The organism is Mesorhizobium sp. M1D.F.Ca.ET.043.01.1.1 (assembly GCF_003952385.1).
Taxonomy (GTDB): Bacteria; Pseudomonadota; Alphaproteobacteria; order Rhizobiales; family Rhizobiaceae; genus Mesorhizobium.
The window spans coordinates 6,471,024-6,580,249 of record NZ_CP034444.1; the positions used below are offsets into that span (position 1 = coordinate 6,471,024).

Consider the following 109,226-nt stretch of genomic DNA (forward strand, 5'->3'; position numbering starts at 1 on the left):
GTGACGGGCGAACGCCTGACCGACCATGCGCTCCGCGCCCAATCCGAAGACGTAGCCGACGGTGCTGAACAAAGCAGCCCAGATCGCCGACGAGATGGCGTTGAGGATGACGAAGCGCGGCACCGATACGGTCGACAGCCCGGCGGCGATGCCGCCGACAAGGCGCATTCCGTAGACGTAGCGGTTGGTCAGCACGAAGATGTTGGGATGGGTGTTGAGCAGCCGGTAGGCGCGGCGGAAGCCCGGCCGCTTGCGCAGCCTTACGACATAGGCATGATCGGCAAAGCTGCGGCCGAGGGTGAAGAAGAACGTGTCGCCGGCGAAAGCGCCGAGGAACGCGGCCAGGAACGCCTGCCAGAGCACGAATATCTGCTGGTGGGCGAAGAAGCCGCCGAGGATGGCGGCGCTTTCGCCTTCGGCGACGCAGCCGAGGAAGACCGCGACCAGCCCGTATTGCTCGATGAGACGGTGGATGGCCTCGCTCATCAGCTTGCCGATCGCGCCGACAGCTTCTCGTCGATCCGCCTGATCTGCTCGGCCATGCGCAGGATCTCGTCGCGCATGCCGATGATCTCGCTGTGGCGCAACTCGTCGAGCTTCTCATGCAGGGCCATGATCTCGATCTCCGCCTTCAGGTTGACCTGGTAATCATGAGCGGCGTCGATGCGGTCGCGTTCGGTCTGGCGGTTCTGCGACATCATGATCACGGGCGCCTGCAGCGCGGCGATCATGGAGAGCACCAGGTTCAAGAAGATAAAGGGATACGGATCGAACGCGTCGCGCGTCAGAAGCCAGACATTGCCGAAGGTCCATAGGATCAGAAAGGCGATGAAGCCGAGGATGAAGGACCATGAACCGCCGATTCTGGCGATGGTGTCGGCGACACGATCGCCAAAGGTCTGGTGAAAGGCGACCGCCTTGTTGGTGTCGCTGGTGACGGTCGTGCGATCGATAGCGCTTTGCAGCACCCGGCTCTCGAGGGCGCTAAGACCGTCTGGCTTTTGCTTCAGCCAGCGGTTCGCCAGATCCTCGACCGTCTTGTTCATCGTCCTCTCCGTCGCCACGCTTGCATATTTGCTTCTACGCATCCCAGACGGAAAACCGCGGCGCGCCTTTCCCGGAATTGCTCATAGAGGAGAGGTAGAGGGTACCGGCCTGGACGGGAAGTGATAGATTGGTCTGAACAGGCGAGGGCGGAGATGGCCGATTTCCAGAAAATTCGTGCCCGGGCGGCAAAGCGCAAGGGCGGTGAAGAGGCGTTGGCGTCGCTGCTTGGACCGATGCCCGACAATGCCGCGGTGGCGAAAGTTCCCGATGACCGCATCCTCTCCACCATGGCCGAGCGGATCTTTGCCGCCGGCTTCGTCTGGCGCGTCATCGAGCAGAAGTGGCCGGGCTTCGAGGAGGCGTTCCTCGGTTTCGAGCCAAAGCGGCTCCTGTTCCAGCCGGACGATTTCTGGCACGAGCTGGCATCCGACAAGCGCATCGTGCGCAATCCGCAGAAGATCAAATCCGTTCGGGACAATGCCGCCTTCGTCGACCGCGTCTCGAAGGAACATGGCAGCTTCGGCAAGTTCCTTGCCCAATGGCCGGCCGACGACCAGGTCGGACTGACCGCCTATCTCGGCAAGCATGGCAGCCGGCTTGGCGGCAATACCGGCCAGTATTTCCTGCGCTGGCTGGAGTGGGACACGTTCGTCATCTCGGCCGACATGGCGGCAGCGCTGCGCGACGCCGGCCTAGACATCGCCGAAAGCCCGACGTCCAAGCGGGATCTCGACAAGATCCAGGCCCAGATCAACCAATGGTCGTCCGAGAGCGGGCTGCCGCGACGGCACATCTCGCGCATCCTGGCGATGTCGATCGGTGAGAACCGCTCCGTGGAAGCGCTAAGCGAGTACATGAACGACTAGGCCTGATCGGCGAGATACCGCTATCGAAACGATCGATCGGGATACAATCGAAACGATCGATCGGGATACGATCGAAACGATCGATCCTAGTTGGCACAAGCAATCGCCATTGCCCGGCAATTTCCGCCACGCTAAACCCGGTACATGATCCAGACCGCTCCAGACATCCTGCGCATCGCTGTCGCCCAATTGAACCCGACTGTCGGCGAAGTCGCCGGCAATCTCGCCAAGGCGCGCGAGGCGAGGGCGGACGCGGCACGCCAGGGCGCCGACCTGGTGCTCTATACGGAGCTGTTCCTCGCCGGCTATCCGCCGGAAGACCTGGTGCTGAAGCCGGCCTTCCTGAAAGCCTGCGAAAAGGCGGCACAGGATTTCGCCAAGGATACCGCCGACGGCGGTCCCGGCGTCATCATCGGCACGCCGCTGAAGCGCAAGTCGGGCACGCACAATTCGATCGTCTTCGCCGACGGCGGCAAGATCATTGCCGAGCGCTACAAGCTCGACCTGCCGAACTATGGCGAGTTCGACGAAAAGCGCGTCTTCCAGGCCGGACCGGAGCTGCAAGGGCCGGTGAATTTCCGCGGCGTGCGCATCGGTATCCCGATCTGCGAGGACATCTGGGGCGACATCGCGGTCTGCGAGACGCTGGCCGAAAGCGGCGCCGAGATCCTGCTTGTGCCGAACGGCTCGCCCTACTACCGCGCCAAGATCGACGTCCGCCACCAGGTCGTCATCCGGCAGGTCATCGAAACCGGCCTGCCGATGATCTACGCCAACCAGCTCGGCGGCCAGGACGAGCTCATCTTCGACGGCGCGTCGTTTGCCATCGGCGCCGACAAGACGCTTGCCTTCCAGATGAGCCAGTTCGAGGAGGCGGTCGACGTCACCACCTGGAAGAGAAAAGGCGAGACCTGGGCCTGCTCGGAAGGGCCGATGTCGAAAATCCCCGACCGCGAGGAGGCCGACTACCGCGCCTGCATGCTCGGCCTGCGCGACTACGTCAACAAGAACGGCTTCAAGAACGTGGTGCTCGGCCTCTCCGGCGGCATCGACTCGGCGATCTGCGCGGCCTTGGCCGTCGATGCGCTCGGCGAGGAGCGGCTGCGCACCATCATGATGCCCTATCGCTACACCTCGAAGGACTCGCTGAAGGACGCCGAGGACTGCGCCCGCGCGCTCGGCTGCCGCTACGACATCGTGCCGATCTCCGAGCCGGTCGAAGGTTTCAAGCATGCGCTGACGCAGCTTTTCGAGGGCACCCAGGAAGGCATCACCGAAGAAAACCTGCAGAGCCGTGCGCGCGGCACGATCCTGATGGCAATCTCCAACAAATTCGGCTCGATGGTCGTCACCACCGGCAACAAGAGTGAAATGTCGGTCGGCTATGCCACGCTCTATGGCGACATGAACGGCGGCTTCAACCCGATCAAGGACCTCTACAAGATGCAGGTCTATGCGCTGTCGCGCTGGCGCAACACGCATGTGCCGCCGGGCGCCCTCGGCCCGTCGGGCGAGGTGATCCCGAAGAACATCATCGACAAGGCTCCGTCGGCGGAACTGCGCGAGAACCAGACCGATCAGGATTCGCTGCCGCCCTATCCGGTGCTGGACGACATCCTCGAATGCCTGGTCGAGAACGAGATGGGCGTCGACGACATCGTCGCGCGCGGCCATGACCGGGCGACGGTGACGCGCGTCGAGCATCTGCTCTACATAGCGGAGTACAAGCGCCGGCAGGCGGCGCCGGGCGTGAAGATCACAAGGAAGAATTTCGGCCGCGACCGCCGCTACCCGATCACCAACCGGTTCCGCGATCGCGGCTAGGCACACGCGCAGATAGCATTGTTGCAAAATCGTCTCAGTGGTTGAGCCAGATTTGTTTTTGACAACGGTTCGCCTTGGCGGCCGATCGAAGCATCCCTATAAGAGCCTCTCCGCGATTCCCTTCCGGGAGGACCGTATGCCAGGATTTGACATCGTTATGCGAGGCCGCGAAGCCTAGGTCTGCACCGGCCGCCCGAAGCCCCTTCGGACAGCCAGATGCAGAGCGGGCCTTTGCCGCTGCCGGTCGCCGCCTTCAGGCGGGCGCCCCACCCATACCGAACCTCCGCATTCCCAGTCGCCAAAAGGCGCCGCCGCGGGTTTCCAATTTTGACTTTACCGGGACCGGGCCTGTCTGCGCCCGGATGACATCATGGCTCGTTTCAAGATCGATCTGCGCGCCAGCGCCTTCCGCAGCGTGCTCGGATTCACGTTCAGTCACTGGCGCCGCCAGCCGTGGCGGCTGTCGCTCATCGTGGGCGCATTCCTGCTCTCGACGCTCGCCGACGTGCTGACGCCGCTCTACTCCGGCCGCCTGGTCGACGCGGTCGCCAGCAGCGCAGGCGCCGACGAGGTGGCATGGCACGCCGCAACGACGGCGTTCTCCATCCTGATGGCGCTGGCGCTCAGCGGCGTCGTGCTGCGCAATGTCGCCTTCATGTGGATCGTCGAACTGACGCTGAAGATGATGTCGGACATCGCCGCCGACGCCTTCCACCGCGTCCAGCGTTTTTCGACGGATTGGCACGCCAACAGCTTCGCCGGCTCGACCGTGCGCAAGATCACGCGCGGCATGTGGGCACTCGACCTGCTCAACGACACGATCCTGATCGCGCTGCTGCCGTCGCTCGTCATGCTCGTCGGGTCGACGCTGCTGCTCGGCTGGTTCTGGCCGATGATGGGATTGTTGGTCGCCGTCGGCTCGGTGCTGTTCATCGCCGTCACCGCCATGCTGTCGCTCGGCTATGTCGCGCCGGCGGCACGCCTTGCCAACAGCTGGGACACGCGGCTCGGCGGGGCGCTGGCCGACGCGGTGAGCTGCAACGCGGTCGTCAAGGGTTTTGGCGCCGAGCTTCGCGAGGAAGCGCGGTTTGCCCGCGTGGTCGCCAAATGGCGCCTGCGCACGGGCCGCACCTGGGTGCGCGGCACGCTCAACGGCACCACGCAAGGCACGATGCTGCTCCTGATGAGGGCAGCCGTGATCGGCCTCGCGCTCATGCTCTGGACATGGGGCCAGGCGAGCGCCGGCGATATCGCCTTCGTGCTGACCTCGTTCTTCGTCCTGCAAGGCTATCTGCGCGATATCGGCACGCATATCCGCAACCTGCAGCGCTCGATCAACGACATGGAGGAACTGGTCGACTTCCAGTCGGAGCCGCTCGGCATCGAGGACCGGCCCGGCGCGGCGCCGATCCGGATCACCAAAGGCCGCATCGCGTTCGACAAGGTGACGTTCCACTACGGCAACCACCGGCTGCCGCTCTATCGCGACTTCTCGGTCGAGATCGCGGCGGGCGAACGCATCGGACTCGTCGGGCATTCGGGATCGGGCAAGACGACTTTCGTCAAGCTGATCCAGCGCCTCTACGACGTGAATGCGGGCCGGATCCTGATCGACTGCCAGGATATCGCACAAGTTACGCAGGCATCGCTGCGCAGCCAGATCGCCATCGTCCAGCAGGAGCCGATCCTGTTCCACCGGTCGCTGGCCGAGAACATCGCCTATGCCAGGCCGGGCGCCACCCAGGCAGAGATCGAGCACGCGGCGAAACTCGCCAGCGCGCACGACTTCATCGCCAACCTGCCCAAGGGTTACGGAACCCTGGTCGGCGAACGCGGCGTGAAGCTGTCGGGCGGCGAGCGCCAGCGCGTGGCGATCGCGCGCGCCTTCCTGGCCGATGCGCGCATCCTGATCCTGGACGAGGCGACATCCAGCCTCGATTCCGAGTCGGAAGTGCTCATCCAAAAGGCGATGGAGCGGCTGATGGTCGGGCGCACGACCTTGGTCATCGCACACCGGCTCTCGACGGTCAGGGCGCTCGACCGGCTGCTGGTCTTCGATCGCGGCCGCATCGTCGAGGAAGGATCGCATGACGAGCTGATCCGGCTGAACGGCGGCATCTACCGGCGGTTGTTCGAGCGCCAGGCGCTGGAGCTGACCAAAGGGCTCGTCATGTGAGACGAATGGCATCCGGCTTCGGCCGGGTGCCTTCCTGCCTCGCCGGCAGACCGTCAGCCGTAATGGAGCCTGGGCTTGGGCTCCGTGCCGGTGAACTTGACGCCGACGCGGTCATTGCGGCGCCAGCGGACTTCCGCCCGATAGGCCACGCCATCGAGCGGAACATAGAGCAGGAAATGATCGGGGACGCGCGATTCCGGCGCGACTTTCAGTTCGGCGCCTCCGGGGTTCTGATTGCGCACCGTGCAACTGACCTCGGAATTCTGGATGCTGGTGATGATCGTCCCACCCTTGAGCACGCGCTGGCGATGCTCGCGCCGGTGTTCGCCGGAGTTCTCTTCGAGTGGCTGCGTGGAGTTCGTCATCAATCGATGCCGTTAGCCGAATCGCCATTTCATCGGCAAGCAAATCATCGGTGCGCCTGCTCGGCAACGCGCGGTTTGCCCACCAAGCGCACAAATAATTGATGACTCAGGCGAATTTGTGAGGGTCAGCGCAGAAATAGGCGATGATCTGGCAAAGATCGGGCTCGTTGACCATGCGGACGGCCTCGGCGCAGCCGACCCATTTGCGGGTGCGCGCGCGCTTTTCCTTCCAGCGGTCGGCAACGCGGTCGACCTTGAGCGGGAATACCAGGACCTCGCAAGGCACTTCCTCGCCGGATGCCAGGACCTTGCCGTAGAAATAGCGGCCGGCTTCGAGATGCGAAACGGTGCCGCGCAATCCCGCTTCTTCGCCCGCTTCGCGGGCGGCGGCTTCGCATAAAGGCTCCCTGGCTTCCGGCCAGCCTTTCGGCAGCACCCAACGCCCGGTATCGCGGCTGGTGATCAGCATGATCTCGACGCCGTTCTCATTCTCTCGCCAAGGCAAGGCAGCAACCTGCAGGCGGCAAGGCGCCGTGCCGAAGAGTCTGCGGACTCTTTCGGCCATTTGGTTGTGCGTCGTCGGCCTCGTCAACATCGAAGAAGCTGCTCCAGCCTCCAGAATCGTTTGCCACCTTACGAATCTTACGGCGAATTATGAGGTTTAAAAGTAAAAAACTTCACTCGTTCTGGAAAATCCCCCAGAAAAAGTCGATCTCACCAAGTAGTTGCGCCCATGAACCGCAATTCTACGGCAGGGGCGCGCCTTCGCGGCCTGTTTCTGTGGAAGATATGGCGGTCACTCAACCGGCGTGATCGTCGGCGATCGGCTTCTGGTAGGTGAAGCCCATGTCCCACGGGAAGTAGATCCAGGTGTCCTGGCTGACCTCGGTGACGAATGTATCGACCAGAGGCCTGCCTTTCGGCTTGGCGTAGACGGTGGCGAAATGCGCCTTCGGCATCATGGCGCGCACGATGCCGGCCGTCTTGCCGGTGTCAGTGAGGTCGTCGATGATGAGCACGCCGGCGCCGTCATCGGCAAGAAGCGAAGGGGAGATTTCCTTCAGCACCTGCAGCTGACCCTGGCTCGTGTAGTCGTGATAGGAGGCGACGCAAACCGTCTCGATGACGCGGATGCCAAGCTCGCGCGAAATGATGGCGGCCGGCACCAGGCCGCCCCGGGTGATGCAGACGATCGCCTTCCACTGGCCTTTGTTGGTGCCGGAAAGCCGCCAGGCGAGCGCGCGGGCATCGCGGTGGAACTGGTCCCAGGAGACCGGAAAGGCTTTTTCGGGAAGAGACATGGTTCACGCACTCCGCAAGCGCGCGCCTCGGCGCGCAGGAACATTGGAATGCAGGCGGAATTAGCCGGAAAGCGCCAGCCTTGGCAAGGTGGGATTCAGCGATGGCTGTGGACTCAAAGCAGGCCGCTTAAATCAGGGGTGCGTTTTACGTTTTTTGATCCAAGCATGTCTCTTGACCCCGAAAACCGGCGCCCACTTTCGGGAGACATGCTTATCTCGACAGGAAGACCGCTACGTTTGCCGTGCGCAGCACGGTGCGGGTGACGCCGCCGAACAGAAGCTGGCGCAGCCAGGAATGGCTGTAAGCGCCGAGCACCAGCAGATCGGCGCCGGATTCGGCAATCCTCTCGTGGATGAGGTCGTCGACCGAGGTTCCCCCCGATTTCTGCACGCAAACGCTGACATTGGCGCCATGGCGCGACAAGGCAGCCGCGATCTCGGCACCCGCCGCCTCGGGAGCCTCGTCGAGCGTCTCCGGCGGATCGATGACGAGAATGTCGGTCTTGTCCGCCTCGCTGATGAAGGGGAGGGCGTCGAACGCGGCGCGGGCCGCCTCCTTGCTGCCGTTCCAGGCGAGCAGCACGCGCCTGAAGGTGGTGACGAGCGGCCCGGCATGCGGAACGACAAGAACCGGCCGGCCTGCGTCGTAGACCAGCGTGTCGACATCAGCGCCCGGATCGCCTCCGGTATCGCGCTGCGCGGCGATGATCAGGTCAGCCGCCCGCACGCTCGAAATGCCGGTCAGCGCGCTGTCGCCGGAGAAGCTTTCGAGGCTGCGCCACTCGAAGGACAGGCCGGAATCCTCAATGCGCCTGAGAAACACCGCCTGCAGCTTGTCGGCGCGCTCTTTGTTCATCTCGGCCGAGACCTGCAGGAATTCCGTGTCGGGGAAACCGGTTGCCGACGTATAGGGGACCGGAAGCGCTTCCCCATGGATGCCGACGAGGTGGCTCTCGAACCGCTCTGCAAGCGGGATGGCGCAGTCGAGCACGCGCTCTGCGTCCTGCTCGTTCTGGAGAATGGCGACGATGGTCTTGAAGCGCATGACCGGTCCCTCAGTTTGTCGGCGCAAGCGCGCCTCCGGCTCTCAAATTCGGCACTAACGCGCCTCCGGCTCTCAAATTGGTCGGCCCAAGCGCGCCTCCGGCCATCAAATGGCCGGCACGAAGTGCCGTGCCAGAAACGTCGGCGCGCGCCTTCTGGTTCCGGGAGCTCAGCTCGCGGCCGACAGGCCCGCCACCATGGCCTCGACGTCCTTGCGCGCGGCCTCGAGAGCTGCTTCGCTGCGGGCGCGCACCACGAGCTCGGTCCAGAACTTGCCGTCGCCATATTTCGGATAGGAGCCGATGATGGTGTCTGGATGCGCCTTCTGGATGTCGGCCAGCGGTCCGCCGACCAGGCCTTCGCCGAACGGGCAGTGCACCGTGGCCGACAGCATCCTGGTGCCGGTCTTCAGCATCGGCACCACATTGTCGAGCATCGCCTGGAAGATCGACGGCACGCCCGCCATCACGTGAACGTTGCCGACGCGGAAGCCCGGCGCGATCGATACCGGATTGTCGATATGGTCGGCGCCGCGCGGCATCCGCGCCATGCGTTTGCGCGCCTCAGTGAACTCGAAGCCGCGTTGCGCATAGCTTGCTTCGAGCATGGCATAGGCCTTGGCATCGTATTCGCAAGGCACGCCGAAGGCCTTGGCTATCGAATCGGCGGTGATGTCGTCATGCGTGGGGCCGATGCCGCCGGTGGTGAAGACATAGCTGTAGCGGGCGCGCAGCGCGTTGACGGCGGCGACGATCTCGTCCTCCTCGTCGGGAACGATGCGCACTTCCTTCAGATCGACGCCGATCGCCGTCATGATATCGGCGAGATGGCCGATGTTCTTGTCCTTGGTACGGCCGGAGAGGATCTCGTCGCCGATCACGAGCATGGCGGCGGTAACGATTTCAGACATGGCTCACTCCGGCTGCAGGTCGCCTGAGATAACGCGGCGGCCGGCCGGCTGCAATGCGCAGGCAGGGTGGGCTCTTGTGGCAGATACGGTAGCGGGTAAGGTGCGCCGGTCCGGCCGGGGTGCAAAGATGCTGATATCGGTTTTGTCGTGGCTGGTCGGCGGCCTGCTCGTTGCGGCGATTGTTGCCGTGCTCGGCTTCATGCTGGCGACATGGCGGATCGCGGCCAGGGCCGAAAGGCTGGTGCCGGCTTGCGGCAAGTTCATCGAGATCGACGGCAACCGTATCCACTATGTCGAGGAAGGCGAGGGCAGGCCGATCGTCTTCCTGCACGGCCTCGGCGCGCAGCTCCACCATTTCCGGCAGACGCTGTTCGGACGCTTCGGCGCCGGCTATCGGCTGATCGCGCTCGACCGGCCGGGCTCGGGATATTCGGTGCGGGCAGGCGGTGCGAGCGGCCGTCTGCCAGAGCAGGCGGAAGTGGTGCGGCGTTTCATCGAGCAACTCGGGCTGGAAAGGCCGCTGGTCGTCGGCCATTCGCTGGGCGGCGCCGTCGCGCTCGCGCTCGCGATCGAGCATCCGACGGCGATTTCCGGCATCGCGCTGCTCGCGCCGCTGACGCATCTGGAAGCAAGGGCGCGCCAGAAATTCGACCTGCTTTATGTTCCCTCGCGCCTGTGGCGCCGGGTCTTGGCCCGTACGGTAGCGATACCGGTCAGCCTGAAATATGCGGAACCGACGATGAAATTCATCTTCTCGCCGCAAGCCGTGCCCGGGGACTACATGATCGTCGGAGGCGGGTGGCTCGGTCTGCGGCCCGCCCATTTCCATGCGACCTCAACCGATTTCGTGGCGGTGGAAGAGGATCTGGGCCGCCTGGAACAGCGCTATGGCGAGATCGTGATGCCGGCCGGCATTCTGTTCGGCGCGGATGACCGGGTCATCGGCATCGCGGCGCATGGCGATCCGATGCCGGGCAGGATCAAGCAGCTCGACTTCGAACGGGTTCAGGGGCTCGGGCACATGCCGCAATTCGTGGAGCCGGAACGGGTGGTTGCTTTCATTCAGCGCGTAGCCGAACGTGCATTCGCTGGTATCACCTGAATTTCAGCCAAGTCTAATCTTGCGGAAACTCACGGCCTCGTCACACAAACGTGTCGAACATCTTGTCTCGTCACGATTTTTCCTTGGAACTTTCGCCCCCAACCCAGGGTTTCATTCGCGTCGCCCTTGGCGACCAAACGAATGGAGTATCCGATGCTTGTGAAAGCTCTTGCAACATCCGCGCTCGTGCTGGGCATGGCAACCTCGGCAATGGCGCAATCCTCGGACATGTGGTCGTGGTGGCACCATGATCGCCCGGTCTCGAACGAACGGGTGCCAGTCGATCCTTCCACCACCGGCAGCATCCGCTCCGACAGCGAGGCCACGGGCCTCAACAGCCTTGGCAATCCCGGTCCTGTCGGCCCATGTGCTTCCAACACTCCCGGGCCCGATGCCAATGCCGGGATGAACGTCAACGATCAGTATTGCGGCAAATACTCGACGCCTCCGCCGGCGGCCGACATGGAGGCAGGGGCATGGTCGGTCGCGGCGCGGATATCAAAACACTAGTCGGAGACCTCGGTCTGCGGCCGGTCGCGGCCATCGGCCAGTTCGTCATGCCAGACACCCTCGGAATCCTCATACTGGATACCGTCCGTGGCGCCAGCGATCTGCTGCTCTGCCGAGGCAATCTCGGCGGCGCGCAGCGCGTCCTGGTGCGTGGGAAATGTTTCCGAGAAAGTTGAGCCGACCTTGTAGGCCCAACCGCCGTCATGCTCGACAATTTTGTACATCAGTTTCGCCATAGAATCCTCCGGTCGAGAAACCCTAGCCTGCCAGACCAGTTCAGCGTCTGTCGTAATCGCCGACCTGCTCTAATTGTTTTCACGCAATTCCGGACGGAGAACCGCTTCACACTTCTCCTGCAATTGCTCAGTGCAGCTTTCCGTCGGGCAACCTGTCTTCAGGAACCAGCACCTCCGATTCCCTGGCAGCCTCTATCAGGGCGCGGCGTGCGTCCGCTGTCGAACGATAACCTTCCAGCGCCTTGAGGCAAGTGTCGAGAGCATCACGATGCCGCTGTCCGCGATTGAGCGGCCAAACGGTCATCAGGCACTCGGCGGCTTCGCGGGTGCTGCTTATTTGGCGATATTTGCCGACATGGCCGAGCTCGACCACCACCGGCTTTTCAAACGGCTTGCTGTCTGTCATGGCCGCCAACGCAAAACGGCCAATTTGGTTGCAATCGTGGCGGTACCCCTGCGCCCAAAGGTCTCAGCCCGTGCGTCACCTGTGGAAACAGCCGCTCAGCCGGCCGCCTTCATCCAGTGCTGCATCGTCGTCACCGAGCGCGCCAGCTGCGGCGCCGGACGGATTTCCTCGCCGAACGTCGCCGCCGCGCGCCAGCCCCAGCGCGGATCGGCGAGGAAGGCGCGCGCCAGCGCCACCATGTCGGCGCGGCCATCGGCCAGAATCGCCTCGGCCTGCCTGGGGTCGTCGATCAGGCCCACGGCGCGCGTCGGGATGTTGGCGCCCCTGCGCACCGCTTCCGCCAGATGCACCTGGTAGCCGGGACCGCCGGGCAGCTTCTGCAATGGCGAATTGCCGCCGCTTGAACAGCAGAGATAGGCGACGCCTTCCGCCTTCAGCGCCTTGGCCACTTCGATCGCCTCTTCGACGTCGAAGCCGCCATCGACCCATTCCTTCACTGAAAGGCGCCCGCCGAGCATCAGGTCCGGTGCGGCCTTCTTCACCGCCCTGGCGATTTCGACGGCGAAACGCATGCGGTTTTCCAGCGAGCCGCCCCAGCGGTCGGTGCGCTGGTTGGAGAGCGGCGACAAGAACTGGAAGATCAGGTAGCCGTGAGCGGCATGCAACTCGATGAAGTCGAAGCCGGCGCGCGCGGCCCGCGCCGCCGCCTCGGCGAAACGTACGATGACTTGCTGGATCTCTCCCTCGTCCAGCGCATGCGGTACATTCCACCCGGTGTCATAGGCAATGGCCGAGGCCGAAACAGTCTGCCAGGGATCCTCGCCGGGCTGCAGGGGGGCCGCCGGCCTTCCCAAGGCTTCCTGTTGGAGGCCTTGGCGGCCCGGGCATGGGGCGAGGGACGCGAATCGGGCCCGGAGCGGCGACTGACGTGCGCATGAAACGGGCTCCTGGGAGAGATACCGGCTATCTAGGGCCAGCCGTGGCACTTCGCGCCAGACACCGAGCCGGTGAAGTCTTGGCTGGATCAGTCGGTTTCCAGGATTGCGGCGGGGCACCTGTTCGCCGATAACGCTTGCCGGCAGCACGGAGTTCACATGGAAGATCGCGTCCGGATCCGCTCTGAAGAAGTCCTGTCCGACGACTGGGCGGTCAAGAAGACGGTGCTCGACTATCGGCGCCGCGACGGGCGTTGGGAAACGCAGACCCGCCAGACCTACGACCGCGGCGACGGCGCGGTGATCCTGCCTTTCGATCCGCAGCGCTCGACGGTGCTCCTGGTGCGGCAGTTCCGCTATCCGGCCTATGTCACCGGCCATCGCGAGCCGCTCATCGAGGCCTGCGCCGGCCTGCTCGACGAAAACGATCCGGAAACCTGCATCCGCAAGGAAGCGGAAGAGGAGCTCGGCTACCGGCTGAAGAACGTCGAGCGGCTATTCGCGCCCTATATGAGCCCCGGCTCCGTGACGGAGCGGCTTTGGTTCTTCACCGCGCGCTATTCGCCGGCCGACCGCATCTCCGACGGCGGCGGAGCGCCGGAGGAGGGCGAGGACATCGAGGTTCTGGAAATGCCGCTCGACGAGGCGCTGGCCGGCATTGCCGACGGCCGCATCGTCGATGCCAAGACCATCATCCTGGTCCAGCATCTGAAGCTCAATCCGATCAAGGCTTGAGTGGCCGTCCTCCGTCACCAAGGCTGCGCAGGGCATGCCTTCGCATAACGAAGGATGGCCGCCACCCGAAGCTCGAGTGCGGGAACCCATAGGAAGGGATCGAGACGCTGACGCAATCGTCCGTGACGCGCCGGCGCACAGTCGCTGCGATGGCGACCTCATCTCCGATGCGAAAGCCCTTTTGCCATGCCGATACAATGCTGGCGCCGCGTAATAGGTTCGCAAGCATCGGCTAATATGTTCGAGCGGGCTGGGAGACGTTTGCGCGCGGTCCCTGGTGCTCTGAGGGTATTCTCGATACCGACCTTTTGCAGCTTCCAGTACAACTTTCAGCCTGAAGATTAGCTATTGCTAATGTGCTATGCAGGCTGCGAGGGGATTTCCATGACGCAGTCAAAGCGGTATTTCGCATTGACGTGGCTCGCACTGCTCGGCAATGCCGATGCCCACGATTGGTATACGGGTAAGTCAGACCCAGTTCTCCAGCATGATTGCTGCGGGGGCAAAGACTGTCACCCGATCGATTCAAGCTACGTCAGGATGACAAAGGACGGCTATTTCGTGCGGCCGCCACGCCCATTCTACTTGAACGAGCCCCAGGAGCCGGAGTGGTTTATTCCCAGAGAGCGTGTCCAGACTTCGCCAGATGATCGCTATCACATTTGCGAGCGCCTGTTGACGTTCTATCGGCCGTTGACCCCACACATGAATTTCGAGGCCTATCACAGTTTTAGTTGGACCTGTTTTTTCGCCCCGCCAGGCACAAGTTCAGTCGGCCAAAAATAGGACAACAAAACAGATGCCCGTCACCCCAGGCAACGGGATGGCGGGCACCTATTCACTCTCTCATGCCGCCGAACGAAGGGACAGATGCTCGCCGGCTCTGTCAAATGATGCATCGGGCAAGTTGTTTCACTGTAGGGACCAATACGCCTGCCTATACGACTTCAGTCGTGCGACAGAACCAACCAGAGTGATTGCCAGGTAGGGCAAGGCGCCTATATCCGAAGCGTTAGGAAGCTGGGAAGCGGCTTCATGCCTGGGGCGCGAAGAGAGATCATCGATTGGTGGCGCAACAAGCTGGCCGACGACAAGCAGCTTCTGGTCGACATCGAGGCTGGACGCACGCCGGCGGATGAGATCCACACCGCCTATCTCAGATGGATGATCCCGCAAATGGAGGCCATCATTCGGAGCGTGGAGCGCGATTGGCATCCCGACCAGGCCTGACAGGGCGGCCGTCCATCGCTGGCTCTTCCGCCTCGTCAAGAGGACCGGCAGAATCCGATAACCCGCCGCTGGGTGTGCCCCCACACCCGCGCGGCGGGCTAAGGTGACCGGCGCCTTTTCTCGTGGGGGAGAATTGCCTGAGCCCTGGCGCCGGCCTGGCGAACCATGGTCCGCCGCATATGCAAGATAGCTAATCTCTACCTCAAAAGGACATGGCGTGATCACGTACCTCTTGGCAATCGGCCAGAGATCAGGAATATAATCCTCACCGGTGCGGCGACCTCATTTTCGGAGATCGCCATGACGATGAAATTTCACTTCACGGAAGATACGCTCAGCAGGAAGCTCGAAGCCGGCGCCGGCCTTTCGGTCGACTGTCTCACCATCAATAGTGCGCTTCCCTTTCGGCGAGTCTTCGTTGACCAAGAATGCTGCCCCTTTTTGCTCGTTAGGAGAGCAACATGCGGCGCAATGCTGTTTCCCCGCAAGGGGAGTGCTTGACGATTTCAGCGGCGCCGCTGGATTTTCGCTACCTGTAGCAGTACCCATTCCCTCGCAAGGCGAAAAAGGGAGCGTATCAGCCTCACGGCTTCCTGAGCCTTACCCCGGCGACACCGGACCGGACCCGCTCGCCGATACGATCGCGGAGTATTACGCCGGGGTGGCCGCATTCGAGGCAATCCCAGGCGGGATGATCACATTCGCCAATGAAGAAGATTTCGTTCAGGCAACCTACGGACCGGCGTCACACAGGCTTTGGAAGGACTGCCCGCCAGCAACGAGCCTTCGTGGCGTGGCAGAGGCGATCCGCTACACCCTTGCAGATAAGTGCATAACCTCTCGGAGTGCGGAGAACACCTTAATCGCAGCGCTGGCTTTCCTTGAGCGGGAGGCGGGCCTATGAACGCGAAAGAGATGGAAATCCTCCGGCTGTTCCGCCAGCTCTCGCCAGAGCAACGGCGCGTGTTCGTTCAGATCGTTCACCTGCTTGTGCCGGTGCAGCCATGAGCGACCTTATCGAACCAGCCGTCGTGCTTGATACCTTCGTGCAGGGCGTGGGACGCGTTGAGGAGATCGCGGCCAATCTGTTCCGGATTTCCTACTATACGAACCAGCGCGGCTATGACGGCAGCCAGGAAGGCGCATGTGTGGCCAAGTTTATCGTAACGGCCGAGACGATGAAGGCCATGGCAGCCGATACGTTCGGCCGACAAGAGGCGCGGCGGCTGACCGGCGAGACGCATTCTGCGATGAACTAAAGCTCCCCTTCGGACACTTGAAGGCCCGGCTGCTTCGGTGGCCGGGCTATTCCTTGTGCGGAACAATATACCTGACAGTGTCGCCGCCATGCGTAACCGTAACTGTCGTATAGCCGGCTGGCAGGGAGCCCGTGACAGTCGGATCGATCACCTTGCATCGGCCGATCATTCTTCCGCTGGCGTCGCCAGCGAGTTCAGCTGCCAACGAGGAACGGCATTCGCCGAGCGATGCGAACACCCGTGGCGCCGTATTGACCGGTTTACAGATAGATGCATCGCCTGGGCCGCACAAAAGCAAAACCATGACCGCTGCTGTAGCCGGATCCATGCTGGAAGGCTCCTTCGTGGAGCTTAAAACGCTGGCGAAATCGCTTTGTTTCACATTTTGCTAAAATACGAGGAAGCGCCCGGTGGCCTCGCTTCATGGCCCCTCTCAGTTTTCTGGAACAAACAGCGCGTCTGCCCGGTTTTCAGCGGGAAAGGAGCGCGCGCGAATGCAGAACCAACGGGACAAGCGTCCCTTGCCGAAGCAAAAGCCGACAAAGGACGATCCCGCCGACCCCGATCATTGCTCGCCAGAGCCCGACCATGTCGATCCGGCACCGCGAGACGTGCGAGAGGCTCCGGCACCAAATCCAAATGGCGACAAGAAATCCTAGGCCGCTACTCAGGTGGCTGCGCTTATTTTTTGAGAGGCGTGCCAAGCCCGAGCCGCACGCGTTCGCTGTTGGCAAAGGTTTTGGCCTCTGACTGAGAACCGAAGCCCTTGATGCTGACCGTGCCGTCCTCGATGACGCGCACATAATGCCTATTTTCAAGTTCCTCGATCTCGACCGAAGTTCTCCACGTATTCATCGGCGTCGTCCGGCGGTGGGGTTTCGCGTCCCTCTAACCTACCCAACATCGCGGCCGGGGAATGTGTTCCAATTAACGGTTACCTAGTTTTCGCTGCATCTCTGAGGCCCGACGGCTTTGGCTTCCGGGGCCTTCCGGTGTCTAGTGGCAGAAAAGTCACGCGGCTCTAATATGCGGCGCTTCAACTAGGGCGCGCTTATTATCCATCTTAGCGAGGCGTACCGTCCTGCCGGCGAGGGGCCACTGGAGCGCTCGCTGCGGCAACGTAGCGGGCGCTTCCTATCGCCCGATGGCGATCCAGGCGTCAGCACATCGGCTTCGGCTACCGGGCTTCATTCGGGCTCGTAATCTTCGAGCCGCATCAGTTTCGGCGTTAAAAACCAGAGATCCTTGAACGCGAGCAGAGGTGCCGTCCAAGGCTCCCATTTGTCCATCGCGCGCAGGATCGCCAACCCGGCCTCGAAAGCCACCAAGTTACGTGTGGAGTCGGCTTTATTGTGCTTCAGCCAATCGCGCGTGCCGTTTAGCTGCGTGATCCATTCCTTTTCGGGGAAGGGACGTTTTGGGTTGTCTCGGATGATTTCCCATAAGCCGCCAGTCTTGGTCGGAGCCATCGATTCCGCAGCGCCGGCCAATGTCACTGTGGCAGCGAACTGGCCGACATGGAAAGCAGTGATGGCCGTCTCGCTTTGCTGGACTGCAGCCTCGCATTTGGTCATGTGGAACACTCGATGAAATGGCCTGCTTTCCATCCAGTATCGTCTCCCCTGGCTACCCTAGCGGCTACCCAAATGACTTCTTGTCAGGGTAGCCGGCCCCAAAGATAGAATAGAATAAGCAAGCAATTTCAATGTGGTGCGGACGACGGGAATCGAACCCGTACGATCAGAGATCGAGGGATTTTAAGTCCCTTGCGTCTACCAATTCCGCCACGTCCGCGCGCTGCAATTTCAAGCACTTAAGCCGACACAGGTCTAGCCTTCCGGGCTAGATTTTGCACCGGATTGGCACCAAAGGCTGATCTGTTGTTCCGCGCCCGCTCTCATCGCAGCTTCGATCGCCGCCGCGCCTTCGTCCGACTTCTCGAACAATCGGCGTAGACCGACAGCGTGACCGCGAGTGACGCATGCCCTAGCCGGCAGTTAATTGCAACCACGTCGAGGCGGCCAGCGATCAGGGCGGAGGTGTCGGTGTATCGGAGGTCGTGAAACGGGACCCCAGGGATGTCGACCGCCGCGCCTTCTTGCAGCCACGCCAGTCGCCTCTGCCGGCTCGCCGCAGCTTCGCCGACGGCGCACGCTGGATCGTCCGGCGATATGGCCGAAGTGCGGGCGCTGATCAGGGCGCACCGCCTGTGCGGGGGTGAACCCGTCTTTTGCGCCCTACGGCAAATGGATGAGCCCACGTCTCCGATCGATAGGATGAAGCCCATCATGGCCCGATGCTACTTAAGGGAGCGCAACCCGGTTTTGCAGCCCTGGGAGCCAGTTGGCTTTAGGGGTTAAGTATGAGCAAAACGACTCTCATTGTTATCGCTATCCTCGCGATCAGCGTCGGCTATGCCGAAGCCAAGGACCGTAAGGTCGCGCCGATTTGCACCGCGTCAAGCCGGCTCTTCGAGGTCCTCAACGGCAGGTGTTTTCTCGTCAAAGGTTCGATGATCTATGGCGACATCGCCGATCTTTCTCGGATAGTCCGCCTGGGGTGGTAGCCAAGGGCAATCGGGTGCCCAGACGCTCGTCTTCACGCCGGCTGACTCAAAAGCGCAGTGACGGCGGCGCCGGGGTTGAGTGCTTGGCCGCCATGCCAGCCGACAAGGCCGTTTCGGCTGACCCTGGATAGTGGCGTGATCGCGGAATTACGCCTTTAGAGGCGTTCGCTACGGTCGTCCTCGCTGTGGACTTGATCCGCCGCGGCCGGCGTCCATCAGGCCCTACCCATTCCCCCCGCCCCCTGCGGGCGCCGGCCACCTTCGTTCCGCTCATCAATTCAGAACTTGTAGCTGAAGTTCACGCCCAGCGTGTGCAGCTTCACGTCCTGGTCGCGATCCGAGAAGTCGTCCGGGGCGTCGAAATGCTCCTTGCCGAAATCGTAGTAGCGGTACTGCGCGCCGACGACGATATTGTTGCTCAGCGCATAGTCGACGCCGGCGCCGATCGTCCAGCCGGCGCTTACGCGTGTCTTGGCGAAGGTGGGCCCGGCATCTTGCGAGGTCTCGATGCCGGCGAAGGCGACGCCGCCGACGCCGTAGATCAGCCAGCGATCGACCGCCAGGCCGGCCTCCGCATTGACCGATCCGAACCAATTGATGTCGGTGCCGACCGAATTTCCGGGATCGAGCAGGGCCGAACCATCCATCGAGGAATAGTCGAGCTCGGCCCGCGCGCCGATCACTGCCTGGTTGAACTGCCAGAGGCCGGCGACATGGCCGCCGACAAAGCCGCCATCAAGATCGGGCGAAGCGCCGAACGGCTCGCCTTCGGTGCCGGAGATGTCGGATGAACCCCAGCCATAGCCGGCCTGGAGGCCGGCATAGTAGCCCGTCCAGTCGAAGCCGGGCGCGGTCATGGGCAAGTCGGCGCCTGCGTCCGCGGCCAAGGCCGGCCCGGACAGCAGAGCGAAAAAGCCGGCACTGGCAAGCGTCAGGCGACCCATCGAGCGCTCCGAAATGGCGGTTTCGAAAGACTCCTCGGCGCAACCTAGCGTTATTCGCCGCAAAGCGAAATTGCATTCCTGCAACAGTGGTTTACGTCGGTGGGTTGCGGACGCGATCTTCGAGGTCGCGCCGCTTCTCCTCGGGCGATGCCAGCCGGTTGAAGGTGTATTCGGCGAGCAGGGTGCCGGCGACGAAGATCAGAAGCGGCGCAACCCATGTCCAGTATGAGCGCAAAGTGAAGAAGGCCACGCCGGCCAAGGCTGCCGATACCACGAAGATCGCGAACCTGATCGTCTGCGCCATCTTCCGCCGATCCGGATGGTCAGGAGCGAGCACAGGTCTTGCTCGTTCGCACGCCGGCTATTTGGCGTCGATGAAGTCGAGCGCCGCCTGGCTGTATTCGTCCGGCGCCTGCAGCATGGCGAAATGGCTGGCGTTGGGCAGGATGATCAGCTTCGCGCCCGGTATGACGGAGGCCATATATTCGGTGTGCTCGCGCTCGATCGCTTCGTCATGGTCGCCGGCGACGATCGCGATCGGCGTGGTAATCTTGCCGAGCTGATCCTTGGTCCAGGACGGCTGCGACTCCCACATATGGCTGACCTGCGCGACGAAGGCGTCATACTGGTCAGGCGTCTTCGACATCTTCTTGTAGTCTCGGCCTGACCGTTCGATGTAAGCGGCGAAGGTCTTGTTGGTCAGGACGCCGGGGTCGACGCCGTCCGTGGTGACGTTGGCCGCCTGTGCGAAGAGCCTTGTCAGCCGTTCGGGATGATGAAGCGCGATGTCGATGCCGATGATGCCGCCGTCGCTCCAGCCGACAAGCGCCGCCTTGTCGATCTTGAGATAGTCCAGCAGCGCCAGATAGTCCGAGGCCATCAGATCGTAGCCGTAGGGCTCGTCCGTGCGGGTCGAGCGGCCGTGGCCGCGGCTGTCGGCGACGATAACCTTGTGGGTCTTGGACATGGTCGCTACCTGGCTTGCCCAGATATCGGCATGGCCGAGGCCGCCATGGATGAGCAGCACCGGGTCGCCCTTACCGAAAACGGCATAGTACATCTGGATGCCGTTGACCGGCGCGTAGCCGCTTTCGTCGGGTTTGGGCATTGCAGCAGGCTCCGGCAAGGTCTGCCAGCGCTCTTCGGCGGTGGCGAGAGCGGTCGATGCGACGAAGAGGATGATGGTGGCGAACGCTTTCCAGAAACCGGTCATTTTTGCCTCGCAAGGGTCGGTTCGACGGCGAGCATCGCCATTTGCCTGGAATAGTCAACATATGCGGCGTTTTCCCCGAGAGCTGTTTGAACCGCTCTGGCTCCGTGCGCCGACATTTGCGAAAGTGGCCGCAAGCAGAGGATCCGCCGATGACGAATGCCAAGCCGAAGAGCGCCGCAAGGCCGAAACCCTGGACCGAGGTGGCGACGCATCTGGTCGACGTCGCGATGGGGCGCAAGCCTGCCGATCTGGTGATCCGCAACGGGCGCTGGGTCAATGTGCATTCGGGCGAGATCATCCCCGGCACCGACATTGCCGTCGCCGCCGGGCGCTTTGTCTATTGCGGGCCGAATGCCAGCCACGCCATCGGGCAGGGGACCAAGGTGGTCGATGCCGGCGGCCGCTATCTGGTGCCTGGGCTCTGCGACGCGCACATGCATGTCGAGAGCGGCATGGTGATGGTGACGGAATTCTGCCGCGCCGTGATTCCGCACGGCACCACCTCGATGTTCATCGACCCGCATGAGATCGCCAATGTGCTGGGCCTGCCGGGCGTCCGCCTGATGCATGACGAGGCCGTCGCGATGCCGATCAACGTCCATGTGCAAATGCCGTCCTGCGTGCCTTCGGCACCTGGCCTGGAGCATGCCGGGGCCGAGCTTACGGTCGCCGACGTCGCCGAGGCGATGACCTGGGAGAATATCATCGGGCTCGGCGAGGTGATGAATTTTCCGGGCGTCGTAGCCAACGATCCGGTGATGTCGGGCGAGATCGCCGAAACGGTCAGGGCCGGCAAGACGGTCGGCGGCCACTATGCCTCGCGCGACCTCGGCCTGCCGTTCCACGGCTACGTCGCCGGCGGCGCCGAGGACGACCATGAGGGCACGCGCGCGGAAGATGCGATCGCACGCGTGCGCCAGGGCATGAAGGCGATGCTGAGGCTTGGTTCCGCCTGGTACGATGTCGCGGCGCAGATCAAGGCGGTAACCGAAGGCGGCATCGATCCGCGCAACTTCATCCTGTGCACCGACGACAGCCATTCCGGCACGCTGGTGCATGAGGGGCATATGGACCGCGTGGTGCGGCACGCCATCAGCCAGGGCCTGAAGCCGGTGACGGCGATCCAGATGGCGACGCTCAACACCGCGCAGCATTTCAGGCTGGAGCGCGAGATCGGCTCGATCGCGCCGGGGCGGCTGGCCGATCTCTTGATCGTCTCCGACCTGACCCAGATGGCAATCGACGAGGTCTATAGCCGCGGCGTCAGGCTGGCGAAGGCCGGCAAGCTCGAGATCGACATTCCGGCGTATGATTATCCGCAGACGGCGAAGAACACGGTCAAGCTCGGCAAGAAGCTCAGGGCGGCGGATTTCGACATCGCCGCGCCCCAGGGCGCCAACGAGGTGCGGGCGCGCGTGATCGGCGTGATCGAGAACCAGGCGCCGACGCGGGCGCTGGAGGCCGATCTGCCGGTCGAGGACGGGCTGGTCGCCATGGACCGCCGCAACGACGTCTGCCAGATCGCCCTGGTGGAGCGCCACAGGGGCACGGGCGGCGTCACCAACGCCTTCGTGTCCGGCTTCGGCTATGTGGAAGACTGCGCCATGGCCTCGAGCGTGGCGCATGACGCGCACCACATCATCGTTGTCGGCACCAACAAGAAGGACATGGCCTTGGCGGTCAACCGGCTGAGCGAGGTTGGCGGCGGCGTGGTGCTTTATTCCAAGGGCAAGGAACTGGCGCTGGTCGAAATGCCGATCGCCGGGCTGATGTCGGACGAGCGCGCCGAGATCGTCGCGGCCAAGGCAGAGCAGTTGACGGAAGCAATGCGCAAGGTCGGCTGCTCGCTGAACAACGCCTACATGCAGCACTCGCTGCTGGCGTTGGTGGTGATCCCGGAGCTGAGAATCTCCGACGTCGGACTGGTCGACGTGACGACGTTCCAGAAGGTCGATCTTTTCGTGTGAGAGGGTCGCCGTTGGCCGATCACTCGCCGCCGGTGGCGATGGTCAGCACCTTGAACGGCGTGGTGATCACCACTTCGGCCACTGATCCCACGGCTTTGCCGAGACCTTGGCCGATATTGTCCAACCCGGCCCCTTGAGGTTCGTCCGCCCGCAGGGCCGCCGGGGTGCGCAGCCGGTCGCCGAGCAATTGCACCAGGACCGGATTGTCGGCGAACTTGGCGTGGTTCAAACGGTCGCCGCCCTTGGTGTTGGTCAGATCCGCAACGACTACGCCGTAGCTCGCAAGATCGGCCGCGTTGCCGTAGTCGCCGACGCGCGGCTTGTCGCCGGAAATGAGGCTGGACAGCTTGAGCGCCCGATCGTCGCCAGAAAGCAGGATCGCGAACGGCTTGTCGGGCTTGCCGTAGCGGATCATTTGCTTCTTGAAGACATCGACGTCGATGTCGGGCGAGGCGAGGATGACATAGCCGAGCTTGCCGCCGAGATCGCGGTCGCCGGTGATGGCGAGCTGGCGCAAGGCTTCCATCGTCAGCCAGGTCCCCATCGAATGGGCGATGATGTCGATGCTTTTGGCGCGCGTCTTGGCAAGCATCCTCAGCGTCGCCTCGAGGTCGTCGCGCGCGGCGGTGGAGCTGTCCTTGTCGTAGATGTAGCCGGTCGTCTTGCCGCTCGACGCCCATGAGAAAAGCACCGGCGTGCCCTGATATTTCGTGTCGTGCGCAATCTGGGTCAGCCGGTAGACGCCGTCGTCGAAGCCGTTGTTGAACCCGTGCACGAAGACCAAGGCGCGGTCGCCGCGTATGGCAATATCGGCGCCGACCGCCTTGGCGAATTGCGAAGCGTCGCCATAGTGGACGACGTCGGTGGCGGTGAACTGCTTGGCCGGGTTGCTGTCGGCCGAACCCTTGGCGCGCTCGATCGCGCCAACCTGATGGATTTTTGGAACCGTGACGTCGACACGGGCGTAGCTGGCGGTCAGCGAACGGTCGCCGTCGAACACTTGGCGCGGGTCCTTGGTCGCCTGCTGACGGGTCGTGGCGACGAAGATTTCATGGGTGGCCGCAATATCGGAGGCCGGCACGGCTACCGTCTTCCTGTTCAGAAGATCATGCGTGTTTCCACCGGCGCAGCCCGTCAGGGCGAGCGCAAAGGCAAGGCCAAGGCCGATCTTCGAACGCACGATCACCCGGGGTCCCCCAAGGGCGGCAAACCTCTCCTGCTACTTCGATAAAGCCAGAGGGCGGTCCGGTCCAGCTCAAAGTCCATGCAGGACAGCAACCGCGTCACCACGGTTACTGGGTGGCGAGCTGGCTGATGCGGTCGGTGACGTCGCGGTCGCTGGCAAAACCATCGTCCTCGCGCAGCCGCTGGCCGATCATCTTCACCAGCGCCGGGTTGTCGGCGAATTTGGTGTGGTTGAAGCTGTCGCTTCCCTTCTCTTTGGAGAGATCGACGACGGTGACGCCATAGGAAGCGAGATCGGCGGCGTCCCTGTAGTCGCCGACGCGCGGCCGCGAACCGGCAATCAGACCGGAGAGCCTCAGCGCCCGGTCGTCGTCGGACAGAAGCAGGATGAAGGGCTTGTCGGGCTTGCCGTAGCGGCGCATCTGGCTCTTGAAGACATCGACGTCGATGTCGGGCGAGGCCAGAACCACGTCGCCGAGCTTGCCGCTAAGGTCGCGATCGCCGGTGATGGCGAGCTGGCGCAGCGTCTCCATCGTCACCCAGGTTCCCATCGAATGCGCGACGATGTCGATGCGCCGCGCACCGGTCTGCGCGAGCATTCTCAGCGTCACTTCCAGCTGGTCGCGGGCGGCGGACGCACTTTCCTTGTCATAGACATAGTCGGTCGTCTTGGCGCCCGAAGCCCACGAAAACAGCACCGGCGTGCCGGGATATCCGGAATCGTGGACGATCTGGGTCAGCCGGTAGACGGCGTCGTCGAAGCCGGTGTTGTAGCCGTGGACGAAGACCATGACGCGGCCGCCACGCGCATCGATATCGGCGTTGAGCGCGCCGGCGAATTTCGGCTGCGTGTCGTAGCCGACAACCTCGGAGGCCATGAAATATTTGGTCGGATCGTTCGACGTGCCGCGCGAACGCCGCTCGATCTGGCCGGCCTGGTGGACCGGCGGCACGGTGACGCTGACGCGGGCATAGTTCAGCGTCGCCGAGCGCTCGCCGTCAAAGACCTTGTTCGGATCGTCGGAGCGCTTGCGGGTGGTGGCGATGAAGATCGAGTGGTTGCCGGCGATCTCGGTCGCCGTCGTCGGCACGACGACGCTGCCCAGAATTTCCTCTGTCTGACGCCCCGCGCAGCCTGCCATCGACAGAGCCAGGGCAATGATCAAAAGCGTCTTCACATGCACGTCGAACAAATCCACTCCGGCCGCAATTGGCCATCCACCCTCCGCGAAATCCTCCCGGACAGGCGAAGTGCGGCTAAAGTAAGTCGTGTCCAGCGGAAATTTGCTCGGCGGCCGGCGAGGGCCATCGCACTGTTGCGCGAAAGCCAAAACGGCGGCAGGAAGGTCCTTGGTCGAAAAAACCGCGCCGGCAGGGGATCGAGGCGCGTTGCCTCGAATGAAATGAGGGACTTGCAAGTGAACAGCTTCTCCGCCCGGGTTGCCGCCGCCGCCGAGGCGATCCGCGGGATTTTTCCGGAAACGCCGCTGCAGGAGAACGACTATCTGTCGAAGAAGACCGGCGCCCGCATCCTTCTGAAGCGCGAGGATCTGACTCCGGTCCGCTCCTACAAGATCAGAGGCGCCTTCAATTTCTTCCGTAAGGCGCTCGCCGCCGGCAACAACGCCGAGCTCTTCGTCTGCGCCTCGGCCGGCAACCATGCGCAGGGCTTTGCCTTCGTCTGCCGTCATTTCGGCAAGAAGGGCGTCGTGTTCATGCCGGTGACGACGCCGCAGCAGAAGATCGACAAGACTCGGCTGTTCGGCGGCGATTTCGTCGAGATCCGGCTGGTCGGCGACTTCTTCGACGATTGCTATCGCGCCGCCTTCGAATTCACGGAGACTGCCGGCGCGCATATGGTGCCGCCCTTCGACCATAAGGACATCATCGAGGGCCAGGCGACGGTTGCCTATGAGATCACGGCCCAGATGCCCGGCGGGCGCATGCCCGACATCGTCATGCTGCCGGTGGGCGGCGGCGGCCTCGCCGCCGGGGTGACGCATTATTTCGCCGACCGGCATCGCGACACGCGCTTCGTGTTCTGCGAGCCGGCGGGCGCGCCGAGCCTCAGCGAGAGCCTTGCCAGCGGCAAGCGGGTCAAGCTCGCCAAGGTCGACAATTTCGTCGACGGCGCGGCGGTGGCCGAGATCGGCCGCGAGCCGCTGCGCCACCTCAGGGAGTTCACCGCCGATGCCGTGCGCCTCGTTCCGGAAAATCGGCTCTGCGCGACGATGATCGAGATGCTCAATGTCGAGGGTGTTGTGCTGGAACCGGCCGGGGCGCTGGCGATCGACGCGCTCAAGGACTTCGCGCGCAAGGAGATCAGGGGCAAGACCATTGTGGCGGTCGTCTCCGGCGGCAATTTCGATTTCGAGCGCCTGCCGGACGTCAAGGAGCGGGCGCTGCGTTTCGAGGGGCTGAAGAAGTATTTCATCATCCGCTTCCCGCAGCGGCCGGGCGCGCTGCGCGATTTCCTCGAGATGCTGGGACCGGACGACGACATCGCGCGCTTCGAGTATCTCAAGAAGTCGGCGCGCAATTTCGGCTCGGTGCTGATCGGCATCGAGACCAAGGACCGGCGCAATTTCGATCTGCTGAAGGCCAATTTCGACGCCGAAGGCGTGCAATATCAAGACATCACCGACAACGAGACGCTGGCGGGGTTCATCATATGAGCGGGCCAAAAACGAGCGGAACTGGAACCGTCTTCGTCGCGCTGTTCTCCGGCATCAATGTCGGCGGCAACCGCATCGTCAAGATGGCGGAGCTGAGGTCGTTCTTCGAGGATTTGGGTTTCAGCGATGTCGCGACCTACGTGCAGAGCGGCAACATCGTGTTCCGCGCGAAGAAGGGCGATGCGGCGTCACTGACACGTGAGATCGAAGCGGCCTTCGAGAAGAAATGGGGGTTCCATTCCCGCATCATGGTGCGCGATGCCGGCTGGTTCGAACGCCTGGTGAAGGACAATCCCTATCCGGAAGTGGGCGGCGAGCCGACCAAGCTGCATGCCTACGCGCTGGAGCGTGAGCCGACCGCTGACGAGACGAAGCGGCTTGCGGAAAAATGCACCGGTCCGGAGCGCTTCGAGATCAAGGGCGACGTGCTCTACCTGCATGCGCCGGAAGGGCTCGGCAAATCAGTGTTCGCCAATCTCATCCCGCGTACGCTCAAGGTGCCGGGCACGGCGCGCAATTGGCGGAGCGTCCTTGCCCTGCTCGACATGGCTGGCAAAGCCGGCGGCTGACTATTCATTTCCACGCAATTCCGGACGGAAAACCGCGAGGCACTTATCCTGGAATTGCGCTGGCTCAGGCTGCCTGCTGCCAGTCGAAGGTCAGCTCCTCGCGGAAGGCGAAGCGCTTGATGTGGTCGGCGACCACGGTTTCCAGGCGCTCGAGCGAGGCAGCGTCGTCAGCGGCAACGGCGATATGAAGAGCCTTGTCGTCGGCTTCCATCACGGTGCGGCCGAGCGAAAGCTGGATGGCGCCGTGGTGCGGATCGAACTCGACCGGGAACTTGTGCGCCCAGTGCTTGCAGAGCTGCTGCAGGTAGCGGCTGGCGTGTTCGGTGGCGACATCGGCGCGGCTGGTCGGCATGAAATTCTCCCAGAGAGTCAACAAAAGCGCCAGCCTCCTAAGGCCGGCGCCTCCGATCGATAGATAGGCGCTGCCGGGCGAAGCGCCACGGGCCAGCGGTCAAAAAATCCTCGTGGGATGGCCTGACGCCTACCAGCTTCCCGTGTTCTGCATCGAGGCCCAGGGTTCGGCCTTGGCCTTGGCCGGGCCCTTCTGCAAGAGCTCGATCGAGATGCCGTCCGGCGAGCGGATGAAGGCCATGTTACCGTCACGCGGCGGCCGGTTGATGGTCACGCCATTGTCCATCAGCTTCTGGCAGGTGGCGTAGATGTCGTCGACCTCATAGGCGAGATGGCCGAAATTGCGGCCGCCCTTGTACTCTTCCGGATCCCAATTGTAGGTCAGCTCGACCAGCGGCGCCTTCTCGGCAATGCCGCTTTGCTCGTCCTCGGAGGCGGCGAGGAAGATCAGCGTATAGCGTCCCTGGTCGTTCTCGTAGCGACGCACTTCCTTGAGGCCGAGCTTTTTGCAGTAGAAATCGAGCGATTGATCGATGTCGGCGATGCGGACCATGGTGTGAAGATAGCGCATATCGGGCTCCTCGCGGCGTTGCGTTTGCGGCGCACCATAGGAGCCGCTCCGCCAAAGGGCAATCGTCCGACAAAACGGTGGAATGGTCGATTTCAGGCCGCGCCGTCGCACTTCAAGCAGCGCCGGCAAACAACAATTAAGGCTTTCCGGTGCTCAACGGTGAAAAAAGGCACGTCAGGTCTTGCACACCCCGGAAGCCGCAGTGTTAATCTCATGGCAAGAATCAGTAGCGGTTGCAGTTAGAAAAGGGGGCATTCTTATGGGGGAAAAGGCCTCTTTTACGAGGCGGGACGGAAGCCTTGACGACGCCTTGACGCGAGACAGTGGCGGCGATGCCGCCGAGTTTGTCGAAATCGCCGGCGCTATCAAATGGTTCGACGTGGCCAAGGGCTACGGCTTCATTCTTCCGGACGACGGCGTCTCGGGTGATGTTCTCCTCCATGTGACATGTCTTCGAAGGGACGGCTTCCAGACAGCATTGGAAGGCGCCCGCGTCGTGTGCCTCGTCAAGCAGGGCGAGCGCGGCCTGCAGGCTTTCCGTGTCCTGTCGATGGATACCTCGACAGCGGTGCATCCGGCGGAACAGGAGCAGCGCACGCATGTCACCGTGACGGCGGAAAGCGGGCTCGAGCGGGCGCTGGTGAAGTGGTTCAACCGCACCAAGGGCTTCGGCTTCCTGACCCGGGGTGAGGGCACCGAGGACATCTTCGTCCATATGGAGACGCTGCGGCGCTACGGTATCACCGAGCTGAGACCCGGCCAGGTCGTTCTGGTGCGCTTCGGCCGCGGCGACAAAGGCCTTATGGCCGCCGAAATTCACCCCGATGTGGGCACCTTGCCGGTCTCGCACTAAATGCGCGTTGATTTTCAGGTGATGCCGGCCTGCAAAGGCCGGCGTAGGCCGGTGCTCACGTACCTTAAGTGCGCTCCGGTCCGGTTCTCGGAACCCGTCATTTTCGGCACGGCCTGATCTGAATCTCAACACGCATTGAAGCATCTCAACACGCATTGAAGCGCGTTGCGTCGAAAACGATTATCTGTATGGCCAGTCGTGTATGAGGTCGATCCTGTTCGAAACCGGTTCCACTCGCTTGGATCATGGTCTAGGACGAGCTTAGGACGAGGTATCACATGACCGACCGCAACTGGCTGATTGCAGGCGCGCTGTATGCCGCCATCGTGCTGGCCGCCGCTTTCGGCGTCCTGAAACCGAGTTGGGCGGACGGCCAGGCCATGATGCTGCCGGTCGATCCGACGCCGCTTGTCGCGGTGACCAGCTCGGGCAAGCATTCCTTTTCCATCGAGATCGCCGACACATCGGACGAGCGCGAGGCCGGGCTGATGTTCCGCAAGGACATGGCCGACGATCACGGCATGCTGTTCGTATTCGAGACGCCCGGCGAGGTGAATTTCTGGATGAAGAACACGCCGATGCCGCTCGACCTTGTCTTCGTCGGCCAGGACGGCAGGATCAAGGCCATCAAGCGCGGCGAACCGGAATCCGAAGCGATCATCTCGCCTGGACAGCCCGTAAGCTTCGTGCTCGAGTTGAGGGCGGGAACGGCCGCCAGGGAGGCTCTCGCTGACGGAGACGTCTTGCGCCACCCGGCGATCGACAAGGCGGCGGGCGCCGGCTCCAACTGACCTCGGCAGCGCCAGATGCAATATTTTTCCCATGACGGCTTCGAACTCGCTTACCTCGACCGCCAGCCGGCGTCCGGGCAGGGCGACCCAGTGCTGATGATCCACGGTTTCGCGTCAAGCCATTACGTCAACTGGGTCTCGCCCGGCTGGTTCAAGACGCTGAACGATGCCGGCTACCGCGCCATCGCCTTCGACAACCGAGGCCACGGCTCTTCGACGAAGAGCTACAGCGAGGCCGACTACACCCCGGGCAAGATGGCCTCGGACGCGGCCGCGCTGCTCGACCACCTCGGCATCGAACGCGCCCATGTCATGGGCTATTCGATGGGCGCGCGGGTATCGGCATTCATGGCGTTGTCCGATCCGGACAAGGTGGCGACGCTGGTGTTGGGCGGCCTCGGCATCGGCCTTGTCGACGGTGTCGGCGATTGGGATCCGATCGCCGATGCGCTCCTGGCCGAGGATCCCGGTACGATCGGCCATGCGCGCGGCCGCTCGTTTCGCGCCTTCGCCGACCAGACCCGCAGCGACCGCCGGGCGCTCGCCGTCTGCATCGTCGGCTCGCGCGCATCGATGAGCGAGGACGATGTCGCGCGCATCGCCCAGCCGACCTTGATCGCCGTCGGGACCAGGGACGACATCGCCGGCTCGCCCGACGAACTGGCTGTCCTGATGCCCAACGCGAAAGCTTTTCACATCGAGGGCCGCGACCACATGCTCGCCGTCGGCGACAAGAGCTTCAAGCAGCGCGTGCTGGAGTTCTACGCCGAATATCCGCTCTGAACAGCAACTATCCGGCTTTGAGCGCGGCCAGCGACCTTTCCAGATTTTGCTTCGCCCTGGGTTCGAAACGCTGCCGGAACTCGGCCGTGTGGAAGATGTGCGGGCGAGCGAGGAAGCTCTTTAGCACCGCCGCGCGGCCGGCGCGCCACATCGGCTCCTCGACCCAGCCGTATTCGCGCCGGACCGCCGTCTCATAGGCATCGAAGGCATCTGGCCCGGCGCCGAGGATCGCCAGGTCCATGTCGAGGACGAAGGCCGCATCGCTGGCGGCCTTCTCGTCATCGAGCAGGGGCAACTGGTGCGTGGCGGTGGCATTGATTATCGCCGCGACGCGCGCGAGGCGATCGGGGCTGATGCGGCCGGAGAGCTTTTTCGCGGCCAACGATGCGCTTTTGGCCTCGTTGTCCTTGGCGCGGCTGTCATAGACGGCGTCGTGAAACCAGATCGCGGCCTCGACGGCGCCGGGGTCATGGAGCAGGCTTCGGTATTTCTCGGCCAGCGCCAGCATGGCCTCGATATGGGCGAGGTTGTGGTAGTGCCGATCCTCGGCCCGATAAAGGGCGGAAAGCTCGCTTTTCAGGGTTTCGTCGATCAAGGGTTCGTTTTCCATGGCCGCTTGAATTTCCGTGAACCAAGTTCATTTGACAAAGCACTAAGGAAAATTGAGTTCAACCGTGCTATGATCTGGCTTATATGTGCCGCCGGAGAACGAGCAGGCCGGAGACCGTCGATGAACAGTGTAACGATAGCCCGCCCCAGCATGGTGCAGCCGGTCGATCCCATATGGCGTTCGATCCGCGATGAGGCGATGGAGGCGGTGAACCGCGATCCGCTGCTGGCTGCTTTTCTCTATGCGACCATCCTCAACCAGGAGAGCCTGGAAGAGGCGGTGATCCATCGCCTGGCCGAGCGCCTCGACCATCAGGACATCGGCTCGGACCTGATCCGGCAGACCTTCAAGGCGATGCTTGCCGACGATCCGGAGTGGAGCGCCACAGTGCGCGTCGACATCCAGGCTTACTACGATCGCGACCCGGCCTGCGACCGCTTCATCATGCCGGTGCTCTATTTCAAGGGTTTCCATGCCATCCAGACGCATCGACTGGCGCACTGGCTGTGGAACCAGGGCCGCAGGGACTTCGCGCTTTACCTCCAAAGCCGCTCGTCCTCGGTGTTCCAGACCGACATCAATCCGGCTGCCCGCATCGGCAAGGGCATCTTCCTCGACCACGCCACCGGCCTGGTTGTAGGCCAGACGGCCGTCATCGAGGACGACGTCTCGATCCTGCATGGGGTGACGCTGGGCGGCACCGGCAAGGCCAGCGGCGACCGCCATCCGAAGATCCGCCGCGGCGTGCTGATCGGCGCCGGCGCCAAGATCCTCGGCAACATCGAGGTCGGCCACTGCTCGAAGATCGCGGCCGGCTCGGTGGTGCTGTCGCCCGTGCCGCACAACAAGACGGTCGCCGGCGTGCCGGCACGTGTCGTCGGCGAGACTGGCTGCGACCAGCCCTCGCGACAGATGGACCAGCTCCTGCCCTCGCAGACGATGGACCACGTCGTCAGCTTCGACATCTGACTTCGGCCGTCATCGACGGCGGCCGGATCGCGGCCGCCGTTTCAGGCGCCGGTCGTCCCGTGTTATCCTTGCCGGCTTGCCTTTACATCGCCATTGTCGGTGTGTCAGAAGCGCGTTCCAACGAACAGTCGCATTCGGAGAAGACTTTTGAAGCCGGACGAAATCAGAAAGCTGGACGCCTATTTCAAGCGCGTCTTCCAGAATCCCAAGCTGCAGGTGAAGGCGCGCCCACGCAAGGAAGACTCGGCCGAGGTCTATGTCGGCGACGAGTTCCTCGGCATCGTCTTCAAGGACGAGGACGACGGCGACTATAATTTCTCGATGGCGATCCTCGACGTCGACCTGGCCTGAAGCCCAAATCATTCAGACCGGGCGCGCAAACGGTGCGCTCGGCCACAGCAGCCTAAGGCGGCTAGAGCAATTCCAGGAAAAGTGTGTAACGGTTTTCCGTTCGGAATTGCGTAAAAACAAATACTTAGAGCGGTTCGACGATTCTATGAATCGCTGAAACGCTCTGGTCCAGGCAATGCCGCGGGATATGCACCCGCCGCCAACGGGTCGAGCCTTCCCGCACCACCACCCGACGCGCCAGTGTCCGGTATGAGGGCGCAATTTCCGTGATGCGCCGCTCTCCCGGCCGCACCAGCACCTCGCGGGCAACGCCTTCATATTCGGCCGGAAGGACGACGCGCCGGACGCGCTCCGGCTCGACGATGACGGTTTCGGCGACCCGCGCGTAGCGCGCCTTGCGCCACACTTTGCACAGCACCTTGCGGCCGCGGATGACACGCCATTCCCAGGCATAGCCGCCATCGTCCACCTTGACCGTGTGATAGACGGTGCGTGTGACGGCGGGCACCACCTCCTAACTGACGCGGGGCCGGGCGATCTGCTCGATGCTTTCGGTCGTGCCGTAGATCGGCGGGTCATAATCGACGAACTGACCGCCGGGGCTTATCATCACGTCTTCATAGACCGTGTGGTAGAGCGCCGGCCTGTGCACCGGCTCATAGCATTCGAGCGCCCGGCCGCCGGCCGCGGTCTGCGACACGGTGGCGAGCATTGCGAGGCCGGCCGAGGCGAGCGATGCGGAACGCTTGCCGAAGGAACTCTGGCGAAAGCAATTCTGGCGAAGGGAACCCTGGCGAAAGCAACTTTGGCGAAACATGACATTCCCCCGTTGAAAAAGGACGCCGCTTCAACGCAGGAGCGTATCGGAAGGTCCGCCGTCGGTCAGGGATTTCAGGGCTTGTCGTTAAGCCATGCGGTTAAGAAATTGCTACCGTGGCCGCCGGTCAGCGCCGGGCCAATTCGGGCAAGGGTAATCTGCCGCGCAACCGTGGGTATTTCCTTGGGCCGAGACGCTTGATTCGACTTAACCAGATGGCTAGGAGGGGGCGGCCTTGCGCTAGGGTGAGCCGGCATCCTATTTAGGATTTAACGATCCAGAACCGATTCCGCCCGATTGCTGCTATTTTCACGGCGCCGGAATCCATCCAACAAGGGTAGTCCATGAAGAACCCCGTCGAAACCTACATGAACCTCGTTCCGATGGTGGTCGAACAGACCAATCGCGGCGAGCGCGCCTACGATATCTTCTCGCGCCTCTTGAAGGAACGCATCATCTTCATCACCGGCCCGGTCGAGGACGGCATGGCGACGCTGGTTTGTGCACAGCTTTTGTTCCTCGAGGCGGAGAACCCCAAGAAGGAAATCAACCTCTACATCAACTCGCCGGGCGGCGTGGTCACATCGGGCATGGCGATCTATGACACCATGCAGTTCATCAAGCCCGCGGTGTCGACGCTCTGCATCGGCCAGGCCGCCTCGATGGGCTCGCTGCTGCTTTGCGCCGGCCACAAGGATATGCGCTTCGCCACGCCGAACGCCCGCATCATGGTCCATCAGCCGTCCGGCGGCTTCCAGGGCCAGGCGTCGGACATCGAACGTCATGCGCAGGACATCATCAAGCTCAAGCGCCGCTTGAACGAGGTCTATGTCAAGCACACCGGCAAGAGCTACGACGAGATCGAACGGACGCTCGACCGCGACCATTTCATGAGCGCCGACGAGGCCAAGGACTTTGGTCTGATCGACAAGGTCATCACAACGCGCGAGCTGGGCGAAACCGTCACCGCATAGGCCCCCGATTGGCAGCTGAGTGGCGGGATAACGCGCTTTTGGCGTGGCTTGCGGCATTTCGGCCACAATTGCCTGTTCCCTCAGGGTTCGGGATTGCCTACGTTAAGGCTATGTTGATTTTCGACGGCTTAGCTTTGCATGGGGTTGCTGCGAATCATTGTCGCGTTTTCTGATTGTGTTTCGTACGGAATGCGCTGTGTGAGCCGGGACACTGGCGGTGGCGGATTCCCGCGATAGATTGGTGAGACGCCAACGCGGCCAGACCATCGGCGGGCAGGGCGGTGAAAGGACAGAAAAATGAGCAAAGTTAGCAACAACGGCGGCGATTCAAAGAACACGCTCTATTGCTCGTTTTGCGGCAAAAGCCAGCACGAAGTGCGCAAGCTGATCGCCGGTCCGACCGTCTTCATCTGCGATGAATGCGTCGAGCTCTGCATGGACATCATCCGCGAGGAGAACAAGACCTCGATGGTGAAGTCGCGCGAGGGCGTGCCGACCCCGCAGGAGATCCTCAAGGTCCTCGACGACTATGTCATCGGCCAGCCCTACGCCAAACGGGTGCTGTCGGTGGCCGTCCACAACCACTACAAGCGCCTCGCGCATGCCGGCAAGAACAACGATGTCGAGTTGGCGAAGTCGAACATCCTGCTGATCGGCCCGACCGGCTGCGGCAAGACGCTGCTCGCCCAGACGCTCGCCCGCATCATCGACGTGCCCTTCACCATGGCCGACGCCACGACGCTGACCGAAGCCGGTTACGTCGGCGAGGACGTCGAGAACATTATCCTGAAGCTGCTGCAGTCGGCCGACTACAATGTCGAGCGCGCCCAGCGCGGCATCGTCTATATCGACGAGATCGACAAGATCTCGCGCAAGTCGGACAACCCCTCGATCACCCGTGACGTGTCGGGCGAGGGCGTGCAGCAGGCGCTCTTGAAGATCATGGAAGGCACCGTCGCCTCCGTGCCGCCGCAGGGCGGCCGCAAGCACCCGCAGCAGGAATTCCTGCAGGTCGACACCGCCAACATCCTGTTCATCTGCGGCGGCGCCTTTGCCGGGCTCGACAAGATCATCTCGGATCGCGGCCGCAAGACCTCGATCGGCTTCGGCGCGACCGTGGCTTCGCCCGAGGATCGCCGCACCGGGGACCTGTTTCGTCAGGTCGAGCCGGAGGATCTGTTGAAATTCGGCCTGATTCCGGAATTCGTCGGCCGCCTGCCGGTGCTTGCCACGCTCGAAGACCTCGACGAGCCGGCGCTGATCCAGATCCTGACCGAGCCGAAGAACGCGCTGGTCAAGCAGTATCAGCGGCTGTTCGAGATGGAGAATGTCGACCTCACCTTCCATGAGAACGCGCTGTCGGCGATCGCCAAGCGCGCCATCGAGCGCAAGACCGGCGCGCGCGGCCTGCGTTCCATCATGGAGGCGATCCTGCTCGACACGATGTTCGAGCTTCCGGCGCTGGAAGGCGTGCGCGAAGTGGTGATCTCGGAAGAGGTTGTCTCGGGCAATGCCCGGCCGCTCTACATCTATTCCGAGCAGAAGGAAAAGAAGGGCAATGTCAGCGCCTGAGATGGCCGCTGACCCGGTGATTTTTCATGGAACGGCGCCCGTGCGGCGCCGTTTTGCTGTGAGGATGCGCCGCCTGGAGATGGAGTGGACCGAGCGACCATGTTGACCCTTGATCTTTGCACCACCCGCATCCACCTAACAGCGGAAGGCCGAAGCGCCGAATTCTGTGCTGTAAAACTCCCGTCACAAAGGGTGGTAGGCGGAACGACGCTCGGTCGTTAATATGAGATTCGCGATTGGCTAAAATTAGCGGTCGCGACATGAAAGGTTGGACAATGGCCAAGATATCCAAGTCTTCCGGCGACGGCGTTTTCGCAGTCCTCCCACTGCGCGATATCGTCGTGTTTCCGCACATGATCGTTCCGCTCTTCGTGGGCCGTGAAAAGTCGATCAAGGCGCTGGAAGAAGTGATGGGTCAGGAAAAGCAGATCCTGCTTGCCACCCAGATGAACGCAGCCGACGACGATCCTGAGCCCGATGCCATCTTCGACATCGGCACGCTCGCCAATGTGCTGCAGCTGCTCAAGCTTCCCGACGGTACAGTGAAGGTCCTGGTCGAGGGCGCCTCGCGCGCCAAGATCGTCTCGTTCACCGACCGCGCCGATTTCCACGAGGCCCGCGCCACGGCGCTGGTCGAGCCGGATGAGCAAGAGGTCGAGATCGAGGCGCTTGCCCGCTCGGTCGTCACCGACTTCGAAAACTACGTCAAGCTGAACAAGAAGATCTCGCCCGAAGTGGTTGGCGCCGCAAGCCAGATCGACGACTATTCCAAGCTCGCCGACACGGTTGCCTCGCATCTCGCCATCAAGATCCCCGAGAAGCAGGAGATGCTCGCCACGCTCTCCGTCAAGGAGCGTCTCGAGAAGGCGATGGGCTTCATGGAAGCCGAGATCTCCGTGCTCCAGGTGGAGAAGCGCATCCGCTCGCGTGTGAAGCGCCAGATGGAAAAGACGCAGCGCGAGTACTACCTCAACGAGCAGATGAAGGCGATCCAGAAGGAGCTCGGCGAGGGCGAGGACGGCCGCGACGAGGCCGCCGAGATCGAGGCGCGCATCAAGAAGACCAAGCTCTCCAAGGAGGCCCGCGAGAAGGCGGAAGCCGAGCTGAAGAAGCTGCGGTCGATGTCGCCGATGTCGGCTGAATCGACCGTCGTGCGCAACTATCTCGACTGGCTGCTGTCGATTCCGTGGGGCAAGAACTCCAAGGTCAAGCAGGATCTTGCCTACGCGCAGGACGTGCTCGACGCCGACCATTTCGGCCTGGACAAGGTCAAGGAGCGCATCGTCGAGTATCTCGCCGTGCAAAGCCGCCAGAAGAAGATCAAGGGGCCGATCCTGTGCCTCGTCGGCCCGCCCGGTGTCGGCAAGACCTCGCTCGGCAAGTCGATCGCCAAGGCCACGGGGCGCGAGTTCATCCGCATGGCGCTCGGCGGCGTGCGCGACGAGGCCGAGATCCGCGGCCACAGGCGGACCTATATCGGCTCGATGCCCGGCAAGGTCATCCAGTCGATGAAGAAGGCCAAGAAGTCCAACCCGCTCTTCCTGCTCGACGAGATCGACAAGATGGGCCAGGACTTCCGCGGCGATCCGTCGTCGGCCCTGCTCGAGGTGCTCGATCCGGAGCAGAACTCGACGTTCATGGACCATTACCTCGAGGTCGAATATGACCTGTCGAGCGTGATGTTCGTGACGACGGCGAACACGCTGAACATTCCTGCGCCCTTGATGGACCGCATGGAGATCATCCGTATCGCCGGCTACACCGAGGACGAGAAGATCGAGATCGCCAAGCGTCACCTGATGCCTAAGGTGATCCGCGATCATGCCCTGCAGCCGAGCGAGTTCTCGGTCGGCGAGGACGCGATCCGCGGCATCATCCAGACCTACACCAGGGAAGCCGGCGTCAGAAGCCTGGAGCGCGAGCTGATGAAGCTCGGGCGCAAGGCGGTGACCGAGATCCTGAAGACGAAGAAGAAGACGGTGAAGATCACGGCGGACAACCTCGCCGATTATCTCGGCGTGCCGCGCTTCCGCTTCGGTCAGGTCGAGGCCGACGATCAGGTCGGCGTCGTCACCGGTCTCGCATGGACGGAAGTCGGCGGCGAGTTGCTGACGGTCGAAGGCGTCATGATGCCCGGCAAGGGCCGCATGACGGTGACCGGCAACCTGCGCGACGTGATGAAGGAATCGATCTCGGCGGCGGCCTCCTATGTCCGCTCGCGGGCCATCGATTTCGGCATCGAACCGCCGCTGTTCGACAAGCGCGACATCCACGTGCACTTGCCGGAAGGCGCCACGCCGAAGGATGGCCCGTCTGCCGGCGCCGCCATGGCCACGGCCATCGTGTCGATCCTGACCGGTATTCCGGTTCGGGCCGATGTGGCGATGACCGGCGAGATAACGCTTCGCGGCCGCATCTTGCCGATCGGCGGCCTGAAGGAGAAGCTGCTTGCCGCGCTGCGCGGCGGCATCAAGAAGGTGCTGATCCCGGAAGAGAACGTCAAGGATCTGGCGGAGATTCCGGATAATGTGAAGAACAACATGGAGATCATTCCGGTGTCGCGGGTCGGCGAGGTGCTGAGGCACGCGCTGGTCAGGATGCCGGAGCCGATCGAGTGGGTCGAGCCGGTGAATCCTCCGGCCGGCGTGGATGCCGGCGACGATGCCGGCAAGTCGCTTGCACATTAGCATCTTCTAACATTGCGACGCACAAAGAGAGAGCCGGGCTTCCAGCCCGGCTTTTTCATGTGAAAAATACCCGAAAAAGTAGAAAAAAGCCCGGAATTCCGCGGTTTTCGGCTTGGGTTCCGGAACGCTTCTTTCTAAAGTCCGTTTCCTGCCGGATGAGTCGTACGTTCCGGTTTTCTCATGGAAGGGAATTTTGATGAACAAGAACGAACTGGTGTCCGCTGTCGCCGACTCCGCAAGCATTTCGAAGGCTGACGCGCAGTCCGCCGTCGATGCGGTGTTCTCCGTGATCACTGGCGAACTGAAGAAGGGCGGCGATGTCCGGCTTGTCGGCTTCGGAAATTTCACCGTGTCCAAACGCGCTGCTTCGACCGGCCGCAACCCGCAGACCGGCGCGGAAGTGAAGATTCCGGCGCGCACCGTGCCGAAGTTCTCGGCCGGCAAGGGCCTCAAGGACGCGGTCAACTAAGACCATTTTCTTTTAAGCTCAGAAGAGCCGGGCTTGCCCGGCTCTTCTTTTTTTAGCCCTACGGCGGCAGGACGTGCGCGGTTCAGGCGGTCGGCGCGTCGGCGCGCATCAGGCTCTCCTGCTTGAGATCCGCCCACAAGGCCGCCGGGATGTTGACGTCGAGCAGCGCGCGATTGGCTTCGACCTCAGCCGGCCGCTGGCCGCCGGGGATCACCGACATCACGCAAGGATGCCGCAGCGGGAACTGCAGCGCGGCCTCGATCAGCCGCACGCCATGGCGCTTGCAGACCGCCTCGATGCGCGCCACGCGCTCGAGAACGTCCTTTGGCGCTTCGGAATAGTTGTAAAAGGCGCCGGGCCTCGGCCCCGTCGCCAGGATACCCGAATTGTAGGGGCCACCGAGAACGATGCCGATGCCGCGTTTCTCGCAGAGCGGCAGGAACGTGGCCAGCGCTTCCTGCTCGAGCAGCGTGTAGCGGCCGGCGAGCAGGAACAGGTCGAAGTCGCCGCGCTCGGCAAGCGTCTGGCAGACCTGCCATTCGTTGATGCCGCCGCCGAAGGCCTTGATCACACCTTGGTCGCGCAGCGAAAGCAGCCCGTAGTAGCCCGAGGACATGAACTCCTCGATGCGCCTGTCCGACGCCTCCTTGCTGCCGTGGGTGAATATGTCGACGTCGTGCACATAGAGGATGTCGATGCGATCGACGCCGAGACGCTCCAGCGAGGCCTCGAAGGAGCGCATCACGCCGTCATAGCTGTAATCGTAGACTTCCCGGCGCGAGGGCGTGTCGAAGAACTTGCCGATGCCGGTGCGCTGTTCAGGCGCAGAGACGCGCATGAGGCGGCCGACCTTGCTCGACAGCGCATAGTCGTCGCGCTTCTTGCCGCGCAGGAAGGGGTTGAGCCGGGTTTCGGAGAGGCCAAGGCCATAGAGCGGAGCGGTGTCGAAGTAGCGGCAGCCGGTCTTCCACGCCGCTTCCAGCGTGGTATTGGCATCCTCATCGGAGACGGCACGGTAGAGATTGCCGAGCGGCGCGGTGCCGAAGCCGAGCTCGGTGAAGGTGATGCCGCCATTGCCGATGCGGTCGAAATGCCGTGTCTTCATATTCTCAAATGTCCCGGATCGATTTGTCTGACATGACACTATCACGCTGGTGGCACAGCAAAAGCGCCGAGGCTCGTTGGACATGAATTTTCGCGGTGATAGCATGAACAAAAACAAGTGTTTCGCGCGAAACGCGAACGCAAAGCCGCATGCCTATTGAGGCTTGGGCCGACAGGATGAACAGCTATGACGCAAGCCGGACCGGAGATGTTCGAGATCGCGCTGGACGAGCTTGGCGCGGTTGTGAAGCGCATCGATGACGGCCGGGTCGACGCCGCCTGCGCTATGCTTGCCGGCGCCGGCAGGATCGTCGTCTATGGCTGCGGCCGCGAAGCACTGCAGGTCAAAGGCTTCGCCATGCGGCTCTATCATCTCGGCCTGCCTGTCTCGGTTGTCGGCGACATGACCACGCCGCCGCTGGGGAAAGGCGATGTCTTCCTGGCAAGTTCCGGACCGGGCGAGACGGCGACGGTGCTGACCCTGATGCGTGTTGCGCGCGACGCCGGCGCCAGGGTGCTGCTGCTGACCGCCGAACCGGCCGGCAGCGCGGCGAGACTTGCCGACTTCACGCTGCTCGTCCCGGCCCAGACCATGGCCAGCGACCAGGGCGCCGCCAGAACCTCCGTGCTGCCGATGGGCTCGCTGTTCGAGGGCGCGCTGTTCCTGCTGTTCGAGGTGATGGTGCTGAAGCTCAAGCTGCTCACCGGCGCGACGCCCGAGGCGATGCGCGCCCGGCACACGAATATGGAGTAGGATGATGCGCTACGAACTGATGCTGCCGCACCAGATCCGCAAGGCGATCGAGGAGAACTGGCCGGTCGCGTTGCCGCTCGGCGTGCTCGAATACCATGGCGAACACATGGCGGTCGGCATGGACACGCTGGCGGTGATCAAGACGCTGGAACACTTCGAGAGGGAGAGGGACATCGTCATCCTGCCGCCCTTCTACTATGGCGCGGCGAGCTATGCCGTGGCGCCGCCGGAAGGCAGCGGCTCGGTGCAGGTCGGCGGTCCGGTGCTGGCGCCCTTCGCGGAGGAGCTGTTCTACGGCCTGCTGCGCATCGGCTTCCGCAACATCCACGCCATAATCCATCACCAGACCGAGAATTTCGTCGCCGGCATGCCGACCGATCTCGCCTTCAAGACCGCCGGCCGGCAGGCGATCTTCCGCTTCCTGGAGAAGCAGCGCGGCGAGGGCTGGTGGGGTTCAGACAAGATGGCCGACTACTATTCCGGCCATGCCCAGGGCGAGAACGTCTTCAACTGGGTGCAGGTGCATCCGCTGATGCCGGCCGCGATGAACGGCAAATATCCGTTCGACCATGCCGGCATCGGCGAGACCTCGCTGATGCTGGCGCTGTGTCCCGAGGCGGTGGATGCCGGTCATCTCGCGGACAATACCGGCTGGTACACGAAAAACGCGCCGGAGGCGTCGGCCGAGCTCGGGCAGAACGGTGTCGAGATGATCCTCGATCATCTCAGGGCGATATTGGTGAGGTAGGTGCGCGTCTCCTTCTTCCGTAAGGGGACAAAGGGAAAGCGCCCTACTTCACCGAACCGGCCGTCATGCCCATGATCAGGTAGCGTTCAAGCAGGATGCCGATAACGGCAAGGGGCGCGATCGCCGCCGTGGCAAGGGCTGCCATCGACCACCAGTTGATGCCTTGCGAGCCCGTCTGGCTCGCCACCATGACCGGGATGGTCTTGGCATCGGTCGAGGTGAGCAGGGCGGCGAAGAAATACTCGTTCCAGCACAGCACCATCGCCAGGATGAAGGCGGCGACCATGCCGGGCAGCGCGATCGGCATGACGATGCGGAAGAAGGCGCCCCAGATGGTCAGACCGTCGACCAGGGCAGCCTCCTCGAGCTCGACGGGAATCGAGTTGAACTGGTCGCGCATGATCCAGATGACGATCGGCAGCACCATCAGCGTGTAGAGGAGCACGAGGCCGATGCGCGTGTCGAGCAGCGCCACTTCCCGGTAGAGCACCAGGAAGGGCAGCGCCAGCACCACCGGCGGCAGGATAAGCTGCGACAGGAAGAAGAAGGAGATGTCCTCGTTCTTGAACCAGGCGAATTTGTAGCGATAGCGGGTGAGGCCATAGGCGGCGAGGCTGCCGATGACGATGGCAAGGCTCGACGCGCCGACCGAGGTGATGACCGAGTTCATGAAGCGTTTCAGGAACTCGTCGCGTACGGTCGAGGTCTGGAAGATCGAATCCGGCGACAGGCCGAGCGAACGCCAGCCTTTCCAGTCGGGCTGGAAGTCGACGAAGGGGATGAGGTGGCCTTGCGTGACGTCGACGGCCGATTTGAACGATGTGGTGATCGTCCAATAGATCGGGAACAGGCAGACGAATGACCAGAAGACCAGCGCGCCATAGATGAAGACGCGGCTTGTGATGAGGGCGGCCGGCGAGCGGATCTCGGAAACGGTGTAGTCTGTGGTCTGGACGCTCATGATCCCGCTCAGTTGACGTTGCGCACGAAGCGGCTGGCGAGCTTCAGCAGCCAGGTGACGAACACGATGATGATGATCAGGTATGCCATGGCCAGCATGGTGCCGTAGCCGACATTCGAGCGGTCGCGATACTCGCGGTAGATGAAACTCGAAACGGAATCGGTCGCCCCGCCGGGGCCGCCGGACGTCACCGTGATGATGATGTCGGCGAGCTTCAGCTTGAAGATAATGCGCAGGATCACCGCCGTCACCGATACCGGCAGCATCAGCGGGAAGGTTACCTGCCAGAATGTCTGCCAGGTGGTCGCGCCGTCGACGCGCGCCGCTTCAAGCACCTCGCGCGACATCGCCTGCAGGCCGGCGAGGAGCATGATCATCATGAACGGAATGAAGGTCCAGGCGTCGAGCACCATGATAGAGATGCGGGCGATGATCGGGTCGGAGAAGAAGGCGGGATTGTCCCAGCCGAGATGCCGCGCCAGCGTCGCCGCCGGTCCGAACCGGTATTCCATCAGCGACTTGCCGACCATCCACGACACGGCGACCGGCGACAGCATCAGCGGCAGCAGGAAGACGACACGGAAGAATTTTCGTGCCTTGATCTGGGCGTTGAGCAGCAGTGCCAGGCCGAAGGCGATGGTGTATTCGACCAGCACCGCCAGCACATAGAGCACCATGTTGAACAGCGCGTTGCGATAGTAGGGGTCGGCCAGCATCTGCCAGAAATTGTCGAGCCCGTTGAACCTGCGTCCAGTGAAGGAGCTGAGGTTCCAGTCGGTCAGCGCGATATAGAAGCCGAACAGCGTCGGGAAGATCACCATGGCGATGGTGAAGAGCAGCGCCGGCAGCAGGAACAGCGCGCGCTGGCCGTCCTCGCCGCGCGTCAGCACCTGCCAGGCGCCGAGCGCAATGCCCCACAGCACATAGGCATAGACGACGGGACGCCAAGTATAGAAGCCGATCGTGTCGACCTCGGTCTTGTAGAGGATCTGCATCACGATCGCCGCCAGCAACACGAGCGTCGCAACAATCATCAGGGCCCAGCCGAGGCGCTTGCGGCCGGGTGGGATCAGATCGGCCGGTGTGGAATTTGCCGGCCATGCATTCGCGGTCGAAGTCTGCTCAGCCACGCCTCTCGCCTCTTTGCACAGATGTCCGGCCGTGGCCGGTAAAGGTGCGGCCCGGCAACGAGGCGTCGCCGGGCCGCGACTTTTCGATGCGACAGCCTACATGCCGAGCGAGGCTTTGTAGAGCTTGATCTGGTTCTCGCGGCCGATCTGGTCGGTCAGCTTCTCCCAGGCGGCAGCGATCGCGTCGGCGCCTTCCTGCGCCTTCATCTTGCCGGCAAAGGTGTTGGCCAGGATGTCCTCGGCGGCGCTGTAGTACTGGAAGATGCCGGGGATGCGCGGCTCGATCGCCGCGTTCGGATGGTTATAAGAGTCGCCTTCCGACTTGAGGTAGGAGCTAATGAACTTCTCATCGTAGCCAGCCGCCACCCATTCCGGAATGTTGAAATGGGAGTTGCGGTAAGGCTGGAAACCGGAAGGATAGGCCGCGCACCACAGCGACAGATCCTTGCCGCCGAGATGGGCTGCCGCCGACCAGGCCGCCTTCTTCTTCTTCTCGTCGCTGTCGACGCGCGCCATGACATAGACGCCCCAGCCGAGATAGGCGCAGTTCGGCGCATAGTTCGGTCCGCTGGCGAGCTTGTCCCATTTGCCGGTCTTGGAATTGTAGACGTCGTCCGAGCCCGGCAGGATGGAGAATCCGGTTACGTCCCCGACGACCGAAGCGTCGTTGGTCTTGGCATTCGAGCCAGCGTCTCCCCACCACGCCAGCATCGAACCGGTGCCACCCAGGAATTGCGAGAAACAGGTCTGGTTCGGGTCGGCGTTGATCTGATCTTGCGGTTCGAAAGGCAGCGCGTCGATCACGTCCTGGATCGCCCGGACCCAAGCCGGGTTGTTGACCCGCGGCTTCATCGTCTCCGGGTCGAACAGCCAGGCCTTGTCGTCCGGATGCTTGGCATAGGCGCTGGCGCGGCTGCCGAGGAAGTAGAAGCCAAAGCCACCCCAAGGCTTGGGCGCGTCAAGATAGCCATAGACATCTTGGCCCTTCATCTGCTTGCCCTTGAGGAACTTGGTCGCGGCCTGCACCTGTTGCCATGTCTTCGGCACACCCCATTCCGTCAGGCCCGCCTTATCGCCGCTGTCGGCTTTCCATGCTGACGCCAAGTCAGGATCGGCGAACACATCGGTGCGGTAGTTGAAGTTGTGCGTGTCGCCGTCGACGGTGACGCGATACTGCTTGCCGTTCCACGTGCCGACCGGCGGCTTCAGGTAGGCCACGAGGTCGTCCATATCGATCTGCTTCTTGACCCAGTCCGGCATTTCGGAGGTCAGACCCTTGCCGCAGACATCGCCTTCGAAAGGTGCGCCCATCTCGACGATATCGAAGTCGATCGTATTGGTGGCAATCGCCTGTTGCAGGCGGGGGTTGTAGTCGGCCTGCGCAAGGTCGATCCAGTTGATCTTGGCGCCGGTATAGGCCTCCCATGGTTTCAGGAAGCCGCGGAACAGCACGTTGTGCAGGTTCTGGTTGTTGAGGCCCATGAAGGTGAGCTCGACGCCGGCGAACTCACCTTCCTTGACGTTGGCCTTGGTCGCCTCCAGACAGAGCTCGCCGACTTTCTGGAAGTCGGCATCCGTCGGCTGGCCCTTGCCGACGCCCGGAATCTGCAGGATTTTCGCGCGCAGGTCATCGGCCGCCGCGGCCGGCCTCGTCAGCGCGCCGAGCCCGGCGCCGGACGCCGCGGCGAGGGCGGCCATGCTGGCCGCGCCTTTCAACAGATCGCGGCGGGTCGCCCCGGCGCGTAGCAGTTTTTCGTAAAGATCGACTCTCATCTCAAGGTTCCTCCCAGAACTTCCAGTCGTGAATTGAATTGCCAATCTCGGACGCCGAAACGTCTGTGGTTCTCCTATACCATATGGGGACGTGGGACCCCACCCTGCGTCGCCTGGAACTCCGATTTTCCGGGACAAGGACCGGCTGTCGGATTGGCACTCGCAACTATTCGCGTAATCGATTACCTTGTCAACAAGAATGGGTTTTTATCTATAAGATACTGACTTGCCCTTGCCGTTGGCAATGGCTAGCTTGACCGAAAACGATAGGGGAGAGGATGGCTCAAGTTGCGATCGCCAATGTGGCCAAGGCATTCGGAACCGTCAAGGTTCTGCACGAGGTCAGCGTCGATATCGCCGACGGCCAGTTCGTCGTGCTGGTCGGCCCTTCGGGATGCGGCAAGTCCACGCTCTTGAGGATGGTGGCGGGGCTGGAAACGGTCTCCGGCGGAACGATCTCGATCGGCGATCGGATCGTCAACAACCTGCCGCCCGCCAAGCGCGACATCGCGATGGTGTTCCAGAACTACGCGCTCTATCCGCATAAGACGGTGGAGCAGAACATGGCCTTCGCGCTGAAGCTGCGCGGCACCGATCCTGCCGTGGTCGCCGAGCAGGTGAAGCGGGCGGCCGACATCCTCGACCTCGCCCCCTATCTCAAGCGCTATCCGCGCCAGCTTTCCGGCGGCCAGCGACAGCGTGTCGCCATGGGCCGCGCCATCGTACGCAATCCGCAGGTGTTCCTGTTCGACGAGCCGCTTTCCAACCTCGACGCCAAGCTGCGCGTGCAGATGCGCACCGAGATCAAGGAACTGCACCAGCGGTTGAAGACCACCACCATCTACGTCACGCACGACCAGATCGAGGCCATGACCATGGCAGACAAGATCGTGGTGATGCGCGACGGCCGCATCGAGCAGGTCGGCGCGCCGCTGGAACTGTTCGACCGGCCGGCCAATCTGTTCGTCGCCGGCTTCATCGGCTCGCCGGCGATGAACCTGCTCAAGGGCACGGTGAAGAAGGGCGAGAAGTCCGTGGTCGACATTGCAGGCTCGGCGTTTCCGATGCCGGCCGGCATCCAGGCCGCGGATCGACAGGCCGTCGTCTATGGCGTGCGGCCGGAGCACCTGGAAATCCACCCCGACGGCGTGGCGTCCACGATTTCGGTGGTCGAACCGACGGGCTCGGAGACGCTGGTGTTCGTACGCTTCGGCGAGGGCGAGATGGTGGCGCTGTTCCGCGAACGTCACGACTTCAAGCCGGGCGATACGCTGAAGCTCAGGCCGCGGCTCGACCACGTCCATCTCTTCGACGCAGGGACCGGCAAGCGTCTCTGACCGCAAACAGACTTTCCAAGAGGAAACCATGCTCAAAGGGATCAATCCGCTGCTCAATGCCGACGTGCTCCAGGCGCTGCGCGCAATGGGCCATGGCGACGACCTGATCATCGCCGATACCAATTTTCCATCCGACTCCGTCGCCAAGCAGACCGTGCTCGGCAAGCTGCTGCGCATCGATGCGCCGGCGGCCGATGTGGTGAAGGCGGTGCTGTCGCTCTATCCGCTGGACAGCTTCGTCGACGACGCGGCCGCGCGCATGGAAATCGTCGGCAAGCCGACCGAGATCCCGCCGGTGCAGAAGGAGGTGCAGAAGGAGATCGACGCGGGCGAGGGCAAGGCCTGGCCGATGATCTCGATCGAGCGCTACGCCTTCTACGAGCGCGCCAAGAAGGCATACTGCGTCATCCAGACCGGCGAGCGCCGTTTCTATGGCTGCTTCGCCTTCCGCAAGGGCGTCATCCCTCCGGATGCGGAGTAGGACGATGGCCATCGGGAAGCCCGTCGTCATCCTCGGTGTCTTCGTCGCGGATACGGCTTACCGCGCCGACCGCCAGCCGCGCATGGGCGAGACGATCCTCGGCAATTCGTTCAAGCTCGGGCCGGGCGGCAAGGGCTCGAACCAGGCGGTGGCGGCCGGCAAGCTCGGCGCCGACATCACGTTCCTGACGCGGCTCGGCGTCGATGCCTTCGCCGACATGGCCAAGCAGACCTGGAAGGGCGCTGGCGTGAAGAGCGCGGTCATCGACACGTCCGACAGCTACACGGGCGCGGCCTACATCTTCGTCGAGGAGGGCAGCGGCAACAACGCCATCATCGTCAGCCCGGGCGCTGCTATGCTGATCTCGCCCGCCGATATCGAAGCCCATGACGACCTTATCCGGTCCGCCGGTGTCTTCGTCACCCAGCTCGAGCAACCGATCGATGCTGCGTTGAAAGCGCTTGAGATCGCGCGCGGGGCAGGGGTGACGACCATCCTCAATCCAGCGCCGGCCGCCGCCCTGCCGGACAGCATCTACGCGCTTTGCGACTACGTCACGCCCAACGAGTCCGAGGCCGAGGGGCTGACCGGCATCACCGTCTCTTCGATCGATGATGCCCGCCGGGCCGCCGACAGTCTGCTGGCGAAGGGCGTCGGCACCGTCATCGTGACGCTCGGCGAGAAGGGCGCGCTGCTGCACACCAAGGACCGCTCCGACCATGTCGAAGCCGTCAATGCCGGCGCTGTGATCGAAACCACCGGTGCGGGCGACGCCTTCAATGGCGGCCTGGCGGCTGCCCTTGCCAGGGGCGTCGAGCCGCTGGAGGCGGTGCGCTTTGCCTGCGCCGTAGCCGGCATTTCGGTGACCCGTCCGGGTACTGCGCCTTCCATGCCGACGCTCCGGGAAGTCGAGGCGCTGCTGGTGAAGGATTGACGCGCAGTCGCCAGCCTCGCACCGGCGCTCCCGGCATCGCGCCCGACGGGCTCCTGCCCGCAATCCTCACAATTCGGTCACTTGCGATCACACGGTGACATATTAGCCACGGTTAATGTTATTCGGCGCGGACGCCTTGCGTCGACCGCATAGGTGTCCCGTAATGGGTCATCGTGTCTGGCACCGCAATTGCACTGTCAGCATTGCCGGGGTGGACCGTGCCCTGGTAGCCGGGGGGCAAATTTGGGGGAGCCCGCCGCTCCGCGAATGGGGCGGCGGGCGCTTTTCACGGTTGAGTTGAGGGCCGCCTGAAACGCTTGGGGTGCCGTGCCGATGTATTTTCCTCAATTCCTCATGGGCATGTTCGCGACGTCGCTCATCGTGGCGATCTGGGCTGATTTTCAAACCGGTTCTGGCTGGCAGGCGCTTGGCTGGGCCATTCTGGCACTGATCGTTCTTCAGGTTGGATACGTCGGTCTGGTCGTTCGCCTGATCTATCGACAGGGCCCGAGAGGTTCAGGAATCGACCTGGCACCGAAAGACTCCCCGCTGCCGATCCCCGGAGACGTGGGCAATTTCCGGCAGCGCCGCCTGCTTCCAGACATCAAGAGATCTCAGCCTCCGAGGTCGTAGATTTTCGCGACCGCAAGGCGCCAAACCACTCGCCACCCACCGTTCGGAACGCAACCGATGCGCGCGCGTTCACTGTCTTGTCCGACACAAGGCAGCCTGATTCCGGAACGGCGCGATGAAAAAGCCCTATGAGAAGCCGACGCTCGTAAAGCGCGAGAAGCTCACCGCCCGAACCGCCCAGATTGTCGCGTCGGGTGTCATATTGGGTGAGTGAGCCAGAAGCGGGGGCACCCGAGGGCCGGCGCAAGCGAGATCTGGCGGGGGGCTATTGCGTTTCACCGTTTCACGGAAACGGCGAAACCCCCTATCTCCTTGTTTTTACGCGATTCCGGACTGAAAACCGCTCACACTTTTCCTGGAATTGCTTAGTTCGGATCGCCGCCCCTTGAGCCGCCGTGAGATCCGCCACCATAGTTGTCGCCCCCTGAGCGGCCTCCACCGGACTTGAAACCTTGGACGCGAGGGCGGGGGTGAAAGTGGTTGCCTCCCCCTCCATTGCTTGAAGTTGATCCGCCCGAATTGACTGGAGGTGATCCGCCAGATTTCGCGATAGCCTTGGAGGTCAGGCTTGTGCCTAGCAGAAGCGTTATGGCCGGCGGAGTCATCGCTGCAAACCGGCCAGCTTTCTTGAGAAAATCACGGCGCGCTTCGGCCTCTGAAACCAGATTCTCTGGCACAAGATGCCTACACTTCGCGCTTTCATTTGCCAAGTTGGCACCCCGTTATTTCAGAAGATTACATTAATCCGTCCGAGCAAAGACAATAGCTCTCCAAAAGGCTTAGATACCGCCTGTAAACTTGAAGCGTCGTGCGCAGAAGCAGCGATACCACCTCTGCGCCGAACAAAGCGACTTCAGCTCAAAGATCAGTTCTCGCAAAATGCCAATCGCGGCCCTCAGAGGATCTTGCTTGTCAGCTCCAGCATCGTCGTTGCGCCCTGCTCGCTGCCGGGCATATGCACGACACGCAGGACGCGAAGGTCCATATTCGACCGCTCGACCGGAATCGATATGCTTTCACCTACCCGCGGCAGTTCCTGGAAGGCGAGCTCGTCCACATCCCTGGAATCGTCAATCGAAATGCGACATCTCACAGCCATTTGTCTCTCCCGTGCTTTGCCCTCGGGCGGAACGAGGCAATGGCGGAATGGTTCCGGCGCAGGGACTTCCAGGGCCGGCACGGTATTCGGCGCAATCAACCCGGAGCGGAGCTTCAGCGCCGTGCTCTATCTCCTTGTTTGCTCGCATTTCTGTGGCGCCAAGCGATACCGCCTGGCGGCAAAATGCTCAAAGGGCAGGGCCCGGCCGAATGGCGCTTCCATCTGAAAAGCGCGACAGGCGGAAGCGGGTCAGATCGTGGCCGGGCTCGTTTCCCTGGATCATGTCGGAGACGATCCGACCAATTCCCGGCCCGATGCCGAAGCCGTGACCGCTCATGCCCGTTGCGACGACAAGGCCGATGATCGCCTGCACGCGATCCACTATGGGGACGACATCCGGCATTGCGTCTATCATGCCGGCCCAGCTTGCCTTCAGGCGGACCGACTCGAGCTGCGGGAACAGGCGCCTGAAATTGCGTTCGATCGAGCGGAGACTGGAACGTTCGGGAGTCGGATTGAGCACCCGCACCCTTTCGAAGGGACTTGGGGAATCCGGCGTCCAGTGACGCGGCGTCGACCAGCCATCCGGGTAACCCGTCGGCGCGGCCGGCGAATAGCGTGACCCGAACGGGCTGGCCATGAGGGCGGGAAGGTATTTCGTTGCGTGCCGGAACGCGTCGGGTCCCAGGTAGAGCAAATGACTGCCTCCCGGAGCGAGCGTGTATCCGCCATCCTGCCTGCGCCTGAAAGCGATATGCTCTCCCGCCGCGGCACCGGCATGGATTTCAGGCATCGGTTCCGTTGCCGCAGCGGTCGATCTCACGCTGAGCTGGGGAATGGAGACGCCGTGTCTTCTCAGGAACAGGGAAGACCACGCGCCGCCGGCGAGCAGAACGCTGGACGTTTCGATGCGACCCGCCTCGGTCCACACGCCGCTGACCCTGCCGGCCGCGATTTCGAGGGTTCGCGCCGCGCAATTCTCTACGATCTTGACGCCGTTGCGGGCCGCAAGCCGAGCGAGAGCGGGCATGGCCAGCCAAGGCTCCGCCCGCATGTCGGAAGGTGTCGTCATCGCGCCCTTGAAACTGCGCGACATGCCTTTGATGAGACCGGCGGTTTCCCGCGCGTTCAGGAGGCGGGTGTCGATCTCATGGGCAGCGGCGATCTTGATGAATTTATCGAAGCCGGCCATTTGGCGGTCGGAGCTTGCCAGATAGGTCACGCCTGTCTGCTTCAGGCCGATGTCTTCACCGCATTCCTCGGCCAGCTGCCGCCAGTGACGGGACGCCTCGATCACGATCGGCAGCTCATCCGCATCGCGTCCCTGCTTGCGGATCCATCCCCAATTGCGGGATGATTGTTCGGCAGCGATCCGTCCCTTTTCGACCAGCGTTACCGAGATGTTTCGCCGGGCAAGAAAAAGCGCTGTCGTCACGCCGATAATGCCGCCGCCGATGATCACCACGTCCGAACGTTCCGGCGGGGGACCGGGATATTGAATCGGGCTCGCTTCGGAGAACGGGAAATGAGGCAAGTGGCGCATCCTGAAAAAGACGACGACAGCTATGGCCCACCGGCCGCCATCTTTTCTTGAGGCAGTTCAAGGGAAGGTGGAGCACAGGCTTCTAAAGAGCGCCCGGGATTCGCCCAAAACAGACGGGTAGCCAGCGTATTTCCAGCCACGCTCGATCACATCGGATAACGTGCGTTCCACCGCCGTTTCAACGCCGAGGCGGCCTCTCTATCTCGTCGCGGGCCGAGAACCGCCGGCGATGCATGCCCCCACACCGTGACACGACGCGACCAGACGGCCCATTCGGAGAGCGGTTTTGCCGCTTCCTCCATCATAGGGAGATGCCATCATGAGCTCTTTCACGTCAAAACTCGTTGCGGCCGCATCGATCTTCGCCGCCATACCGCTTTCGAGCGCCAATGCGGTGCACCGTCACCACAGGGCACAGGTCGACACCACAACCACTGCGTCGGTGCCGACGGATCCGGCACGGCGAGCGGCGGTAGAGCAGCTGCTCAACTTGAAGCAAGGAATCCGTCAGGCCAGGGAGGCCGGCAAGATCACGCAGGACCAGGCCCGCGACCTGATGCAGCAGGCGGATACCATCCAGCGTGCCGCGCTGACTTCCGGAGACCGTTCTGCGCTGGGGCAGATCAATGCGCTGGATCAGCGGCTTCAGAATGCGACCGGCCAGGGAACCTATATGGGTGACGGTGCCGATGGCGGCTACTATCCGAACGGCTGACGAACAAACGCACGGGCGGATCGGCCAGGGCGTTTCACCGTTTCATGGAACGGCGAAGCGCGCTATCTCTTTGTTTTTACGCGAATTCCGGACGGAAAACCGCTTTGCACTTTTCCTGGAATTGCTTTGGATCGTTCATTGGTCGTCTGGATTGTGGACGGTGATGGCGGGGGGCGCGCGCCAGCCCCCCGGCATATTCAGAGATGCAAAGCTGCGCTCGACATCGGCGGTATAGGCGCTGTCATTGGCAAAGTGGTCCCAGAGGATCAGGCCAATAACCAGCGCGATCACGACCAAGGGCCATCGCATAGGAACCTCCCTCAAAGCTCCTCGCCAGGCAATTATGTTCCTGGTTCCGTTTACAAGCAACTGCTAATGTAATGGCAAGCCCGCGGGGCGAGGCCAGTTCGAGGGCGCGGCAGAGAGCATCCACGTTGTTCGCCTGCCTCGTCCTGCCGCCACGGTGCAGAAACGAGAAATCGAATAATTTCCTCGCCGGATCGGCAGGATAATAAATTCAATGATTTCCGAGATGAAATGGCGCGAGTGACGGGGCTCGAACCCGCGACCTCCGGCGTGACAGGCCGGCACTCTAACCGACTGAGCTACACCCGCGCACTGACGAGCACGTGTCAGGCGTGTTCGTCGTTGGGGCGCTGGATAAGGGGTTCGTTTGCGGGTGTCAAGCGCGGCATGTGAGCATAACAGCAAACTGGAGAAGGTTTTTTGACAACTGCGCCGCCATTGGGGAAATCCGCCTGACAGCGGGTGCGCCGGCTGTTCATTGGGCCTTGCGAATGGAGCCCTAACTGCTTAAAGGTCCGGCCCGGAGCGGGCGATTAGCTCAGTTGGTAGAGCGCTTCGTTTACACCGAAGATGTCGGCGGTTCGAGCCCGTCATCGCCCACCAGTTTCGTCCCCAGCTTTTCGGCACAAAATCAAGCATCACGGCGGCGTCAGCCTAAAATCCTGACCTTCGGGCAGGAGCTGGCCGCCGTCGACGACGATGGTCGTGCCGGTGATGTAGCCGGCGTCGTCGGAGGCAAGGAACAGGAAGGCGTTGGCGACATCGCGCGGCGTGCCGAGGCGCCCGAGGGGCACGGCGTCCTCCATGCTCTTGATGAAGGCGGCGTCGCGATGCAGCTTCATGCCTTCGGTCAGGATGTTGCCCGGCTCGACGCCGTTTACGGTGATGCCGTAGCCGGAGAACTCCAGCGCGGCGGCGCGGATGAAGCCGTTGATGCCGGCTTTGCTTGCCGAGTAGTGGCCGTGGCCGGGGCTGCTCACCTGCGGGCCGGTGATGGAGGAGGTGAAGAGCATGCGGCCGCTGCCCTGCGCCTTCATCGGCGGCAACGCGGCGCGCGCGGCGTTGAAGCTGCCGCGCAGATTGACCGCCATGACGCGGTCCCAGTCTTCCGGGCTGGTGTTCTCGATCAACTGCCAGGGATAGATGCCGGCGTTCTGGACGATGATGTCGAGGCGGCCGTGGCGCGCAATTGCCAATGCCACCACCGCTTCCGCGTCGGCCATCTTCGAAATGTCGGTGTGAATGAAGGCGGCACCCAATTCGTCGGCGCTCGCCTGGCCGGCTTCGGTTTCGCTGTCGGCAAGCACGAGTTTCGCGCCTTCCTCGGTGAAACGCTCAGCTATGCCCTTGCCGATGCCGCGCGCGGCACCGACGATCGCCGCCACCTTGCCCTCCAAGCGTCCGGTCATAGAAGCCGCCCTTTCATGCGAGTTTTTGGCGAATGGTCTGCTTGAAAGCGTCGAGCAGCACGGCCGCCAGCACCAAGAGGCCGTGGATGACCTGGGTGAAGTTGGCCGGCAGGCCCATGAGGTTGATGGCGGTGTTGATGGCCGACAGGAGCAGCACGCCGGCATAGACGCCGGGCAGCGTGCCGACGCCGCCCTTCAGGCTGACACCGCCGATGACGACGGCGGCGAAGGCGTTGAACAGCAGGCCGACGCCGAGATTGGCGGTGGCGCCGGAGGTGCGGATGGCCAGCAGCCAGCCGGCCAGCCCGGCGATGGCGCCGGCGAGCACGAAGGCGATGATCAGGTTGCGGTTGACGCGGATGCCGGCGCGGAAGGTCGCCGTCTCGTTGCCGCCGATCATCACCAGATGCCGGCCGAACGGCGTCTTGGCCATGATCAGCGAGAAGACGACGAAGCAGGCGATGGCGATCCAGGCGGTGAGCGGCAGGCCGATGAGGCGCTGGATGCCGAACCAGCGGATCGCCGGCGTCAGGTCCTGCGCCGAGCGGCCGCCGGAAACCACAAGCACCAGGCCGCGCACCCAGATGTAGGAGGCGAGCGTGATGATGAAGGCGCTCATCTTCAGCCTGACGATCAAAACGCCGTTGAAGGCGCCGATGATGCCGCCGACGAGGACAGCCAGCAGCAGCGAAACCGGAACCATCAGCCATTCCGGGTGCAACTGCACGCCAAGGCCGATGCCCGACGAGCAGAACAGTATGCCGACCGCCATGGCGCTGAGCGCGGCGACCGACTCGACCGACAGGTCCATGTGTCCGGCGATGATGACCAGCGCGAGGCCGATCGACATCACGCCCAGCACGCTGGAGGCTTCGATGATGTTGGCGAAGATGCCGAGCTGGAAGTAGTTGGGAATGACCAGGGAAAACACCACCAGCACGAAGACCAGCATGAACCAGACGAGATTGTCGAGAATGAGCTCGAGAGCATGGCGGGTGCGGGGGTTCATGAGCTGATCCGGTTGGCGCGCGTGTTTGACAATGTTGCGGCCTCACGCGCTTCGATGCGCGCGGCGCTTTTGAAGGGCGCTCCGGGCCGGGTAGCCCGGAGCGGTCCTCGTGGTTACTCGACCGGTTTCACGGTTTCCGTCGGCGACTTCTGGTTGCCCCAGAAGGCCGGGTTGTCGACGTTCTCCTTGGTGATGGCGGCACCCGGGATCTTGATGTTCGGGCCCCAGGCTTCCTTGGTCACCGTCGACTTCAGGCCAAGCACCTCATACTCGCCGGGCTTGATCTCTTCCTTCTTGACGACCTTGTCCATGAACATGGCGACGGCCGCGGCCTGGGCGTAGAGCGGCTGCTCGACTTCGACGTTGAGCCAGCCCTTGCGGATCAGGTCGAGACCGACCGGTGCGCCGTTCGAGCTCATCATCATGACGTCGCCGGGCTTCTTGCCGGCAGCCTCGAGCGAGGCGACTCCGGCGACCGAGAGATGCGCGGCATGGCTGAAGATCAGGTCGATGTCGGGATTGGCGAGCATCTGGTCGGCGACGATCGTGCCGGCGTTGCTCGCTTCCCACTGCATGGCCGGCAGCGAGATGATCTTGACGTCCGGGAACGCCTTCATCTTTTCCTCGAAACCCTTCTGAATGTCGAGCGTGTAGGGATCGCCGGGATCGCCGAGCACCTGCAGGACCTTGCCCTTCACCGCGCCGTTCTTCGCCTTCAGCAGCTTCTCGGCCTGATCGGCGGCGACGTAGCCGATCTCGACGGTGCCGGCGACCGAGGTGAAGTCGGACGGGGTGGAGGTGATCTGGCGGTCGAACTCGACCACCGGGATGCCGGCGGCGCGGGCGGCTTCGACGGACGGCTTCAGCGCGTTGAAATCGACCGCCGCAAGTACGATCGCGGCGGGCTTCAGCGCGATGACGTCGTTCATCTGCGATTGCTGGGCGTCGGTCTTGTTGTCGGCGTTCAGCGATTTGAAGTCGTAGCCGACCTGCTTCAGGAACAGCTCCAGCGCGGTCACCGAACCGGTCTGGAACTCATCTAGCAATGTCGGCACCAGGTAATAGACGGTGCCCTTGGACTGGGCGAATGCCGGCGTGAGCGTGGCAAAGGCCAGTGCCAGGAAACCGAAGACGGAAAGAAGTACTCTTTTCATGTCGTTCGCTCCTCTTGCGCCGGACCCCTCATTTGTCCCTCAGTTCGCCGGTCCGGCACCGGCGAGCGTCTCTCCGGTAATCATGTTGATCACCGCGTCGGGACTTGTCTTGTTGCGCGCGACATCGCCCGCCACGACGCCCTGGCGGATCACCACGATCCGGTCGGCGACCTGGAAGGCCTGCTGCATGATGTGAGTGATGATGACGACGCCGATGCCCTGGCTCGCCACCTGGCGGATCATGTCGAGGCCGCGTCGCGTCTGCTCGACGCCAAGGGCGGCGAACGGCTCGTCGAGCAGCACCAGCTTGCCGCCCCAATGGACGAAGCGGTTGAGCTCGATCGCCTGCCGCTGGCCGCCCGAGAGATGCTCGACCTTGGTGCGCAGCGAGGGAATGCGCGTGCCCGCATTGGCCAGCGCCTTGGTCACCACGGCCTCCATGGCGCGTTCGTCGAGCACGGGGACGCCGAGCACCTTGCGGGTGATCTCGCGGCCCATGAAGAAATTCGCCACCACGTCGACATTGGTGCAGAGCGAGAGGTCCTGGTAAACCGTCTCGATACCGGCCGCCTTGGCCTCGGCCGGAGATTTGGCGAGGAAGTCCTTGCCTTCGAACAGCATGCGGCCGGAGGTCGGTTCCAGCCCGCCGGCGATGATCTTGACCAGCGTCGACTTGCCGGCGCCGTTGTCGCCCAGAAGCGCCACCACCTCGCCGCGCGCGATCGAAAAGCTGATGCCCTTCAGTGCCTGGATGGCACCGTAGTTCTTGGTGACGTTGTCGAGGACCAGCAGGGGTTCGCTCATGCCGCGATGTCTCCGCTTTTCAGAGGGTCGCCCTCGCGCTGCCGCTTGGCAGTGAAGATCTGGCCGAAGCGCGGCGAAAGCACACCGGAAACGGCAAGCGCTGCCGCCCCTCTAAGCACTGCGTGCTGGCCGCCCTGCGCAACGAGGATTCTTGGCGCCACGCGGTCCTTTCGGGCCGAGACCGAATTGTGCAGCGGCCCCACAGATGCCGCCAGCCGTTCGAGCAGGGCAGGCGAGGCAAGTCCGCCGAGGACGATCGTCTCCGGATCGAAGAGGTTTTCTATGATGGCGATCGCGTTGCGGAAAACCGGCGTGATCTCGCTCACCCAGTCGGCATCGTTGCCGTTCCAGCGCCCGCGCGCGTCCAGCGAGACGTAGCGTTCGAGGCAGCCGCGGTTGCCGCAGGGACAAAGCTCGCCGCCCGGAACGACCGGGATGTGGCCGATCTCGCCGGCGTTGCCCCACGCGCCGCGCAATGCGCTGCCGTCATGCAGCATGGTGCCGCCGAGCCCGACGCCAAAGTAGAGATAATAATATTCCGAATGCTTTGCGCCGAGCCCATAGAAGCGTTCGCCCATCGCCGCGGCAGCCATGTCGTTCTCGAAGAAAGCCGGCAGGCCGGTGACCGCAGTCAACCGCTCGCGCAGCGGAACGTCCTGCCAGCCGGCCATGGTCGTCGGGCCGACGAAGCTCATCGGTTCGACGCCGAAAGGTCCCGGCAGCGCCATGCCGATGCCGATGACGCGTCCGCCCGAGCGGCGACCGGTCAATTCGGCAACCATGGCGCCGATCGCCTCGAACGCTTCGTCGGGCGCCGCATGGGGCGCCTGGCGATGCGCGCTTTCGATCACGTCGCCGCTGAGGTTGATGAGGGCCGCGTCGATGCCGAGCGGGGTGAGGTGGATGCCGACCGCATAGCCGCCCTCAGGGTTGATGCGGAGTGTCGCCGGCGGCAGGCCGCGGCCCTTCGGCTCCTCGCGAACCGACAGGATATAGCCTTGCTCCTCCAATTCTCGAACAATGGTCGATACCGTCTGGACGGTGAGCCCGACATGCCGGGCGATCTCGCCGCGGGCGATGGGGCCGAGGCGGCGGATGGATTCGAGCACGATGCGCCGGTTGTACGGCCGCCCGAACTCCTGATTTGTTCCCCGCAACGCCATGGCTTGCGCTCCCAGTTGACGCAAGGTTCGCAGAGAAGATTTATTCAGTCAAATGGAATTCAAAAATAATTTGCCGACGGGATTCTGAGGCTCGGGAAGGGTAGGAGCGGTAGGACCTGTCCGCGTGCCGCTCTTGGCGGACTGCCTTGCTGCAGCCGCCCAATGGTGAGTCAATCAGCCGTGCTGCCTGCTGGGTCAAATGCGGGTGGATTGGCGAAGCTCGCCGTTGCGCGGCGCGTGACGCGCTACAGGTACTGCGCGACCTTCTTGCCGACGGCGAGGAAGCGCAGCGGGTCGACCGCCTCGCCGTTGTGGCGCACCTCGTAGTGGAGATGCGGGCCGGTCGAGCGGCCGCTGCTGCCGGTCTTGCCGATCACGTCGCCGGCCGCGAGCTTCTGGCCGACGGTGACGTCGATTTCGCTCAAGTGCCCATAGCGCGTGGCGAAACCATTGCCGTGGTCGACCTCGACCATGCGGCCATAGCCGCCGTTCCAGCCCGCCTTGGTGACGACGCCGGCGGCCGTGACCTTGGCCGGCATGCCGATCGGCGCCCTGAAATCCATTCCCGTATGCAACGCCGCCGTACCGAGGATCGGATCGGTGCGTACGCCGAACGGACTGGTCACCGCATGGCCGGGGGCCGGATTGGTGAGCGGCAGTTTGCGCGCTTCCTTCTTGACTTGATCAAGCGCATCAAGAGCTTCGTCCAGCTCCTTGACCTTGCTGTCAAAGATCATCGAGGAATCGAGAGGGACCAGCGGCCCGCCGACATCGTTCTTGTCGAGCTCGGCGTCGACCGGCAGGCCGGCGGCTTCGAGCGCCTGACTGATCGCATCGGCGTTCTTGTAGGCATTGTCCGCGAGCGTGGTGATGCGGGAAAGCTGCTGGTTCTCGATGGCCTTGAGCGATGCGTTGATCGACACGAAGAGCTTGTCGGCGCGATCCGCGGACGTTTCGCTATCGAGCGGATCGGACCGGGTCGACCACAGCGAGAAGGGTCTTGTATCGCCGGCGCTCAAGGATGCCACCGAGTAGGTCGGAGCCTGCGAAAGATTGCCGGTTGCGTCGGCATGCTCATCGGGTTTCGTCGCGGTATCGGTCGCGGCCGGCACATCGCCGACCTCGCTTTCGGCGCGTTCGAGGATCGGTCCGAGCCGCCCATGACGCTGGCTGAGCTGGGTCTGCCTGGCCAGCAGCTCGCTGACCTTGGTCTCCATGAGCTGCTGGTCGAGTAGCTGGCGGCTGGTGATGCGGTCGACCTGGGCGCGAAGCGCGGAGATGCGATCCTCATAGGCCTGCTGCATGCGCGCCTGCCTGGCGGTCGTGGCGCCGATCAGGTCGTCGCGCAGCACCAGGTAGGACGTGGCGAGCAGATAGCCGATGGCGATCGCCGCGAGCGCCGATCCGATGAACGCGGCAAGCCAGGGACGGATGGTGAAATGCCTGATCTCGTTGCCCCTGGCGATAATGACCGTATGGGGCTCCTTACGCCTGCCGAAGACCGCTGACTGACCGTTTGGGTTCACGGGACCGAGCTTTCGTTACGACTCCAACGACAGCCGGCATTACACATTATTAGGGTTAACAAAGCTTTGCTGGCCGTAATGTCGACGTAACCAGTTCCCGCATTGCGGGTGGCGGGTTGCGGCAGGGGGAGGCCGGCAAAAATCGTCCAGCGATACCGAGAAAGCCAGGTGGGTTCCCCCGGCTTCAGAGCGCGCGCACCGCCGCCAGCACCTCCTCGGCATGGCCCTTGACGCGCACCTGGCGCCAGATGCGGGCGATCCGACCGTCCTTACCGATCAGGAAGGTGGCGCGCTCGACGCCCATATACTTGCGGCCATACATCGTCTTCTCGACCCACAGATGATAGGCCTCGATCACCTTGCGCTCCTCGTCGGCGACGAGATCGACGGCAAGATCGTATTTCGCCTTGAATTTGTCGTGTTTCTTCACGCTATCGGGGGACAGCCCGATGACCACGGCGCCGGCCTTGTCGAATTCCGGCCTCAGCTGCGAGAAGCCGATCGCCTCTTTGGTGCAGCTTGTGGTGTCGTCCTGCGGATAGAAGTAGAGTACGACAGGCTTTCCCCGGAATGAGGCAAGGCTGAGGGAGCCGCCGCCATCGCGCGGAAGATCGAATTGCGGCGCAACGTCGCCCACGTCGAGATCAGCCATGTCGATGCCCTTGTCCGAGGTTACGCGCGGATCGAGCATCGATATAACGGGAGGCGGGGATTCGTCCACGACGAGTTCGTTTACAACGGAATATTGCTTGGATCAGGAGCAACCGCAGCACGAGAAGATCAGGTTCAGGCGTGACGAGATCACTGACCTGGGAGCATTTCCGTCAGCGTGCGGCGTGCCGCCGCTCGGCCGTGCTTCGGTGCGCCGCCGCTTCCGCATCATCGGCCGGGTGTTCGCGGGACTGTGCGCGCTGGTGCTTCTGGCGGCAGCTGGGGTGTTTGCGCTCGGCACATCGGGCATCGGCACGGAGCGGCTTCGCGCCGAAGCCGAGACGGCCATCGAAAAGCTCGCCGGCGTCGATGTCAACGTCACCGTCGGACCGCCGCGGCTGACGCTCGACGGGTCGAGCTTCGTCGCGCTGCAGGTGAGCGACGTCAGCCTGAAGACGGCCGACGGCAAGCCGATGGCCGAGGTCGGGCACGTCCGCTTCGGCATGCGCTTGCTGCCGCTCTTGTCCGGCGAGGTCCGGCTGACCAGCGCCACGTTCTCCGATGCCCACATCATGGTCGCCGCGATGCCGTCCGGCGGCGGCGACTGGACGGCGGCGCTGCGCAACGAGGATGGTCTCGTCGATCCGGAGAAGGTGTCGGCGGCGGTGTTTTCCGGCGCCAACGAGGCGCTGGACGCGATCCGCGAGGATTCGATGCGCCAGGTCGATCTGCGCAATGTCGAATTCGAATTGCCGGCAGGCGGACCGGTCAAGCGTGTGACCGTCGCCGAGGCGACCGTTGCGCAGACCGGCACGGGCAGCATGGAACTGTCGTCCGATGCCAGCGTCGACGGCCGGCATGTCAGCCTGACTGCCTCCACGGCACGCGATCCGGGCGCGGGGCGGATCGCATCGCTGGATGCCAGCCTCGAGGTGGCGGACGCGAGCGGAACTCCGGTTCAGGGAAGCTCCAGCGGCGGGAACGCCGTTGGCCAGGGCGGGAAGCTTGGTTCGATCGCGCTGAAGCTCTCGGGCGCCGAAGCGTCCGGCGAAACGCCGTCGCGGCTGACGGCCTCGCTGTCGCTCGGCGGCTCGGTGCTCGATCTCGGCTCGCGCGGACTGCTGCCGGGCGACATCGATGCCAAAGCCACGCTCGTCGCGGGATCGAACAAGATCTCGATCGACAGTCTGCTGATCAAGACCGGCCGCTCGACCTTCGATTTCTCCGGCTCGATCGGACCGAAGCCCGCCGCCGCGGGCGAGGAGCCGTCCTACCGCTACGACCTCGTCAGCGACGGCTCGACGCTCGCGCCGTCGGAATCGCCGGAGCCGGCGCTTCGGTTCCTCGCCCGCATCGCCGGCGTCTACCAGACCAAGAGCCGCAAGCTCGTCGCCGAGCAGATCGGCGTCCGGTCCGGTGGTCCGAGCGAGGTGTTGGGCACCGCTTCGCTCGCCTTCATAGACAATGGCCCGCCGGGTGTGTCCCTTTCGCTCAATGTCCACGACATGCCGGTCTCGCATGTGAAGCAGTTGTGGCCCTGGTTCTCCGCCCGCAACGCGCGGCTTTGGGTGCTGGACAATCTGTTCGGCGGCCGCGTGGTCGATGCCAACCTGCAGTTCCAGGTCGTGCCAGGGAGGCTCGGCAACGGCGTTCCGCTTTCCGGCGACGAGGTGTTCGGCCGCTTCCAGGTCGAGGGCTCGCGCTTCGACACCGCTGGCCGCATTCCGCCGATCCGCGACGCCATCGGCGTGGTCGCCTTCCATGGCAACGACGTCGACATCAGCCTCTCTTCGGGCAGCGTCTATATGCCGAGCGGCCGCACCGTTTCGGCAAGCGGCGGCACTCTGACGGTGAAGGAGGCGAACCATTCGCCGGTCATCGGCGCGCTCGACATCGACGTCGCCGGCGAAGCGCCGGCAATCGCCGAACTCGCCTCCTACGAGCCGATCAATGCCATGCGCCATATCGGTCTCGCGCCGGAGGATTTGGGCGGCACGGTCACCGGGCATGTGCGGGCCGACATTCCGCTGACCTCCGGCGTCGACACCTCGAGGCTCGACTGGCTGGTGGCGCTGGACTACCAGGACCTGTCTTTGGCCAAGCCGTTCGAGGACCAGACGTTGACCGAGGCCGACGGGTCGATCACCGTCAGCCCCGATCGAGCGGTGATATCGGCCAAGGCGAAGCTGAACGGCATTCCGGCAGAGCTAGATCTGGTCGAACCGCTTGAGGACAACGGTCCGCCGCGCAGCCGCAAGGTGGCGCTGGTACTCGACGACAAGACGCGCGACGCGACGATGCCCGGCCTGTCGCCACTGCTTTCGGGAACTATCAAGGTGGCGATCGACAAAAGCGGGCAGGACGGTCAGGACGTGTCGGCCGACCTGACCAACGCAAGGGTCGACATCCCATGGGCCGGGTGGAGCAAGGGGCCAGGCATCCCGGCCAAGGTCACCTTCACGATGGCGAAGTCCGGCAGCACGACCACGCTGTCCGACTTCGATCTCGAGGGCAAAAGCTTTTCGGTCGACGGCGACGTGACGCTGGTCAACGGGGCGCTGTCCTCGGCCCGCTTCAGCAAGGTCGCGCTCAACAGGGGCGACGACGTCGCGGTATCGGTGAAGCGGTCGGGCAAGAACTATGCGGTGGATGTCAGCGGCGAATCCCTCGACGCCCGCTCGCTCATCAAGCAGTTCACCTCCGATGTCGACACTGCGACAAAGGGCGCAGGCGCCGACGCGATCTCGGTCAGCGCCGACGTGAAGTCGCTTACAGGCTTCCACGACGAGGTGCTGTCGAACCTTAAGCTGGATTACAGCGGTGCCGGCTCGCGGGTGAACGGCCTCGACGTCAGCGCGACGGCAAGTTCGGGTGCTGCGATCACCGTCAAGAACATGGCTGGCGACGGCAGCCGCTCGCTCAGGATGAAATCGGCCGATGCCGGCGCCATCCTGCGCTTCCTCAACATCTACGAGCACATGGAGGGCGGGGCAATCACGCTGTCGCTCTCGGGCGCCGGCGACGGGCCGATGAGGGGGCAGGTCGACGCCAGCAACTTCTACGTCGTCAATGAGCCGAAGCTTGCGTCGATCGTGTCGACCAAGCCCGCCGGCGACACGCGCAGCCTCAACCAGGCGGTGAAGGCCGATATCGACACCTCAAGAGTGCAGTTCGAGCGCGGCTTCGCGGAGATCGACAAGGGGGTCGGCTATCTCAGGCTGGCCAACGGCGTGCTGCGCGGTCCGCGCATCGGCACCACCTTCCAGGGCACGCTCTATGATCAGGACAACAATATGGACATGACCGGCACCTTCATGCCGGTCTATGGGCTTAACCGCATTTTTGGCGAATTGCCTCTGTTCGGCCCGCTGCTCGGCAACGGCCGCGACCGCGGCCTGATCGGCGTGACCTACCGGCTGCGCGGCAACGCGAACAAACCGACGCTCAACATCAATCCGCTGTCCGTGGTGGCGCCCGGGATATTCAGGTCGATCTTCGAATACAGGTGATGTCAAGCCCGATCACTTGGGCGACCAGGTTCGATGTGGGCGGATGCCCTGTCCCGCTTTACGCCGAAGACGGATATGGATGTTCGCGAAGTCCTCATTCGCCCCTGGGGCGACGCTCCAGAATCACCAATCGCCGCATTGGCCGCCGCATCACAAAGGAGATGATGCGAGCCAGGCTTCCCAACAGATGGTTGCGTCGCACCTTCGCCGGCGCCGACCGCGTCTCGATTTGCTTGAAACCCCACCTTGAATAGGCGCCGGCATTGGGCGCAGCCGTGATCAGCCAAACGGGATTCGGATCGTTGGCGAGCAGCGCATCGATCATGCGCGAAGCGACCCCTTGGCCCCGCGCCTCTTTGGCAACGACGAGCGATCCGAGCTCGTGTGAGCCATCGGCATGTTTGCGTATCTGCACCGCGCCGATGATACGGCCTTCCATTGCCGCAACCAGGAAGTTCGGCCAGTCGATGCCGCTTGGGTTCAGACGCTCCGAATGCACCAACGCGCAAATCGCCTGTTGATCGCGCTCCGTCGCGCGACGAACGACAGCGGCCAACCGATCCATGCCAAACGCCTCCCGCACCGCGATCCGGTCGTATTCCGGCAGCAGGAAGTTTGAGGAGGCGTGTTTCTACCGAATGTCGTTGCGGCCGCGCTTATGTTTCAGCCGGTTGCTGCGGCAGCCTTATGTCAGGTCGGCCGCACCAACACGTGCTTCTTCCTGCCGAGCGAGAGTTTTACGACACCTTCGGCACCCAGATCCTCAAACGTCACCACACGGCGGTCGTCCGTCACCGGCTGGTCGTTGAGACGCACCGCGCCGCCCTGGATGTGCCGGCGCGCCTCGCCGTTGGAGGCCGCGAGCCCGGCGGTCACGAACAGCGACAGGATGCCGATGCCGGCCTCGAGATCGGCCCTGGCCACCTCGACGCTCGGCAGCGTGTCGGCGAGCGCGCCTTCCTCGAAGGTCTTGCGCGCGGTCTCGCTCGCCGTTTCGGCAGCCTCACGGCCGTGCAGCATGGCGGTTATCTCAGTGGCGAGGATCTTCTTCGCCTCGTTGATCTCCGAGCCGCCGAGCTTTTCGAGCCGCGCCACCTCGTCGAGTGGCAGTGTCGTGTAGAGCTTCAGGAAGCGGCCGACATCGGCGTCCTCGGTGTTGCGCCAGTACTGCCAGAACTCGTAAGGCGACAGCATATCCGCATCGAGCCAGACCGCGCCCGAGGCGGACTTGCCCATCTTGGCGCCGGACGAGGTGGTGAGCAGCGGTGTCGTCATCGCATAGAGCTGCGCATTCTCCATGCGGTGGCCAAGGTCGATGCCGTTGACGATGTTGCCCCACTGGTCGGAACCGCCCATCTGCAGCCGGCAGCCGAAGCGCTTGTAGAGCTCGACGAAGTCGTAGGCCTGCAGGATCATGTAGTTGAACTCGAGGAACGACAGCGACTGCTCGCGGTCGAGCCTGAGCTTCACGGAATCGAAGGCCAGCATGCGGTTGACCGAGAAATGCCGGCCGACATCGCGCAGGAAATTGACGTAGTTGATCTCCATCAGCCAGTCGGCATTGTTGACCATGGTGGCGTCGCCGGCGCCGCCGCCGAATTTGAGATAGGGCGCGAAATTGCGGCGGATGCCGGCGAGGTTGTCGTCGATGTCCTGCGGCGTCAGCAGCTTGCGCGCCTCGTCCTTGAAGGAAGGATCGCCGATCATCGAGGTGCCGCCGCCCATCAGCGCGATCGGCCGGTGGCCGGTCTGCTGCAGCCAGTGGAGCATCATGATCTGGATCAGCGATCCGGCATGCAGGCTCTTGGCGGTCGCGTCGAAGCCGATATAGGCGCTCACCGTTTCCTTGGCGAAAAGCTGGTCGAGGCCAGCCTCATCCGAAATCTGGTGGATGAAGCCGCGCTCGCTCATGACGCGCAAGAAATCGGACTTGAAGGCAGACATCTTTTATTCCCGGAGTTCGCCCGGAACCCGGCCGAGCGTGACGTGAAGGGGCGCGTTTAGCATCAGCGGGCGATCAGCAAAAGTGGTTTCCGGTTTTGCGTCCGATCGCCCGCCACTGAAATTGCGCGATCAGCAAAAGTGGTTTCCGGTTTTGCGTCCGATCGCCCGTCACTGAAATTGCGCGATCAGCAAAAGTGGTTCCGGCCTTGCGTTTGATCGCCCGCAACGCCGCGCATCCTTGCTTCGCCCGTTCTGCTGGCGTAATGAGGCGCCCGCGCAAGGGCAGCGCGCTCCCCAAGCGCCGCGACGGGGCCATCCCGCAATCTCAGATCGGACAAGCTCCCGCGATGAACAGGAACATCCTCATCCTCTTTCTGTTCAGCATCCTTGTGACCGTCAGCGGGCTGGCAAGCCTGCCGCCGGTCGACCGCGACGAATCTCGTTTTGTCCAGTCGACCAAGCAGATGGTCGAAAGCGGCGACTATATCGACATCCGTCTGCAGGATGTGACGCGCTACAAGAAACCGATCGGCATCTACTGGCTGCAATCGGCGGCGGTCGCGCTGAGCGGCGAGGGGGCGCAAGCCCCGATCTGGGTCTATCGCCTGGTTTCCATGCTCGGCATCGCGCTCGCCGTCGTCGGCGTCGGCTGGACGGGCACAAAGCTCTTCGGCGCCAATGCCGGCCTTGCCGCCGGGCTGATGATGGCGGCGATCTTCGCCACCGCCTTCGAGGGCCGCGACGCCAAGACCGACGCGATGCTTCTGGCCTGCTGCGTGGCGGCGCAAGGCGCGCTGGCGCAGGTCTATCTGGCCGCGCGCCGCAAAGAGCCGGTGGCCGTCCATCTGCCCTGGATCTTCTGGATCGCGCAGGGGCTGGGCATCCTCATCAAAGGGCCTGTTGCCCCGCTCTTGTCGCTGCTCACGGCCGCGGCGCTGTTCGCCTTCGACCGCGACTGGCGCTGGCTTTTGAAACTGAAGCTGGTGCGCGGCGTCGCAATCGTGCTCGTCATCGTGCTGCCCTGGCTCATCCTCATCAGCTGGAAGAGCGGCGGCGCCTTCTTCCAGGAGGCGGTCGGCAAGGACATGCTGAACAAGGTGGCGCAAGGCGAGGAATCGCACGGCTTGCCGCCCGGCTTCTACATGCTCACCTACTCGCTGTTCATGTGGCCCTTCGGTTTGATCGCGGTCGGCGCCGGGCTGCAGGCCATCAACCGCTTCCGGGACGATCCGCGCCTGCGCTTCTGTCTCTCCTGGTATATCCCGTTCTGGCTGGTCTTCGAGGCGATCCCAACCAAGCTGCCGCACTATGTGATGCCGGCCTATCCCGGCATGGCGCTGCTCATCGGCTGGCTGCTGACCTTGCCGGCCGACCAGGCCAACGCGCCGCTGAAGCGCTGGCAGAACTGGCTGTGGTGGGCGACGGCCTTCGGCGTGGTCGTGGTATCCATCGGGCTGGCCGCAGTGTGCATCGGGGCGCCGATCTATTTCGCCAAAGCCTTCTCCTGGTGGAGCCTCCCGGCGGCGATAGCCGCTCTGATCACCGGCTATCTCGCCTTCCCGCGCCAATTGCAGGTGCCGCTCGGACGCATCGCGGCGATCGCCGTCGGCGCCGGCATCACCTTCAGCCTGCTGTTCGGGGCCATTGCACCATCGCTGAAGCCGATCTGGCTGAGCCCCGCGATCAAGTCATTGGTCGATGCCAACCGTCCTTGCGATACCACTGTCCTCGCCTCGTCTCCCTATCACGAACCGAGCGTGGTGTTCTTGGTCGGCACCAACACCGTGCTGACCGATGTCGACGGCGTCGCAAAACACCTGGCTGCCGATCCTGCCTGCGCGCTGGGACTTGCCCCAATCAAGGACGAGCAGAAGCTCAACGAACTGCTTGCCGGGCAGGGCAAGTCGGCGAAGCGGCTTACCGAGATCGACGGGCTCAACTATTCGTCAGGAGACAAGCTGGCGCTCGGCCTATATCGGGTGGCCCCGTGAGGAATAGTATCGGGTCCCAAACCCCCCTGTAGATTCAACCATGTCCGCCGTCGCCCTCTACCGCCGTTCGTTCGCCAATTTCCTCGACACGATTGCGATCGTGAGGCGACGCTTTGCCGTGCGCCCGGCGCGCTACCCGCAAATTGCATGGCCGGTTTGGGCACTCGCCTGGGTGCTGCTTGCCGCGGCCGCTTTCCTTAGCCTCGATTGCGCCGCCGGCAGGATGCGCGGAGAGTGGACGCCCGGCTTCGTCCATTTCACCGATTTCTTCACCGATTTCGGCCTGGGCGGCTGGTACCTCATCCCCGCGGCTCTTTGTCTCGTCGCGGCCAATCTGACGGACTGGCGGCGCCTTTCCCGGCAAACGCGGCTGCTCGTCTACAACTGGACGTGCCTTGCCTTCCTGGTGCTTTGCGCCGTCGGCCTTTCCGGGCTCGCGGTCAATTTGCTGAAATACGGCATCGGCCGCGCGCGCCCGCTCTATTTCAACGACTTCGGCGTGCTGTCGCTGCATCCCTTCGCCATGGATGCGCGCTTCGCCGGTTTTCCGTCCGGTCACGCCACGACGATGGGAGCGGTGTTCGGCATCCTGCTGCTCTTGTTCCCAAAACGCTGGCATATCGCGCTGGCGGTCACGGCCTGCATCGCCTCGACGCGCGTCTTCGTCGGCGCGCATTATCCGAGCGACACGGTGGCTGGCTTCGGGCTTGGTCTTGCCTTCGCGATCGTCTCGGGACTGGTCTTCGCGCGGCTCGGCTTCATCTTCCGGCGGCCATCCTCGAGCAGACCGGTGCCCAAGCGCACGTTCCGGCTGGGATGGTCGAGCGGGCCCAAAGACAGAATAGCGTCAGCTCGGCAGAGCCGCGAAAACCTGTCAGCCGATCACCCTTAGAGCGGTTCAGCGTTTCATGGCTATTTGCCGCCGAGACCGCCCGCAGCCTATCTCAGCCGCTTCGGCCGCGGATCGGCGAGCTCGCCCGCCAGTCGCCGGTCGAGGTAGTCGGCGCACTCGTCGATCAGCAGTTCGGCGTGGTTGGCAAAGAAATGGTTCGCGCCGGAGATCGTCTTCTGCGTGATGGTGATGCCCTTTTGCGTGTGCAGCTTGTCGACCAGCGTCTGCACGTCCTTCGGTGGCGCCACCTTGTCGGCATCGCCGTGGATGATGAGCCCGGACGACGGGCAGGGCGCCAGGAAGGAGAAGTCGTAGGTGTTGGGCTGCGGGGCGACCGAGATGAAGCCCTCGATCTCCGGCCGGCGCATGAGCAGCTGCATGCCGATCCACGAGCCGAAGGAATAGCCGGCAACCCAGCAGCTCTTGGAATCCGGATGCAGCGACTGCACCCAGTCTAGCGCGGCGGCAGCGTCCGACAGTTCGCCGGTGCCATGGTCGAACTCGCCCTGACTGCGGCCGATGCCGCGGAAATTGAAGCGAAGCGTGGTGAAATCGCGCTTCTGGAACATGTAGAAGAGGTCGTAGACGATCTTGTTGTTCATCGTGCCGCCGAATTGCGGGTGCGGGTGCAGCACGATGGCGATGGGCGCGCTCTTTTCCTTGGAAGGCTGGTAGCGTCCCTCCAGGCGACCAGCCGGACCGGCGAAAATGACCTCAGGCATAAAATACTCCACGTGGCATTCGAAGGCGCTTTCCCTTGGCCCGGACTCTTCCTTTGGCCCATTCTGTGGCCTTGACGCCGGGCAAGCGTCTTCCTAGAAGCTAGTTTAGAATTGTTCAAAACTGGGTGGCCGAAAACGCAATGGTCCGGTCGCCCGCGCCGCAAGCCGGGTAAATAGGACGGCTTGCCTTGCAATTTCAAGGAAATAACGCGCTATCCTCGCGGATTGGCTGCTGACGGGACCGACGGAAGGAAAATGGCCGCAACTCGCGCCTATCTCGACTACAACGCCAGCGCACCTCTCATGGCAGAGGCGCGGTCGGCGATGGTCGCCGCGCTCGATGCCGCCAATCCGTCGTCGGTGCACTCGGAGGGCCGCGCGGCGCGCCGGCTGATCGAGGACGCCAGGCGCGACGTGGCAAGGCTGGTCAACGCCAGGCCCGAACATGTCGTGTTCACCTCGGGCGCGACGGAAGCCGCGTCGACGCTGCTCACCCCCGACTGGCAGATGGGGCGCGGCGCCATCCGCATGAGCCGCCTTTACGTCTCTGAGGCCGACCATCCCTGCGTGCTCGGTGGCGGACGTTTTCCGGCCGCGCAGGTGACGCGGATCGGCGTCGATCGGAACGGCGTTGCCGACCTCGACGCGCTGGCCAAGGCGCTGGCCGCGCACGACAGGGCCGACGGCCTGCCGCTGGTGGCGATCCATGCCGCCAATAACGAGACGGGTGTCGTTCAGCCGGTCGGCCGCATCGCGGAGATCGTCAAGCGGGAGGGCGGTGTGCTGGTGGTCGACGCCGTGCAAGCTGCCGGGCGGATTCCGATCGACATGTCAGCCGGTTATGCCGACTATCTGATCCTGTCCTCGCACAAGATCGGCGGCCCAAAGGGCGTCGGCGCCATCGTCGCCCAGACCGACCTGATGATGCCGCAGCCGCTGATCAATGGCGGCGGCCAGGAAAAGGGCCATCGCGCCGGCACGGAGAATCTTCCCGGCATCGCCGGTTTCGGCGCTGCGGCGCGGGCAGCACTCGCCGGCCTGGATGCGATGGATGCGGTCGCGCATTGTCGCGACGAGATCGAGGCGATCCTGAAGGAGCTCGCCCCCGACGCGGAAATCTTTGGAGCGGCGGCGCCACGGCTTGCCAACACGACATTCTTCGCTATTCCAGGCGTCAAGGCCGAAACGGCGCAGATCGGCTTCGATCTCGCCGGCGTTGCGTTGTCAGCCGGTTCAGCCTGCTCGTCGGGAAAGGTCGGGCCAAGCCATGTGCTGAAGGCGATGGGCCACGGCGACAGCCTCGGCGCCCTGCGCGTCTCGATCGGCCGCGCCACGGGTGGCGAGGAGATCGAGGCGTTCCGGAAAGCCCTGGGGGCGTTGTCGCGCGCCGGGCCGGGAAGGAAAAAGCTGCCTGACGGCGGCAGGAGCATCGGATGCGGGCCCAGGGCTCCCGAATCCGGTTCGAAATGAAATTCAGGCCATTCGGCCTGGTAGAGCCGTGCGTTTTGTCTTGGCCGGGTGAATTCCCGGTCGAAACGCACTATATGGAGCTTACGCCGCTCCGGGCGCCTCGCAGGTGCCCGGTCCCAAGCGGTGCCATAGTTTGAAAACTGCCGGGCCTTGACCCCGGCGTGGATGGAGAACGCTTATGCCTGCTGTGCAGGAGACGATCGATCGAGTCCGAAAGATCGACGTCGACCAGTATAAATACGGATTCCAGACAGAGATCGAGATGGACAAGGCCCCCAAGGGCCTGAGCGAAGACATCATTCGCTTGATCTCCGAGAAGAAGGGCGAGCCGGACTGGATGCTGGAATGGCGTCTGGGCGCCTTTCGGCGATGGCTGACGCTGGAAGAGCCGACCTGGGCGCGCGTCCACTATCCGAAGATCGACTTCCAGGACATCCACTACTACGCCGCGCCAAAGAGCACGCCCGGCCCGAAGTCGCTGGACGAGGTCGATCCCGAACTGCTCAAGGTCTATGAGAAGCTCGGCATCCCGCTGAAGGAGCAGGAGATCCTTGCCGGCGTCCAGAAGACCGATGACTCGGAATTCGAGGAAGCCAACGACAACGTCTACAAGTCGGGCCGCGTCGCGGTCGACGCCGTGTTCGATTCGGTCTCGGTCGTCACCACCTTCAAGAAGGAGCTGGCTCAGGCCGGCGTCATCTTCTGCTCGATCTCGGAAGCGATCCGCGAGCATCCGGAACTGGTGCAGAAATATCTCGGCTCGGTCGTGCCGACCACCGACAATTTCTACGCCACGCTGAACTCGGCCGTGTTCACTGACGGCTCCTTCGTTTTCGTGCCGAAGGGCGTTCGCTGCCCGATGGAGCTGTCGACCTATTTCCGCATCAACGAGAAGAACACCGGCCAGTTCGAGCGCACGCTGATCATCGCCGAGGAGGGAGCCTATGTCTCCTATCTCGAGGGCTGCACGGCGCCGCAGCGCGACGAGAACCAGCTGCATGCGGCGGTGGTCGAACTGATCGCGCTCGACGATGCCGAGATCAAATATTCGACGGTGCAGAACTGGTACCCGGGCGATGCCGAGGGCAAGGGCGGCGTCTACAATTTCGTCACCAAGCGCGGCGACTGCCGTGGCGACCGCTCGAAGATCTCGTGGACGCAGGTCGAGACCGGTTCGGCGATCACCTGGAAATATCCGAGCTGCATCCTGCGCGGCGACGATTCCAGCGGCGAGTTCTATTCGATCGCGGTGTCGAACGGCTACCAGCAGGTCGATAGCGGCACCAAGATGATCCATCTCGGCAAGAACACGTCGAGCCGCATCATCTCGAAGGGCATCGCCGCCGGCTTCTCGCAGAACACCTATCGCGGCCAGGTCTCGGCGCATCGCAAGGCGACCAACGCCCGCAACTTCACCAACTGCGACTCGCTTCTGATCGGCGACCAGTGCGGCGCGCACACCGTGCCGTACATGGAAGCCAAGAACGCGACGGCGAAGTTCGAGCACGAGGCGACGACGTCGAAGATATCCGAGGACCAGAAGTTCTACGTCATGCAGCGCGGCATTCCCGAGGAGGAGGCGATCGCGCTGATCGTCAACGGCTTCGTCAAGGACGTCATCCAGCAGTTGCCGATGGAGTTCGCCGTCGAGGCGCAGAAGCTGATTGGCATCAGCCTCGAGGGAAGTGTGGGGTGACAAAGGCGCCCAAACGTGAATCCGCAGAAAAGCACGTCTATCTGCGGGATCGAATGGACAGCTGGGAACAGAGGCTGCAACTGGCATTGTGTTTGGGCGCCGCGGGTGTTGCGTTGCTTGTCGCGGCCTATTCGCCGGCTGGCTTTTGGCAGGGGCTTTTGGAAGCCTTGAAGCAGTTGATAAATCGGATTTAGCCGGGCAGGCGGCTACGGATAGGACGAACAAGAATGCTTGAAATCAGAAACCTCCATGCCCGCATCGTCGATGACGGCACCGAGATCATCCGCGGGCTGAACCTGACGGTGCAAGCCGGCGAGGTCGCCGCCATCATGGGCCCGAACGGCTCGGGTAAGTCGACGCTCTCTTACATCCTCGCCGGCCGCGAGGACTATGAGGTCACCGAGGGCGACATCCTCTATAACGGCCAGTCGATCCTTGAAATGGATCCGGCCGAGCGCGCAAGCGCCGGCATCTTCCTCGCCTTCCAGTATCCGATGGAGATACCGGGTGTCGCGACCATGGAGTTCCTGAAGGTGGCGATGAACGAGCAGCGCAAGGCGCGCGGCGAGGAACCGCTGAAGGTTCCGGAGTTCCTGAAGCGCGTGAAGGAGGCGGCGGCCTCGCTCAACATGGACATGAACATGCTGAAGCGGCCGCTCAATGTCGGCTTCTCCGGCGGCGAGAAGAAGCGCGCCGAGATCCTGCAGATGAAGCTGCTCGAGCCGAAGCTCTGCGTGCTCGACGAAACCGATTCCGGTCTCGATATCGACGCGCTAAAGATCGTCGCCGATGGCGTCAACGCGCTGCGCTCGCCGGAGCGCGCGATCGTCGTCATCACCCACTACCAGCGCCTGCTCGAACACATCGTGCCGGACAGCGTGCACGTGCTCTACAAGGGCCAGGTCATCAAGTCGGGCGACAAGTCGCTGGCGCTCGACCTCGAAACCAACGGCTATGCCGGCGTTATCGGGCAAGCCGCGTGAGATGGGGCCGAGTGAGGCGAGAGCAATGAACATGCACGCACAGCCCCAGCGGACCTTGGCCGAAACGGCGCTGATCGATGCCTTCGGCGAGCGGCTGTCGCTGCTGCCCGGCGACGGCGCGGTGATGGTCAAGCGCGACGGCGCGATCGAGGCGATCAAGCACGGCCTGCCGACGCGGCGCATCGAATCCTGGCACTATACGGATCTGCGCCGGCTGCTGACCTCGGTGCCGGCCTTCGAGGCAGACGGCATCGCAAAGGCGCTCGATCCGGTTCTCGACGGTTCCGCCGTGCTGCCAGTGCTGAACGGCGTCTCGAACGCCAAGCTGCCCGAGATCGAGGGCGTCACGGTGCAGCGCCTGTCGGAAAAACTCACCGACGGCAGCGTAGCGCCGGGGCTGGATTCCTATGGCGCCGATGACGCGATTGGCGCGCTGAACACCGCCTTCGTCGCCGACGGCTATTTCGTCGACATCGCCGACGGCGCTGAACTGGAAAAGCCGATCGAATTGCAGAACCTGCAGTCCGGCGGCCAGACGCATGTGCGGCTGCTGACGCGCGTCGGCGCTGGCGTCAAGGCGGTCATCGTCGAGCGCCAGGCGGGCGAAGGCAGCGATGCTCTGGTCAGCTCGGTGAGCCAGCTCATGGTCGGCGATGGCTCCGAAGTGACCTGGCTGATCGTGCAGGAGCAGTCGGCCACGGCCACCCATCTCGCCCAGTTCAAGGCGCATATCGGCAAGGATGCGAAGCTGACGCTGTTCGTCATGAACGCCGGCGGCAGGCTGGTGCGCCAGGAAGTGGTGGTCAGGACGACGGGGGAGGGCGCCGACTTCAAGCTGCGCGGCATCAACCTGCTGGCCGGCGACACGCATACCGACACCACCATGGTGCTCGACCATGCCGTGCCGCACACGACCTCGACCGAAGTGATGCGCAACGTGGTGACCGGCAAGGCGCGCGGCGTCTTCCAGGGGCGCATCAACGTGCATCAATACGCGCAGAAGACCAACGCCAAGATGGCCTGCAACACGCTGCTGTTGTCGGACGACGGCGAGTTCTCGACCAAGCCAGAGCTGGAGATCTTCGCCGACGACGTCGTCTGCGGTCATGGCGCCACCGTCACCGAGATCGATCACGACCATCTGTTCTACCTGATGGCGCGCGGCATCGACGAGAAGACCGCCCGGGGCCTGCTGGTGAAGGCTTTCGTGGCCGAAGTGATCGAGGAACTGGACGACGAGAGCATCGTCGAGGCGCTGGAAGCGCGGCTCGACGGCTGGTTTTTGACGCACGGGTAGCGCCCGAGCTTCTCCCCTTGCGGGAGAAGGTGGATCGGCGCGCAGCGCCGAGACGGATGAGGGGTGTTGGAAGGATCGCGGCCGCGGCCGGCAAGGACTTCGAAATGGATCAGAAGATCGAAACCGCTCCTTATGACGTCGAGGCGATCCGCCGCGACTTCCCGATCCTGTCGCGCCAGGTCTATGGCAAGCCGCTGGTCTATCTCGACAACGGCGCTTCGGCGCAAAAGCCGCAGGTGGTGCTCGACACCATCCAGCACGCCTATTCCGAAGAATACGCCAACGTCCATCGCGGCCTGCATTTCCTGTCGAACGCCGCGACGGATGCCTATGAGAAGGCGCGTGAGACGGTGCGCCGCTTCCTCAATGCGCCGAGCACCGACAACATCGTTTTCACCTCCAACACCACTTCGGCGATCAACACGGTCGCCTATGGCTGGGGCATGCCGAGGATCGGCGAGGGCGACGAGATCGTGCTCTCGATCATGGAGCACCACTCCAACATCGTGCCCTGGCATTTCATCCGAGAGCGGCAGGGCGCCAAGCTCGTCTGGGTGCCGGTCGACGACCTCGGCGCCTTCCACATCGAGGAATTCGAGAAGCGCCTGACCAGCCGCACCAGGCTCGTCGCCATCACCCACATGTCCAACGCGCTGGGCACCGTGACGCCGATCAAGGAGATCGTGCGCATCGCCCATTCGCGCGGCATTCCGGTGCTGGTCGACGGCAGCCAGAGCGCGGTGCATATGCCGATCGATGTGCAGGACCTCGATTGCGATTTCTTCGTCTTCACCGGCCACAAGGTCTACGGCCCATCCGGCATCGGCGTGCTCTATGGCAAGAAGCAACTGCTGGAAGAGATGCGCCCCTTCATGGGCGGCGGCGAGATGATCGAGGAGGTGACGGAGGAGATCGTCACCTACAACGAGCCGCCGCACCGTTTCGAGGCCGGCACGCCGCCGATCGTGCAGGCGATCGGGCTGGGCGCGGCGTTGGAGTACATGGAAAAGGTCGGCCGCGAGCGCATTGCCGCACATGAGGCGGACCTCAAGGACTATGCGCATGAGCGGCTCAGGGCCATCAACTCGCTGCGCATCTTCGGCGACGCGCCGGGCAAGGGCGCCATCATCTCGTTCGAATTGCAGGGCATCCATGCCCATGACGTGTCGATGGTGATCGACCGCCAGGGCGTTGCCGTGCGCGCCGGCACCCATTGCGCCCAGCCACTGTTGAAACGCTTCGGCGTGACCTCCACATGCAGGGCATCATTCGGCATGTATAATACCAGGGCCGAAGTCGACGCTTTGGCCGATGCGCTGGAAAAGGCGCGAAAGTTCTTCGGGTGAGACCATGGACGATGTGAGCACCACCGCTGAGACTGCCCAGGCCGCGAACGGTATCGTCTCGGCCTCGGCGATCCCCGCCGAGGAGCTGGCGCGGCTGACCGACGACATCGTCTCGGCGCTGAAGACGGTCTACGACCCGGAAATCCCGGCCGACATCTACGAGCTTGGCCTGGTCTACAGGATCGACATCGAGGACGACCGCACCGTCAAGATCGACATGACGCTGACCGCGCCGGGCTGCCCGGTGGCCGGCGAGATGCCCGGCTGGGTCGAGAACGCGGTCGGCGCCGTCGAGGGCGTTTCCGGCGTCGAGGTCAACATGGTGTTCGACCCGCCGTGGACCCCGGACCGCATGTCGGAAGAGGCGCAGGTCGCGGTCGGGTGGTATTGACCAACGGCCCGACAAGATTGGCTGACTTGCAGCAAAGGTGAAACTTCACCATTTTAAGGGCAGACTCATTCCGCGGGCCTTGAACCCGCGCGAACGTGGAGAATGAAATGGGACGCTTCGCCGTCATCACGATGACCGACAGGGCCGCCGACCGCGTGCGCGAGATCGTCGCCACGCGCGACAAAGCGCACGGCATCCGCCTCGGCATCCGGAAGGGCGGCTGCGCCGGCATGGAATATACGATCGACCTGGTCACCGAGCCGAACTCGAAGGACGATCATGTCGAGCGCGACGGCGCGCATGTCTATGTCGCGCCCGAAGCGGCGCTGTTCCTGCTCGGCACCGAGATGGATTTCGAGCAGACGACGCTGCGCACCGGCTTCACCTTCAGAAATCCGAACCAGAGCTCGGCTTGCGGCTGCGGCGAATCCGTCGAGCTGAAGCCCGCCGATCTCAAGGCGCTTGCCGAGGCACGCTCCTCAAGCGCCGCCTAGGTGAACGCTGAGGCATATCGCTGGCGATGTGCCTGCTGTGATCAGGAGCATACCGGGCTTCCCACTGACATGGCCTTCAGCACGCCGGTGAATCCCGACGCGCTTGACGATGTGGCTCGGTCGACCTTCCGCAAGAACGACGATTTTTGCATGGTGAGCTACGCTACAGGGCAAACAGACCGGTTCATTCGGTGCCTGCTGGCTTTGCCCGTGCCTCAGTTGTCCGACGAGTTCTGCTTCGGCGTTTGGATGTCGGTCTCGGAAAGAAGCTGGAATGTCTATCGGGACGGATATGACAGCGGCCAATATGAGGATGAACTCTGCTTCGGTTATTTGATGCACGACATTCCCGAGTATCCAAGCTCGATGCACCTGCATGCCAATGTCGTGTTTCAGCCTGGCAATCAGCGCCCGAGGGTGTTTCTGCATGATGCAGACCATCCGTTGGTCGCAGCGCAGCGCGAAGGGGTGGATGTGACGCAGATCGAGCGCTGGGTTGCGCTTACGCATCGCCCTGAAGCCTAGATTAATCCACCCACATGCCGGTCCGCTTGTGCCAGTCGGCGATCGATTCCTCCGGATAGACCTCGAACACCTTGTCTTGTCTGCCGATTACCGGTTCGACCCAGTTCGCCTTGTATTTCAGCATCAGGTGGACCTTTTCCGGCGGTTTCGGCAGGTCGCTGTCGATCGCTGACGCGAAGGGGTGGACGAGGTCCGGCCAGGTCGGATCGTAGAGCCAGAGCGCGGCGCCGCACTTCCTGCAGAAATTGCGCTCCCCGGTCGAGACCTCGCAATGCGGATGCTCGTCATCCTCGATCTCGGCGCGAAAGACGCCGAGGCTGCGCTTGCCTCTGATGTTCATAGTCTCGTAGTCGGCGCCGAGATTGATGGCAAAACCGCCGCCGCCCTGCTGCTTGCGGCAGATCGAGCAGTAGCAGAGCATGAACGGCACCGGCGTGTGGCTTTCGACTTCGAAGGCGACGGCGCCGCAGCGACAGGAGCCTTTGAGCAGGACAGGCATGGCGGGAGCTCCGTTTTCGTGTCTCAACCTGTCAGCATGCCTTTGGTTGCGGCGATGACAAGGCCCATGCCGGATGAGATGATCGCGGCATGGACAATGCGCGCCTTGAAGAACTGTTCGAAAGCCTGGGGCCGATCAGCATCCGAAAGATGTTCGGCGGCAAGGGCATCTATTGCGACGGCGTCATCGTCGCGGTCGTCGTGCGCGGCGAGCTGATGCTGAAGGCCGACCAGGAGAGCATTCCGGAGTTCGAGGCCGCCGGCTGCAGCCGGTGGACCTATACCGGCTCGCGCCATGGCAAGGAGGTGGCGATGCCCTATTGGAGCGTTCCCGATGACGCCTTCGACGATCCTGACGAAATGGCGATCTGGGTGCGGAGGGCGTACGAGGCCGGGCGAAGGGCGGGCAGATAAGGTCTACAGCGCCTTCGCGATCTCCGCTGCCAGCCGCGCATTGTTCTCGACCAGCGCTATGTTGGTCTTGAGGCTGCGGCCGCCGGTGAGTTCCAGGATCTTCGACAGCAGGAACGGCGTCACCGCCTTGCCGGTGACGTTCTGCGCCTCGGCGGCCTTCTGCGCGGCCTGGATATAGCCGTCCATCTCGGCGGCGGGGATCTCGTCATTCCGCGGCACCGGATTGGCGACCAGAATGCCGCCGCCAAGGCCGAGCGCTTGCCGCGTATGGTAGAAATGCGCGAAGTCCTGCGGGGCGTGCAGCGTCAGCGGCGCGCGGAAGGGCGATTGCCTGGACCAGAAGGCCGGCATGGTCTCGCAGCCATGGCCGACAACCGGCACGCCGCGCGTTTCCAGCACTTCCAGCGTCTTTTCGATGTCGAGGATGGCCTTGGCGCCGGCCGAGACGACGATGACCGGGGTGCGCGCCAGCTCGTCGAGGTCGGCCGAAATGTCGAAGCTCTTTTCCGCGCCCCTGTGGACGCCGCCGATGCCGCCGGTGGCGAACACCTTTATGCCGACCATGTGGGCGGCGATCATGGTTGCGGCAACGGTGGTGCCGCCGGTGCGCCTTTGAGCGACGGCAAAGCCGATATCGGCGCGCGACAGCTTCATGGCATCGCCGGTCATGGCGAGCGATTCGCGCTCGCCATCGGACAGGCCGATCTTGATGCGGCCGTCGACCACGGCGATCGTCGCCGGCACCGCGCCGCCGTCGAGGATGATCTGCTCGACCTTGGCCGCCATCGCGCCATTGTCGGGGTAGGGCATGCCATGGGTGATGATGGTGCTTTCCAGCGCCACCACCGGCCGCCCGGCAGCAAGCGCCTCCGCCACCGGCAGGTGGATGTCGATGAAGGGACGGGCGGTTTCCGGCGTCATGGCTATTCTCCAATCCGGAGAAACACTCCGGCAAGATGGTTTGGTGGTCCTATGCCACCTCCCGTGCCTCCGGCACAAGGGCAAGCGCCTGCGCGAAACTGGCGGCCGTGAAGGACGGGACCGCCTCCGCGCTCTCGATGGCGAGCATCGCCGCGGCAACACCTTCTCGCAGCGCTGCCCGCAAGGGCAGGCCGCGCAGCAGCGCGGCAACCGCGGCCCCGGTCAACGCGTCGCCGGCGCCTGTCACGTCGGCGACCCGTCGCGGCGCCGGCGGGTCGATGGCAAAGACGCCGGATTGGTCGAAGCCCAGCACCGGCGCGCTGCCCGCCGTGACCACGCCCGCCGCCAGCCCCACGCGCTTCAGCGCGTCGACAAGATTCCGGCCGGACATGTCGGCGCCGGCGAGCGCCGCCGCCTCGCGGCGGTTCATGAACAGCAGCGAGAGATTGCCGAGCAGTGGCGCCAGCCGCACGACCTTGGCCGGCGAGATGGCGATGGCGAAGACCGGCACGCCGCCGGCTTGCGCGACGAGACGCTCGAGCGCCGCGGTCGGCAGGTTCGCGTCGCAGAGGATCGCGTCAACCCCGGCGATCGCCTCGCGCACCTTGGCGCGGCGGATCTGCTTGGGGAAGGCGAGGTCGTAAAGGCCCATATCGGCAAAGCCGACGATCAGCTCGCCCTCGCCGTCGATCAGCGCCGTGTAGCTCGGCGTCGTGCGGTCGAGGAACACCACCGAAAGATCGTCGATGCCGGCGCCGGCGATCGCCGCTGCGACCGTCTCAGCCGCCGCATCGCCGCCGCGCACCGAAAGCAGCGAGGCCGACACGCCGCGCTTCACGACGCTGCGCAGCGCGTTGAAGACGCCGCCGCCGACATCCTCGCGCATGATGCCGGGGTTGGAAGCGGCGGGCACATAGACGCCCGACACCTGGCCGCGCCTGTCGATATGGGCGCCGCCCAGCGCCAGGATTCTTGGGGAAGTCGGCATGCCGGAGAAGTGACCTTCGTTGATTGTTCGCGTGCGCACACTAGGTTTCCGCGCATCGCCCCGCAATCGGCGTCGCGATTCGGGCCGGCCGGATAGCGAAGTCTCTTTTGGGCCAATAGCGTCGTCGCGCGCTAGTTCTAGTGAGACAAAACTAGAACAAATCGAGATATTGATTGTTTTTCAGTTGGTTGTTGCCTCTTGCCAAATGAGAACAAAAAAGGTACAAAACGGCAGGGATCGCGGATTGTCCGGCCTTCATTGACGACCAAGGGGTGATGTATCATGGCTCAGAATTCTTTGCGGCTTGTAGAGGATAAGGCAGTGGACAAATCAAAGGCTCTGGATGCGGCGCTGTCGCAAATCGAGCGCGCTTTCGGCAAGGGCTCGATCATGCGGCTCGGCGCCAACGAGCAGGTGGTCGAGATCGAAACCGTGCCGACGGGATCGCTCGGCCTCGACATCGCGCTCGGCGTCGGCGGCCTGCCGCGCGGCCGCATCATCGAAATCTACGGGCCGGAAAGCTCGGGCAAGACGACGCTGGCGCTGCACACGGTTGCGGAAGCCCAGAAGAAGGGCGGCATCTGCGCCTTCGTCGATGCCGAGCACGCGCTCGATCCGGTCTATGCCCGCAAGCTCGGCGTCGATCTCGAAAACCTCCTGATCTCGCAGCCCGACACCGGCGAGCAGGCGCTGGAGATCTGCGACACGCTGGTGCGTTCCGGCGCCATCGACGTGCTGGTGGTCGATTCGGTCGCGGCGCTGACGCCGCGCGCCGAAATCGAGGGCGAGATGGGCGATGCGCTTCCCGGTCTGCAGGCCCGCCTGATGAGCCAGGCGCTGCGCAAGCTCACCGCCTCGATCTCGCGCTCCAACACCATGGTCATCTTCATCAACCAGATCCGCATGAAGATCGGCGTCATGTTCGGCTCGCCGGAAACCACCACCGGCGGCAACGCGCTGAAATTCTACGCCTCGGTGCGTCTCGACATTCGCCGCATCGGCTCGGTCAAGGACCGCGACGAGGTGGTCGGCAACCAGACCCGCGTCAAGGTGGTGAAGAACAAGCTGGCCCCGCCCTTCAAGGTGGTCGAGTTCGACATCATGTATGGCGAGGGCGTGTCGAAGACCGGCGAGCTCGTCGATCTCGGGGTCAAGGCTGGTGTGGTCGAAAAGTCGGGCGCCTGGTTCTCCTACAATTCGCAGCGTCTCGGCCAGGGCCGCGAGAACGCCAAGCTGTTCCTGCGCGACAATCCCGATACGGCGCGCGAGATCGAGCTGGCGCTCAGGCAGAATGCCGGGCTGATCGCGGAAAAATTCCTCGAGAATGGCGGCTCTGAAGGCGGCGACGACGGTTTTGAGGGCGAAGCCGGCGCGATGTGAGGCCAGGCAATTCCGGGAAAACTGCGCAGCGGTTTTCCGTCCGGAATTGCCTAGAGCGGCTGGATCGGCCGGAGTTTGGCCATAATCCTGTTATATTTGCATATGCTTATGTAATCGAGTTCTTGGTAATGCGTCCCGAACCGCCGGCCTTCGTGCCGGCGGTTTGCGTTTGGGGCGGGGACACACCCTGTCCAGCCGGTGGATTGGTCCAATTCCGTGTTTCTGGACAGGGTCAAGAGCTACGGCTAAAAGGCCAATCTACCTTCTGAAACACGAAGCCCATTTTGCCGCCGGCCCAGCCGGCGGTTCCTACGAAAAGGCAGTATCCATGAGTGGCGTGAACGACATCCGGTCGACATTCCTCGACTACTTCCGCAAGGAGGGTCACGAGATCGTTGCCTCCAGCCCGCTGGTGCCGCGCAACGATCCGACGCTGATGTTCACCAACGCCGGCATGGTGCAGTTCAAGAACGTCTTCACCGGCCTGGAGAAGCGGCCCTATTCGCGCGCCTCGACGGCGCAGAAGAGCGTGCGCGCCGGCGGCAAGCACAATGACCTCGACAATGTCGGCTATACCGCGCGCCATTTGACCTTCTTCGAGATGCTCGGCAATTTCTCGTTCGGCGACTATTTCAAGGAACGCGCGATTGAGCTTGCCTGGAACCTGATCACCAGGGATTTCGGCCTGCCGAAGGACAAGCTCCTGGTCACCGTCTATCACACCGATGACGAGGCGGCCGGCTACTGGAAGAAGATCGCCGGCTTCTCCGACGATCGCATCATCCGCATCCCGACGTCGGACAATTTCTGGGCGATGGGCGACACCGGACCTTGCGGACCGTGCTCGGAAATCTTCATCGACCGCGGCGAGCATATCTGGGGCGGCCCGCCCGGCAGCCCGGAAGAGGATGGCGACCGGTTCCTCGAATTCTGGAACCTGGTGTTCATGCAATACGAGCAGGTGACGAAGGACGAGCGAATCGACCTGCCGCGTCCGTCGATCGACACCGGCATGGGCCTGGAGCGCATGGCGTCCATCCTGCAAGGGGTGGAGAGCGTCTTCGAGACCGACCTGTTCAAGCATCTCATCGACGCCGCGTCCTCCGCGCTCGGGCAGAGTCCCAATCCGGAGAACGTCGCGTCCTACCGCGTGATCGCGGACCACCTGCGTTCATGTTCCTTCCTGGTGGCTGATGGTGTGCTGCCGTCCAACGAGGGCCGCGGCTATGTGCTGCGCCGCATCATGCGCCGCGGCATGCGTCATGCGCAGCTGCTCGGCGCGAAAGAGCCGCTGATGTGGCAGCTGGTGCCGGCGCTGGTGCGCGAGATGGGTCAGGCCTATCCGGAACTGGCGCGCGGCGAAGCGCTGATCACCGAGACGCTGAAGCTCGAGGAGACGCGTTTCCGCAAGACGCTGGTGCGCGGCCTCGGCCTGCTTTCCGAGGCGACGGAACAGCTCCATGCAGGCGACATGCTGGACGGCGAGACGGCCTTCAAGCTCTACGACACCTATGGCTTCCCGCTCGACCTGACGCAGGACGCGCTGCGCCAGCGCAGCATCTCTGTCGATCTTGCCGGCTTCACCGATGCGATGGAGCGGCAGAAGGCGGAGGCGCGGGCGCATTGGGCGGGGTCCGGCGAAGCGGCGACCGAGACGATCTGGTTCCCCATCCGCGAGACGGTGGGCGCGACCGACTTCCTCGGCTACGAAACGGAGGAGGCGGAAGGCCTGATCCAGGCGCTGGTCAAGGACGGCAAGACCATCGACAGCGCAAGCCAGGGCGACGCGGTGGCCGTGGTCGTCAACCAGACGCCGTTCTATGGCGAATCCGGCGGCCAGATGGGCGACACCGGCGTGATTTCCGGCGAGGGCTTCTCGGTGGAGGTCTCCGACACGCAGAAGAAGGCCGACGGGCTGTTCGTGCATCTAGGCAAAGTGACGAGCGGCACCGTCAAGACAGGTGCTACCGTCGAGCTCAAGGTCGACCATGCGCGCCGCTCGAAGCTGCGCGCCAACCATTCCGCGACGCATCTCATCCACGAGGCGCTGCGCGAGGTGCTTGGCTCCCATGTCGCGCAGAAGGGCTCGCTGGTCGCGCCCGACCGGCTGCGCTTCGACATTTCGCACAACAAGCCGATCTCGCCGGACGATCTCGAGGATGTCGAGCGCATGGCGAACGAGATCGTGGTGCAGAATAGCCCGGTGACGACGCGCCTGATGTCGGTCGACGATGCCATCGCCGAGGGCGCCATGGCGCTGTTCGGCGAGAAGTATGGCGACGAGGTGCGCGTCGTGTCGATGGGCACGGGACTGCATGGCGCCAAGGCCAACCGTCCCTATTCGGTCGAGCTTTGCGGCGGCACGCATGTCAGGTCGACCGGCGATATCGGGCTGGTGCGCATCCTGTCGGACAGCGCGGTCGCCGCCGGCGTGCGCCGGATCGAGGCGCTGACCGGCGAGGCGGCGCGCAGGCACCTCGACGAACAGGACAAGCGCCTGAAGGCAGCGGCGGCGGCGTTGAAGATCTCGCCGGCCGATGTGCCGGCGCGCGTCGAGGCGCTGCTCGATGAGCGCAAGAAGCTCGAAAAGGAATTGAGCGAAGCGCGAAAGAAACTGGCGCTGGGCGCCGGCACCGCCGTGGCCGATGCTCCGGCCGCCAACGAGACCGTCGCCGGTGTCGGCTTTCTCGGCAAGGCGGTCACGGGTGTCGCGCCGAAGGATCTGAAGCCGCTGGCCGATGCCGGCAAGAAGACGCTCGGCTCCGGCGTGGTCGTCTTCGTCGGCGCCGGCGAGGACAACAAGGCGAGCGTGGTGGTCGGCGTCACCGAAGACCTCACCGGCCGTTTCAGCGCCATCGATCTGGTGCGCGTCGCGTCCGCCGCGCTTGGCGGGCAGGGCGGCGGCGGGCGTCCCGACATGGCGCAAGCCGGCGGCCCCGACGCCTCCAGAGCCGACGACGCGATCGCGGCGGTGCGGGCGGCGCTCGAAGCCGCCTGAGCGAGCGGATGAAGGTCCTTGTCCTTGGCGGCTATGGACTGATCGGAGAAGCCGTCCTCGGACGCTTGGTCGAGGACGGTCACGACCTTGTCGGGGTCGGTCGTGACGTCCACGATGCGCGGCGTCGCAAACCGGATGTACGATGGATCGCGGCGGATATGTCGCGACTGCTCGCGGCGGCAGACTGGATGCCCTTGCTTGTCGGCGTGGGGGCCGTGGTGAACGCCGCTGGCGCTTTGCAGGATGGCCCGCGCGACCATCTGGACGCGATACACCGGCTGTCGATCGCCGCTCTCGTCACTGCTTGCGAACAGGCCGGTGTACGCCAACTGGTTCAGGTCTCCGCGATCGGCGCAGATCCCGCTTCCGACAACGCGTTCTTTCGAACCAAGGCCGAAGGCGACCGCGCGGTGGCGTCATCCTCGCTGGAATGGACGATCCTGCGGCCCGGCCTGGTCATCGCGCCGGGCGCTTATGGCGGGACAGCTTTGTTGCGCGCACTGGCCGCGTTTCCGTGGTTCGTGCCAGCCATCCTTGCGGACCGGCCGATCCAAACAGTACCCATTGCGGAAGTCGCGGAGGCGGTATCGCGTGCCGTCGGGGGCCGTCTGGCGCGTGGGCAGATCATCGACCTCGTCGAGGAACGGGCCAGACCGCTTGGCGCGGTCCTGCTTGAATTTCGAGCCTGGCTCGGCCTGCCCAAGGCGCGGGTCGTGACGGTGCCGGCGATTGTCGGGCGGCTCGCCGGCATGGTCGCCGATGGGCTCGGCCTTCTCGGATGGCGATCTCCCTTGCGCAGTGCGGCCCTTGCCGCGCTGGAGAAGGGCGTCACCGGCAACTCGAACCCTGGGCCGATATCGCTGATCGCCCACCGCAAGCTCTGGTAGCAACGCTGGCAGCCATGCCGGCGCATGCTCAGGAGCGGTGGTTCGCGCGCCTGTGGCTGCTGAAGCCTGTGGTGTTGGCCGTCTTGTCGTTGTTCTGGCTGTTCTCGGGCGTTGTCGGCCTTGTCCGGCATGATGCGGCCCCCGACATTCTCATCTCGCGCGGCCTGCCGGGAACGCTGGCGTTCGGGATGGTTGTTGCCGGAAGTATCGCCGACATCGTCGTCGGCGTCGCGGTTGTCGCTCGGCCCTTCGCACGATCGGCGCTGATGGCGATGATAGCCATCACCTTGCTCTACCTTGCCGCCGCGGCTGCGCTTGCTCCCGATCTGTGGCTCGATCCGCTCGGGGCCATCGTCAAGGCCGTGCCTGTGCTTTGCCTCGTCCTGGTGGCTCTGGCGATTTTGGAAGAGCGATGAGCCTTTGGGCGGACATATTGCGGTGGTTGCACGTGATCGGCGCCACTGTGCTGTTCGGCACTGGCGCCGGCATAGCGTTCTTCATGCTGATGGCGCAGCGGACCGGCAAGCCCGAGATCGTCGCTCATGTCGCCGGTACGGTCGTGATTGCCGACGCCATCTTCACGGCAACGGCTGTCGTGTTTCAGCCGATCACCGGCGCGCTGCTGGCGCGCGAGATGGGGTGGCCGCTCAGCCAAGGCTGGATCGTGCTTTCGCTGCTGCTCTATGCGGTTGCCGGCGCCTTCTGGCTGCCGGTTGTCTGGATCCAGATGCGCCTGCGCGATCTCGCGCGGCAGGCTGTACTGCAAAATGCCCCTCTGCCCGAAGAGGAGAGGCGCCTCTTTCGCGTCTGGTTCGCCTTCGGCTTTCCGGCCTTCGGCGCAGTGCTTGCGATCCTCTGGCTGATGGTGACTCGCCCCGAAATCGGGTTTTAGAGCCGGCGGTCACGCTGCAGCCTGCCGTGGGGTGCTTCAGCCTGCCTTCTTCGTCCGGGCAAAGCTCGGGCGTGCGGCGATGCGCGAATACCAGCTCTCGATGTCCGCAAACCGTGCCAGCGTATCGCGCCCTTCCGCGACCTTGACGAAATAGGCGATGACCGGCGCCGCGTGCAGGTCGGCCAGCGTCAGCTGGTCGCCGAGCAGCCACGGGCCGTTTGCCTTGAGCGACGCCAGCACCTTGAGCACGGTCTCGGCCTGGCTTAGGCCGCCGGCGATCAGCGCCTCGTCGGGCGCTTCTTTCTCCAGCCGCTCCACGGCAACGTCCCAGACCATGGCGCGGTAGCCATAGGCGTCGAGCATGCGGGCAATCTGGCCCATCCTCGCACGGCCGCGCGGATCGGCGGGCTGCAGCGCCGGACCGTCGAAGGCCTCGTCGACGTAGCGTGCGATGGCGCTGGTCTCGAAGAGACGAAAACCGTCATGCTCGAAGGCCGGGATGCGGCCGAACGGGTGGTGCTCGAGATACCAGGCCGGAATGCCGTCGGCCGAGAAGATGTCGAGCGGGACAAGTTCGTAGTCGACGCCTTTTTCCTCCAGCGTCATCCGTGCGATACGGACATAGACGCTGTAGTCGGCGCCGTAGAGGATCGGCTTTGCCATTTGCTATTCCTCTTTGTCTTGGCTGTCCCGTATCCAGACACGCAGCGGGCCGGCGGCTTGAAAGCCGCAGGCCAGTGCTTCATCCAACCCGGCGTCGCGGTCATACGCTACCAGCGCGCGACATCTAGCAAACGCATTGGCTGCTGCCCGCACTGCATCCCGATATGTCGGACTGCCATCGGTGGCAAAGACATTTGACAACCCAGTCACCAACTCGGATCTATTGGCTATGCAGCCGGCGGCAAAGCCGTCAGCCGTCCGTCGGCCAAGGATAGCGATTGCGGGGTCGGCCAGGACTGCCGCTGGAAAGACACGGCCGTTGGAGGGGCTTGCGCGATCCGCCCAGGCAAATTCCCACATCTCCAAGCTGGCAGCGTCCTCAACACGCTCCCAACCGGAAGGCGTCCTCGTCGGATGACCTAGGTCCGTCCAGATCCAGCTTGCGTCGAAGAGCTGACTGAACCCGAGCGGTTGGAGATCGAGACGGCAGAACCCGTCCTTGACCGAAAAGCTGGTAGCAAGGACGGATGTCAGTCTGGCTATTTCCGCAAGTTGGACCGTTATGGCATCGGCATCCAGAGTAGCGACATTGGGGTAGTAAGGAGGTGCTTGCCGGTCGCTGGACCAGACGAAGTCGCTCCTCAGATCACTTAGCCCATGCGCCTTGAAAATAGCCTGACAGAGATCGGCGTTATTGCCAGCGCAAAGGCGGACCCTTTCGCTGGCAACAATGCTAGGCACTTCTCACCCCATGGCCTTCTGCAGGTTCTCGTCGATCTTGTCGAGGAAGCCGGTGGTCGACAGCCAGGGCTGGTCGGGGCCGATCAGCAGCGACAGGTCCTTGGTCATGAAGCCGGCCTCGACGGTCTGGATGCAGACCTTTTCCAGCGTCTCGGCGAAGCGCTTGAGCTCAGCATTGTCGTCGAGCTTGGCGCGGTGGGCGAGGCCGCGCGTCCAGGCGAAGATCGAGGCGATCGAGTTGGTCGAGGTTTCCTCGCCCTTCTGGTGCTGGCGGTAGTGGCGGGTGACGGTGCCGTGCGCGGCTTCCGCTTCCACCGTCTTGCCGTCCGGCGTCATCAGCACCGAGGTCATCAGGCCGAGCGAGCCGAAGCCTTGCGCCACCGTGTCGGACTGCACGTCGCCGTCATAGTTCTTGCAGGCCCACACATAGCCGCCCGACCACTTCAGGCTGGAGGCCACCATGTCGTCGATCAGGCGGTGCTCGTACCAGAGTTTCTTTGCCTTGAACTCGGCCTCGAACTCCTTCTCGTAGACCTCCTGGAAGATGTCTTTGAAACGGCCGTCATAGGCCTTGAGGATGGTGTTCTTGGTCGACAGGTAGACCGGATAGTTGCGCAGCAGGCCGTAGTTCAGCGAGGCGCGGGCGAATTCGCGGATCGATTCATCCAGATTGTACATGGCCATGGCGACGCCGGAGGAGGGCGCGTCGAACACGTCGTGCTCGATGACCTGGCCGTCCTCGCCGACGAACTTGATCGTCAGCTTGCCCTTGCCGGGGAAGCGGAAATCGGTGGCGCGGTATTGATCGCCGAAGGCGTGACGGCCGACGATGATCGGCTTGGTCCAGCCCGGCACCAGGCGCGGCACGTTCTTCATGATGATCGGCTCGCGAAAGATGGTGCCGCCGAGGATGTTGCGGATGGTGCCGTTCGGCGACTTCCACATCTTCTTCAACTTGAATTCCTCGACGCGCTGCTCGTCGGGCGTGATCGTCGCGCATTTCACGCCGACGCCGTACTTCTTGATGGCGTTGGCCGAGTCGATGGTCACCTGGTCGTTGGTGGCGTCGCGGTTCTCGATGCCGAGGTCGAAATAGTCCAGCTTGATGTCGAGATAAGGATGGATCAGCTTGTCCTTGATGAACTGCCAGATGATGCGGGTCATCTCGTCGCCGTCGAGTTCGACGACCGGGTTCGCCACCTTGATCTTCGCCATGGAAAGAATGCCTCGTTGCTGGGGATCTGTACGGCCTTGCCCGCATGGTTTCGGCCGGGGTTGGGCAGCGTATATCAAAGCCTTTTTGAGCGCGCAAACCGCGATAGGCGCATCGCGGACAGGTGCTGTGCCTGTGAATGCTTCATTTTCCGGGCCGGATGTGGCAGGGGACGCCGAAACGCCGCAAACTCCGCTTACCGAGAACTCATGCCAACCGCAAACGAACCCGCCAATCCCGCCGGACCTGCGATCGTCCTCGTCGAGCCACAGCTCGGCGAGAATATCGGCATGGTCGCGCGTGCCATGGCGAATTTCGGCCTTTCGGAGCTGCGCCTTGTCAATCCGCGCGACGGCTGGCCGAGCGAGAAGGCGCGCGCGGCCGCCAGCCGCGCCGACCATGTCATCGATGCGACAAGGGTGTTCGACGACCTGCCTTCTGCGGTCGCCGACCTCAATTTCGTCTTCGCCACCACGGCGCGCGAGCGCGACGGCTTCAAGCCGGTGCGCGGCCCGGTGGAGGCGGGCAGGGCGCTCCGGGCCCGCGTTGAGGCGGGGCTGCGCACGGGGATTCTTTTCGGCCGCGAGCGTTTCGGCCTCTACAATGAAGAGGTCGGCCTCGCCGACGAGATCGTCACTTTTCCGGTCGATCCCAGCTTCTCCTCGCTCAACATCGCGCAGGCCGTGCTGTTGATGTCCTATGAATGGATGAAGTCGGGCCTCGCCGAAGAAACCGCGACCAACTTTTCCGGACCGGAGCTCGTTCCGGCGACCAAGGAACAATTGCACAGCCTGTTCACCTACCTCGAAGGGGCGCTCGAGGCGCGCGGCTATTTCCGTCCTGAAGAGAAGAAGCCGAAGATGGTCGACAATCTGCGCGCCGTGCTGACGCGGGCGGGTTTTGCCGAGCCGGAGCTCAAGGTGCTGCGCGGCATCATCTCGTCGCTCGACAGGTTTTCTCCGGCAATGCCGCGAGGCGATGGCTCACCGGGAGACGATCCGAGGCGGCCGCCGGCCGCGCGCGGACGACCGGCGGACAAAGAAAGTTAAAATCTGTAAGACCCGATCCTCCAAAGTAACCGAATATTATGCGGTTTTGATCCATCGTTATTGAAACGGTGGGGTAGAAAATGTTCACGTCCAATATTGGCCGTCTGCGTTTCTTCTTCTATTCGCTGGGCCTGTTCATAGCGGAGGCGGTGGCGATCGTGCTCTGCATTGCCGCAACGATCGGCTTCGCGGGATTGATCAATTCGATGCCGGGGCCTTCACGGCAAGGTCTGGTCGGCGCCGCGCTTATTGTGTCGCTCATTTTCGTCGCGCTGCGCGGCAACATCGCCTGGCGCCGCAGCCGCGACGCCAATGGTTCGCGCTGGATCCTTTGGTCCTACATCGTCTTTTCCGCCATCTATGGCTTCCTGCAGGCCGGCACGCTTTTGGTGATCGATTTCGGCAATCCCGAGAGCGCGCCCGGCGGGCTGAACCTGCTCGGTCTTGCCATATTCGGCCTGTGGTGCACGATCCTGTGGGCGAAGCCTGTCGCGGGCAGCAATATCAATGAGTTGACCGAGGTTTTCGACTTTGAAGGTTCATCGCCGGCGCCGGTGCCAACGCGCGCTGATCGGACCGCCGCAGGCGCATCGGCTCCTCGCAGCGCCGCGCCAGCAGTGCGGCCGGCGCCGCAGCCGTTTGGCCGGCCGCGGCCCGCCGGCTTCGGCAAGCGCGGGCTCTGAGCTGACTTGCGCAAAAGCTGCTGGCGTTTGCCACTTCAAGACCATGATCGTTCAGGATAGAAGCGCCGTTGGCCAAATCATGGCTCAGCTTCTTCCTGTGGTCGCATGACAATGAACGATCGATCAAGCCAGCGCCCGATCCTGATGTTCGATTCCGGCGTCGGCGGCCTGACCGTGCTGCGCGAGGCGCGCGTGCTGATGCCCGACCGCCGCTTCGTCTATGTCGCGGACGACGCGGCCTTCCCTTATGGCGCTTGGGAGGAACCGGCGCTCAAGGACCATATACTGGCCTTGTTCGGCAAATTGCTCGACCGCCTCCAGCCGGCGATTTCGGTGATCGCCTGCAACACCGCTTCGACCCTGGTGATCGATGCGCTGCGCGAAAAGTTCCCCGGACATCCCTTCGTCGGCACCGTGCCGGCGATCAAGCCGGCGGCGGAGCGCACACGTTCCGGCCTTGTGTCGGTGCTGGCGACGCCGGGCACGGTCAAGCGCCAGTACACGCGCGACCTGATCAGCAAATGGGCGCAGAAATGCCATGTCCGCCTGGTCGGCAGCGACAGGCTTGCCGGACTGGCCGAGATCTACATGCGCGAGGGCTTTGTCGACGAGGAGGCCGTGCGCGCCGAGATCGCGCCCTGCTTCATGGAGCGCGACGGGCAGCGCACCGACATCGTGGTGCTTGCCTGCACGCACTATCCGTTCCTGGCCAACCGCATGCGCAAGACGGCGCCCTGGCCGGTCGACTGGATCGATCCGGCGGAAGCGATTGCGCGCCGGGCGATGTCGCTGCTCGAACCTGTCGGCGCGCCGTGCGGCGAAAGCGAGCCAGACATCGCCGTCTTCACCTCCGGCAAGGCGGATTTCGCCACGCGGCGGCTTATCCAGGGCTTCGGCTTGACCGCAGGCTAGCGTTGGAACTGCCCGCGCCAGAGCCGCGTTTCTCCTTAGAGCAAAGGAGGAACCACCATGCCTGCCACATCGCAAGCCCAGCAAAAGGCCGCAGGCGCGGCACTTGCGGCCAAGCGCGGCGAGATCAAGAAAAGCGAACTCAAGGGCGCATCGCGCGAAATGTATGAATCGATGAGCGAGGCGCAACTCGAGGAATTCGCCGAAACCAAGCGCAAGGGCCTGCCCAACAAGAAGTCATGAGCGCCAGGTCGGGCCGGCACCGGATACAAAAAGCCCGCAGGTTGACCGCGGGCTTCGGCATTTCTGGCTCAAGCAACCGACTTACCGGCGCCACCAGCAGTGCCGCACCTTGTAACGGATGACGTGCCGGTGGCCGTGCCGCCAGACGACTCTTTTCTTCACCACGACGCGGCAGAGCTGTGTATGGCCGTGCCAGTGCCTTGCCATGGCCGGCTCCGGCATCATGACCGCTATCGACCCGGCCAACAGCGCGGCTCCGGTCAAGGTAAGGAAGAACTTCTTCATGGGAATTCGGACTCCTCTGCTCCAGTCCCTTCATCAAATGTCAGGGCAAGCTCACGTGCAAACTGGTTGCACCCCGCCCCGATGCCGTCGGCGTCCGCCACATCCGGCACCGCAATGCAACGCAGGATGGTATAGAGTCGCCCGGTGCCTCGCCAGTCCAAGCTTGACACCGGTTAAATCTCTCTTTAACAGGCGCTCCAACACCGGGTGGCGACGCCCGGTGGTTTCTTTTGCATGGGCGAGACCTCACCGGAAGCCAGTCTGTCGGCGGTCTTGTTCGAACTGACGTGTCCCGTGGGTTTTCCGTCGCGTTGCGTGGAAAACCCTGTCAGGCCTCGAAAACGGAGGCCAGAGGAGGGCGCGTTTCCTTCACCCGGAGCCATGGGGTTTCGGGTATATCGTTTTGAAAGGGAATGCGATGAGCAAGCGCGAATCCGCGAAATACAAGATCGACCGCCGTCTTGGCGAAAACATCTGGGGCCGCCCGAAGTCCCCGGTCAACAAGCGTGAATACGGCCCGGGCCAGCACGGCCAGCGCCGCAAGGGCAAGCTTTCCGACTTCGGCCTGCAGCTGCGCGCCAAGCAGAAGCTGAAGGGCCACTATGGCGACGTTTCGGAAAAGCAGTTCCGCAAGGTCTATGAAGAGGCCAACCGCCGCAAGGGCGATACTTCCGAGAACCTGATCGGCCTGCTGGAGTCGCGCCTCGACGCGATCGTCTATCGCGCCAAGTTCGTGCCGACCATCTTCGCGGCCCGCCAGTTCGTCAACCACGGCCACGTCAACGTCAACGGCAAGCGCACAAATATCGGCTCGTACCGCTGCAAGCCGGGCGACGTCATCGAGGTGCGCGAGAAGTCGAAGCAGCTCGTCATCGTGCTGGAATCGGTTGGTCTGGCCGAGCGCGACGTGCCGGACTATATCGAGGCCGATCACAACAAGATGACCGCGACCTACAGCCGCGTTCCCGGCCTGGCGGACGTGCCGTTCGCCGTCCAGATGGAACCGAACCTGGTCGTCGAATTCTATTCGCGCTGATCGAAGCCGATCAGCGACACCAGTCAAGGCCGCCTCTCGAGGCGGCCTTTTCTTTGCTGCCCATGTCCGCTAATCCGGACGGCATCAGAGACTGTGGGGCGCCAGCGCCATGAATATGCTGCCAGATACCAAATCACTTGGCGTCAAATCGCCTGAACCGATCGCCGACGAAGAAGAGGGCGGGTTTCATCCGCTGTTTTGCGATGTGCCGTCCTCGGTCGAGTTCAACAAGCTGCGCAAGCGGCTTTTGAGGCTCACCCGCCAGGCGATCGAGGATTTCACCATGGTGAAGCCCGGCGAGCGCTGGCTGGTGGCGCTCTCTGGCGGCAAGGATTCCTACGGCCTGCTCGCCTTGCTGCTTGACCTCAAATGGCGTGGGCTGCTGCCGGTCGACCTGCTCGCCTGCAACCTCGACCAGGGCCAGCCGAATTTTCCAAAGCATATCCTGCCTGACTATCTCAGCGCCAACGGCATTGCGCACCGCATCGAATACCAGGACACCTATTCGGTGGTCACCGAAAAGCTGCCCGAGGGCAGCACCTATTGCTCGCTCTGCTCGCGGCTGAGGCGCGGCCATCTCTACCGCATCGCGCGCGAGGAGGGGTGCTCGGCCCTGGTGCTCGGCCACCACCGCGAGGACATACTCGAAACCTTCTTCATGAACCTCTTCCATGGCGGGCGTCTCGCGGCCATGCCGCCCAAGCTGATCAACGACGAGGGCGACGTCATGGTGCTGCGCCCGCTTGCCTATTGCGCCGAGGTGGATCTCGAGAAGTTCGCCGGCGCCATGAAGTTTCCGATCATCCCCTGCGACCTCTGCGGCAGCCAGGAAGGGCTGCAGCGCAACGCCATGAAGGCGATGCTCGACGACATCGAGAAGCGCATGCCGGGCCGCAAGGACACGATGATCCGCGCCATGACCAATGTGCGGCCCTCGCACCTGCTTGACCGAAAACTGTTCGACTTCGCCGCGCTCGATGCGCGCCTCACCTCAGGGCAAGACATTTCCGATGACATTTGACGACCGCGCGATCGACTGGCTGGCCGACCTTCTCGCCGATGCAGCCAGGGCTGAAATCATGCCGCGCTTCCGCCGGCTGGGTGAAGGCGACGTCCGCCAGAAGACTTCCGCTGCCGATCTGGTGACCGAGGCGGACGTCAATGCCGAAAGACTGATCACCGCCAGGCTGCGCGAGCGTTACCCTTCGGCGATGATCGTCGGCGAGGAGGCCTGCTCCGACAACCCGGCGCTGCTTGGCGGCCTCGACGATGCCGAGCTCGCCTTCGTCATCGATCCAGTCGACGGCACCTTCAACTTCGCTTCCGGCGTGCCGCTCTTCGGCGTCATGCTGGGCGTCGTCGTCGAAGGCGAGACGGTTGCCGGCATCATCCACGATCCGGTCGGCAAGGACTGGCTGATCGGCGCCAAGGGGGCCGGCAGCCATATCCGCCATGCGCATGGCGCGCTGGAGAAGGTGCGGGTCGCCGAGCCGGTACCGATCTCTGAGATGACCGGCGCGGTCTCGTGGCAATATCTGAAGGAGCCGGAGCGCTCGCGGCTCGCGCGCAACCAGACCAAGGCGCTGTCGCAGTTCGGCTACCGCTGCGCGGCGCACGAATACCGGCTCCTGGCCAATGGCTATGCGCATTTCGTCGTCTACAACAAGCTGATGCCGTGGGATCACCTCGCGGGTGTGCTGATCCATCAGGAAGCCGGCGGCCACGCCGCCCGCATCGACGGCGATCCCTATCTGCCGTCGCATGTCGATGGCGGGCTGCTCGTAGCGCCGGACAAGAACAGCTGGGACGAGCTGCGGCGAGAACTCTGGGCGGAGTAGACCGGCCTTCCTTGCGTCAGACAGGCGGATTGTGCGGTTGGAACAGCCGTCCGCGCTCGGCGATCAGGATCATCAGCAGGGCCGCGACCGAGACGCTGCAGAAGCCGGCGGCCAATGGCGTGACCGTGCCATTGTAGGCTTGGCCTATCAGCGTGCCGAGGAGACCGCCGAGAAAGGTCTGCATGAAGCCGAGTATGGAGGAGGCCGTGCCGGCAAGCTCGCCCAGCGGCTCCATCGCGAGCGCGTTGAAATTCGCGCCGAGGCAGCCGAACGGCACCATGGCGCCGGCGAAGAAGGCGATGAACAGCCAGAGCGGCATCTGCATTTCGAGTGAAACGACGAGCCAGATCAGGCTGATGCCGAGGAACAGGAGCAGCGCGCTTTGCGACAGGCGACGCATGCCGATCTTGCCGACGAGCCGCGCGTTGAGGAAGTTCGAGAAGGCGAGCACGCCGGCGACGCCGGCGAAGATCAGCGGGAACAGCTCGCCGACGTGGAAGACTTCGAGATAGATCTGTTGCGCCGAATTGATGAAGCCGAACATCGCGCCGAAGATGAAGGTGCTGGCGAAAGCGTAGCAAAGCGCGATGCGGTTGGTGAGCACGATGCGGAAGCCGCCGACGACCGCGTTGACCGTCAGTGGCCGGCGGTATTCCGGATGCAGCGTCTCCGGCAGCCGCAGCAGCGACCATGTCGACACGATCAGCGCACCGACGGCCATGGTGACGAAGATCCAGTGCCAGGTCGCGAACAGCATGATGAACTGACCGATGCCGGGCGCGACGACCGGGATCGCCATGAACACCATGAAGATCAGCGACATAACCTCGGCCATGCGGCGGCCCTCGAAGGTGTCGCGCACGATCGAAACGGCGATGACGCGCGTTGCCGCCGCGCCAATGCCTTGAACGACGCGGCAGGCGAGCAGGATTGCGAAGGTTGGAGCCACGGCAGCGGCAGCCACTGCCGCGACGTAGATGATCAGGCCGACCACCAGCGGCGCACGACGGCCGAAACGATCGGAGACCGGCCCGAAGAAGAGCTGACCGGTGCCGAAGCCGAGAATGTAGGCGGTGATGACGTACTGGCGATGGTTTTCGTTCTCGACGCCGAGCGAGGCGCCGATCTGCTGCAGCGCCGGCAGCATGATGTCGATGGCGAGCGAATTGAGCGCCATCAGCGCCGCGCAGAGCGCAATGAATTCCCAGCGCGGAATAGGCAAGCTCTTTGCCGATTGCTGCGCCACTACCTGCTTGTCCACGGCAAAATCCGATCATTCAAACGAATGTGCGCCGGTTGACCGGCGCATCGCTTCGTCCCGCTCCCGTGCCAGGGAACTATAGTGCCGAGGTGGGGGCAGCCCCGGATTTCACAGCGCAGCCGGCTGCTCCGGCCGGCGCGGACTCAAAATCAGGCGGCGCCTTTGACGCTGACGCCCTTTTCGACCAGGAAATCCTGTAGCTCGCCGGCCTGGAACATCTCGCGCACGATGTCGCAACCGCCGACGAACTCGCCCTTGACGTAGAGCTGCGGGATGGTCGGCCAGTTGGAATAATCCTTGATGCCCTGGCGCAGTTCGGCAGAGGTCAGCACGTTCACGCCTTTGTAGTCGACCCCGACATAGTCGAGGATCTGCACCACCTGGCCGGAAAACCCGCATTGCGGGAAACCGGGCGTGCCCTTCATGAAGAGCACCACGTCGTTGCTCTTCACTTCGCTGTCGATGTAGTCGTTGATGCCACTCATGGGGAATCCTTTCACGCCTGTGGGAGTCAGGCTCGAAGCATGTCCATCAAATAAACCCATAGGTTGGCTGAAACAAGACGTTGGCCATGGCGTCATCGTGATGGCGCAAGGAATGGTGCGTTTTGGGCCAAGCCTGAGTGGCGAATAGGGCTCAGTCCGGAACGCTGGTCTGCAGGGCAAGCGCATGCAGCACGCCGCCCATATTGCCCTTCAGCGCGTCATAGACCATCTGGTGCTGCTGCACCCGGCTTTTGCCGCGGAAGCTCTCGGCCACCACTTCAGCCGCGTAATGGTCGCCGTCGCCGGCCAGATCGCGAATCGTCACCTTGGCGTCCGGAATGCCTTCCTTGATCAGCCGTTCGATTTCGCGCGCGTCCATTGCCATGACAAAAATCCTGTTTCGAGCGGGGGAGCGGTGCAGCCCGTGCGATGAGAGTCGGGATAAAGGTAGTGCCTTTCCGCTCCGGATTGAAGCGGTTCCGTCCATGGCTGAAGGCTCATGGGGCATTCTGATCCGGATGAGCCGCATCGTCGGCGTCCTCGCGCGTCGAGTAGGCGCGGCCGAGGCTGAAGGTCAGAACATAGAGCGGGACGTTGATCACGAAACTGACGATGGGCAGATAGCTGGTCATCTGCCAGGCCGGCGAGAAAAACGACTGGCCGTAGCCGTCGCAGACGAGCGAGTAGCCATAAGCCCATAGCGCTCCGAGCACAACGGTTACGGCAAAGAGCTTGACGCAGGTGACGATATGCCTTGCCCGTGCCGGGTCCGGCAAAAGCCGCTCCCAGAGGACCAGGCACAGGATCGGAACCGCGTAGACGAGGTTCTGAACGGCCAGCATCGGAAGGGCGGCGTTGGCCGCGGTAAGGAATTCGACCCGCGTTTCGAGCCGCGGACAGACCTCGCTCGAGGTCGTCGACAGAAGCAGAAAGATGAACGGCCCGAGAAACCAGAAGAAGAACAGCGATGGCCAGAAGACAGCTGCGAGCAGCGCCCGGACCGCCAGCCTGGTCAAACGGCCTGATCCATGAAGCGCGGGAACCAGCCCTCATGGGCTGCCGTCAATTCACTGACCGCTATGGCCCTCGTTTCGCCGAGTTTCAGCGCATTGCCGCCGGTGGTGCCGATCCACGGCGCGAAGATGCCGAGCCTGCCTTGCTCCTCGCGGATCCTGTCCCACTCGCCGCATTGCGGATCGATCGAGAGCGTCAGCAGGTAGCGGCCCTGGTCCTCGCCGAACCAGACCGGGATCGGGTCGGTGCCGGTAAGGCCGGGAATGGTGGCGCCGATGCCGGATGCCATCGCCATTTCGGCCAGCGCCACCGCAAGGCCGCCGTCCGAGACGTCATGCGCCGATGTCACGATGCCGGAAGCAATCAGCGCGCGCACATGGTCGCCGACGCGCTTTTCATGGTCGAGGTCGACGGGCGGCGGCGGACCGTCGGCGCGGCCGTGGATGTCGCGCATATAGACGGACTGGCCGAGATGGCTGCCCCAGCTCGGCGGCGCGCCGACCAGCACGATCATCTGGCCCTCGGCGGCGAAGCCGATGCGGGCCATTTTCGACCAGTCGGCGATCAGGCCGACGCCGCCGATGGTCGGCGTCGGCAGGATGCCGCGGCCGTTGGTTTCGTTGTAGAGCGAGACGTTGCCGGAGACGATCGGGAAGCCGAGCGCACGGCAGGCGTCGCCGATGCCTTTTACGGCACCGACAAACTGGCCCATGATTTCCGGCCGTTCCGGATTGCCGAAATTGAGATTGTCGGTGGCGGCAAGCGGCAAGGCGCCCGTCGCCGTCAGGTTGCGCCAGCATTCGGCCACCGCCTGCTTGCCGCCCTCATACGGGTCGGCCTCGCAATAGCGCGGCGTGACGTCGGAGGAGAAGGCGAGCGCCTTGGTCGGATGACCATCGATGCGCACCACGCCGGCATCGCCGCCCGGAAGCTGCAGCGAATTGCCCTGGATCAGCGTGTCGTACTGCTCCCACACCCAGCGGCGCGAGGAGAGGTCCGGGCCGCCGAGCATCTTCAGCAGCGCATCCGCGACATCGGCCTTCGGCGCATCGCTGGGCGCGAGCGGCGCCGGCTTCGTCGCCTCGACCCACGGACGGTCATATTCCGGCGCCTGGTCGCCCAGCTCCTTGATCGGCAAATTGGCGACCTCGTCGCCCTGGTGCAGCACGCGGAAGCGCAGGTCGTCGGTGGTCTTGCCGACGATGGCGAAGTCGAGACCCCATTTGCGGAAGATCGCCTCGGCCTCCTCCTCCTTCTCGGGGCGCAGCACCATCAGCATGCGCTCCTGGCTTTCCGACAGCATCATCTCATAGGCGCTCATGCGCTCCTCGCGCACCGGCACCCTGTCGAGGTCGAGCTCGATGCCCAGATCGCCCTTGGCGCCCATCTCGACCGCCGAGCAGGTGAGGCCGGCGGCGCCCATATCCTGGATGGCGATGACGGCGCCCGAGGCCATGAGCTCGAGGCAGGCCTCCAGCAGGCATTTTTCGGTGAAGGGATCGCCGACCTGCACGGTCGGCCGCTTCTCCTCGATCTTGTCGTCGAATTCGGCCGAGGCCATGGTGGCGCCGCCGACGCCGTCGCGCCCAGTCTTGGCGCCGAGATAGACGACCGGCAGGCCGACGCCCTTGGCCTGCGACAGGAAGATGGCGTTGGTCTTGGCAAGGCCGGCCGCGAAGGCGTTGACAAGGATGTTGCCGTTGTAACGCGGATCGAAATTGACCTCGCCGCCGACGGTCGGCACGCCGAAGGAATTGCCGTAGCCGCCGATGCCCGAAACGACGCCGGCGACGAGATGCCGGGTTTTCGGATGGTCCGGCTCGCCGAAGCGGAGCGCGTTCATCGCCGCGACCGGCCGCGCGCCCATGGTGAAGACGTCGCGCAGGATGCCGCCGACGCCGGTCGCGGCTCCCTGATAGGGTTCGATGTAGGACGGGTGGTTGTGGCTCTCCATCTTGAAGACGACGCAGTCGCCGTCACCGATATCGACCACGCCGGCATTCTCGCCCGGTCCCTGGATAACCTGCGGGCCGCTGGTGGGCAGCGTGCGCAGCCATTTCTTGGAAGACTTGTAGGAGCAGTGCTCGTTCCACATCGCCGAGAAGATGCCGAGTTCGGTGAAGCTCGGCTCGCGCCCGACCAGGTCGAGGATGCGCTGATATTCGTCGGGCTTCAGCCCATGCGCGGCGACGAGCTCGGGGGTGATCGGCACGGAATTGGAAATGGTCATGAGCGGCGATTTGTGTCCGTGGGAGAGGGGATTTTTCGAGTCTCCTCTTATCGCAAGCTTTCGCGCGATACACCCCATCGGATGACGAAAAACGCCGGAAAGCTGCCGTGCCGGCGCCTGCTCGGCCGGCGGCGCGCCGGGCGGTCAGGAAAAACTGTCGTAGCCGGCGCGGCCCTCGTCGAGTAGGCGGCGGATGACCGCGACGCCGCTGGCCACCTCCTTGCTTTGCCTGGGCTGCGATACGCCGAAGCGTACGCCGTGGAAGACCTGCTCGGAACGCCCGGCCTTGAACTCGTCCTCGTCGTCGATGAGCACGCCGTGTTCGAGGCAGGCGTTCTTGAAGGTGCCGGAGAGCCAGGGATCCGGCAAGGTCAGCCAGACAAAGGGGACATTGTCCCTTGCCCTGAAGTTGAAGCCCGCCAGCATATCCCGCACTATGGCGGTGCGCGCCTGGATTTCGGCGATGCAGCGCTTGCGGATTTCGCCGGCCTGACCGGACATCACCAGCCTGGTGCCGACCTCCGCCAGCAAGAAGGGCAGACCCCCGGTTGTCATCCTGTGCGCGACGCGGATACGATGGCGATAGGCCGGCGGGCAGGCGAGCCAGCCGCCGCGCACGCCCGCCGCGACAGACTTTGACAGGCCGCCGGCGACGATGGTTCTTTCGGGCGCGTATTCGGCAAGCAGCGGCGTCGGGTCGTCCGTCAGGTCGCCGTAAAGATCGTCCTCGATCAGCACGACATTGTACTCGCGCGCGATGCGCGCGATCGCCTGTCGCCGCGCCTCTGGCATGGTCACCAAAGTCGGATTCTTCGCCGTCGGCATCACGAACATCATCTTCGGGTGCTTCTGCGCGCAGACGCGCTCGAAATCCTCCGGGTCGATGCCCTCATCGTCCGACGAGACCAGCGCTGTGCGGCGCCCGATCAGGCCGGCGCTGCGCGAAATCTGCGAATAAGTGAGGTGCTCGAAAACGACGTAGTCGCCGGGGGTGGTCAGCGCCGCGACCGCCGCTATGACGGCCGCATGGGTGCCCAGCGTCGGCACGATGGAATCGGATGAGGGACGGAAGGAGTTGCGCGACAGCCAGCGGCTGCCGGCTTCGTACCAGCGTTCGGGGAAATCGCGGGTGTAGCTCGAAATGTCGTGCGGATGTTCCTGCGCGGTGCGCGCCAGCAAGTCCGCGATGACGGCACCCTGGCCGACATCGGGCGCGGCGGTGCTGTCGAAGCGCAGCTTGCCCGTCGGCACGTCGATGGGACGCGTTCCCTGGACAGCGGGCTCGATTTCGGCTTTCGGGGTCTCTGCGCGCTGCGCCAGCACATAGGTACCGCGCCCGACCTCGCCGCTCACCAGACCGCGTTCACGCAGGAGCTGATAGGCCCGGCCGATCGTGCCGACAGTGGTGCCGATGTCGTAGGCGAGATCGCGCTGCGGCGGCAGTTTTGAACCGGCATCGATGACGCCCTTGTCGATATCTGACTCAATGCTGTCAGCAAGGCGCTGATAGAGGGGTCCAGAGCCGGAGGAGAGATCGGGGAGCCAATTTGTCATGGTGACAATTTTTTATATTGCACCGCGCGATGAGTCAATCCATATCGATCTCGCGATTGCTAAGGTACAATCGAAACAAGGTAGGACGAAAATGGATACAATCGAGACAATTCGCTATGCCGGCCCGGAATTTCGCTCGCAGGCCGGTTCTGTGGTCCGTGGTGGCTTCGTGGGTCGGCTGGTGCTTATGATCCGTTCCGTCGCCAAGCAGATCGACCGCATTCTGCAGCGTCGGCGTGGCCGCCTTGCGCTCCTGGAGATGACCGACGAGCAGCTCAAGGACATCGGCATCTCGCGCTGCGACGCCCATCGCGAAGGCATCAGGCCGTTCTGGGACTGAGCCTTTCCTGTGCGATCAAGGTTAGCTGTATCGGGGTATGTGGGCTACTTCCGCAGACGGCCGATGCCGTGGTCGGCAAACACGGCGAGCACGCAAAGGCCGAGAAACAATGCGGTGATGGCCAGCGCCGAAACGGCGACATCGGCCGCCCCGTTCTTCGCCACGTCTAGGAACGGGTAGGGCACTTCGCCGGCGAATGGCGCCCGTATCAGCGCATAGGCGAGATAGGCGAGCGGGTAGATCATCCACCAGGAAATGTCGCGCCAGCGCGTGCTGCCGTCAGCGCTTGCGATCAGCCACCACAGCACGAAGATCAGCGGCGCCACATAGTGCAACAGCACGTCGCAGATGAAGAACAGCCCTTCCGGCGCCCAAAGGCGCGCGAGCACCGTTGCATACACGATGAAGACCAACGTCATGGCGACCGCGACTCCCGCCCGCATGCGCTTCCCGGCAAAGGCCGGGAACCAGGCGTAGCCGGCGGGCGAGACCAGCGATGCGTGCACCAGTACCGCTGCGACGTTGGTCAGGATGGTGAAGAAGCTGAAATAGAACACGATCGAGCCGAGCAGGCCGCGGCCTGCCGCCATCGACGCCGGGATGGTGATCGCGAACTGCAGAACGAGCCCTATCAGCCCGGCAACCAGTCCCGCGATTTGCAGGAACCGGCCCATCAAAGGCTCAAGCGGCAGCGGTGCAGGACGGATTGCCGGCCTGCCAGCGGGCGATGTCGGAGCCGATGCGCGCGCCGAGCGGTTTGGCCATTAGCGGCCCGAACACGTCCACCTTGCTGGAATTGCCTTGCGCCTGCACGACCAGCAGCGGCTTGCCGCCATAGTGCTTGGCCGGCACCAGCAGGAAACGCGGCGTGCCGCTGTAGGAGTTGAGCTCGTTCGCCATCTGGTAGGCCTTGAAGGCCGGGTCCTTGCTGGCGATCCAGCATTTATGCGCCGCGATCGCCACTTGCTCCATGGCAAGCAGCGAGGCGCTCTTGCCTGCGGGCACCGATGTGGTCTTCGAGCCGGACTGGCAGGATGTCAGTGCAACCCCGGCGGCAGCCACGAGAGCAAGCCGAGCAATCGTCAGTCTCATACAGTCCGCCCCCGCGTTTTGAAAGGAAATGTCTAGAAATGGATCAAGCGGCGATGCCGAGCGCGCCTTCGAACAGCGCCCGGCCGTCGCTGCCGCCATGCGCCGCCTCGATCAGGTTCTCGGGATGCGGCATCAGGCCGAGCACATTGCCCTTTTCGCTGACAATGCCGGCGATGTCGTTGATCGAGCCGTTGGGATTGGTGCCTTCGGCGTAGCGGAACACCACCTGCCCTTCGCCCTCGAGGCGGGCAAGCGTGTCGGGATCGGCAAAATAGTTGCCGTCGTGGTGCGCGACCGGCGAACGGATGATCTGTCCGGGCTGGTAGCGGCGGGTGAACATGGTGTTGGCGTTGGCGATCTCGAGCTTCACCTGCCGGCAGACGAATTTGAGCGAGGAATTGCGCATCAGGGCGCCGGGCAGCAGGCCCGCCTCGACCAGGATCTGGAAGCCGTTGCAGACGCCGATGACCATGACGCCCTTGGCCGCCTTTTCCGCCACAGCCCGCATGACGGGCATGCGCGCCGCGATCGCGCCGCAGCGCAGATAGTCGCCGAAGGAGAAGCCGCCGGGAATGGCGATCAGGTCGACATCGGGGATTTCCGTGTCGGTCTGCCAGACGGTCGCCGGCGCCTGCCCGGAAATCTTGGTCAGCGCCGCGATCATGTCGCGGTCGCGGTTGAGGCCAGGCAGGAGGACGACGGCTGATTTCATTGTCAGGCGATCTCCACCGCGTAATTCTCGATCACAGTGTTCGCCAGAAGCTTGTCGCACATGGCCTTGAGGTCGGCTTCCGCCTTGGCCTTGTCGGTGCCGTCAAGCTCGATGTCGAAGACCTTGCCCTGGCGCACCTGGCCGACGCCGTCGAAGCCCAGACCCGAGAGCGCGTGCTCGATCGCCTTGCCTTGCGGGTCGAGAACGCCGTTCTTGAGGGTGACGGTGATGCGGGCTTTCATCGATACTCCTGGGTGATCGGTCGTGTGTGCGGCGGGCCTGCCTTTGCCGGCAGGCCGCCTGGGTAGTCAGTGCTTCGTGCCCTTCGACGGCTCGGAGGAGGCGACCAGCACCGGGCCGGTCGGGCGCGGCGGTTCGTTCTCGTTCATGATGCCGAGGCGGCGGGCGACTTCCTGATAGGCTTCGACCAGTCCGCCCATGTCGCGGCGGAAGCGGTCCTTGTCGAGCTTGTCCTGGGTTGCGACATCCCACAGGCGGCAGGAGTCAGGCGAGATCTCGTCGGCGACGACGATGCGCATCATGTCGCCCTCGAACAGGCGGCCGCATTCGATCTTGAAGTCGACGAGCTGGATGCCGACGCCAAGGAACAGGCCGGACAGGAAGTCGTTGACGCGGATGGCCAAAGCCATGATGTCGTCGATCTCCTGAGGGCTTGCCCAGCCGAAGGCGGTGATGTGCTCTTCCGACACCATCGGGTCGTCGAGCGCGTCGGCCTTGTAGTAGAACTCGATGATCGAGCGCGGCAGCACAGTGCCTTCCTCGATGCCGAGGCGCTTTGCCAGCGAGCCGGCGGCGACGTTGCGCACCACCACTTCGAGCGGGATGATCTCGACTTCCTTGATCAGCTGCTCGCGCATGTTGAGCCGGCGGATGAAATGGGTCGGGATGCCCATGCGATTGAGGTGGTTGAAGATGTGCTCGGAAATGCGGTTGTTGAGCACGCCCTTGCCGTCGACCACCTCGTGCTTCTTCTTGTTGAAGGCGGTGGCGTCATCCTTGAAGAACTGGATCAGCGTTCCCGGCTCGGGTCCTTCATAGAGGATCTTGGCCTTGCCTTCGTAAATGCGGCGGCGATTTTTCATCTGATTTTTTCTCTGGATTGGCGGGCAGGCGGCAAGCGACCAGTTCCTGTCCGTCTGCCTAAATTAGTTGCGGCGACGGTGGCGTTCAATGCCGGTGTCTATAGCAATCGTCATGTTTGCTCAATCGGCAAATCCTGCCGATCAACCGGTTTCGAGACCGAAATGCCGCAGCGCAGCATGCGACGTAGCATATTGACCGGCCCGCGGCCTTTTGGTTTGTGCTGGGTAAGCACACATATTCACCGCCAAGCGAATCGATTTGACCGGAGGGACGTCATGAGCAGCATGAAAGACCGCGAAGAAGGCTTCGAGCGCAAATTCGTTTTCGACGAGGAGCTTCGCTTCAAGGCCTCGGCGCGCCGCAACAGGGCGCTCGGCCTCTGGGCCGCCGAAAAGCTCGGCAAGACCGGCGCGGATGCCGAGGCCTATGCCAAGCAGGTGGTCGTCGCCGACATCGAGGAGGCCGGCGATCACGACGTCTTCCGCAAGATCCGTACGGATTTCGACGCGGCCGGCGTCAACCAGTCCGACCACCAGATCCGCCGCACCATGGACGAACTGATGGCGCAGGCGATCGAGGAGATCAAGAACACCTGAGCCTTTATGAGCATGATGTCGTCCGAAAACCGCATTACACTTTTCGGCATCATGCTCTATCTTTTTGTTTTTACGCAATTCCGGACGGAAAACCGTTACACACTTTTCCTGGAATTGCTCTGACTGGACCAATCGGCCGCCCGGCTCAGCCGGGCGGTTTTTCTTTGCCTTGCCGCCGTTTCCGGCCGAAACTGCGGATCGTTAACGAGGAAAGTTCCGATGTCGCTCAAGTCCCGCCTGGCCGCCGATGAAACGCTGTTTACCGCCTGGTCCGGGGTGCCGGACGCGCTGACGGTCGAAATCATCGCCAAGCAGGGTTTTGATGCCGTCACCCTCGACATGCAGCATGGCGGCCACCACGAGGACAGCGTGCTGCGCGGCCTGGTGCCCGTGCTTGCCGCCAACAAGCCGGCGCTGGTGCGCATCCCGGTCGGCCGCTTCGACATGGCGAGCCGGGCGCTCGATTTCGGCGCCGAGGCGGTGATTGCGCCGATGGTGAATTCGGTGGCCGATGCCAGGCAGTTCGCCGCCGCGATGAAATATCCGCCGACGGGCGAGCGTTCCTGGGGCCCGACCTATGCCTTTCCGCGCCACGGGAAGGGCGACCACGCCGAGTGGCTGCGCGACTCGAACCAGCGCACCATGGCCTTTGCCATGGTCGAGACGCGGGCGGCGTTCGAGGCGCTCGACGGCATCCTCGAGACGCCCGGCATCGACGGCATCTTCGTCGGCCCATCGGATTTCTCGATCGCCTGGTCGAACGGTACCACCGTCAATTCGACGCTGGAAAGCATGATGGAGACGGTGGCCTCGATCGCCGAGCGGACGCGCAAGGCGGGCAAGCATGCCGCGATCTACGTCATCGAGCCGGCCGTTGCCGGGCGCGTGGTGTCGATGGGCTACCGGCTGCTCGCCATGGGTTCGGACCACACGCTGATCTCGCTGGGCGCCAAGACGCTGCTGAAGAGCATGCGGGATTCCATCGGCTCCTGAGCGCGCCGACCGGCTTCAGGGTTCCTTCAGCTCCGTCAGGAACTTAGCGAAGGTCATCGAGCCTTCCGGCCACGGGCCGAACCCGGCATCGGCATTGAGATGGCCGGCCTCACCGGCATCGATGAACAGCGATCCCCAAGCGGCGGCAATGTCCTCGGCGACGTCGAAGGCGCAGAAAGGATCGTTGCGGCTGGCGATCACGATCGATGGGAAGGGCAGGGGCTCGCGAGAATAGGGGCCGAAGGTCATCAAATGCCTCGGCCTGATCTCCGGATTGGCGACATCCGGAGGCGCCACGAAAAAGGCTCCCGCGATCGGCTTCTGGAATTGCGGAATGGCCTGCACCGCCGCCGCCACGCCCAGCGAATGGGCGACGATCACCACCGGCCGTTCGGCCTCGTTGACGGATTTCGCCACGCTTGCCGTCCAGTCATCCCGCACTGGCTTAGACCATTCGGCCTGCTCGACACGGCGCGCCGTCGACAGCTTCGACTGCCAGCGGGTCTGCCAGTGCTCGGGGCCGGAATTGGTATAGCCCGGTATGATGAGGATATCTGCGTCCTTGACTTTCATGGCGCGGATGTAGCGAGCAGCCTTGTATCATGCAACCATGCCGATGGACGCTTCACATCACAATTGTGAACAACCTGTTCGATTCTTTCCGTCTTGTGTGAACGATCGCGATCGACGATCTGAGCAAGGAAAAGGAACGACTGATAAAGGCCGCGACTGCCGCTTGGCGAGATCCGCGCCCGAACGGAGAGTTGGATGAGCGAACTGCCTTTTGCCGCGACCACACCGGTCAGCGTCTCGCGCGTCGGCCTGAAGGCGCGCGACGCCGAAAACCTGGCCGCCTATTACCGCGCCGTTGTCGGCCTGCAGGAGTTGAGCCGCGCCGATGGCGCGATAACGCTTGGCGCCGCCAACCGTCCGCTGCTCGTGCTGGAGCAGGATGGCTCGGCAAAGCCTGATGATCCGCGCAGCGCCGGCCTGTTCCACACGGCCTTCCTGCTGCCGTCGCGCGCCGATCTCGGCCGCTGGATCAACCATGCAGCCGCCAACCGCATCGGCATCGAAGGCGCGTCCGACCACCTAGTCAGCGAGGCGCTCTATTTGACCGACCCCGAGGGCAACGGCATCGAGATCTATGCCGACCGACGTCCGCAGGAGTGGAAATGGAATGGCGACCGGATCGCCATGGCGACCGAGCGGCTGAACCTGCCCGCGGTCGTCGCCAGTGTCCCGGCCGGCGAGGCCGGCTGGCAGGGCGCGCCTGAAAACACCATTGTCGGCCACGTCCATCTGCGTGTCGGCCGTCCGGAAGACGCCGAGGCCTGGTGGCATGACGAGTTCGGTTTCGACACGGTCGCCAAATATGGCAGCCAGGCGGTGTTCCTGTCGTCCGGCCGCTACCACCACCATATCGGCGCCAACGCCTGGCACAGCGCCGGCGCCGGCCGCCGCGATCCTTCCCGCTCGGGTCTCGCCTGGGTTGAAATGCGCTCGGACAATGTGAAGGAAGAGGCGACCCGGGAAGACCCGTGGGGCACGGTGATCAGGTCGGTGCCCGGCAAGGCCTGATCGGGACGTGGCACAGATTCTTTGTCCCCGCATATGGGAAAAAGGAAAGCTCAGGGCCCGCCAAACACCCGCTTGAAGATCGTGTCGACATGCTTGGTATGGTAGCCGAGGTCGAATTTTTCACGGATTTCGGCCTCGGGGAGCGCCGCGGTCACTTCCTTATCGGCCAAGAGCTCCTCAAGGAAATCAGCGCCTTGTTCCCATACTTTCATGGCGTTGCGCTGCACCAGGCGGTAGGCGTCCTCGCGTGACACACCCGCCTGCGTCAGCGCCAGGAGCACGCGCTGCGAATGCACCAAGCCGTGGAACTTGTTCAAATTCTTCAGCATGTTCTCGGGGTAAACGAGCAGCTTGTCGACGACGCCGGTGAGGCGCGCCAGCGCGAAATCCAGCGTCACTGTCGCATCCGGGCCGATCATGCGCTCGACGGAGGAGTGCGAGATGTCGCGCTCGTGCCACAGCGCCACGTCCTCCATGGCCGGCATGGCGTAGGAGCGCACCATGCGGGCAAGGCCGGTAAGGTTTTCCGTCAGCACTGGGTTGCGCTTGTGCGGCATCGCCGACGAGCCCTTCTGCCCCGGCGAGAAATATTCTTCCGCTTCCAGCACCTCGGTGCGCTGCAGGTGGCGGATCTCGACAGCCAGGCGCTCGACCGACGAGGCGATCACGCCGAGCGTGGCGAAGAACATCGCGTGGCGGTCGCGCGGGATGACCTGCGTCGACACCGGCTCCGGCTTCAGTCCGAGCGCCTTGGCAACATGTTCCTCGACATAGGGGTCGATGTTGGCGAAGGTGCCGACCGCGCCCGAGATGGCACAGGTGGCAATGTCTTCGCGCGCGTGCAGCAGCCGTTCGCGGCAGCGCGAGAATTCGGCATAGGCCAGCGCCAGCTTGACACCGAAGGTGGTCGGCTCGGCATGGATGCCGTGGCTGCGGCCGATGGTGACGGTGTCCTTGTGCTCGAAGGCGCGGCGCTTCAGGGCGGCGAGCAGCGCGTCGATGTCGGCAAGCAGGATGTCGCTGGCGCGCGTCAATTGCACGGCAAGGCAGGTGTCGAGAACGTCCGACGAGGTCATGCCCTGGTGAATAAAGCGGGCGTCCGGTCCGACGAATTCAGCAAGATGGGTCAGGAAAGCAATCACATCGTGCTTAGTGACGCGCTCGATCTCGTCGATTTTGTCGACGTCGAATTTGGCGGCGCCGCCCCTTTCCCAGATGGTTTTCGCGGCCTCTTTCGGGATGACGCCAAGTTCGGCCAGCGCATCGCAG

At 63.4% G+C, this 109,226-nt stretch carries 118 protein-coding genes, 3 tRNA genes and 3 pseudogenes (2 of these 124 cut by a window edge); 61 read left to right on the plus strand and 63 right to left on the minus strand.

Translation table 11 applies throughout. From position 1 onward, the window contains the following. Together EJ067_RS31045 and EJ067_RS31050 are read right to left on the minus strand one after the other, a co-directional pair. Positions 1–486, minus strand: partial view of a DedA family protein gene (locus tag EJ067_RS31045; protein ID WP_126088915.1) — the 5' portion only. Its footprint begins 123 nt before the window's first position; the window shows 486 of its 609 coding nt (coding positions 1–486); it begins with the start codon at positions 484–486; the stop codon falls past the left edge of the window. Continuing rightward, positions 486–1,046: a DUF1003 domain-containing protein gene (locus EJ067_RS31050; RefSeq protein ID WP_126088916.1), complete on the minus strand. Its 561-nt coding sequence runs from the start codon at positions 1,044–1,046 to the stop codon at positions 486–488. The genes EJ067_RS31045 and EJ067_RS31050 overlap by 1 nt, the downstream gene beginning before the upstream one ends. A 153-nt stretch (positions 1,047–1,199) precedes the next feature. Here EJ067_RS31050 and EJ067_RS31055 point away from each other — a divergent pair, with 153 nt between their 5' ends. From EJ067_RS31055 to EJ067_RS31065, 3 genes are all read left to right on the plus strand, one after another. Beyond that, on the plus strand, positions 1,200–1,913 hold the full coding sequence (locus EJ067_RS31055; protein ID WP_126088917.1) for a DNA-3-methyladenine glycosylase I: 714 nt from the start codon (positions 1,200–1,202) through the stop codon (positions 1,911–1,913). A gap of 144 nt (positions 1,914–2,057) precedes the next feature. Further along, positions 2,058–3,737, plus strand: coding sequence for an NAD+ synthase (locus tag EJ067_RS31060; protein WP_126088918.1), 1,680 nt, complete (start codon positions 2,058–2,060; stop codon positions 3,735–3,737). A 370-nt stretch (positions 3,738–4,107) separates the two neighbouring features. Continuing rightward, the gene (locus tag EJ067_RS31065) at positions 4,108–5,913 is read left to right on the plus strand and encodes an ABC transporter ATP-binding protein (protein ID WP_126088919.1); all 1,806 of its coding nucleotides are present in this window, start codon (positions 4,108–4,110) and stop codon (positions 5,911–5,913) included. Between the two features lie 53 nt (positions 5,914–5,966). Here EJ067_RS31065 and EJ067_RS31070 read toward each other — a convergent pair whose 3' ends face one another. From EJ067_RS31070 to EJ067_RS31090, 5 genes are all read right to left on the minus strand, one after another. Then, the gene (locus EJ067_RS31070; RefSeq protein WP_126088920.1) at positions 5,967–6,278 is read right to left on the minus strand and encodes a PilZ domain-containing protein; all 312 of its coding nucleotides are present in this window, start codon (positions 6,276–6,278) and stop codon (positions 5,967–5,969) included. Between the two features lie 106 nt (positions 6,279–6,384). Then, complete coding sequence (locus tag EJ067_RS31075) at positions 6,385–6,873, minus strand: NUDIX hydrolase (RefSeq protein WP_126088921.1); 489 nt, start codon at positions 6,871–6,873, stop codon at positions 6,385–6,387. A gap of 205 nt (positions 6,874–7,078) precedes the next feature. Then, positions 7,079–7,579, minus strand: a complete 501-nt coding sequence (gene gpt, locus EJ067_RS31080) for a xanthine phosphoribosyltransferase (protein ID WP_066998919.1) — start codon at positions 7,577–7,579, stop codon at positions 7,079–7,081. Positions 7,580–7,790: 211 nt separating this feature from the next. Continuing rightward, on the minus strand, positions 7,791–8,624 hold the full coding sequence (locus EJ067_RS31085; RefSeq protein ID WP_126089812.1) for a universal stress protein: 834 nt from the start codon (positions 8,622–8,624) through the stop codon (positions 7,791–7,793). Positions 8,625–8,792: 168 nt separating this feature from the next. Then, positions 8,793–9,533, minus strand: a complete 741-nt coding sequence (locus EJ067_RS31090; RefSeq protein WP_126088922.1) for a competence/damage-inducible protein A — start codon at positions 9,531–9,533, stop codon at positions 8,793–8,795. Positions 9,534–9,660: 127 nt separating this feature from the next. Between EJ067_RS31090 and EJ067_RS31095 the strand changes: the two genes are divergently transcribed. Together EJ067_RS31095 and EJ067_RS31100 are read left to right on the plus strand one after the other, a co-directional pair. Further along, positions 9,661–10,635, plus strand: a complete 975-nt coding sequence (locus tag EJ067_RS31095; protein WP_126088923.1) for an alpha/beta hydrolase — start codon at positions 9,661–9,663, stop codon at positions 10,633–10,635. A 153-nt stretch (positions 10,636–10,788) separates the two neighbouring features. Then, a complete protein-coding gene (locus tag EJ067_RS31100) occupies positions 10,789–11,145 on the plus strand; it encodes a hypothetical protein (RefSeq protein ID WP_245468091.1) in 357 nt (118 codons plus the stop codon). Here the strand turns inward: EJ067_RS31100 and EJ067_RS31105 are convergent. From EJ067_RS31105 to EJ067_RS31120, 3 genes and pseudogenes are all read right to left on the minus strand, one after another. Beyond that, a complete protein-coding gene (locus tag EJ067_RS31105; RefSeq protein ID WP_126088924.1) occupies positions 11,142–11,381 on the minus strand; it encodes a DUF2188 domain-containing protein in 240 nt (79 codons plus the stop codon). The genes EJ067_RS31100 and EJ067_RS31105 overlap by 4 nt on opposite strands. 127 nt (positions 11,382–11,508) lie before the next feature. After that, positions 11,509–11,787 (minus strand): DUF982 domain-containing protein, encoded by a 279-nt coding sequence (locus EJ067_RS31115; protein WP_126088926.1) that lies wholly within the window; start codon positions 11,785–11,787, stop codon positions 11,509–11,511. 95 nt (positions 11,788–11,882) lie between these two features. Further along, a pseudogene (locus EJ067_RS31120) lies at positions 11,883–12,661 on the minus strand (oxidoreductase); the annotation flags it as partial. A 220-nt stretch (positions 12,662–12,881) separates the two neighbouring features. Here EJ067_RS31120 and EJ067_RS31125 point away from each other — a divergent pair. Together EJ067_RS31125 and EJ067_RS31135 are read left to right on the plus strand one after the other, a co-directional pair. Continuing rightward, positions 12,882–13,457: an NUDIX domain-containing protein gene (locus EJ067_RS31125; RefSeq protein ID WP_126088927.1), complete on the plus strand. Its 576-nt coding sequence runs from the start codon at positions 12,882–12,884 to the stop codon at positions 13,455–13,457. 1,035 nt (positions 13,458–14,492) lie between these two features. Next, the gene (locus EJ067_RS31135; protein WP_126088929.1) at positions 14,493–14,687 is read left to right on the plus strand and encodes a hypothetical protein; all 195 of its coding nucleotides are present in this window, start codon (positions 14,493–14,495) and stop codon (positions 14,685–14,687) included. A gap of 282 nt (positions 14,688–14,969) precedes the next feature. Here the strand turns inward: EJ067_RS31135 and EJ067_RS34805 are convergent, their stop codons facing one another. Continuing rightward, positions 14,970–15,113 carry a hypothetical protein gene (locus EJ067_RS34805; protein ID WP_189510206.1) on the minus strand — a complete coding sequence of 48 codons (144 nt, stop codon included), beginning with the start codon at positions 15,111–15,113 and terminating at the stop codon, positions 14,970–14,972. Between EJ067_RS34805 and EJ067_RS31140 the strand changes: the two genes are divergently transcribed. The 3 genes from EJ067_RS31140 to EJ067_RS34810 all read left to right on the plus strand — a co-directional run bounded on the left by EJ067_RS31140 (position 15,106) and on the right by EJ067_RS34810 (position 16,338). Next, entirely contained in the window at positions 15,106–15,591 is a 486-nt protein-coding gene (locus EJ067_RS31140) for a hypothetical protein (RefSeq protein ID WP_126088930.1), read from the plus strand. The genes EJ067_RS34805 and EJ067_RS31140 overlap by 8 nt on opposite strands. Positions 15,592–15,691: 100 nt before the next feature. Further along, positions 15,692–15,946 (plus strand): hypothetical protein, encoded by a 255-nt coding sequence (locus EJ067_RS31145; protein WP_126088931.1) that lies wholly within the window; start codon positions 15,692–15,694, stop codon positions 15,944–15,946. A 131-nt stretch (positions 15,947–16,077) separates the two neighbouring features. Continuing rightward, on the plus strand, positions 16,078–16,338 hold the full coding sequence (locus tag EJ067_RS34810) for a hypothetical protein (RefSeq protein WP_168247337.1): 261 nt from the start codon (positions 16,078–16,080) through the stop codon (positions 16,336–16,338). Between the two features lie 289 nt (positions 16,339–16,627). Here EJ067_RS34810 and EJ067_RS34815 read toward each other — a convergent pair whose 3' ends face one another. From EJ067_RS34815 to EJ067_RS31160, 3 genes are all read right to left on the minus strand, one after another. Further along, the gene (locus tag EJ067_RS34815) at positions 16,628–16,801 is read right to left on the minus strand and encodes a hypothetical protein (protein ID WP_189510208.1); all 174 of its coding nucleotides are present in this window, start codon (positions 16,799–16,801) and stop codon (positions 16,628–16,630) included. 332 nt (positions 16,802–17,133) lie between these two features. Next, positions 17,134–17,553: a hypothetical protein gene (locus tag EJ067_RS31155; protein ID WP_126088933.1), complete on the minus strand. Its 420-nt coding sequence runs from the start codon at positions 17,551–17,553 to the stop codon at positions 17,134–17,136. Positions 17,554–17,654: 101 nt separating this feature from the next. Beyond that, positions 17,655–17,740, minus strand: a tRNA-Leu gene (locus EJ067_RS31160). Between the two features lie 568 nt (positions 17,741–18,308). On the opposite strand from EJ067_RS31160, the gene EJ067_RS31165 reads away from it, so the two are divergent. Beyond that, a complete protein-coding gene (locus EJ067_RS31165; RefSeq protein WP_126088934.1) occupies positions 18,309–18,512 on the plus strand; it encodes a hypothetical protein in 204 nt (67 codons plus the stop codon). A 278-nt stretch (positions 18,513–18,790) separates the two neighbouring features. On the opposite strand, the gene EJ067_RS31170 is transcribed toward EJ067_RS31165, so the two are convergent. The 3 genes from EJ067_RS31170 to EJ067_RS31180 all read right to left on the minus strand — a co-directional run bounded on the left by EJ067_RS31170 (position 18,791) and on the right by EJ067_RS31180 (position 20,669). After that, positions 18,791–19,456, minus strand: a complete 666-nt coding sequence (locus tag EJ067_RS31170; RefSeq protein WP_126088935.1) for an outer membrane protein — start codon at positions 19,454–19,456, stop codon at positions 18,791–18,793. 91 nt (positions 19,457–19,547) lie between these two features. Beyond that, positions 19,548–19,760 carry a hypothetical protein gene (locus tag EJ067_RS31175; RefSeq protein WP_126088936.1) on the minus strand — a complete coding sequence of 71 codons (213 nt, stop codon included), beginning with the start codon at positions 19,758–19,760 and terminating at the stop codon, positions 19,548–19,550. 57 nt (positions 19,761–19,817) lie between these two features. After that, positions 19,818–20,669 (minus strand): alpha/beta hydrolase, encoded by an 852-nt coding sequence (locus tag EJ067_RS31180; RefSeq protein WP_126088937.1) that lies wholly within the window; start codon positions 20,667–20,669, stop codon positions 19,818–19,820. A gap of 149 nt (positions 20,670–20,818) precedes the next feature. Here EJ067_RS31180 and ade point away from each other — a divergent pair, with 149 nt between their 5' ends. After that, positions 20,819–22,636 carry an adenine deaminase gene (gene ade, locus EJ067_RS31185; protein ID WP_126088938.1) on the plus strand — a complete coding sequence of 606 codons (1,818 nt, stop codon included), beginning with the start codon at positions 20,819–20,821 and terminating at the stop codon, positions 22,634–22,636. Between the two features lie 19 nt (positions 22,637–22,655). On the opposite strand, the gene EJ067_RS31190 is transcribed toward ade, so the two are convergent. Together EJ067_RS31190 and EJ067_RS31195 are read right to left on the minus strand one after the other, a co-directional pair. Beyond that, positions 22,656–23,822: an alpha/beta hydrolase gene (locus EJ067_RS31190; protein ID WP_126088939.1), complete on the minus strand. Its 1,167-nt coding sequence runs from the start codon at positions 23,820–23,822 to the stop codon at positions 22,656–22,658. A 106-nt stretch (positions 23,823–23,928) separates the two neighbouring features. After that, positions 23,929–24,963 carry an alpha/beta hydrolase gene (locus EJ067_RS31195; protein ID WP_245468361.1) on the minus strand — a complete coding sequence of 345 codons (1,035 nt, stop codon included), beginning with the start codon at positions 24,961–24,963 and terminating at the stop codon, positions 23,929–23,931. 276 nt (positions 24,964–25,239) lie between these two features. Between EJ067_RS31195 and ilvA the strand changes: the two genes are divergently transcribed. Both ilvA and EJ067_RS31205 read left to right on the plus strand, forming a co-directional pair. After that, positions 25,240–26,496, plus strand: a complete 1,257-nt coding sequence (gene ilvA, locus EJ067_RS31200) for a threonine ammonia-lyase IlvA (protein WP_126088940.1) — start codon at positions 25,240–25,242, stop codon at positions 26,494–26,496. After that, positions 26,493–27,065 (plus strand): DUF1697 domain-containing protein, encoded by a 573-nt coding sequence (locus tag EJ067_RS31205; RefSeq protein ID WP_126088941.1) that lies wholly within the window; start codon positions 26,493–26,495, stop codon positions 27,063–27,065. Before ilvA ends, EJ067_RS31205 begins: the two co-directional genes overlap by 4 nt. A 64-nt stretch (positions 27,066–27,129) precedes the next feature. Here EJ067_RS31205 and EJ067_RS31210 read toward each other — a convergent pair whose 3' ends face one another. Both EJ067_RS31210 and gloA read right to left on the minus strand, forming a co-directional pair. Further along, positions 27,130–27,417 (minus strand): DUF2218 domain-containing protein, encoded by a 288-nt coding sequence (locus tag EJ067_RS31210; RefSeq protein ID WP_126088942.1) that lies wholly within the window; start codon positions 27,415–27,417, stop codon positions 27,130–27,132. A gap of 129 nt (positions 27,418–27,546) precedes the next feature. After that, positions 27,547–27,987, minus strand: a complete 441-nt coding sequence (gene gloA / locus EJ067_RS31215) for a lactoylglutathione lyase (protein ID WP_126088943.1) — start codon at positions 27,985–27,987, stop codon at positions 27,547–27,549. A gap of 259 nt (positions 27,988–28,246) precedes the next feature. Here gloA and EJ067_RS31220 point away from each other — a divergent pair, with 259 nt between their 5' ends. The 3 genes from EJ067_RS31220 to EJ067_RS31230 all read left to right on the plus strand — a co-directional run bounded on the left by EJ067_RS31220 (position 28,247) and on the right by EJ067_RS31230 (position 30,414). After that, positions 28,247–28,840: a cold-shock protein gene (locus EJ067_RS31220; protein WP_126088944.1), complete on the plus strand. Its 594-nt coding sequence runs from the start codon at positions 28,247–28,249 to the stop codon at positions 28,838–28,840. Positions 28,841–29,118: 278 nt separating this feature from the next. After that, complete coding sequence (locus EJ067_RS31225) at positions 29,119–29,631, plus strand: DUF192 domain-containing protein (RefSeq protein ID WP_126088945.1); 513 nt, start codon at positions 29,119–29,121, stop codon at positions 29,629–29,631. 15 nt (positions 29,632–29,646) lie between these two features. Beyond that, positions 29,647–30,414 carry an alpha/beta hydrolase gene (locus EJ067_RS31230; RefSeq protein ID WP_126088946.1) on the plus strand — a complete coding sequence of 256 codons (768 nt, stop codon included), beginning with the start codon at positions 29,647–29,649 and terminating at the stop codon, positions 30,412–30,414. Positions 30,415–30,421: 7 nt separating this feature from the next. On the opposite strand, the gene EJ067_RS31235 is transcribed toward EJ067_RS31230, so the two are convergent. Continuing rightward, on the minus strand, positions 30,422–31,024 hold the full coding sequence (locus EJ067_RS31235) for a hypothetical protein (RefSeq protein ID WP_126088947.1): 603 nt from the start codon (positions 31,022–31,024) through the stop codon (positions 30,422–30,424). Positions 31,025–31,144: 120 nt separating this feature from the next. On the opposite strand from EJ067_RS31235, the gene cysE reads away from it, so the two are divergent. After that, positions 31,145–31,993, plus strand: coding sequence for a serine O-acetyltransferase (cysE, locus tag EJ067_RS31240; RefSeq protein ID WP_126088948.1), 849 nt, complete (start codon positions 31,145–31,147; stop codon positions 31,991–31,993). A 147-nt stretch (positions 31,994–32,140) separates the two neighbouring features. Beyond that, positions 32,141–32,344, plus strand: coding sequence for a DUF3126 family protein (locus EJ067_RS31245; RefSeq protein ID WP_040969488.1), 204 nt, complete (start codon positions 32,141–32,143; stop codon positions 32,342–32,344). Between the two features lie 124 nt (positions 32,345–32,468). On the opposite strand, the pseudogene EJ067_RS31250 reads toward EJ067_RS31245, so the two are convergent. Then, positions 32,469–33,056, minus strand: a pseudogene (locus EJ067_RS31250) (hypothetical protein). Between the two features lie 449 nt (positions 33,057–33,505). Here EJ067_RS31250 and clpP point away from each other — a divergent pair. From clpP to hupB, 4 genes are all read left to right on the plus strand, one after another. Beyond that, complete coding sequence (clpP, locus tag EJ067_RS31255) at positions 33,506–34,135, plus strand: ATP-dependent Clp endopeptidase proteolytic subunit ClpP (RefSeq protein WP_126088949.1); 630 nt, start codon at positions 33,506–33,508, stop codon at positions 34,133–34,135. A 297-nt stretch (positions 34,136–34,432) separates the two neighbouring features. After that, positions 34,433–35,707 (plus strand): ATP-dependent Clp protease ATP-binding subunit ClpX, encoded by a 1,275-nt coding sequence (clpX, locus tag EJ067_RS31260; protein ID WP_059185169.1) that lies wholly within the window; start codon positions 34,433–34,435, stop codon positions 35,705–35,707. 275 nt (positions 35,708–35,982) lie between these two features. Next, positions 35,983–38,394 (plus strand): endopeptidase La, encoded by a 2,412-nt coding sequence (gene lon / locus EJ067_RS31265; RefSeq protein ID WP_126088950.1) that lies wholly within the window; start codon positions 35,983–35,985, stop codon positions 38,392–38,394. A 196-nt stretch (positions 38,395–38,590) separates the two neighbouring features. Next, a complete protein-coding gene (gene hupB / locus EJ067_RS31270) occupies positions 38,591–38,863 on the plus strand; it encodes a DNA-binding protein HupB (RefSeq protein ID WP_027166452.1) in 273 nt (90 codons plus the stop codon). Positions 38,864–38,945: 82 nt separating this feature from the next. Here hupB and EJ067_RS31275 read toward each other — a convergent pair whose 3' ends face one another. Then, positions 38,946–39,968 carry an aldo/keto reductase gene (locus tag EJ067_RS31275; protein WP_126088951.1) on the minus strand — a complete coding sequence of 341 codons (1,023 nt, stop codon included), beginning with the start codon at positions 39,966–39,968 and terminating at the stop codon, positions 38,946–38,948. Positions 39,969–40,154: 186 nt separating this feature from the next. Between EJ067_RS31275 and EJ067_RS31280 the strand changes: the two genes are divergently transcribed. Beyond that, positions 40,155–40,721, plus strand: coding sequence for an SIS domain-containing protein (locus tag EJ067_RS31280; protein ID WP_126088952.1), 567 nt, complete (start codon positions 40,155–40,157; stop codon positions 40,719–40,721). A gap of 4 nt (positions 40,722–40,725) precedes the next feature. Continuing rightward, on the plus strand, positions 40,726–41,469 hold the full coding sequence (locus EJ067_RS31285) for a creatininase family protein (RefSeq protein ID WP_126089814.1): 744 nt from the start codon (positions 40,726–40,728) through the stop codon (positions 41,467–41,469). 43 nt (positions 41,470–41,512) lie between these two features. On the opposite strand, the gene EJ067_RS31290 is transcribed toward EJ067_RS31285, so the two are convergent. From EJ067_RS31290 to EJ067_RS31300, 3 genes are all read right to left on the minus strand, one after another. After that, positions 41,513–42,430 (minus strand): carbohydrate ABC transporter permease, encoded by a 918-nt coding sequence (locus EJ067_RS31290; protein ID WP_126088953.1) that lies wholly within the window; start codon positions 42,428–42,430, stop codon positions 41,513–41,515. A gap of 8 nt (positions 42,431–42,438) precedes the next feature. Beyond that, positions 42,439–43,560 carry a sugar ABC transporter permease gene (locus EJ067_RS31295; protein ID WP_126088954.1) on the minus strand — a complete coding sequence of 374 codons (1,122 nt, stop codon included), beginning with the start codon at positions 43,558–43,560 and terminating at the stop codon, positions 42,439–42,441. Between the two features lie 96 nt (positions 43,561–43,656). Further along, on the minus strand, positions 43,657–45,333 hold the full coding sequence (locus tag EJ067_RS31300; protein WP_126088955.1) for a sugar ABC transporter substrate-binding protein: 1,677 nt from the start codon (positions 45,331–45,333) through the stop codon (positions 43,657–43,659). Between the two features lie 278 nt (positions 45,334–45,611). Between EJ067_RS31300 and ugpC the strand changes: the two genes are divergently transcribed. The 5 genes from ugpC to EJ067_RS34820 all read left to right on the plus strand — a co-directional run bounded on the left by ugpC (position 45,612) and on the right by EJ067_RS34820 (position 48,932). Further along, a complete protein-coding gene (gene ugpC, locus EJ067_RS31305) occupies positions 45,612–46,670 on the plus strand; it encodes a sn-glycerol-3-phosphate ABC transporter ATP-binding protein UgpC (RefSeq protein WP_126088956.1) in 1,059 nt (352 codons plus the stop codon). 28 nt (positions 46,671–46,698) lie between these two features. Then, a complete protein-coding gene (locus tag EJ067_RS31310; RefSeq protein ID WP_126088957.1) occupies positions 46,699–47,151 on the plus strand; it encodes an RbsD/FucU family protein in 453 nt (150 codons plus the stop codon). 4 nt (positions 47,152–47,155) lie between these two features. Continuing rightward, the gene (gene rbsK, locus EJ067_RS31315; protein WP_126088958.1) at positions 47,156–48,085 is read left to right on the plus strand and encodes a ribokinase; all 930 of its coding nucleotides are present in this window, start codon (positions 47,156–47,158) and stop codon (positions 48,083–48,085) included. 333 nt (positions 48,086–48,418) lie between these two features. After that, on the plus strand, positions 48,419–48,718 hold the full coding sequence (locus EJ067_RS31320) for a hypothetical protein (protein WP_126088959.1): 300 nt from the start codon (positions 48,419–48,421) through the stop codon (positions 48,716–48,718). Positions 48,719–48,833: 115 nt separating this feature from the next. Further along, positions 48,834–48,932, plus strand: a complete 99-nt coding sequence (locus tag EJ067_RS34820) for a putative RiPP precursor (RefSeq protein ID WP_189394066.1) — start codon at positions 48,834–48,836, stop codon at positions 48,930–48,932. A 151-nt stretch (positions 48,933–49,083) separates the two neighbouring features. On the opposite strand, the gene EJ067_RS35565 is transcribed toward EJ067_RS34820, so the two are convergent. The 3 genes from EJ067_RS35565 to EJ067_RS31335 all read right to left on the minus strand — a co-directional run bounded on the left by EJ067_RS35565 (position 49,084) and on the right by EJ067_RS31335 (position 51,351). Further along, on the minus strand, positions 49,084–49,395 hold the full coding sequence (locus EJ067_RS35565) for a hypothetical protein (protein WP_126089815.1): 312 nt from the start codon (positions 49,393–49,395) through the stop codon (positions 49,084–49,086). A gap of 218 nt (positions 49,396–49,613) precedes the next feature. Further along, a complete protein-coding gene (locus tag EJ067_RS31330) occupies positions 49,614–49,817 on the minus strand; it encodes a hypothetical protein (protein WP_126088960.1) in 204 nt (67 codons plus the stop codon). A gap of 187 nt (positions 49,818–50,004) precedes the next feature. Continuing rightward, positions 50,005–51,351, minus strand: coding sequence for an FAD-binding oxidoreductase (locus tag EJ067_RS31335; protein ID WP_126088961.1), 1,347 nt, complete (start codon positions 51,349–51,351; stop codon positions 50,005–50,007). A 328-nt stretch (positions 51,352–51,679) separates the two neighbouring features. Here EJ067_RS31335 and EJ067_RS31340 point away from each other — a divergent pair, with 328 nt between their 5' ends. Next, a complete protein-coding gene (locus tag EJ067_RS31340; protein WP_126088962.1) occupies positions 51,680–52,075 on the plus strand; it encodes a hypothetical protein in 396 nt (131 codons plus the stop codon). A 135-nt stretch (positions 52,076–52,210) separates the two neighbouring features. Here the strand turns inward: EJ067_RS31340 and EJ067_RS34825 are convergent, their stop codons facing one another. Together EJ067_RS34825 and EJ067_RS31350 are read right to left on the minus strand one after the other, a co-directional pair. Then, positions 52,211–52,372 (minus strand): hypothetical protein, encoded by a 162-nt coding sequence (locus EJ067_RS34825; RefSeq protein ID WP_189510210.1) that lies wholly within the window; start codon positions 52,370–52,372, stop codon positions 52,211–52,213. 241 nt (positions 52,373–52,613) lie between these two features. After that, positions 52,614–52,690, minus strand: a tRNA-Asp gene (locus EJ067_RS31350). A gap of 218 nt (positions 52,691–52,908) precedes the next feature. On the opposite strand from EJ067_RS31350, the gene EJ067_RS31355 reads away from it, so the two are divergent. Further along, positions 52,909–52,984 (plus strand) — tRNA-Val (locus EJ067_RS31355). A 35-nt stretch (positions 52,985–53,019) separates the two neighbouring features. Here EJ067_RS31355 and EJ067_RS31360 read toward each other — a convergent pair. The 7 genes from EJ067_RS31360 to EJ067_RS31390 all read right to left on the minus strand — a co-directional run bounded on the left by EJ067_RS31360 (position 53,020) and on the right by EJ067_RS31390 (position 60,098). Continuing rightward, a complete protein-coding gene (locus EJ067_RS31360; RefSeq protein ID WP_126088964.1) occupies positions 53,020–53,790 on the minus strand; it encodes an SDR family oxidoreductase in 771 nt (256 codons plus the stop codon). Between the two features lie 13 nt (positions 53,791–53,803). Beyond that, entirely contained in the window at positions 53,804–54,799 is a 996-nt protein-coding gene (locus EJ067_RS31365; protein ID WP_126088965.1) for an ABC transporter permease, read from the minus strand. Positions 54,800–54,912: 113 nt separating this feature from the next. After that, a complete protein-coding gene (locus tag EJ067_RS31370; RefSeq protein WP_126088966.1) occupies positions 54,913–55,953 on the minus strand; it encodes a sugar ABC transporter substrate-binding protein in 1,041 nt (346 codons plus the stop codon). A gap of 39 nt (positions 55,954–55,992) precedes the next feature. Further along, on the minus strand, positions 55,993–56,757 hold the full coding sequence (locus tag EJ067_RS31375) for an ATP-binding cassette domain-containing protein (RefSeq protein WP_126088967.1): 765 nt from the start codon (positions 56,755–56,757) through the stop codon (positions 55,993–55,995). Next, positions 56,754–57,920: an ROK family transcriptional regulator gene (locus EJ067_RS31380; protein WP_126088968.1), complete on the minus strand. Its 1,167-nt coding sequence runs from the start codon at positions 57,918–57,920 to the stop codon at positions 56,754–56,756. The genes EJ067_RS31375 and EJ067_RS31380 overlap by 4 nt, the downstream gene beginning before the upstream one ends. Before the next feature lie 245 nt (positions 57,921–58,165). Beyond that, entirely contained in the window at positions 58,166–59,446 is a 1,281-nt protein-coding gene (locus EJ067_RS31385; RefSeq protein WP_126088969.1) for a M23 family metallopeptidase, read from the minus strand. Positions 59,447–59,630: 184 nt separating this feature from the next. Further along, positions 59,631–60,098: a peroxiredoxin gene (locus tag EJ067_RS31390; protein WP_126089816.1), complete on the minus strand. Its 468-nt coding sequence runs from the start codon at positions 60,096–60,098 to the stop codon at positions 59,631–59,633. 97 nt (positions 60,099–60,195) lie between these two features. Here EJ067_RS31390 and EJ067_RS31395 point away from each other — a divergent pair, with 97 nt between their 5' ends. Continuing rightward, positions 60,196–63,606, plus strand: coding sequence for a DUF3971 domain-containing protein (locus EJ067_RS31395; protein ID WP_126088970.1), 3,411 nt, complete (start codon positions 60,196–60,198; stop codon positions 63,604–63,606). A gap of 94 nt (positions 63,607–63,700) precedes the next feature. Here the strand turns inward: EJ067_RS31395 and EJ067_RS31400 are convergent, their stop codons facing one another. The 3 genes from EJ067_RS31400 to EJ067_RS31410 form a co-directional block, all read right to left on the minus strand. Then, on the minus strand, positions 63,701–64,171 hold the full coding sequence (locus tag EJ067_RS31400) for a GNAT family N-acetyltransferase (protein WP_126088971.1): 471 nt from the start codon (positions 64,169–64,171) through the stop codon (positions 63,701–63,703). A gap of 125 nt (positions 64,172–64,296) precedes the next feature. After that, positions 64,297–65,550, minus strand: a complete 1,254-nt coding sequence (tyrS, locus tag EJ067_RS31405; RefSeq protein ID WP_126088972.1) for a tyrosine--tRNA ligase — start codon at positions 65,548–65,550, stop codon at positions 64,297–64,299. A gap of 73 nt (positions 65,551–65,623) precedes the next feature. Further along, complete coding sequence (locus tag EJ067_RS31410; RefSeq protein ID WP_126088973.1) at positions 65,624–65,830, minus strand: hypothetical protein; 207 nt, start codon at positions 65,828–65,830, stop codon at positions 65,624–65,626. 67 nt (positions 65,831–65,897) lie between these two features. Here EJ067_RS31410 and EJ067_RS31415 point away from each other — a divergent pair, with 67 nt between their 5' ends. Together EJ067_RS31415 and EJ067_RS31420 are read left to right on the plus strand one after the other, a co-directional pair. After that, complete coding sequence (locus EJ067_RS31415; protein WP_126088974.1) at positions 65,898–67,541, plus strand: glycosyltransferase family 39 protein; 1,644 nt, start codon at positions 65,898–65,900, stop codon at positions 67,539–67,541. Positions 67,542–67,581: 40 nt separating this feature from the next. Next, on the plus strand, positions 67,582–68,433 hold the full coding sequence (locus tag EJ067_RS31420; protein ID WP_126088975.1) for a phosphatase PAP2 family protein: 852 nt from the start codon (positions 67,582–67,584) through the stop codon (positions 68,431–68,433). 47 nt (positions 68,434–68,480) lie between these two features. Here EJ067_RS31420 and EJ067_RS31425 read toward each other — a convergent pair whose 3' ends face one another. Next, positions 68,481–69,155 (minus strand): alpha/beta hydrolase, encoded by a 675-nt coding sequence (locus EJ067_RS31425; RefSeq protein ID WP_066995082.1) that lies wholly within the window; start codon positions 69,153–69,155, stop codon positions 68,481–68,483. A 255-nt stretch (positions 69,156–69,410) separates the two neighbouring features. Between EJ067_RS31425 and EJ067_RS31430 the strand changes: the two are divergent. From EJ067_RS31430 to EJ067_RS31470, 9 genes and pseudogenes are all read left to right on the plus strand, one after another. Then, positions 69,411–70,570, plus strand: a pseudogene (locus EJ067_RS31430) (cysteine desulfurase family protein). A 233-nt stretch (positions 70,571–70,803) separates the two neighbouring features. Then, on the plus strand, positions 70,804–72,321 hold the full coding sequence (gene sufB / locus EJ067_RS31435; protein WP_126088976.1) for a Fe-S cluster assembly protein SufB: 1,518 nt from the start codon (positions 70,804–70,806) through the stop codon (positions 72,319–72,321). After that, positions 72,318–72,515 carry a hypothetical protein gene (locus EJ067_RS31440; RefSeq protein WP_126088977.1) on the plus strand — a complete coding sequence of 66 codons (198 nt, stop codon included), beginning with the start codon at positions 72,318–72,320 and terminating at the stop codon, positions 72,513–72,515. The genes sufB and EJ067_RS31440 overlap by 4 nt, the downstream gene beginning before the upstream one ends. Before the next feature lie 33 nt (positions 72,516–72,548). Beyond that, the gene (gene sufC, locus EJ067_RS31445; protein ID WP_126088978.1) at positions 72,549–73,304 is read left to right on the plus strand and encodes a Fe-S cluster assembly ATPase SufC; all 756 of its coding nucleotides are present in this window, start codon (positions 72,549–72,551) and stop codon (positions 73,302–73,304) included. Between the two features lie 25 nt (positions 73,305–73,329). Further along, complete coding sequence (sufD, locus tag EJ067_RS31450) at positions 73,330–74,601, plus strand: Fe-S cluster assembly protein SufD (protein ID WP_126088979.1); 1,272 nt, start codon at positions 73,330–73,332, stop codon at positions 74,599–74,601. Positions 74,602–74,705: 104 nt separating this feature from the next. Then, positions 74,706–75,947 carry a cysteine desulfurase gene (locus EJ067_RS31455; RefSeq protein WP_126088980.1) on the plus strand — a complete coding sequence of 414 codons (1,242 nt, stop codon included), beginning with the start codon at positions 74,706–74,708 and terminating at the stop codon, positions 75,945–75,947. 4 nt (positions 75,948–75,951) lie between these two features. Further along, a complete protein-coding gene (locus EJ067_RS31460) occupies positions 75,952–76,338 on the plus strand; it encodes an SUF system Fe-S cluster assembly protein (RefSeq protein WP_126088981.1) in 387 nt (128 codons plus the stop codon). A gap of 107 nt (positions 76,339–76,445) precedes the next feature. Beyond that, a complete protein-coding gene (gene sufA / locus EJ067_RS31465) occupies positions 76,446–76,832 on the plus strand; it encodes a Fe-S cluster assembly scaffold SufA (protein ID WP_126088982.1) in 387 nt (128 codons plus the stop codon). A 69-nt stretch (positions 76,833–76,901) separates the two neighbouring features. Next, positions 76,902–77,357, plus strand: a complete 456-nt coding sequence (locus tag EJ067_RS31470) for a DUF2199 domain-containing protein (protein ID WP_126088983.1) — start codon at positions 76,902–76,904, stop codon at positions 77,355–77,357. Position 77,358: 1 nt separating this feature from the next. Here the strand turns inward: EJ067_RS31470 and EJ067_RS31475 are convergent, their stop codons facing one another. Next, positions 77,359–77,856: a GFA family protein gene (locus tag EJ067_RS31475; RefSeq protein WP_126088984.1), complete on the minus strand. Its 498-nt coding sequence runs from the start codon at positions 77,854–77,856 to the stop codon at positions 77,359–77,361. An 89-nt stretch (positions 77,857–77,945) separates the two neighbouring features. Here EJ067_RS31475 and EJ067_RS31480 point away from each other — a divergent pair, with 89 nt between their 5' ends. Continuing rightward, complete coding sequence (locus EJ067_RS31480; protein ID WP_126088985.1) at positions 77,946–78,269, plus strand: TfoX/Sxy family protein; 324 nt, start codon at positions 77,946–77,948, stop codon at positions 78,267–78,269. Positions 78,270–78,272: 3 nt separating this feature from the next. Here the strand turns inward: EJ067_RS31480 and EJ067_RS31485 are convergent, their stop codons facing one another. Continuing rightward, positions 78,273–79,190, minus strand: coding sequence for a pseudouridine-5'-phosphate glycosidase (locus tag EJ067_RS31485; RefSeq protein WP_126088986.1), 918 nt, complete (start codon positions 79,188–79,190; stop codon positions 78,273–78,275). 49 nt (positions 79,191–79,239) lie between these two features. Next, positions 79,240–80,178 (minus strand): carbohydrate kinase family protein, encoded by a 939-nt coding sequence (locus tag EJ067_RS31490; protein WP_126089817.1) that lies wholly within the window; start codon positions 80,176–80,178, stop codon positions 79,240–79,242. A gap of 282 nt (positions 80,179–80,460) precedes the next feature. On the opposite strand from EJ067_RS31490, the gene recA reads away from it, so the two are divergent. The 5 genes from recA (at position 80,461) to EJ067_RS31510 (ending at position 86,335) form a co-directional block, all read left to right on the plus strand. Beyond that, the gene (gene recA / locus EJ067_RS31495) at positions 80,461–81,558 is read left to right on the plus strand and encodes a recombinase RecA (protein WP_126088987.1); all 1,098 of its coding nucleotides are present in this window, start codon (positions 80,461–80,463) and stop codon (positions 81,556–81,558) included. A 328-nt stretch (positions 81,559–81,886) separates the two neighbouring features. Then, positions 81,887–84,556 (plus strand): alanine--tRNA ligase, encoded by a 2,670-nt coding sequence (alaS, locus tag EJ067_RS31500; RefSeq protein ID WP_126088988.1) that lies wholly within the window; start codon positions 81,887–81,889, stop codon positions 84,554–84,556. A 65-nt stretch (positions 84,557–84,621) separates the two neighbouring features. After that, positions 84,622–85,443, plus strand: a complete 822-nt coding sequence (locus EJ067_RS35570; protein ID WP_245468093.1) for an NAD(P)H-binding protein — start codon at positions 84,622–84,624, stop codon at positions 85,441–85,443. Between the two features lie 14 nt (positions 85,444–85,457). Further along, entirely contained in the window at positions 85,458–85,859 is a 402-nt protein-coding gene (locus tag EJ067_RS35575) for a DoxX-like family protein (RefSeq protein ID WP_245468094.1), read from the plus strand. Further along, entirely contained in the window at positions 85,856–86,335 is a 480-nt protein-coding gene (locus EJ067_RS31510; protein WP_126088989.1) for a DUF2269 domain-containing protein, read from the plus strand. Before EJ067_RS35575 ends, EJ067_RS31510 begins: the two co-directional genes overlap by 4 nt. Before the next feature lie 36 nt (positions 86,336–86,371). Here the strand turns inward: EJ067_RS31510 and EJ067_RS31515 are convergent, their stop codons facing one another. From EJ067_RS31515 to EJ067_RS31525, 3 genes are read right to left on the minus strand one after another with little or no spacing between them, the layout of a single operon-like run. Beyond that, positions 86,372–86,998: a glutathione S-transferase family protein gene (locus EJ067_RS31515; RefSeq protein WP_126088990.1), complete on the minus strand. Its 627-nt coding sequence runs from the start codon at positions 86,996–86,998 to the stop codon at positions 86,372–86,374. A 3-nt stretch (positions 86,999–87,001) separates the two neighbouring features. Then, the gene (locus EJ067_RS31520; protein ID WP_126088991.1) at positions 87,002–87,739 is read right to left on the minus strand and encodes a hypothetical protein; all 738 of its coding nucleotides are present in this window, start codon (positions 87,737–87,739) and stop codon (positions 87,002–87,004) included. Positions 87,740–87,742: 3 nt separating this feature from the next. Next, a complete protein-coding gene (locus EJ067_RS31525) occupies positions 87,743–88,954 on the minus strand; it encodes an NADP-dependent isocitrate dehydrogenase (protein WP_126088992.1) in 1,212 nt (403 codons plus the stop codon). Positions 88,955–89,161: 207 nt separating this feature from the next. Here EJ067_RS31525 and EJ067_RS31530 point away from each other — a divergent pair, with 207 nt between their 5' ends. From EJ067_RS31530 to EJ067_RS31545, 4 genes are all read left to right on the plus strand, one after another. Next, the gene (locus EJ067_RS31530) at positions 89,162–90,001 is read left to right on the plus strand and encodes an RNA methyltransferase (RefSeq protein ID WP_126088993.1); all 840 of its coding nucleotides are present in this window, start codon (positions 89,162–89,164) and stop codon (positions 89,999–90,001) included. Between the two features lie 80 nt (positions 90,002–90,081). Next, positions 90,082–90,684, plus strand: a complete 603-nt coding sequence (locus EJ067_RS31535; protein WP_126088994.1) for a hypothetical protein — start codon at positions 90,082–90,084, stop codon at positions 90,682–90,684. 111 nt (positions 90,685–90,795) lie between these two features. Next, the gene (gene murI / locus EJ067_RS31540; RefSeq protein WP_126088995.1) at positions 90,796–91,596 is read left to right on the plus strand and encodes a glutamate racemase; all 801 of its coding nucleotides are present in this window, start codon (positions 90,796–90,798) and stop codon (positions 91,594–91,596) included. A gap of 57 nt (positions 91,597–91,653) precedes the next feature. After that, positions 91,654–91,836, plus strand: a complete 183-nt coding sequence (locus EJ067_RS31545; RefSeq protein WP_126088996.1) for a DUF3008 family protein — start codon at positions 91,654–91,656, stop codon at positions 91,834–91,836. An 81-nt stretch (positions 91,837–91,917) separates the two neighbouring features. On the opposite strand, the gene EJ067_RS31550 is transcribed toward EJ067_RS31545, so the two are convergent. Then, positions 91,918–92,121 (minus strand): hypothetical protein, encoded by a 204-nt coding sequence (locus EJ067_RS31550; protein ID WP_126088997.1) that lies wholly within the window; start codon positions 92,119–92,121, stop codon positions 91,918–91,920. A gap of 418 nt (positions 92,122–92,539) precedes the next feature. Between EJ067_RS31550 and rpsD the strand changes: the two genes are divergently transcribed. The 3 genes from rpsD to EJ067_RS31565 all read left to right on the plus strand — a co-directional run bounded on the left by rpsD (position 92,540) and on the right by EJ067_RS31565 (position 94,995). After that, positions 92,540–93,157, plus strand: coding sequence for a 30S ribosomal protein S4 (gene rpsD / locus EJ067_RS31555; RefSeq protein WP_095811030.1), 618 nt, complete (start codon positions 92,540–92,542; stop codon positions 93,155–93,157). A 109-nt stretch (positions 93,158–93,266) separates the two neighbouring features. Beyond that, complete coding sequence (gene ttcA / locus EJ067_RS31560) at positions 93,267–94,178, plus strand: tRNA 2-thiocytidine(32) synthetase TtcA (protein ID WP_126088998.1); 912 nt, start codon at positions 93,267–93,269, stop codon at positions 94,176–94,178. Further along, positions 94,168–94,995, plus strand: a complete 828-nt coding sequence (locus EJ067_RS31565; protein WP_126088999.1) for an inositol monophosphatase family protein — start codon at positions 94,168–94,170, stop codon at positions 94,993–94,995. The genes ttcA and EJ067_RS31565 overlap by 11 nt, the downstream gene beginning before the upstream one ends. A 16-nt stretch (positions 94,996–95,011) precedes the next feature. Here EJ067_RS31565 and EJ067_RS31570 read toward each other — a convergent pair whose 3' ends face one another. The 6 genes from EJ067_RS31570 to EJ067_RS31595 form a co-directional block, all read right to left on the minus strand. After that, complete coding sequence (locus tag EJ067_RS31570; RefSeq protein WP_189510840.1) at positions 95,012–96,211, minus strand: multidrug effflux MFS transporter; 1,200 nt, start codon at positions 96,209–96,211, stop codon at positions 95,012–95,014. Positions 96,212–96,405: 194 nt separating this feature from the next. After that, positions 96,406–96,741, minus strand: a complete 336-nt coding sequence (gene grxD, locus EJ067_RS31575; protein WP_066995148.1) for a Grx4 family monothiol glutaredoxin — start codon at positions 96,739–96,741, stop codon at positions 96,406–96,408. 151 nt (positions 96,742–96,892) lie between these two features. Continuing rightward, positions 96,893–97,126, minus strand: coding sequence for a BolA family transcriptional regulator (locus EJ067_RS31580; protein WP_126089000.1), 234 nt, complete (start codon positions 97,124–97,126; stop codon positions 96,893–96,895). Positions 97,127–97,238: 112 nt separating this feature from the next. Beyond that, positions 97,239–97,757 (minus strand): hypothetical protein, encoded by a 519-nt coding sequence (locus EJ067_RS31585; RefSeq protein WP_126089001.1) that lies wholly within the window; start codon positions 97,755–97,757, stop codon positions 97,239–97,241. Beyond that, positions 97,754–99,985, minus strand: coding sequence for a phosphoribosylformylglycinamidine synthase subunit PurL (gene purL, locus EJ067_RS31590; RefSeq protein WP_126089002.1), 2,232 nt, complete (start codon positions 99,983–99,985; stop codon positions 97,754–97,756). The genes EJ067_RS31585 and purL overlap by 4 nt, the downstream gene beginning before the upstream one ends. Before the next feature lie 144 nt (positions 99,986–100,129). After that, positions 100,130–101,539, minus strand: a complete 1,410-nt coding sequence (locus tag EJ067_RS31595; RefSeq protein ID WP_126089003.1) for a PLP-dependent aminotransferase family protein — start codon at positions 101,537–101,539, stop codon at positions 100,130–100,132. A gap of 91 nt (positions 101,540–101,630) precedes the next feature. On the opposite strand from EJ067_RS31595, the gene EJ067_RS31600 reads away from it, so the two are divergent. Next, positions 101,631–101,879 (plus strand): DUF1127 domain-containing protein, encoded by a 249-nt coding sequence (locus tag EJ067_RS31600; protein ID WP_126089819.1) that lies wholly within the window; start codon positions 101,631–101,633, stop codon positions 101,877–101,879. A gap of 44 nt (positions 101,880–101,923) precedes the next feature. Here EJ067_RS31600 and EJ067_RS31605 read toward each other — a convergent pair whose 3' ends face one another. From EJ067_RS31605 to purC, 5 genes are all read right to left on the minus strand, one after another. Further along, positions 101,924–102,553 (minus strand): Pr6Pr family membrane protein, encoded by a 630-nt coding sequence (locus EJ067_RS31605; protein ID WP_126089004.1) that lies wholly within the window; start codon positions 102,551–102,553, stop codon positions 101,924–101,926. A 7-nt stretch (positions 102,554–102,560) separates the two neighbouring features. Beyond that, positions 102,561–102,971, minus strand: a complete 411-nt coding sequence (locus EJ067_RS31610; RefSeq protein ID WP_126089005.1) for a hypothetical protein — start codon at positions 102,969–102,971, stop codon at positions 102,561–102,563. A gap of 43 nt (positions 102,972–103,014) precedes the next feature. Continuing rightward, on the minus strand, positions 103,015–103,683 hold the full coding sequence (gene purQ / locus EJ067_RS31615; RefSeq protein WP_126089006.1) for a phosphoribosylformylglycinamidine synthase subunit PurQ: 669 nt from the start codon (positions 103,681–103,683) through the stop codon (positions 103,015–103,017). A 2-nt stretch (positions 103,684–103,685) separates the two neighbouring features. Further along, positions 103,686–103,925, minus strand: a complete 240-nt coding sequence (gene purS / locus EJ067_RS31620) for a phosphoribosylformylglycinamidine synthase subunit PurS (protein ID WP_126089007.1) — start codon at positions 103,923–103,925, stop codon at positions 103,686–103,688. Between the two features lie 66 nt (positions 103,926–103,991). Continuing rightward, a complete protein-coding gene (gene purC / locus EJ067_RS31625) occupies positions 103,992–104,786 on the minus strand; it encodes a phosphoribosylaminoimidazolesuccinocarboxamide synthase (RefSeq protein WP_059185109.1) in 795 nt (264 codons plus the stop codon). 276 nt (positions 104,787–105,062) lie between these two features. Here purC and EJ067_RS31630 point away from each other — a divergent pair, with 276 nt between their 5' ends. Beyond that, entirely contained in the window at positions 105,063–105,383 is a 321-nt protein-coding gene (locus EJ067_RS31630) for a DUF1476 domain-containing protein (RefSeq protein WP_126089008.1), read from the plus strand. Between the two features lie 219 nt (positions 105,384–105,602). Next, positions 105,603–106,376 carry an HpcH/HpaI aldolase/citrate lyase family protein gene (locus EJ067_RS31635; RefSeq protein ID WP_126089009.1) on the plus strand — a complete coding sequence of 258 codons (774 nt, stop codon included), beginning with the start codon at positions 105,603–105,605 and terminating at the stop codon, positions 106,374–106,376. Between the two features lie 15 nt (positions 106,377–106,391). Here EJ067_RS31635 and EJ067_RS31640 read toward each other — a convergent pair whose 3' ends face one another. Then, on the minus strand, positions 106,392–106,949 hold the full coding sequence (locus EJ067_RS31640) for an alpha/beta hydrolase (protein ID WP_126089010.1): 558 nt from the start codon (positions 106,947–106,949) through the stop codon (positions 106,392–106,394). 195 nt (positions 106,950–107,144) lie between these two features. On the opposite strand from EJ067_RS31640, the gene EJ067_RS31645 reads away from it, so the two are divergent. Further along, the gene (locus tag EJ067_RS31645) at positions 107,145–107,957 is read left to right on the plus strand and encodes a VOC family protein (protein WP_126089011.1); all 813 of its coding nucleotides are present in this window, start codon (positions 107,145–107,147) and stop codon (positions 107,955–107,957) included. A 50-nt stretch (positions 107,958–108,007) separates the two neighbouring features. On the opposite strand, the gene purB is transcribed toward EJ067_RS31645, so the two are convergent. Then, positions 108,008–109,226 carry the 3' portion of an adenylosuccinate lyase gene (gene purB / locus EJ067_RS31650; protein ID WP_126089012.1) on the minus strand. The gene runs 89 nt beyond the window's last position, so 1,219 of the gene's 1,308 nt are visible here — the last part of the coding sequence; its start codon lies off the right edge, out of view — the gene reads right to left on this strand; its stop codon occupies positions 108,008–108,010.

Excerpts from the sequence above, each read along its gene's own strand:
- ugpC (WP_126088956.1), top strand. The coding sequence starts at position 45,612 with ATGGCTCAAGTTGCGATCGCCAATGTGGCCAAGGCATTCGGAACCGTC.
- EJ067_RS31635 (WP_126089009.1), top strand. The coding sequence starts at position 105,603 with ATGTCGCTCAAGTCCCGCCTGGCCGCCGATGAAACGCTGTTTACCGCC.
- EJ067_RS31510 (WP_126088989.1), top strand. The coding sequence starts at position 85,856 with ATGAGCCTTTGGGCGGACATATTGCGGTGGTTGCACGTGATCGGCGCC.
- EJ067_RS31225 (WP_126088945.1), top strand. The coding sequence starts at position 29,119 with ATGACCGACCGCAACTGGCTGATTGCAGGCGCGCTGTATGCCGCCATC.
- EJ067_RS34815 (WP_189510208.1), bottom strand. The coding sequence starts at position 16,801 with ATGAATACGTGGAGAACTTCGGTCGAGATCGAGGAACTTGAAAATAGG.
- purS (WP_126089007.1), bottom strand. The coding sequence starts at position 103,925 with ATGAAAGCCCGCATCACCGTCACCCTCAAGAACGGCGTTCTCGACCCG.
- EJ067_RS31230 (WP_126088946.1), top strand. The coding sequence starts at position 29,647 with ATGCAATATTTTTCCCATGACGGCTTCGAACTCGCTTACCTCGACCGC.
- EJ067_RS31125 (WP_126088927.1), top strand. The coding sequence starts at position 12,882 with ATGGAAGATCGCGTCCGGATCCGCTCTGAAGAAGTCCTGTCCGACGAC.
- EJ067_RS31380 (WP_126088968.1), bottom strand. The coding sequence starts at position 57,920 with ATGGCGTTGCGGGGAACAAATCAGGAGTTCGGGCGGCCGTACAACCGG.
- EJ067_RS31535 (WP_126088994.1), top strand. The coding sequence starts at position 90,082 with ATGTTCACGTCCAATATTGGCCGTCTGCGTTTCTTCTTCTATTCGCTG.
- EJ067_RS31155 (WP_126088933.1), bottom strand. The coding sequence starts at position 17,553 with ATGGAAAGCAGGCCATTTCATCGAGTGTTCCACATGACCAAATGCGAG.
- cysE (WP_126088948.1), top strand. The coding sequence starts at position 31,145 with ATGAACAGTGTAACGATAGCCCGCCCCAGCATGGTGCAGCCGGTCGAT.
- EJ067_RS31275 (WP_126088951.1), bottom strand. The coding sequence starts at position 39,968 with ATGAAGACACGGCATTTCGACCGCATCGGCAATGGCGGCATCACCTTC.
- EJ067_RS31060 (WP_126088918.1), top strand. The coding sequence starts at position 2,058 with ATGATCCAGACCGCTCCAGACATCCTGCGCATCGCTGTCGCCCAATTG.
- EJ067_RS31170 (WP_126088935.1), bottom strand. The coding sequence starts at position 19,456 with ATGGGTCGCCTGACGCTTGCCAGTGCCGGCTTTTTCGCTCTGCTGTCC.
- rpsD (WP_095811030.1), top strand. The coding sequence starts at position 92,540 with ATGAGCAAGCGCGAATCCGCGAAATACAAGATCGACCGCCGTCTTGGC.
- EJ067_RS31165 (WP_126088934.1), top strand. The coding sequence starts at position 18,309 with ATGAGCAAAACGACTCTCATTGTTATCGCTATCCTCGCGATCAGCGTC.
- hupB (WP_027166452.1), top strand. The coding sequence starts at position 38,591 with ATGAACAAGAACGAACTGGTGTCCGCTGTCGCCGACTCCGCAAGCATT.
- EJ067_RS31075 (WP_126088921.1), bottom strand. The coding sequence starts at position 6,873 with ATGTTGACGAGGCCGACGACGCACAACCAAATGGCCGAAAGAGTCCGC.
- EJ067_RS31515 (WP_126088990.1), bottom strand. The coding sequence starts at position 86,998 with ATGGCAAAGCCGATCCTCTACGGCGCCGACTACAGCGTCTATGTCCGT.
- lon (WP_126088950.1), top strand. The coding sequence starts at position 35,983 with ATGGCCAAGATATCCAAGTCTTCCGGCGACGGCGTTTTCGCAGTCCTC.
- EJ067_RS31280 (WP_126088952.1), top strand. The coding sequence starts at position 40,155 with ATGACGCAAGCCGGACCGGAGATGTTCGAGATCGCGCTGGACGAGCTT.
- EJ067_RS31580 (WP_126089000.1), bottom strand. The coding sequence starts at position 97,126 with ATGGCAATGGACGCGCGCGAAATCGAACGGCTGATCAAGGAAGGCATT.
- EJ067_RS31105 (WP_126088924.1), bottom strand. The coding sequence starts at position 11,381 with ATGGCGAAACTGATGTACAAAATTGTCGAGCATGACGGCGGTTGGGCC.
- EJ067_RS31360 (WP_126088964.1), bottom strand. The coding sequence starts at position 53,790 with ATGACCGGACGCTTGGAGGGCAAGGTGGCGGCGATCGTCGGTGCCGCG.
- EJ067_RS31370 (WP_126088966.1), bottom strand. The coding sequence starts at position 55,953 with ATGAAAAGAGTACTTCTTTCCGTCTTCGGTTTCCTGGCACTGGCCTTT.
- purQ (WP_126089006.1), bottom strand. The coding sequence starts at position 103,683 with ATGAAATCAGCCGTCGTCCTCCTGCCTGGCCTCAACCGCGACCGCGAC.
- EJ067_RS31210 (WP_126088942.1), bottom strand. The coding sequence starts at position 27,417 with ATGCCGACCAGCCGCGCCGATGTCGCCACCGAACACGCCAGCCGCTAC.
- ade (WP_126088938.1), top strand. The coding sequence starts at position 20,819 with ATGACGAATGCCAAGCCGAAGAGCGCCGCAAGGCCGAAACCCTGGACC.
- EJ067_RS31565 (WP_126088999.1), top strand. The coding sequence starts at position 94,168 with ATGACATTTGACGACCGCGCGATCGACTGGCTGGCCGACCTTCTCGCC.
- EJ067_RS31550 (WP_126088997.1), bottom strand. The coding sequence starts at position 92,121 with ATGAAGAAGTTCTTCCTTACCTTGACCGGAGCCGCGCTGTTGGCCGGG.
- EJ067_RS31310 (WP_126088957.1), top strand. The coding sequence starts at position 46,699 with ATGCTCAAAGGGATCAATCCGCTGCTCAATGCCGACGTGCTCCAGGCG.
- EJ067_RS31100 (WP_245468091.1), top strand. The coding sequence starts at position 10,789 with ATGCTTGTGAAAGCTCTTGCAACATCCGCGCTCGTGCTGGGCATGGCA.
- clpP (WP_126088949.1), top strand. The coding sequence starts at position 33,506 with ATGAAGAACCCCGTCGAAACCTACATGAACCTCGTTCCGATGGTGGTC.
- EJ067_RS31640 (WP_126089010.1), bottom strand. The coding sequence starts at position 106,949 with ATGAAAGTCAAGGACGCAGATATCCTCATCATACCGGGCTATACCAAT.
- grxD (WP_066995148.1), bottom strand. The coding sequence starts at position 96,741 with ATGAGTGGCATCAACGACTACATCGACAGCGAAGTGAAGAGCAACGAC.
- EJ067_RS31320 (WP_126088959.1), top strand. The coding sequence starts at position 48,419 with ATGTATTTTCCTCAATTCCTCATGGGCATGTTCGCGACGTCGCTCATC.
- EJ067_RS31455 (WP_126088980.1), top strand. The coding sequence starts at position 74,706 with ATGGATCAGAAGATCGAAACCGCTCCTTATGACGTCGAGGCGATCCGC.
- sufB (WP_126088976.1), top strand. The coding sequence starts at position 70,804 with ATGCCTGCTGTGCAGGAGACGATCGATCGAGTCCGAAAGATCGACGTC.
- EJ067_RS31470 (WP_126088983.1), top strand. The coding sequence starts at position 76,902 with ATGGCCTTCAGCACGCCGGTGAATCCCGACGCGCTTGACGATGTGGCT.
- EJ067_RS31180 (WP_126088937.1), bottom strand. The coding sequence starts at position 20,669 with ATGACCGGTTTCTGGAAAGCGTTCGCCACCATCATCCTCTTCGTCGCA.
- EJ067_RS31605 (WP_126089004.1), bottom strand. The coding sequence starts at position 102,553 with ATGGGCCGGTTCCTGCAAATCGCGGGACTGGTTGCCGGGCTGATAGGG.
- rbsK (WP_126088958.1), top strand. The coding sequence starts at position 47,156 with ATGGCCATCGGGAAGCCCGTCGTCATCCTCGGTGTCTTCGTCGCGGAT.
- purC (WP_059185109.1), bottom strand. The coding sequence starts at position 104,786 with ATGAAAAATCGCCGCCGCATTTACGAAGGCAAGGCCAAGATCCTCTAT.
- EJ067_RS31340 (WP_126088962.1), top strand. The coding sequence starts at position 51,680 with ATGAGCTCTTTCACGTCAAAACTCGTTGCGGCCGCATCGATCTTCGCC.
- sufD (WP_126088979.1), top strand. The coding sequence starts at position 73,330 with ATGAACATGCACGCACAGCCCCAGCGGACCTTGGCCGAAACGGCGCTG.
- EJ067_RS31065 (WP_126088919.1), top strand. The coding sequence starts at position 4,108 with ATGGCTCGTTTCAAGATCGATCTGCGCGCCAGCGCCTTCCGCAGCGTG.
- EJ067_RS31090 (WP_126088922.1), bottom strand. The coding sequence starts at position 9,533 with ATGTCTGAAATCGTTACCGCCGCCATGCTCGTGATCGGCGACGAGATC.
- EJ067_RS31050 (WP_126088916.1), bottom strand. The coding sequence starts at position 1,046 with ATGAACAAGACGGTCGAGGATCTGGCGAACCGCTGGCTGAAGCAAAAG.
- clpX (WP_059185169.1), top strand. The coding sequence starts at position 34,433 with ATGAGCAAAGTTAGCAACAACGGCGGCGATTCAAAGAACACGCTCTAT.
- EJ067_RS31545 (WP_126088996.1), top strand. The coding sequence starts at position 91,654 with ATGCCTGCCACATCGCAAGCCCAGCAAAAGGCCGCAGGCGCGGCACTT.
- EJ067_RS31425 (WP_066995082.1), bottom strand. The coding sequence starts at position 69,155 with ATGCCTGAGGTCATTTTCGCCGGTCCGGCTGGTCGCCTGGAGGGACGC.
- EJ067_RS31375 (WP_126088967.1), bottom strand. The coding sequence starts at position 56,757 with ATGAGCGAACCCCTGCTGGTCCTCGACAACGTCACCAAGAACTACGGT.
- EJ067_RS31645 (WP_126089011.1), top strand. The coding sequence starts at position 107,145 with ATGAGCGAACTGCCTTTTGCCGCGACCACACCGGTCAGCGTCTCGCGC.
- EJ067_RS31630 (WP_126089008.1), top strand. The coding sequence starts at position 105,063 with ATGAGCAGCATGAAAGACCGCGAAGAAGGCTTCGAGCGCAAATTCGTT.
- EJ067_RS31365 (WP_126088965.1), bottom strand. The coding sequence starts at position 54,799 with ATGAACCCCCGCACCCGCCATGCTCTCGAGCTCATTCTCGACAATCTC.
- alaS (WP_126088988.1), top strand. The coding sequence starts at position 81,887 with ATGAGTGGCGTGAACGACATCCGGTCGACATTCCTCGACTACTTCCGC.
- EJ067_RS31205 (WP_126088941.1), top strand. The coding sequence starts at position 26,493 with ATGAGCGGGCCAAAAACGAGCGGAACTGGAACCGTCTTCGTCGCGCTG.
- EJ067_RS31480 (WP_126088985.1), top strand. The coding sequence starts at position 77,946 with ATGGACAATGCGCGCCTTGAAGAACTGTTCGAAAGCCTGGGGCCGATC.
- EJ067_RS31095 (WP_126088923.1), top strand. The coding sequence starts at position 9,661 with ATGCTGATATCGGTTTTGTCGTGGCTGGTCGGCGGCCTGCTCGTTGCG.
- purL (WP_126089002.1), bottom strand. The coding sequence starts at position 99,985 with ATGACCATTTCCAATTCCGTGCCGATCACCCCCGAGCTCGTCGCCGCG.
- EJ067_RS34820 (WP_189394066.1), top strand. The coding sequence starts at position 48,834 with ATGAAAAAGCCCTATGAGAAGCCGACGCTCGTAAAGCGCGAGAAGCTC.
- EJ067_RS31070 (WP_126088920.1), bottom strand. The coding sequence starts at position 6,278 with ATGACGAACTCCACGCAGCCACTCGAAGAGAACTCCGGCGAACACCGG.
- EJ067_RS31145 (WP_126088931.1), top strand. The coding sequence starts at position 15,692 with ATGAGCGACCTTATCGAACCAGCCGTCGTGCTTGATACCTTCGTGCAG.
- EJ067_RS31390 (WP_126089816.1), bottom strand. The coding sequence starts at position 60,098 with ATGGCTGATCTCGACGTGGGCGACGTTGCGCCGCAATTCGATCTTCCG.
- gloA (WP_126088943.1), bottom strand. The coding sequence starts at position 27,987 with ATGCGCTATCTTCACACCATGGTCCGCATCGCCGACATCGATCAATCG.
- EJ067_RS31460 (WP_126088981.1), top strand. The coding sequence starts at position 75,952 with ATGGACGATGTGAGCACCACCGCTGAGACTGCCCAGGCCGCGAACGGT.
- EJ067_RS31490 (WP_126089817.1), bottom strand. The coding sequence starts at position 80,178 with ATGCCGACTTCCCCAAGAATCCTGGCGCTGGGCGGCGCCCATATCGAC.
- EJ067_RS31525 (WP_126088992.1), bottom strand. The coding sequence starts at position 88,954 with ATGGCGAAGATCAAGGTGGCGAACCCGGTCGTCGAACTCGACGGCGAC.
- EJ067_RS31420 (WP_126088975.1), top strand. The coding sequence starts at position 67,582 with ATGTCCGCCGTCGCCCTCTACCGCCGTTCGTTCGCCAATTTCCTCGAC.
- gpt (WP_066998919.1), bottom strand. The coding sequence starts at position 7,579 with ATGTCTCTTCCCGAAAAAGCCTTTCCGGTCTCCTGGGACCAGTTCCAC.
- EJ067_RS31530 (WP_126088993.1), top strand. The coding sequence starts at position 89,162 with ATGCCAACCGCAAACGAACCCGCCAATCCCGCCGGACCTGCGATCGTC.
- EJ067_RS31195 (WP_245468361.1), bottom strand. The coding sequence starts at position 24,963 with ATGGCAGGCTGCGCGGGGCGTCAGACAGAGGAAATTCTGGGCAGCGTC.
- murI (WP_126088995.1), top strand. The coding sequence starts at position 90,796 with ATGAACGATCGATCAAGCCAGCGCCCGATCCTGATGTTCGATTCCGGC.
- EJ067_RS31055 (WP_126088917.1), top strand. The coding sequence starts at position 1,200 with ATGGCCGATTTCCAGAAAATTCGTGCCCGGGCGGCAAAGCGCAAGGGC.
- ttcA (WP_126088998.1), top strand. The coding sequence starts at position 93,267 with ATGAATATGCTGCCAGATACCAAATCACTTGGCGTCAAATCGCCTGAA.
- EJ067_RS31610 (WP_126089005.1), bottom strand. The coding sequence starts at position 102,971 with ATGAGACTGACGATTGCTCGGCTTGCTCTCGTGGCTGCCGCCGGGGTT.
- recA (WP_126088987.1), top strand. The coding sequence starts at position 80,461 with ATGGCTCAGAATTCTTTGCGGCTTGTAGAGGATAAGGCAGTGGACAAA.
- EJ067_RS31135 (WP_126088929.1), top strand. The coding sequence starts at position 14,493 with ATGCCTGGGGCGCGAAGAGAGATCATCGATTGGTGGCGCAACAAGCTG.
- EJ067_RS35575 (WP_245468094.1), top strand. The coding sequence starts at position 85,458 with ATGCCGGCGCATGCTCAGGAGCGGTGGTTCGCGCGCCTGTGGCTGCTG.
- EJ067_RS31085 (WP_126089812.1), bottom strand. The coding sequence starts at position 8,624 with ATGCGCTTCAAGACCATCGTCGCCATTCTCCAGAACGAGCAGGACGCA.
- EJ067_RS31290 (WP_126088953.1), bottom strand. The coding sequence starts at position 42,430 with ATGAGCGTCCAGACCACAGACTACACCGTTTCCGAGATCCGCTCGCCG.
- tyrS (WP_126088972.1), bottom strand. The coding sequence starts at position 65,550 with ATGTCTGCCTTCAAGTCCGATTTCTTGCGCGTCATGAGCGAGCGCGGC.
- EJ067_RS31115 (WP_126088926.1), bottom strand. The coding sequence starts at position 11,787 with ATGACAGACAGCAAGCCGTTTGAAAAGCCGGTGGTGGTCGAGCTCGGC.
- EJ067_RS31285 (WP_126089814.1), top strand. The coding sequence starts at position 40,726 with ATGCGCTACGAACTGATGCTGCCGCACCAGATCCGCAAGGCGATCGAG.
- EJ067_RS31235 (WP_126088947.1), bottom strand. The coding sequence starts at position 31,024 with ATGGAAAACGAACCCTTGATCGACGAAACCCTGAAAAGCGAGCTTTCC.
- EJ067_RS31485 (WP_126088986.1), bottom strand. The coding sequence starts at position 79,190 with ATGACGCCGGAAACCGCCCGTCCCTTCATCGACATCCACCTGCCGGTG.
- EJ067_RS31220 (WP_126088944.1), top strand. The coding sequence starts at position 28,247 with ATGGGGGAAAAGGCCTCTTTTACGAGGCGGGACGGAAGCCTTGACGAC.
- EJ067_RS31175 (WP_126088936.1), bottom strand. The coding sequence starts at position 19,760 with ATGGCGCAGACGATCAGGTTCGCGATCTTCGTGGTATCGGCAGCCTTG.
- EJ067_RS31330 (WP_126088960.1), bottom strand. The coding sequence starts at position 49,817 with ATGGCTGTGAGATGTCGCATTTCGATTGACGATTCCAGGGATGTGGAC.
- sufC (WP_126088978.1), top strand. The coding sequence starts at position 72,549 with ATGCTTGAAATCAGAAACCTCCATGCCCGCATCGTCGATGACGGCACC.
- EJ067_RS31595 (WP_126089003.1), bottom strand. The coding sequence starts at position 101,539 with ATGACAAATTGGCTCCCCGATCTCTCCTCCGGCTCTGGACCCCTCTAT.
- EJ067_RS31400 (WP_126088971.1), bottom strand. The coding sequence starts at position 64,171 with ATGGATCGGTTGGCCGCTGTCGTTCGTCGCGCGACGGAGCGCGATCAA.
- sufA (WP_126088982.1), top strand. The coding sequence starts at position 76,446 with ATGGGACGCTTCGCCGTCATCACGATGACCGACAGGGCCGCCGACCGC.
- EJ067_RS31600 (WP_126089819.1), top strand. The coding sequence starts at position 101,631 with ATGGATACAATCGAGACAATTCGCTATGCCGGCCCGGAATTTCGCTCG.
- EJ067_RS31415 (WP_126088974.1), top strand. The coding sequence starts at position 65,898 with ATGAACAGGAACATCCTCATCCTCTTTCTGTTCAGCATCCTTGTGACC.
- EJ067_RS31300 (WP_126088955.1), bottom strand. The coding sequence starts at position 45,333 with ATGAGAGTCGATCTTTACGAAAAACTGCTACGCGCCGGGGCGACCCGC.
- EJ067_RS31475 (WP_126088984.1), bottom strand. The coding sequence starts at position 77,856 with ATGCCTGTCCTGCTCAAAGGCTCCTGTCGCTGCGGCGCCGTCGCCTTC.